Origin of the sequence: Borrelia sp. RT5S, from assembly GCF_021165755.1 — a bacterium.
In the GTDB taxonomy this organism is placed as follows: domain Bacteria; phylum Spirochaetota; class Spirochaetia; order Borreliales; family Borreliaceae; genus Borrelia.
On record NZ_CP088936.1, the window covers coordinates 403,700 to 519,042 of the forward strand.

Sequence of the window (115,343 nt, forward strand, 5' to 3'; positions counted from 1 at the left end):
AAGCAGCCCCCGTAGAATTGTAAGAATTCACAAGTTCACTAGCCAACTTCTCCTGCATCGACCTCCCACTAGACTTCCTAGCAGAAGCAATTATCCACTTCATAGCCAAAGCTTCACGCCTCTCCTCCCGAACCTCAACAGGTACCTGATAAGTAGCCCCACCAACTCTCCTACTTCTAACCTCCACCAAAGGCTTAATGTTATCCAAAGCCTTAACAAAAGCAGTAACCTTATCGCTCTCCTCAAGCCTTTCCGCAAGCATGTCAATAGAACCATAAATTATAGCCTCACTTACCGACTTCTTCCCATCATACATCATTCTGTTAACAAACTTAGCAACAACCCTAGAACCATACCTAGCGTCCACAAAAACTTTTTTCTTAATTTTTCTACTCTTTCTCGACATAACCAAACACCCCCTAAGCCTTAGGCCTCTTAGTGCCATACTTAGAGCGACCTTTCTTACGATTATTAACACCCAAAGTATCCTTAGCTCCCCTAATAATATGATACCTAACACCCGGCAAATCCTTAACTCTTCCGCCCCTAATAAGAACAACGGAATGCTCCTGTAAATTATGCCCAACACCCGGAATATAAGCCGTCACCTCAAACCCATTCGAAAGTCTAACACGAGCCACTTTTCTTAAAGCCGAATTAGGCTTCTTAGGCGTAACCGTCATAACACGAGTACAAATACCTCTCCTCTGAGGACAATTCTGCAGCGCAGGAGACGCAGTCTTCTCCCCCTGGGTCTTCCTTGGCTTCCTTATTAGCTGATTGATTGTAGGCATCCGACACCACTCCCCTTTCTTATTACCAAAAAGATTCTAACAAATATATAATCCATTGTCAAACTAAACCCCATCGTTTGCATTTTCTCTTATTTTAATTCTTTTATATAAATTCATACCTGTTCCAGTAGGAATCAAATGCCCAATTACAACATTCTCCTTCAAACCCTTAAGGTCATCAACCCTGCCCGCAATCGAAGCATCCGTTAAAACCCTAGTAGTTTCCTGGAAAGAAGCAGCTGATATAAACGAATCTATGTTAAGAGAAGCCTTCGTTATTCCAATAAGAATTGGACTAGCAATAGCAGGCTCACCACCCTGTTCGATAACCCTCTTGTTTTGCTCGTAAAAAGTATGTTTATCAACTTTTTGATTATAAACAAAGTTGGTATCGCCCACAGATACAATCTTAACCTTTTTCATCATCTGTTTAATAATAACCCCAATATGCTTATCATTAATACTTACACCTTGCTTCCGATAAACATCCTGAATTTCTTCTAACAAAAATTCCTGCAAGCTAATTCCACCAAGAATTTCAAGCACATCGTGCGGATTAATTCTTCCATCACAAAGCATGTCTCCAGCCTTAACAATATCCCCGTCCCTGACTAAAAGGTGTTTTCCAGCAGGAATATAATGTTTATGCTCAACTCCATACTCATCCAAAACATTAATCAGTCTCTTACCCTTCTGAATTGCCTTAAAATGAACAACTCCACTCGCTTTAGCCATCTCTGTCAAGTTCTTAGGAATTCTTGTCTCAAATAAATCATTAACCCTAGGAAGCCCACCCGTAATATCCTGAGTTTTCTCAGACCCCTTAGAAAGTTTAGCAATAACATCTCCAATATTAATACCCTGACCATCCTCAACTTGAAGATAAGCATCTCCAGGAAGAACATAAGATGATATCTCAATACCCATATCATTAACAATTAAAATCCTAGGATCCAGAGACTCAAAAACCTGATCTGTAATTCTCTTCTCAATATTCCCAGTTTCAAGATTTATCTCCTCCTTAAGAGTTGTACCTAAAATAATATCCTTAAACTTAATTTTTCCTCTAACTTCAGCAATAATAGGCTCTGCGAATGGATCAAATGTTCCAATAACACTTCCAGCCTCAACATAATCACCAACCTTAATTTCAAGTCTAGTGCCGGCCCTCAAAGAGACCTCTTGCTCTTCAGAGACAATCATAAACCTATCATCCATAATCTTAATAAACCCAATGTGAGATGACAATACATCCGCACCTTCCTTATTGACAAACAAAGGCATGCCCTTAATCACTTTCTGAGAATCCACAACCTTAATTTCCCCAACCAGGCTAACATCTTCTTCATAAATAACATTTATTATTTTTAAAGTCCCTTTTCTTGTAAAAAGCAAACCATCATCGACTTTAACATTAAACCCTTCTATCCCATTAAGAATAAAAGTGTTCTTAAGCGAAATCTTATCATCCTCACTCCCAGCCTGTGCAACTCCCCCAATGTGAAAAGTTCTCATAGTAAGCTGTGTACCCGGTTGTCCTATTGACTGAGCCGCAATTATCCCAACAGCCTCTCCAATATTAACAGGTTTATTGTTTGAAAAATCTCGTCCATAACACTTCTGGCAAACCCCATGTTCGGCCTCACAAGTTAAAACAGACCTAATTACAAGCTTATCAACACCAATAGTTTCCAATAACTTTATCATAGGCTCCGTAATCTCTTCGTTTACATCCAAAACAATCTCACCCGTAATAGGATGCTTTATCCGTTCAATTGAATAGCTACCCACAGCCTTCTCTCTTAAAGACTCAACCACCTCTTCTCCATTTTTTAAAGCCTCAACCTTTATACCATTAATAGTCCCACAATCTTCTATTCTAACAACAACATCCTGAGCAATATCCACCAATCTTCTAGTCAAATACCCAGCATCCGCCGTCTTTAAAGCAGTATCCGCAAGCCCCTTCCTAGCCCCGTTTGTAGAAATGAAAAACTCTATTACAGACAACCCTTCCTTAAAATTAGAAATAATCGGAAGCTCAATAATATCCCCAGAGGTCTTAGCCATCAATCCCCTCATACCTGCAAGCTGCCTTATCTGATTCCTACTTCCACGAGCTCCAGAGTCAGCCATCATATAAATAACATTAAAGCCATCCCTATCTCTCTTAAGAACCTCCATCATCTTAGTGGTAAGTTCCTCGTTCGTTTTTGACCAAACAGAAATAACATTATTATATCTTTCCTCTCCAGTAATAACACCCTTAGTATAATCATTTTGTATTTTGGAAATCTCTCTACTGGCTTTATCCACATATACTTTTTTCTCTTCCGGCACAATAATATCGCTCATACTTATTGTGCACCCAAATCTAGTAGCATATTTAAACCCAAGTTTCTTAATAATATCTAACATCTCAATTACAACAGAAGAACCATGAGAAACATAAACTTCAGAAATTAAAACTTGCAGTTCATAATCGCTAAGTGTTTTATTTACAAAGTCAACCTTATCTGGCAAAGCTTCATTAAACACAATACGACCCGCCGTAGTCTCTACATATTCACCATTAACCTTTACATAAATTCGTGCATTATAATCCAAACTCTTATTATTAACAGCAAGAAGCACCTGATTGAAATTCAAAAACTTACGTCCTTCCCCAACCACATCCTTCTTCTTCATAGTTAAATAATAAAGACCCAAAACAATGTCCTGAGATGGAAATACAATAGGATGCCCATTTGCAGGATTTAATAAATTATTAGTTGACAACATTAAAGCCCAACTTTCTGCTTGTGCCGCAGGTGTTAAAGGGACATGAACCGCCATCTGATCACCATCAAAATCAGCATTATAAGCATGACAAACAAGAGGGTGAAGTTTTATTGCCTTTCCTTCAACTAAAACCGGCTCAAAAGCTTGAATTCCTAATCTATGAAGCGTTGGGGCCCTGTTTAAAAGAACAGGATGTTCCTTAATAACATCATCTAAAATTTGCCATACCTCATCCACTTCCTGCTCAATTAAACTTTTCGCCCTCTTTATATTAAAAACAGACTCGCTTTCAATTAGCCTTCTAATCACAAACGGCTTAAAAAGCTCAAGCGCCATCTTTGAAGGAATACCACATTGATGAAGTTTAAGCTCAGGACCAACAACAATTACAGAACGACCAGAATAATCAACTCTCTTACCAAGAAGATTTTGCCTAAACCTACCTTGCTTCCCCTTCAGTGCATCAGACAAAGATTTAAGTGGCCTGTTAGACGACCCCTTAACAACTTTTCTCTTATGTGAATTATCAAAAAGAGAATCAACCGACTCCTGTAACATCCTCTTCTCATTTCTAACAATAATCTCAGGCGCATTTAACAGCAAAAGCTTTCTTAAACGATTATTTCTGTTTATGACTCTCCTATAAAGATCATTTAAATCAGAAGTCGCAAACCTACCCCCATCAAGCTGCACCATAGGCCTAATCTCCGGTGGAATCACAGGCAGAACGTCCATAATCATCCATTCTGGTTTATTTCCAGAAACCTTGAAATTTTCAATAATTTCAAGGCGTCTTAAAAGCTTCTTATCCGTCTTATCGTCTTTATCGATCATCTGAACCCTAAGCTTAGATGAAAGTTCATCAAGATCAAGATTCTCAAGCAAGGTCTTAATCGCCTCAGCTCCCATTGAAGCATTAAAAGACATCCCATATCTCTCTCTTGCCTCAGAATACTCATCCTCACTCAGAAGTTGCATCTTCTTAAGGTCAGTATCGCCCGGCTCAATTACGATATATTTCTCGTAATAAAGGATAGAATTTAAATTAGAAGCCGTAACATCAAGTAAAAGGCCAATCCTAGAAGGAATATACTTATAGTACCAAATATGGGCAACGGGAGCTGAAAGCTCAATATGCCCCATTCTTTCACGCCTAACTTTAAAATGAGTTACCTCAACATTACAACGATCACAAATAATACCCTTATACCTTATTGATTTGAATTTACCGCAATAACATTCCCATTCTTTTGTTGTTCCAAAAATCCTCTCGCAAAAAAGTCCATCTTTTTCAGGCCTTAACGTTCTATAGTTAATAGTTTCAGACTTCTTAACTTCACCGTAAGACCAATTTCTAATTTGATCAGGAGAGGCTATTTTTATTTTTATTTTCTCAAAATCTTTTATCTCTTTCATAGAAACCTCAAAACCTAAGTTTTATTAATCAATTCCTCTTCCTTCTCCGTTAAAGGAACTTGATCTCCCTTATCATCATAAATTGATAAATCAAACCCAAGACCTCTTAACTCCTGCATCAAAACATTAAAAGACTCAGGAATCCCAGATACATTAGTGGGAATACCTTTAACAATATTCTCATAAATCTTAACTCTACCCGACATATCATCCGATTTCACCGTTAGCAACTCCTGAAGAGTATGTGCAGCCCCATAAGCCTCAAGCGCCCAAACTTCCATCTCCCCAAGTCTCTGACCACCAAACTGCGCCTTACCCCCAAGAGGTTGTTGAGATACAAGAGAATAAGGCCCCGTAGATCTTGCATGCATCTTATCATCAACAAGGTGATGCAGCTTAAGCATATATATAGCCCCAACCATCACCTCATTCTCAAAAGGCTCTCCCGTATACCCATCATATAAAACTTCCTTTGACGTCTCATTAAATCCAGCTCTCTTTAAATTTTCCTGAATTTGTTCATTCGTAGCAGATTCAAAAACAGGAATATCGTAATATTCACCAAGATATTTCCCAGCAAGCCCGAGCTGAGACTCCATTAACTGCCCAATATTCATCCGAGAAGGAACCCCCAAAGGGTTTAAACATATATCAAGAGGCGTCCCATCAGAAAGATACGGCATATCTTCAACCGGAAGAATTTTCGCAACTACTCCCTTATTTCCATGCCTCCCCGCCATCTTATCGCCTTCCTTAAGTTTTCTCTTCTTAGCAATATAAACCTTCAATATTTCATCAACCCCAGGAGGAAGATTTCCAACATCATCCTTAGTAATCCGCTGTACATCAATTACAGTGCCTTCGGTTCCATGTGGAACTTTTAACGAATTATTCTTAACATCTTTCGCCTTTTCTCCAAAAATAGAAGTTAAAAGTTTAAATTCAGGAGTAATGTCCCCCTCCGACTTTGGTGTAACCTTACCAACCAAAATGTCACCCGGCTTTACATAAGTTCCTATTATTACAACCCCATTCTCATCTAATTTACTCAATATCTTTGCGCCTACATTGGGTATATCTGCCGTAATTTTTTCAGGCCCAAGCTTAGTCTCTCTAACCTCAATACTAAACTCTTTAATGTGAACTGAAGTATAAAGATCTTCCTTAACGATCCTCTCAGAGATCAATATAGCGTCTTCATAATTAAATCCATTCCAAGGAATAAAGCCAACCAACAAATTATTCCCAAGAGCAAGTTCACCGTATCTAGTAGCAGGGCCATCTGCAATTATCTCACCCTCACTAACCTCCTGGCCCTCTTTAACTAAAACTGACTGATTGAAAGAAGTATCCTGGTTTGTTCTCTCATATTTAGAAAGATAATATTCATCTAAATCAACATCACTACTGCCTTCGTGAGCTCTTACAACTATTTTCCTGTTTGTTGCTAACACAACCGTACCAGATCTCTTTGCCTTAATAACAACACCAGAATACCTAGCAACCACCCTCTCCATACCGGTACCAACAATAGGAGGTTGCGGAAACAACAAAGGAACCGCCTGCCGTTGCATATTAGAACCCATAAGAGCACGATTGGCATCATTGTGCTCAAGAAAAGGTATTAACGCAGAAGAAACAGAAATCAACTGCCTAGGGGAAACATCCATGTAATCTATATCCCTAGGTACCATTGTAGTATAATCACCAGAAACCCTAACAGAAATTAAATCCTCAACATAATTACCATCAGCATCAACCTCAGCATTTGCCTGCGCAATACTTTTCTTCTCCTCATCAATCGCAGACAAGTACTCTATCTCACGAGTAACCCTACCATTCACCACTTTCCTATAAGGAGTTTCCAAGAATCCATAATCATTTACCCTAGAATAAGTCGCAAGAGAAACAATAAGACCGATATTAGGCCCCTCAGGCGTCTCAATCGGACACATCCTTCCGTAATGCGTATAATGCACATCCCTTACCTCAAACCCTGCTCGATCCCTTGAAAGCCCCCCCGGACCCAAAGCATTAAGGCGCCTCTTGTGCGTCAATTCAGCTAAAGGGTTAACCTGATCCATAAATTGCGAGAGTTGACTAGTTGCAAAAAACTCTTTAACAGCAGAAACAATAGGCTTAACGCTTATTAATTCCTGAGGCCTAAGATTGAAGACCTCCTTATTAGACATTCTATCCTTTGCAATCTTTTCAACTCTAGCCATTGCTCCCTTATATATATTTGTAAGCAACTCTCCAACAGAACGGACTCTTCTATTACCAAGATGATCAATATCATCAAGAGTATCATGCCCATCATATATCCTTAAAAGATGAGATACAGTATTTACAATATCTGTCATAGTAAGAACTGAGGTTGCCAAATCATCAAGTCCAAATTTTTTAGAAAGCTTATATCTCCCCACATGACCAAGATCATACCTTTTCTCCGAAAAGAATACTGTCTTTAAATCATTCTCAGCACTATCAACCGATATTGGTTCTCCAGGCAAAAGCACATTATAAACAGCAAGAATCACCGATTCTTTTGAAAGTTCCTTAAAACCATCCTTTAAAGAAAAATAAGCATCCTCTCTTTCAAAACAGTTCAAAATAATGTCAGAGCTAATAAAATATTTTCCAGGAACACTATCATAACCATCAAAATCAATAAGCTTTATCTTCCTTATTCCATTTTGTAAGAAATCTTCAATATCCTGTAAAGTTATCTTATCTCCCGCCCGATAAGTCATATTCTCTTTTATGTTAATATTTGTAGCTAAATACTGACCCGCAATCTCTCTCTTAACGCTTTCATTTACCTCAATTTCTCTAACATGATAAAAAGTATCAATTATTTTCTCTCGGGTATCAAGCCCCAACGCCCTTAAAAAAAGAGTAACAAGTATTCTCTTTTTTCTGTCTATCTTAACATAAAGGTAGTCTTTTTTCGAATCAATCTCAAACTCCAGCCAAGAACCTCGATAAGGTATAATGCGAGCAAAATACGAGTCCTTTTCCTTATAAAAAACAACTCCGGGAGACCTATGAATCTGAGATACAATTACGCGCTCAGCACCATTTACAACAAAAGTCCCCCTATTAGTCATTAAAGGAATAGTGCCCATATACACGTCCTTCTGCCTTATTTCTCCTGTTGTTAAAAACTGCAAATTTAACCTTATCTTTAAGACAGCCTCATAACTCTGTCCCTTCCTTTTACACTCTTTCTCAGTAAAACTAACAGAATCATCTTCAATGTAGTATTTTTCATACTCAAGAGCAACTTCGCCATTGCTACTCCTTATAGGAAAAACGTTCCTAAAAACAGACTCAAGCCCCTCATTAAGTAAGGGCTTACCATTCTTTAATCTCTCAAGTTGCAAAAATCTTTCATAAGAATTCAATTGTATTTCTATTAGGTTAGGCAAGTCCAAAATTTCCTCTGCCTTGCCCTGCCCCAGATGAACTCTTTTTATCATTAAAAGACTCCTTTTAAAGTCACAATAAAGCACGCACTACTTAACAGGCATGCGAAATAACAAATCTTCCATACCCTTATCGTTTTATTTAATCTCAACTCTTGCACCAACTGATTCTAACCTTTTCTTTATATCCTCAGCATCCGCCTTTGAAATACCTTCCTTAACCGCCTTAGGAACAGCCTCAACCAAAGTCTTAGCCTCCCCAAGCCCAAGGCCGGTAACAGCTCTTACTTCCTTAATGACATTAATCTTACTATCCCCAAAAGATACAAGAACCACATCAAATTCCGTCTGTTCCTCAGCCCCAGCGCCAACAACACCAGGACCAGCAGCAACAGCAACAGCCGCAGCAGTAACTCCAAACTTTTCCTCAATAGCTGCTATAAGATCAACAACCTCAACTGTTTTAGCTCCCTCAAGCCATGTTAGAATATCTTCTTTACTTAGTGACATATTAACTTTACTCCTTTTATACTATTGTAAACAGCGATAGCATGCACTCAATTAAGACTAACACTGCCTTCATTAAACTTTAACATCAGACAAAGCCTTTAATGTTCTTGCAAGCTTTGAAATAGGGGCCTTAAGGACGCTTGCAAACAAAGAAATAGCTTCCTTCCTAGTAGGAAGCTTGCCGTACTCATTAAGCCTAGCCTCATCATAAACCTCACCTAAAACAAAACCCCCCTTAACCTTTAAAGAGCTCCCCTTAACAAATTCGTAAAAAATTTTTACAATTACATTAGCCTCATCAGCAGCAGTCACAACAGCCGTTGGCCCCAAAAGATAAGAATCGAGCCCATTCATCTTCTTTTCCCTCAAAACTCGCTTCATTATATTATTCTTCACAACCTTTAAAGCACCCTTCTGATCCTCCACCCTATTCCTAAGCCTAGTAAGCTCCGCCACCGTTAGGCCCCTGTAATCTAGGAAAAAAATATTATCCTTACCATCCAGAAAACCTTTAAATAAATCAAACATTTCCACTTTTCTAGGATTTATCTTTGCATTCATAAACCAACTCCTAAACAAAATCAATCTTCACAGAAGGCCCCATAGTAGATGAAAGATAAACACTGTCCACAAAATTACCCTTTAAATCACTAGGCCGCTTCTTAAGTAATTCCCTAATAAACTCATCATAATTTTCTCTTACCTTCTTGCTATCCATAGAAGATTTACCAATAGAAAAATTTATTACACCATTTTTATTTGCCCTATACTCCGCGCGGCCCTTTTTAAGACTAATAATTGCACCCCGTACATCATTTGTAACAGTTTGTGTCCTAGGGTTTGGCATCAATCCTCTTTTGCCCAAAATAGGCCCAAGCTTTCCCACATCCTTCATCATATCAGGAGTCGCCACAACAACATCAAATTCAGCAAAGCCACCCTTAATCTTATTAAGAAGATCATCATCCCCCACATAGGTAGCACCAGATTCCCTAGCCTCCTCAGCCTTATCTCCCTTCGCAAACACAAGTATTCTCTTTTCCCTCATAAACTGATTCGGCAAAACCACCGTATCCCTAACTGTATGGCTCTTCTTCAAGTTAAGATTAATAGAAATATCAATAGTTTCATCGAACTTAACAAATTTAATTTCCTTCAACAAGGATATTGCATCATCTATGCTGTAGGACTTAAGCCTATCTATTCTAGACAAAGCTTGAATATATTTTTTACCCACTTTAGCCATTATTTCTCCACCTCAACACCCATAGACCGTGCACTTCCTGCAATAATTTTAAATGCCGCCATTTCTGTTTTTGCATTCAAATCAGGCATTTTAACTCTAGCAATTTCTGACACCTTTTCCCTAGATATAGTCCCAACCTTGTCCGTATTTGATTTCTTAGAACCAGTCTCAATCCCAATGGCCTTCTTGATCAAAACAGAAGCAGGGGGAGTTTTTACAATAAACGAAAAACTTTTATCGCTATAAATGGTAATAATAACAGGAACAACAATACCCGGTTCCATTTTAGCCGTTTTTTCGTTAAACTCCTTGACAAACTGAGGCCCACTTACACCATGAGGTCCAAGGGCCTGCCCTATCTTAGCCCCCGGTGCAGCTTGAGCGGCCGGCACCTGCAACTTAACCCAAGCAACCTCTCTCTTTTTCTTAGACACAAACAACTCCTTATGGTAATAACGCTCTTAAAGCTCCCATCTCAATTATTAAATTTTCTCTATATGCTGAAAGTCAACCTCAACAGGAGTTGATCTTCCGAAAATTTGAACCGCAACCTTTAACTTCTTTTTCTCATAATCGATAGACCCAATAGCGCCTTCAAAAGAATCAAAAGGCCCTCCCTTAATTCTAACCCTTTCACCTTCTTCAAAATCATAAAGTACAAAAATGGACTTATCAGCTTTAATTTCTCCAGTAAGCATAAACACGCTCTTAACCTCCTCATCACTAATAGGAAGAGGTTTTTGCTCCTTACTAGTACCCACAAAACTCACAACACCCGGTATCTTAACAAGATTGGCCACAGTATCTTTCCAACCCACCTCAGGAAGGTCTAACTCAACCAAAATATACCCCGGCCAAATCTTTCTCTCCCTAACTCTTTTCTTTCCGTTCCTAACTTCTTCTACTCTCTCTATGGGGGCCCTCACATCCAAAACTTCACCACCCAAAGCACCCTCACTTACCAAAAGCTTTATCTCTTGTTCTATCTTCTTTTCATACTGAGAAAAAGTCTGCAATACATACCAAGCCCTAGACATAACTTTCCCTAAAACACATAAGCTATAGCAAGATACATAAAATAATCCACCACACCCAAAAACATTGAAACAAGAAAAACCAGCCAAAAAACTTGCTTCCCATTTCCTATTACCTCACTATACCTAGGCCAAGTCACCTTCTTAAGCTCTGACACACTTTCTTTAATAAACTTAAACACCAAAAGCCCCTTCAACAGTTCAAGACAACAGGTCAGGAGGGATTCGAACCCCCAACATGCGGTTTTGGAGACCGCCGTTCTACCATTAGAACTACTGACCTATGACTCACATATACCTACTTTATTTTTCCCTCTTTATGAAGAGTATGCCTTCTGAGCACCGGGCAATACTTCATCAACTCCAATTTTTCCTGTCTATTACGCCTATTTTTAGTAGTTGTATAATTTCTAATACCCGTTTCCTCACACACCAAAGCAACAAGCTCAACGGCACCCTTTCCTTTTTTCTTACTCATAACAACACTCCCGTACAAAAAAAGCCCCCAATCGGACTTGAACCGACGACCCCCACCTTACCATGGTGGTGCTCTACCAACTGAGCTATAAGGGCATCGTTTTCATCTACAACAAACCCCTGTAACATGTTAATTGATTATATTAAAAAAGACAAGTATCCAAATTACGTTTTTAATATCTCACCTTATGATAACAAGCCTACCCTCTCTTAAAAGGTTAATATTATTTTTGTTCGAAAACAGCTTACTGATAGAAAATTCATCAAGTATTATGTCTGACCTATTCTTGCCATAAACCCCTCTAGCAACCAATTTTAAAGGATATTCTCCGATCCTATCTTTGTTCCTATAAGAAATATCATCCGTATACTCAAGCATACCCCATCTCCTTAGTGCATCTGGCTCAACCATTGTCTTATCAAAATAAAGCCTAATATTCTCATCATAAATCTTGATAAAAAAAGAATCTCTTAGCCTAACAAAACCCGAAGAAGATTCATATTCTTCGCCTGCATAAACAACAATGCCAGTATAAGGTTGATCAGTATTTATATTCATTAATGGGTAAAAAGCCCTATAAGGTTTATCGTGAGATAAAAATAAGTTAATAAAATCAGGGAAAAGATAAAGCTCATACCTAACAGTTATACTCCTTAAATCCTCTGAATACTTGATGTACCCTCTTTTCAGAATACTATCAAATCCTGAGAAATAAAGTATTAAACGAGGATCTGAATTAAAATAATCCTTGAAAGTATTATCAGAATCAATGACCATTTCAAAAAGAGCCTTCCTTATTAAGGAGTCTTTAAAATCATTAATACCCAAAATTAAACTAGAAGTAGGACTCAGACCAACCCTACCAAATTTGTCCTCATTTACTGTTTTGCTAATATCGAAGTAAACAACCTTTTTCTTCCAGTCAATCAGCCTCTCTACACTCGCACCAGATGCATCATCATTTATCAAAGAAGCATTAGAGTAAAGCAAAAGAAAAAATTTAAAAAGGGCGTTAAGTAAATTCACATCAAATCTCCCTATTTTTTCCCCAAATAAACTCCTATCCAAGCCCAACCATTATTAATTTCTGGATCTTTTGGATAAGAGATCTTTTTAAAGACAAAATACCACTCCCATATATGCTCCCACCCAGTAGATTCAAGATAGGAGATGCCATCACTAGAATCAGCTTCAAACCTATCTGAAAACTGTATCCCATTTTTCCGTCTGCTTCCGAGCTTAATCATCGTTGTTAGAAAACTATTTGTATTAATTGAATTACCCCGCCCCCCTCTCTGGTCCCAACTCTGTATAAAGAAGCTATGTTTATCCCTTATACTTAATAGCTTTGCCGTATTCCCAGAATAAATACACTTCTTAACATCTTGAATTAAATCACTCAGATTTCTATAAACTACAAACTCGGGATTATTGTAATAATTAACCTTGGAGCTAACGTTAGAATAATCTCTCAAGTCCACCTTCAAGCTCGACCTCGGCATCGAAAGCAATTTTTTATAATAAAAGTATGCCTCGTCATATTCCTGCACACTCTCCAAATCTAGAGCAAGATTGTAGTAATAACTACCCCTATCTTCCTCCCTAATGCTATTAACATCACTGTTAAGCAATAACTTATAATAATGAATTTTACTACCAGCACCAATGTTTAAACTGACTACCTTTTTAGCAATTCTCACCCTTATAGAACTATTCTCATAGAAATAATCATCAAAATTATCAACAACATACCTGTAATAAGTAAAAGCAACTAAATCTTCCTTCATAGCGGCATAGATATTTCCCATCAAATAAAAATACAAAGGATAATATTCCCTGCTCTCATCATTAACAATTCCTTGATTTACAATCATCAAAGCTCCCTCATAATCCTTATTTCTGATGTAAATATTAACTATCCTGTCAACAATGAGAAATCTATCCAGCCCATCCCTACTTAACTCTTCTAAAAGACCCACAAGATTTTGAGCTTCTCCCTGCTTAACCCTACAAGCACTTAAAACCAAAACCAAACCAAACAATTGAATTAATAACCTCATTGCCTTTATTATATAATGGAAGTTATGCATAGCAAAATGTACTCTAGGTTCAATAAATTTACCAAAAATTTGGATGTGAGCAAGAAATCAATCTGCATTTTGTTTTTTGTATTTTTTTTGTGTTGTCTTAACAAACCTAATAAGTATGGTATTGTTCTAGATTCAAAAAATAGAGAAAAGCTTCCAAATGGATCTCTTGTACAAATAGAAGATACCAGTCAAAACAAAAAAACAATAACAATAAAGCATAACGACACAAGATTTATGGTACATGAATTTACAATACAAGAATTTAAAACAAAAGAAGAAGCAGAAAAATTTAGGCTAAACATTACCCCATATATAAATAAATACGCCATAAGCAAAAAAGACACTCTACCTTTAAGAGGATCTCCTGATAACTACAAAGATAACATAATATACAGAATTCCAAAGGACTCCATCTTGAAAATAATAAGCATTGGAGAAGAAACAAAAGCTGGTTCCCTTCAAGGTCGATGGATATATGTTTTAACAAAAGATGGTTACAAGGGTTACGTTTTCGACTATGCACTCGAATTTTTTGATAACATTACGGGTAAAATAATCACAAATTCGCTAGATCAATCCTTACAAGACGACATAATAAACACATTCAAAAATATTAAATATTTAAGGCCACTTTACTATGAAAAGATGATTGCTAACCATATTTACAACACTGACCTACTTAGGAAAGAATATGGTCTATTTTTCACTTCTCAAAACGAAGTAAGGCTAAATATGCCTGAATTAAACTTAATTTTCAAATTTGATATTGTTGATGCCGTTAAACCAAATGGGTTTTTATTCAGATCCAGCAATTCTGATAAAGATTTTATTCTCCTAGAAAAAGGATCTTCAAATTACTACAATTCATACATAAAAGTTAAAGAACACGAACTTGAAGCAAAATTTGTTATTATTGAACAAATTATTGAAAAAATCATGCTTGAAGTAGAAACGCAAAATAAAAACCTAATACAAAGATTAACATCTTATGAAATATTAGAAAATGAAACCTATGGAAATATTGAATTTAAATCAGATGGAACTTTTATTTGGAGGGCAAATTCAAAATTAAACAACTTACCAAGTTCTGGAAAGTTTAAAATAACAGGATTTACTCCGAATTTACAAATCTCATACAAAAATGCCATCAAGCTTATTTCTGATGACAATAAGGAATTTTTTTGCCTACTAGACTACACAAAAAATGCTTTACAACTCATATTCGTGAACTCTGAGAATGTTGAAGATGACATAATAACTGACGACAAGGATAAAATTGCAGTAGTGTTGTTCAGTGGAATTCATTCTACTTAAAATCAATTTGTAAAAATCTTAAATTAGTTAAAGGTTAAAATCAATGCTAATAGCATTCATATTACTAACACAGTTTGTTGTAAGCTTAAATGCAAATGAGAATACAAGAATAATGCAATCATTAGTAAAAACACTCCATCATACTTCTAGTCAAAATTACACGGATAGAAAAGAAACACTAGACAGTTTCGTTTCATCAATAGACCTAAACAACACTTCCATTCTAAAATATCTTCGCACAATAAAAAACGATTTTCTAATCGCATCTGTATATTTTAAAAATATAGAAGGCACTATTATTGCTCTAACTATCGGAGCAGAAATAAATTATCAATACAAAATATCCCCACTGTCGATTTCAATAATTAACAATGATTTAGAAACTACAAAAATATTAATAGACTACGGAATAAACATTAACAAAATAGACGAAACGGAGCATCCGTCAATCTTTTGGGCAATATACTCGAATAACGAAAAAATATTTAACTTTCTAACAGAAAAAGGAGCAGATTTAAGCCTTACACTTAAAAGCGGAAAAACGCCCATGCAAGCCGCAGTGGAGACTGAGAACACCAAACTAATCGAAATACTACTTAAAAAAAACACCTACATAGCAGACGCTTACAAAAGAGAAATTAAGAACCTCAAAAACAAGAATATAAAAAATATTTTCAAGAAAATTCAGATTGATTAATACCCATCCGATTTTTCAATATTCTTATCCCTGTCAAGAAGATCTTTGTATACTAAAGACTTCCTAGCTAGCTGTTCTTTTAAATCCTTTGAGAAAGGTGCATTTCTCCACATTACACCTCGAACCATTTTTTCTACCTTTTGTATGCCCTTGCTTTCTTTATCTATCCAGAGAAAATAATCATTTAAGAAAAAATCTTTAACATTGCCCTTCTTGATAAACTTGGAATAGTATTCGTAATACTGACCAGTTATTCCTGTCTCCATCCACCTAACCGATGCCTGTTCCTTAGCAAGTTCCCACAAAAAATCCCCAACACCTAAAATAACAGCCTTTCTTAAATCTTTAGGATACATAGGAACCAATATTTTACCGCGTCCATTGGCACGATTTTTAACATCAACAGGCTCCCAACAAATCCCTTTCTCACCATAAGACGGTATTAAGATAAAATAAGGAACTATTCTTAAAAAATCTCCTCTGTAATTTTTGTGAAAAATTTTAGGCTGAATACTTTCAAGCTCTCTAACAAGTTGAATAATCCTCTCTCTACTACCAAAAAAATTAGGATTTGCAACTACATTGCTTTTAAGCAATATCGGAAAATGATTCCCCCTAGGCCCAATAGTAAGCTTATTAGCTTCCATTAAAGACCCCACCTCCTCCACTGCAATAGTAGACGTACCAGCAACATCAATACCTTGCATTTTATCTTTAATCTCAACAAGCTTCTTATTAGCATCCTCAATCTGAGCAACTAAAGATATAATCTCCCCGCTAGCTTTAATAAGACTATCAATATAGCCAGAAGCAGATTTTAAAGGCTTTAAAATCTCATCAGAATAAAACCCGCTTATCCCAAGCTCAGCCATAAATATCTCACATGGAACTGAGTCAACGAACAAAAATTCAAAAATACTCTTCAACTTGCTAACAGCATCAGCCCTTATAATATCACTCTTCTTAAGACTACTCTTTGCAAAATCAATCTCAGCCAACAGCCTTTCTTGCTTGTCAAGCAATATCCTTCTTACATCTTCATCTCTAATACTCTGCACTGGCTCATCTACGGCAAGCTTCCTAAGCTTTAATTCATTAACGCCATAAATCCATTCATCAAAATAGATAAACGGCTCTTTGTAATTATTATCCCAAACAGTTTTTGAAATCAAAGACCTAAGTTCTCCCCCAAGTGCACTTGGCAATAGCGCCGCAAATCTAAATAAAACTTTCTGCTCTTGAGTCAAATTTAGAACATTGCCAGCAATTGACTTTAAAAATTCCCAATAAACATTAACCACCTGTCTACACTTGGTGACCTTATCGCCTTTTTCTGTTGATTTGGGATCTAAATAATCCAGCAGCAAACCGTGAAGCCTTGAGCCAATCTCCTTATCGCTTAAGATAAGGTTTTTATAATAATCATCAGTAAAAAACCCTTTATCGTGCTCTTCTAAAGCACCAATCTCAGGCAATTCCAAATCCAAATCCGTACTAACTAAGTCTGGATATTTATACAAGAGTCCTCCCAAAAACCGCCCCGTTCGCCATTCAATAATAAATAGTAATGCCAAAGTTTATATTTACCAAAAAATTTAGTAAGATTGTTATACTGTAAAATTCATTTTTTAAAACCTCAAAGGAATAGCTTATGAACACGAAAGTGAAATTTTTTCTGGCCGTATTTATTGGAGTACTTCTCGGACTCTTTCTCCCCTCTGGTGTTTATAACACGCTAGCGCACATTTTTATAAGACTTGCCTACTTTTCATTAATTCCTTTTTTAATATTCTCAATTCCACTAGGAATAGAAAATATTATTGAAAATAAAAAATTTAAAAAACTATTTGGAAAAACAATTTATTATGGAATTTTAATCAACGCTATGGGGATCCTCACATCCGTTGCAGTTGCAATAATATACATCCCACAAAGAATTCCAATCCTAGATAAAAATGTTAAAAATTTATACGTGTTTGATAAATCGGAATTTCTTGAAACATTTTTTCCTAAAAACATCTTTACAATACTCACAAATAGCAATCCAAACCTTTTAAGTATTTACATTATTTCAATAATAATAGGTGCTAGTTTTTACTATGCAAAACAAAAGGGAAGAATTGCTAGAGAACTTATCTTGAGCACCTCAAATCTTTTTTACAATGCAAACGGAATAGTAGTTAACATACTAAACTTTGGTACCATTTTCATCACAGCATCTTATACCAACAACTTAAGAAATTTTAAAGATTATCAATACTACATAAATAGCATACTATTTTTTTCTTCATGGACGCTCATTGTGATTTTAATAATAATTCCAATAATCAGCTATAAATTAACCAAAAACTTTGGGTTGGCATACAAGAGTGTATTAATTTCATTTCAAAACATAATATTTGCAGGTCTAACAATGGACGCCTATGCTCCTTATTCTGTACTCCTAGAAGACATCAAAAATGAAAGAATAAACATAAAAAAATCAATAATTACGAACATCCCTATAATCAACTTTATTTCTAAATTCGGAACAATTTTTATTTCAACAATCTCGTTTTTCATCATTTTAAAATCTTACTCTAGCCTACCCATATCAATTTACGAAATAGGTTACATGAGCGTATTGGCGTTCTTATTTGTTTTTGCATTCCCACACATACCAAATAGCTTGATTTACGTAATTACAATGCTATGTTCCACTTACACAAAAGGAATTGAGCTTAGTTACTCCAGTATAACCCCAATACTACCGATACTAACATCCCTAGCCTTAATGATTGATTTCACATTCAACATCGCAATAATGCACATAATAACCTTTAACGAATCAAGAGAAACCTAGACATTAGAGGCAAACAAAGCACTAGTAAGATTTTGCAAATAAAACAAAATGCCTGGCCTCCGCCCTGCAATAAATGCAACTTAAGTTGCCCATGGTTCTATTTTTAAAATCTTCAGGAATGCACCTTATTGTGGCCTTTGTATCATCTTTAATGCTCTCTTCACATACTTCACTCCCACACCATGAAGAAATCACAAATCCCAAATGATTATCAATGTAAGTCTTGAAAGCATTATAACTCTCATCCCCCTCTCCAACGATTTCTTTAGTGTTTGAATTTCTAAACTCCAAAGCTTTATTAAATAAATCACACTGCATACTTTCAAGCTCATCTCTAATTTTAGATGACAAATCCTTAACTGATATCTGATACTTAGAATTCTTATCTTTATCTCTCCTTGCAATAGTGACACAGTCCATAAGAATATCATTAGACCCTATTTCAATACGTATTGGAATCCCTTTAAGTTCTGCAGAAGAAAATCTAAATCCTATAGAATTTCTCATATCTTTATCAATCTCAACTCTAAATTTTTCTTTCTTCAATTTGTTAAGGATGGTAGTAGCATACTCAAGAATCTTTTTATTTATCTCATCGTCTCTTTTAAAAATAGGAACAACAATGAGTTCAATCGGTGCTATTTTAGGTGGCAGCATCAAACCCCTGTTATCGGAATGAACCATAATCAGGGCCCCAATTAGTCTGGTTGAAACTCCCCAACTAGTAGCTGAAACATATTCAATCTCTCCCTTTTTATTTTGGAATTTAACATCGAAAGCCTTTGCAAAATTCAAACCCAAATAATGAGATGTTCCAGCCTGTAATGCTTTCTTATCCTGCATCAATGCCTCAATCGTATGCGTACAAACAGCACCCGCAAATTTTTCTCTTTCTGTCTTCTTTCCATGAAATACGGGAATAGCTAAATAATCCTCAACAAACTGCTTATAAAGGTTTAAAATAAACAAAGTTTCACTCTCCGCTTCCTCTGCAGTTTCATGGGCAGTATGTCCTTCTTGCCATAAAAACTCAGTCGTTCGCAAAAACGGTCTTGTTCTCTTTTCCCAACGAATAATATTTGCCCACTGATTAATCTTGATAGGCAAATCTCTGTAGGACTTTATCCACTTACTGTACATATTCCAAATGATTGTCTCAGAGGTGGGCCTTAGAACCAAAGGCTCGCTCAATGTTTCACCCCCAGCAGTTGTTACAACAGCAAGCTCCGGTGAAAATCCTTCAACATGATCCTGCTCCCTTTCTAAAAACTCATAAGGAATAAGCAATGGAAAATATGCATTCTCATGGCCTGTTTCTTTAAACTTATCATCAAGAACGCTTCTAATTCTCTCCCAAATAGCATAACCGTAAGGCATAATAACCATGCATCCTTTAACAGGACTATAATCAACAAGTTTTGCCTCCCGCACTATATCTAAGTACCACTTAGAATAATCTTCTTCTCTTGAAGTAATAAAACTACCCATATCCCATTCCTTGATAAAAATTTAAAAGATTTGTTGTACAAAATTAATACTTGTGAACTTCAACCATAAAACGTCCATATTGCTCTCCAAGGGAATTCATCATAACCTTCTCCACCACAAAAACAATGCCGTCTTCTTCAGGAAACAAAAAAATCTGTCTTATTTTATAATCAACTACATCTTTTCTGTAATAATTTTCTCTACCAATTCCTCTTATGTCTTTAACAAGAACATCGTCATCCTCAACAGAGAAGGAAATAGTAAAAGCAGATGATTTAAGAGAATCCTTAAATGATTTATTAATCGAAACTTGGTATCTATTCCCTGTTAAAAAATCAACAAAATCTAGAGAATCAGCTTTAGAATCTCCATTTTCAACATAAAGGTAAATATTCCTACCTTTGTTCAGGTGATTTATGCCAAGGTCCTTGACTCTGTAATCTACTATCTTTAAGAGCTCATAAAGACTCTTCTCAGCGGTGTCAACATAATCTATGTATTCATTAAAAACCCTGGTATACACCCCAGGCCTTACAAAGCTATTTTTGTAAACATCTACAAAATAAACCCTAGAATAATATCCCCTCTCCTCAAGACTATATTCACCAAACATAAAGCAAGACCCATCATAAGAGAAACCCAGATTCTTAAAAAAAACATCTTCAGCAAAGCACAAAGAGGAATGAAAAATGAGACACAAAGAAAAAAAACGCATCAATATAAATTCTCCAACAAACCCTCTGGATAAAAATCCTCACTTAAATTTATCCTTATATTAAAAATATGTCAAATATGTTTTTAATATAAATCTTTGCTCTAATATTTGTTTTATAAGTCAGGAAGTTATGCTTACGTTTTGCAATGGACTTTTTAGAAGGGTGTACGGAAGACTTTTGGGGGTGGCTCTTATCTTGGGATGCTTAATGATGGTTTGCGAGTTCCGAGGGGGTCGGTATGGTTTTTATGGCTAAAGACTATAGTGAGTCCTTTGGTACCGCTGATGCTTTAATGCCAAGGGAATGCGCGACGGTTGCGCTCTTGGCCGCGTTGTCTACCAGTAATCTGATTTATATCTTATACTTTATAGAATACAATTCTAGCAATTGTACGTATTTAGTTAGATATAAGTTAGAGGAGAATTTATGAAAATATTATTGACATTGGTTGTGTTTCTGTTGCTGGCCCACACATCTACTGCTCAACAAATTGATCCATTAGATCTTGATAATGTGCTAAGAGAAAAAGAAAACTTAAATAACTTATTTGGGGTAGGTTTTGGTATTGGAAACCCCATTACTAATGTTACAATTTCCCTTCCATATTTGGATATAGAGTTTGGATATGGAGGCTTTAATGGTCTGCATCCTAATAATTTCACACCCTACATTATTGGCGGAATTGACGTTATGTTTAAAGAAGAGCTTTATCAGAACACCATAATGGGTGGTGGCTTTGGCGTGGGTGTGGATTGGTCTCAAGAAAAACCAACCAACTCGCCTGCTGCGGAAAAACCAGAACAAAATGAGGATGAGGATGAAGGTGAGGATGGCGGAGAGGATCTTTCACAGACTACACCTCAAAACAGATTAGGCATTGTCCTAAGGCTTCCTATTTCATTAGAATACAGCTTCTTAAAAAATATTGTAATAGGGTTTAAGGCTGTGGCTACGCTTGGGGGGATAATGTTACTGGATTCTATGTCAATGGAGGGGATGAGATTCGGATTTTTCGGTGTGGGATACCTAAAAATATACATGTGAAGGAGAGTTAATGAGAGGAAATACTCAAAGGATACTCATTTTATTGCTAACGTTTAACTTACACTATTTTGCTTTTTCTAAATCTAACGGTGATACCTATAAAATCAGGTGCAGCTCAGAAAATGATGGAACTACTTGTATTACAAATGATAATAAAAAAGTTGCTCCAAAGCCTAAGCCTACTCCCCCAAAGCCAAAGCCCAAACCCACACCTCCTCCCCCGCCAACTAAGCCTAAGGTCAATGTTGCAAAGCCTGCTGTGCATAAGGAAAAAACTGTGTATGACTCGCTTGCTTTAGGTGCAGGCACTGGAAGTCCCGTAGGAAATATTTTATTTTCAATGCCTTATGTGGACATAGATCTCGGGTATGGCAGCTTTATTGGCTTTAAGCCTGGAAATTTTCAAAATTATATCTTATTTGGCATCGATTTGGTTTTTAAAAAAGAAATAGGGCCCACAGTAATTGTAGGAGGAGGTTTTGGTATTGGGGCAGACTGGTCTAAGGCAGACCTAGTGCCTCCCGGAGGTAAAGCCCTTACTACTTATGAAAGAATAGGTACAGTAACTAGGCTTCCTATAGTAATGGAATACAAATTCGCGAAAAACTTATCACTGGGGCTTAAAGTCTATCCCTCATTTGGCCCGACTATACTCCTAACGAAGCCAAAAATAGTATACGAAGGTATCAGGTTTAGGTTCTTTGCAGTCGGATTTATTAAGTTCACAATATAAATGCATAAATGCAAATAACAAAATTTCACTAGGGCAGATTGTAAAGCCTTTAGGCAGAAAGTGCAATAAAGATTTTTCCATCTCCTCGGATCATCAGCCTTTCATCGCATACCCCCACGAATATGCTATCTCCCTTCTTAAGAAAAAAGTGATCGTTTATCTGAAGTTGCCCTTCCATGACTAACAGGATCATTGCACTATCTCTATTGAAACAAATTTCTTCACTAATCTCTGTGTGAAGCAGCATTAAATTAGTGTTTGGAAGTTTAAACATATCAAATTTATCAATATTTTCTCCTCTGAGCAATGAAAATTTTCCTTCCTCAAATCTACCTACCTTAAGCATTTCAGTCTTGTCGATATATTTAGTAGTAAGCCCCGCTCTTATTACATTATCAGAATTAGTCATAAGCTCAAGACATTCCCCTTTAAGATAAGCATGCACCTCTTGATTCTCTGTATAGAGTACCTCTCCCGGCTTCAGTTTAAAAATATGCATTCCTAAAAATACCAAAAGACCAACGTCTGCTCCATAAATCTTATAAATCTCATTAAACCAATAAGCTCTATCCTTTTCTAGCAAACTCAAGCTTCCTTTCACCTTCCTAATAGCATCTTCAATTTCACGCTCTTGCAAATTAAATATATTACTTACAAATTCTTTATGATTTGAAAAACTAAAATCTAACTTTAGATTTTTACATATATTTTTAATTTCAATGAGAGGCAAAAATCCTTTAAGCGCATAAAAATCGCTTAAAGCGTAAACAAGCTCTATTTTGGGATTTTCGTCCTTATAAACTCTCCTAGGATCATCAATACTTATTCCCCTATCGTTTTCGCGCTTAAAGCCTTCTAGGGCCATTTCTTTTGAAGGATGTATTTGAATTGACAAAGGCTTCACGGCTGATAGAACCTTAAATAGAAAAGATAATTCATTTCCCTTTTCCAAAAGCTCCCCATGACACTCTAAAAAATCACAAAGAGGGACGTACTGCCCCTCAATCAATACTTTACTAGAAAGTGTCTTGTGTGCACCAAGCCACATCTCAGCTTTAGGCCGTCCATCTTGCTTTTGTCCCAGAAGAGAAGGGATGAAACTAACTCCACCCCAATCATATTCCTTAATCTCATTTTTCATCAAAAATATATTGTCTATTCTCATTTAGATTCCCTAAATTTGAAAGATTTTAATAAAATTACCAAAATTGTTGCAACAGCAACTCCAGCAGCCATTGCAATAATAAACCCTAATTTATTATCAACCACAGGAAGTACTATGGGCCCTCCATGTGGTGCATGGTCTGCAACTCCCAAAAACGCTGCAACAATGCTTGCAACAGCCCCTCCAGCTACTATTGACGGTAACACTCGCGCAGGATCACTAGCAGCAAAAGGAATAGCACCCTCACTAATCCCAATAAAGGAAATTAAGAACGATATCTTGCCAGATTCTCTTTCCTCTTCCTCAAATAATTTAGGCATAATCAAGGTAGCAAGCCCCATAGCCATGGGCGGAACAGGAATAGCTGAAGCTACCATACCCATTATTTGCGGGACTTGAGGAATCATGCCAACACCAAAAAGGAACGCAACCTTGTTAAAAGGCCCTCCCATATCAACAGACACCATAGAGCCAAGTATTAAACCAAGAAGAACCTTACCTAAAATACCATAGGCTTCTGAATTGCTCTGTAACGATTTTAGTCCACTCTCAAGCAGTGTCATAAATTGTGCAATATAGGTCCCAACATAGAGCATGAAAAATCCAATAATAACAGTGCTTATTAAAGGAATAACAAAAATAGGCATGACGGGTCTTATCCATTCAGGCACTTTTCGCTGTGCTATCCATCTAGCAACAAACCCTGCAATAAATCCAGCAAGTATTGCTCCTAGGAACCCTGATCCAACATCCCTAGCAAGAACGCCTCCCACAAGACCCGGTGCAAGACCTGGTCTATCGGCAATCGCCATAGCAATAAACCCAGCAAGTATTGGCAGCATCATTCCAAAAGCAACAGCACCAATATCCGTAATCGTCTTATAAAAAGGATAATCTGCAAAGTTTGGACCATCAGAACCAATTCCTGCCAAGGATATTCCAAGGGCAATTAAAATACCACCACTTGCAACAATCGGAATCATAGGAGAAACTCCACTCATTAAGTACTTATAAAAACTAGCCTTAGGCTTTTTGGCTGTATCTCTTAAAGAAGGTTTCACACTCTTACAATTAAATATTGAAGCATTAAACGAATCCCTAATAACATCTTCTATGTTATTTATGGCCTTTGCAGTTGAAACCTTATAAACCTTCTTTCCATCGAATCTCTCTTCATTAACATCCTTATCAACGGCAAGTATTACAATATCAGCATCCTTAATATCCTCTTCAGTTAAGGCATTCTCAATCCCAATAGAACCCTGAGTCTCAACTTTGATCCCGTAACCTTGTTTCCTAGCCTCATTTTCAATCTTCTTAGCAGCAATATATGTGTGTGCAATACCTACAGGACAAGCAGACACAGCCACTATTTTTTTTACCCCAGAATAAGTCACAGTATCGTCTGTAGAAGACTTTTCAATATTCTCTATATAAGAATAAACCTCACTAGGATTATTCGACTTCTTCAAAATATTTTTAAACTCATCATTCTCAAATAATTGGGCTATGAAAGCTATTGACTTAATATGGTCATTACCCTGTTGGCTTTTAGACATGCAAATTAAAAATATTAAATTAACTGGAGGATTATCATCGGACCACTGTATACCATCCCCCTTTACATAAAGGAATGAAATAAAACTTGTCTTAACAGAATCTCCTATGAAATGAGGGATAGCAACACCGTTCTCCCATGCCGTACCTCCAATATTTTCTCTATCAAGAATACCCTGAAGAAATTCATCTCTATTGCTTGTATACCCACCTTCAGTTACCTTGTCTACTAAAAATTTAATAGCATCTTCTTTAGATTTAATTTCTGTAGATATAAAAACAAGCTCTTTCTTCAAAAAATCTAAAAACATATCCTCAAACCTCCTAACCGATCTGCCTAATTACATCACGACATAATAATTAAACGCTGATTCCTTTTATTAAAAAGATTAACAAAACCATGTTACTAACATTTTAAAATAAAATCTATTAATTTGTCCTCCGCTTGAACTTACTTTTTTATTTCTAGTTTATTTTATATCATTGAAGCTAATTTAACTATGAAAAATATAATAAAACCTCGTCTTTTCTTACTATGTTTTATGTTCCCCTTTTTAAATGCAGAGCAACAAAAAGATGAGATCAATAACGAGAAAAGCTTACCCTTAGAAAAACCATCAAATAAAAACGAATACAGTTTTTTCTCCGTGGAGAGAGGTTTTATTTATTCAACAGGGATAGGACTTGGAACTGGGTTTTTCCTAAATTCTCAGATAACCCACTTAATATTGAGACCTTATTACATTTTTGCAATTAATAATTTTGATTTTCTAGCTGTGGTTATGGTTACAATAAACGAAGACTATAACATATCAAGAAAATTTAAATATTCAAGCTCTTATATTGGGACGGGAATCAATTGGCATATTGCAAATTTAGCAAGCAAAACAGAATATTTTTCATTAACCTTCGGCATTGGAGGACGGTTTTATCTTTCAACAAATCTTATAGGCGACTTTAAATTTTATGAAAAACTGCCCTACATAATGGAACCATATATATTCTTTGAATTTTCCACTAAAAATTCTGTTCCCTACCTAAGTCTATATTCAAGATTTGATTTCTTATTTCTTGATACATTCAACATTTCTTTCGATTTTGGAATTAGATACAATTTTGGAAACACGGAGATAAAATCATGAGCCAAAAATCAAGGTTTCTGTTGTGTTGCTACATATTAATTTTATTAGGCTTTTTATTCCTTCATCAAAATCCCGAAATTTTAAAAAATATTAAAGAAATAGCTTTTAGTTACATAGAAATATTTAAAGAAAAGATTCACAGTCCTCAAAGTACACTTAAGCTAGAAGGAAAGAATCTTTTACCCAAGGGGCCTCTTACTACTCAAGTGCTAGATAAAAAATATTATTCTTTAGGGTATGCTGAGAGCGCAAGACAGGCGGAATGGGTGGCTTATTACTTAAAAAGAGAAATGGTTGAACTGGCTTTAACATTACTAAAGGAGAAAAAAATAAAGAGAATTAATAAATTTTTTGAAGATAAAGATATTAAAGGTAGTAGTCCAAAGTTAAATGATTACCTTAAGAGCGGATATGACAGGGGACATATTGTAAGTTCTGCCGATATGTCTTTTTCTGAGGATGCAATGAAGGATACCTATTTGTTATCAAATATATCCCCCCAAAGAAGAGAATTTAATTCTGGAATTTGGCTAAAACTTGAGAAATTAGTCAGAGAATGGACCATTTTAAAAGGAAAAGTTTATATTATTAGTGCAGGTATTTTAACAGAAAATATGGGATTCATCGGGAAAAGTAAGGTCTTGGTACCGAAAAATTTTTACAAAATAGTGCTATCATTGAACAATGATGGTTCTTATGATATAGTCTCCTTCATTATCCCAAATGAAAAGGCCAGGGACTTAAATTTAAGAAATTATGTTGTAAGTGTTCATTCGATTGAAGATAAGACTAGTATAGATTTTTTCGCAGAACTTGATTCTAGTGTTAAAAAAGTGATTAAAATGAAAAAAGATCCATATTCTTGGAAGTTTAGATGAAGATAGCATTTATTAGACCTAATATCTTCCTATTCACAACTTTTGCACTAGGAATAGCTATAACATCAACGTTTATGTATTGTGTAAACTTTAAATTAGACTTTTATACTTATCTTGTAAAGAGTTACAATAGAAATTTATTAACTTTGATCAACAATTTTTTTATCTTCGGTATTGGAATAGTAGGCTCCATTTGGACATACATTAACTACAAGAGAACAAACAATGTACAATTCGTATTTTTTTATTACTTCATATGCTCATACACATTCGAACCTCTTTCAATTCTTAAGTATTACTTCTTAAATCATGAATTAAACTTAGAATTTTACTACTACATGAAAATCTACAATTTAATAACCGTGTTTTCATTGCTCAATTTGTTTTTCCTAAGCCTACATATATGCGATTTCCAAATAAAATCAATCACTTATACTATATATTTAATTTTAACTTTCTCAATTATCTATATCTCCCTAGCTCCCATTAACGCCTATGAGCATATAAACATGAATAATTCTTTTTTGGGGATAGAAAATCACAAATTTTATGTTAACTTGCTCCTACTGCTCACGTCAGCAAATTTTTTAGTAGCATTTTTAAGAAAAAAAACCTCTAGCTACTTCCTCCTATTCCTATCAATATCCTTAATATTAATAGGAATATACTTAAAACTTATTGAGGCACCTTATTCTTTCATTCCAATCTCAATAGGAGTATCAATGTACTTAAAAGAAGCAGGTAAGCTCTTCTTCTATTGGCTATAAACTTTATCTCAGCACACAACAAAAGATATTATCGACACACCCACAGGTAAAAACAAGTTATCGTATTTTTTAAAATCAAAAAGTTCGACAATAACAGCTCCCAATGCAACAACGGATGAAACTATTAAATCTGGGAAAAAATAATAACAGACAATAAAAGAAACTAAAAAAATAACAACACTACCAGAAAATGTTTTATTATTTACAAGTTTAAAAGAAGGAACTATCTTTCCAAAAAGACTTGCAAGCCCATCGCCAAGACAGGCTGAAAATATTCCAATATAATTAAAAGGCTCCGGTATAAGATAATACGTAAAAAATATACTCACCACCAAAAATATAGGAGAGAGCGATATCTTACAAGAAGATATTTCTCTGGTCTTTAGCATGATTCCTGATATATGTTGTAGTAAGGGCAAATTTATTCTCATGAGTCTACAGATTTCCGATATTAGGTACATCATCACAAAAAATAGGCTAGACGCTAATCCTAACCAAAAATTCATTTTATAAAACAACAAGAACATTAAAGTAGAAATATGAAAAAATTTCCTACAAATTTCATATTTAATATTTTCCTCAAACAAAACCCAACCAAACATTAATTAATCTTCCTTAGGGTAATATTAAATTTTAAAAAAGAATTTGGTTTTATAACCTCACCAATACCACTTTCCCCATAAGCAAAACTTGGTGGAATTATTACCGTCCTTTCCTCTCCTTCATGCATATCCGCCAGCATTATGTCCCAACCTCTAATTACTTGACCGCTACCAACCACAATTTCAATTGGTTCCCCCCTTTCAATTGAACTATCAAACCTTACTCCACTTAGTAAAAATCCTTCATAGTCTACTCTTAAAACATCGCCCTTCTTAACACTCCTACCCTTTCCCTGCCTATTAATCACATAGAAGATTCCATTGCTATCCTTTTGGTAACCTTTATAATTCTCATAAATCATTTCAAGTTGAAAAGATATATATTTTTCAGCCTCTTCTCTCTTACTTGACTCATAACTTTCCCTTAACTTTATAAATTCCTCATTGCTAACCTTAAAGGCTTCAGCATCAGCACCAACACGAGCAACCTCCACTCTCTCTATTTTATCTCCTTGCCTTATGCTATAAACCGTATCCATTCCTGCAACCACCTTGCCAAAAATTGAATGCTTAAAATCAAGGTAAGCAAGCTTATCTGAGAGAGTAATAAAAAACTGACTTCCATTAGTATCAGGTCCTGAATTAGCCATAGAAACAATTCCTTCTGCACTATGGCTCAACCCTCTACCCAGTTCATCAGGGAAAGAATAACCCGGGCCTCCAGTACCCGTTCCTGTAGGATCACCTGTTTGAACAACAAATCCATCAATGACTCTATGAAAAACAATATTTTCAAAATAAGGACCATTTGTAACAGAATTATGAATCAGGCCCTCACTAAGACCAATAAAATTCATAACTGTCAAAGGAGCTATCTTGTAGTAAAGCTCTATTTTTATATTGCCTTTATTTGTATAAATTGATGCAAATATCCCATTACCTTCCACTGCACTTTCCTTCTTATTAACACAACTCATTAAAACTAAAATAAGTAAAAAATAAAATAAATACGCTCTCACAAAAATCTTCCTTCTACCGATATTAAATAAAATTACCAGATTTAATTTTACAATTATTTTATAAAATTTGTAAAATTAACTAGAAATTTATCATAATTAAGTAATATTTGGTTAGTAGGAAAGGGTATAAAGTTTGGATCTCGTTAAATGCTAAGAGTCAGCGATGAACTGCTTCTGAAATTCTGCAGTTTTGTGTATGAAAATAGTGGTATTTGTTTCGATGAAAAGAATAAGGTTGTGCTCAAGGGCCGTATTGGCGATGCTATACGAGAGCTTGAAAACGTCAATACGCCAGATCAGTTATATGATTTAGTTCTCTCTGACAATCTTAAAAAGGATTATTTCCTAGACCTTGTAACAACAAATCTGACACGGTTTTTTAGAAACGAAGCGCATTTTCAGACCTTTGAAAGATTTATAGTTCCCAATTTGGTAAAAATTAAAAATAAAGAAAACAAAAACAAAATTGTTATATGGTCTGCTGGTTGTTCAAGCGGAGAGGAACCTTATTCACTAGCATTTGTTCTTAAATCTAATCTTCCAGAAAGCTTTGATTTTGTTGTCATCGCTTCTGATTTAAGCCTAAAATCTCTAATGATAGCAAGAGAAGGTTACTACTCTGCTCAAAAGTGTGAGCACATTCCAATAAAATATAAAAAATATACAACGCCACACATGGATGGCTACAAGGTAACGTCTGATATTAAGAAACACATACGTTTTGATTACCATAACTTGAATTTTGAAAGTGGATTTTTAAATATTGACGTTGTTTTTTGCAGAAATGTGCTCATATATTTCGATGAAAAGTCTAAAATACAAGTTTTGAAAAAGTTTTACTCCTCTATGTCCTTAAAAAGTTACTTGTTTATTGGGCATTCAGAATCGTTGTTTGGGCTTGATCTTCCTTTTAAATTTTTAAAAACACCTTGGGCAATAATATACGAAAAAGATGCACAAAGTACTCCAAAGGCAAAATTTCAATTCCAACCCAAGTATAGGTTATAATTTGACCAGCACAAGTTTATAGGAGCAAAGCACAAATGAGAACGAAAATTTATGTGCTTGTTATTGAAGATTCCGCTATTAATAGAAAAGTTATATCAGATATCATTAATTCGTCTTTAAAACTTGAGGTTATTGCAACTGCGTCTAACGGAGAATTTGCCCTTAAGAAACTCAGTAAGCATCCCGATGTCATACTATTCAGTTTAGAAGCAGAAACAATAAAGGAAATTGCATTTTTACAAGCAAAGAAAAACATTAACGACAAGATTCCTGTTATTGTTTTGTCATCAAGCGAAGATATAGCCAAAAATGCACTCCTAGGGGGGGCGGATAATTTTATCATCAAATCTGATACTGGCATCGAATGTGTAAAAGATCAGATTATTGATTTACTATCTGCTTACGGAACAAAGGCTATAAAAAGCAAAATTATCCATAACATTAATTTAAAATTAAAAACAAATGAGGTTGGGACAAGTGATTCGGCCAAAGAAGAAGCTTTAACTACACCAGACACAATGTATGAAAATTTAATAAGTAAAAAAGATACAATTGAGAGTGAAATTTCTGATAAAGAAACAATATTGGATGAAAAAGATTTAAAAAAACTTAAAAATAGAAAATTCGATATAGTAGTCATTGGAATATCTACAGGAGGACCTGCTGCATTAAAGACTATATTGCCAGAAATCCCTAATAACTTTCCTATACCAATAATCATCGTTCAACATATGCCAAAGGGATTTACATCAGAATTTGCAAGAAGTCTTAATAATATCTGCAACCTGGTTGTGAAGGAAACAAGTAATAAAGAAATACCAAAAAAAGGATTCATATACATAAGTTGCAGTGGCTACCACACGAGAATTAATAAAGTCAATGACAATTATCAAATAGAAGTGTTTGACGGTAAAAATGTAAACGGGCACAAGCCATCTATTGGAGTATTGTTTAACTCCATATCTGAAAATGTGAAAGAGAAGGCAATAGCCTTCATAATGACGGGAATGGGAAGCGATGGGTCCAGGGAAATTGGCGAGATTAAAAAGGCCGGAGGACTCACCATTGCTCAAGATAAGGAAAGCTCTGTTGTTTTTGGTATGTCAAAAATCGCAATAGAAGAAAATAATGTAGACTATATAGTTTCAATAAACCATGTGGTAGAATTGTTAAAGGCTATTTTGATCGATGACTGAAGTTTTAAGATAAGGATATTCTTTGAATATTAAGGAAGGGAATACTGAGGATTGTTTTTCGCATGTTAGCGCTCTTGATGTGGGTGCTAGTAGGGTGTACATACTAGGAACGGCGCATGTATCAAGGAAAAGTTCACAAGACACAGCTACTCTGATTGAAAAGTTAAAGCCGTCATTTGTTGCTGTTGAACTTGATGAAGCGCGCTATAACGCAATTTTGGACACGGATGAGCATAGAAAATGGCAAAATCTGGATATATATAAGGCAATAAAGCAAGGAAAAGCATTTTTATTAATAGTTCAAATAATCTTAAGTAATTTCCAAAAAAAGTTAGCAAAGGAACAAGGGATTAGTCCTGGAGAGGAAATGAAAACAGCTATTTTGAAAGCTAGGGAGCACAATATTCCGGTAATATTAGCAGACAGGAAAGTTGAGGTAACGCTAAAGAGAGCTTGGAATTGTGTTCCATTTGTAGAAAAAGTCAAAATAATATCAAGTCTGTTCTCGTTTTCAGATGCGAAAGTAACAATAACCGAAATTGAAAAATTAAAAGAACAAGATGCTCTCTCAAGTATGATGGAGGAACTTGCAAAAGAAATCCCTACCGTTAAGAAAGTTTTAATTGACGAAAGAGATGAATTTATAGCAAGCAAAATACTTGAAGGTTCGGGCACAATTTTTGCAGTTGTCGGTGCTGGGCACGTAAAGGGTATAGTAACAAATTTAAGAAGCATTAAAGAAAACGAGAAAACAGTGAACATTGATGCTCTATGCGATATACCTAGGAAGACTTTCTCATTGGGCAGGCTAGCATCTTACTTAATTCCGATTTTAGTTATTGCACTAATGGCAGGCTCGTTCTATTTTAAGGGATTTGATTTTGCTTATAAAAACTTAGAACTTTGGATATTATTTAACGCTTCGTTTTCAGGTCTCGCTGCTCTTCTCCTAGGAGCCAACATCATAACAATATTTACAGCTTCGATTGGTGCTCCAATCTTTTCTCTGATTCCATTCATTGGCACAGGTATGGTTGCAGGGCTTGTTGAAGCTTACATAAATAAACCAAAAATAAAAGACTTTGAAGACCTACAAGAAGATTTAACTAACATAAGAGGATATTTTAAGAATAAAGTTACAAAAATCTTATTGATAGTGTTCTTTGTCAACATTGGCTCTTCTATTGGAACAATTGTTGGTCTTAAATTTTTGTTCAACATTTTCAACTAAACACTAAAAATAAGGACTACAGGAGTTGAATTATGAAACTTGTTTTTTTAGGATCCCCGGGTTCTGGTAAGGGCACAATCGCTAAGATAATTTTAAAAAAATTAAACTATTATCACATTTCAACAGGGGATCTATTCAGAGAAGAGATCACACATTCTACTCTCCTCGGTAAGGAAATAAAAAAAATAGTTGAGAGCGGGAAATTAGTCCCTGATTCAATCACAATTAAACTTGTTAAAGATAAGATTAATACACTTGACACTCAGGACAATTTTATTCTTGATGGTTTCCCAAGGAACATCGAGCAAGCTCAGGCCTTAGATGAATTTTTGCAAAATTTTAAAATAATAAATTTTTTAATTGATGAAGAGATCCTCATTAAAAGACTTTCAGGAAGAAGAATATGCAAGTCCTGCGGTGGGATCTTTAATATATATACGCTCCCCACGAAAGAAAAAGGAGTTTGTGATCTTTGCAAAGGTACTCTTTATCAGCGCAAAGATGATACGGAGGAATCTTTAAAAGTAAGACTTAAAGAATATCACTTACAAACAAAGCCATTAATAGATTTTTATTCAACAGGCAATAGGCTTTACAGTATAGACGCATCCGAAAATGTTGATGGAGTGGAAAAAAATTTGATGAGAATCATATCAGAAACTTAATGAAAAAGTCCCTATAAACAAAACCATTAATAGATTTCTACTCAATTAGCAATAAACTTCACGATATGAATGCATCTTTGAATATTGATGGAGTGGAGATTATGAAGAGAAGTATTTGTACACTAAAAATTTTGTTTGTATTTTCGCTGTTCTTACAGTCCTTCTTGATTCATTCAAATGAAGGTAAAGATAACATAAAAAGAGAATATTTTTATTTCAACCTCCAAACTGCTTATTATCCTCCACACGCACTTGGAACAACAGGTAGTTTTTTCTCTCCAAGTTTCTTTTCTCCTCAGATTAAACCCGTAGCACCAAATAACCAAATCTCACCCAGTTCATGGGGAAGTGTTAAACTGATTTCATATTTAGGCTACTATAAATTTATTAAAGTCTTAGATAATCCCGACTCACTTTTATTCCAAGGCAATGGAATAGATTTAGACCTAAACATTGGACTCTCGCCTGTTCTCGCTTTACTTAAAGGCAGCATCAGTCTTACTCCCATTGCATTTGTGAATTTATATACAGCAGTTGAAGTTGGATTAGGCTGGAAAGGATTTGGATTTAAGGGCATTGGAGTACACATTGGAAATGGAGACTATTCAAAGAGTACTGAATTCTACTCTGAAATAACAATGGGAGGTCGCCTACAATTTGACCTTAATGCTGTACTTGGTGGGGAATGGACTCATATTATTACAGTACTTGGTAGCAGTATTTTGCACATAAACAATGCTCATGCTATTTCTGGTCAACTTTGGATATATAAATCCGATGAAGGCAAAACCATAAATGGATTTACAATAAATCCTTATGCACTATTAGCTTATAAGATGCCATTATCCCTTAATACAATAGGCTTTTTATATGAAGGAAAAACATACATTGGTGATGCTAGAAGTGTGAGCACAATATCAAACAAAGGATGGGGAAGTGATTTCTTTTATCATAATATTTCATTTGTTACAAAATTTGAAATTACATCACACTTAAGCCTAGATATGCAACTCAAATTATCAACAAAACCCATGTACACCGAAGATACAATAGGCATGTCTGACATTCTAAAAAGAACTATTACAAATAATTCATATATGCACTATGACTCTATTGGATTTTCATTAACTTATAAAATTTAACTTCAATATTTAAACTGATTTCGCCCAGAAACCTTGGCTTCGTATAATTTGTCATCAGCAAGCTTAATGATGTTAGTGAAGTTGGTATCACAAGGTACTTGCTCAGCAAGACCGATTGAGACTGTAACAAAACCAGAAACACTGTTGTATTCATGAACTATTTCCAAATTTCTAATATCTTCAATTATCAAATTAACAATACTGATAATCTCTTCTAAAGTCTTATTAACGGAAAATAAAATAAATTCCTCTCCCCCATAGCGAGCAACCCATATTTTATATCTAATAGCAATTTTATTTAAGCTCTTTGCTATCAACTTAAGACATTCATCTCCATTGGTATGTCCGTAGTTATCATTATATTTTTTAAAATAATCAATATCCAACATCCCCACGATGACCCTTTCTTTATGCTCCAAAGCCTTCATCCAAGATTTAGCAAATTTATCTGTAAAGAACCTCCTATTAGGAATTTGAGTAAGTCCATCAATCCTTGCAAGGTTTTTAAAATGGTCCCTAAGTCTTTTAAGCTCAAGATGGGTTTTAATCCTTGCATCAATAATCCTTGCATTAAAAGGTTTTAAAATATAATCCACCCCACCAACGTTAAATCCTTCAAGTTGAGCATCAGTAGAATCTCTTGAACTAATAAAAATTATAGGAATATCTCTTGTTTCAGGATCACCTTTAAGCCTTCTACAAACCTCATAACCACTAATATCTGGAAGCAACACATCAAGCAAAATAAGGTCAGGGCTATCAATTTTAACCTGTTTTAAAGCATCAAACCCATCTACTGCAACCCTAATTTCATACTCATCTTGCAATATATCTATTAATAAATCTAAATTTGTAGGAGTATCATCTACTAGAAGTAATTTTTGAACTTCAACTCTATTTTCTTCCAAATCATCTATTACTATCCCTTCCATCATGTCTTCTCTGTATTAATAAACCCCACCATACGTTGAACAATTTTAGAACTATCTTCAAACTTATATAACCTTAAATTTTTAAGAAGAGAATCAAATAATACCCTCTTATCGTCATCTAAATTATACTTCTTAAGAATCTCAAGTATTTCCCTATATTCTTTAGGATTTCTATTTTCTATTCCATGTAAAAGCTTTCGCATAAGATACAAAAATTCATCATTACTCTTAAAATTTAATTTTTTCTGATTTACAACACTAGCAACAGCCTCTAAAATATGCGTTTTTATATTTTTAATAAGCAAAAGCAAATCTTCACGTATTTCATAGTAAAGCATTTCCAATTCATGAACAGGCTTTTGGCTTAGCTCAATCTCCCTAAATTTTTTAAACAAGCTACTACGCATATTGCCAAGCGCTCCGGAAACCGAATGTGCCATACTTTTTACCAATTCTAAATTTCCTACACTAAAGGCAATATCCAATTCACTAATAAAACTATCAATGACATCAACAAGTCCTCTACACAAGTCCCTATATACATCATACGAAATGTCAAGCTCCTTTAAAGCTTTTTTAATGTCTAAATGCGGGAAATTTGGATATCTACCCTGGTCGTTGCTGTCCTCTAGGTTATTATCACTCTTAAACTCAACCTGCAAATACTTTGCCAAAACATTCTGAATTGCCCTGATGTGTATTGGCTTTGCAATATAGTCATTCATTCCATGATCAAAACATCTATCTTTGTATTCTCTTAACGCATGCGCTGTCACAGCTACTAAAACACATGGATTTAAGTTATTTTGACTCTCAAATTTACGTACCGCCTTAGCAACTGAAAAGCCATCACAAACTGGCATTCTTATATCAATAAAAGCTATGTCATATCTCTTATTGCTTAAAGCTTCAATGGCATTAGCTCCATCGTCCACAATATCAATAGAATTCTCATTAACTCCTATGGCAACTAAAACATTTTTTAAAACTTTCTGATTAATTTCGTTATCCTCAGCTATTAAAATACGAATATTATCTCCTATTTTAAGAGCATTAAAGCCGTTTAATATTACCTCATCTGCAATCAAGCCATTTTTAATCCAACCAGAATAAAAATCCCACCTTCTGTAAGGCCTTTGAATGTATTCATACTCAAGATCAATCATCTCACTATTCGTTAAATAAGGAACCACAAAAACTATTCTTGTAGTGGAGCTTAAACTTTCTATCTTTTTAGCAAAATTAATTCCTTCCGGTAGCCCAGCACTAGTTACGTTTATAAAAACAAAATCATAACAAGGATTTTTATAAAACATCTCATAAGCATCACCATAAGAGCAAGAGTGATGTACGTTTTCTTTATAATTAAATATCTCACTTATTTGACTCAGTACCTTAACGGCCTTTTTACTTAAAAGTAGGTTTAAGATCTTTTTATCTCTTACTAACTCGAATCTATTTGACTCTTTATCCCTACCCTCAATCTTGTTCCCCAAAACGAAAGGCAACATAAAAGAAAAAGTTGTTCCCGAACCTACTTGGCTCTCAACCCCAATACCAGGGCCTCCCATTAAACTAACAAGCTTCTTTGAAATTGCAAGTCCAAGGCCAATACCTCCATGTATCCTTGCATCAGAGTTATCCTCTTGCTTAAATAATTCAAATATCTCAGATATACTTTGTTGCTTAATTCCTCTTCCAGTATCACTTACCTTAAACTCAACAGTAACTATTTCATCTCCTTTACTATCCTTTGTGCTGTACACATTCTCGTAATTTAAAACTATGATCCCATCATTGGTGAATTTAAAAGCATTTCCTATTAAATTGATAAGCACTTGTTTCAACCTAGAAATATCGCCTATTAAGTAATTTTCTAAATTAGATTTTGAATAAAAAACTAAATCAAGATTCTGTTTAGCACTCTGTGGTTGAAAACTCTTTAAAATACTTTCAATTTCACGCTCCAGATCTATATCATTATTTTCAATATACATTCCATTCATGTCTATTTTAGAAATGCATAATATATCATCGATTAAAGAGAGCAGTGATTTAGATGAATAATTTATCATCTGAACGTATTCTCTTTGAATATCAACAAGATCCGTACGGTCCAAGAGTTCAGTAGCTGCTACTATCCCATTAACAGGAGTACGAATGTCATGACTCATGCTTGCAACGAAGATAGTTTTAGCATTAATAGCATTCTTAGCCACTTTTTTTTCACTTATTGCAGAAAAATACATCTTCTTCCCAAAATTTGCCTGCTGGCCCATTCTAAACAAGGAAATTAAAAAAATAGTCAAAAGAAGTATGCCAATAACCATTGATGTCCCTAAAAATTTCCTAAATCCCATAGTCTTAGATCTCTCATAAACATTAGAAACCCAATCATCAAAATATAATCTGTTATCAACATTTGCACGGAATAAACTTTTTAGTACAATTCCTCTTAAAATGTAATCTTGGTTATATACTGCAACATTTAAATCAAACTTTAAATCCATATAAGTGGGTAGCTTTTTAACATCTTGTACATTTAAATCCCCAAAGTTAACAGCAGCAGTATACTCATCACTAATAATACCACTAACTTTACCACTATAAAGAAGTTCTAAAGCCTCCTTAAAGCTTTCCACCTGCACTAACTGTGTTTTTACTTTAAAATTTAATTCCTCTGTATATAAGAATTTAAGTATTGCACATCGATCATAAAAATTGAAAGGAAATAATTTGATCTTATTTGCAAAAACATAAAGTGGAATTCCAGTACTTGTCTTAATGTTAAACACATAATCCAGGTACTCCCCTTCTAAATTAGTAGCTAATATATCCACCTTTCCTAAACTAATTAAATTTTCAATCTCATCTCTTTTATCCACTCTAAGTATATTGAATTTTAAATTTGTCAATCTTTGTATCTTATCAATTAACTCCTCATTTACCCCTCTGTAACTATCAGAATCAAAATAATCAATAGGATACCAATTCTTTACAGCAAGATTTAATTTCTTATTGTTTAGTAACCAAATCTTCTCCTCAATATTGAAATCATTCTTACCTACATAACCATATCCATTACTTTGATAATCTTTAATTTCATCCTGATCAAGCCAATTGTTATCTATTTGTAATAAAGTATCAAAAAAAAAGTCTTCTATTAATGCATTAAGCATGTATGAAAACAACCTAAACCTTTTATTATTAGTTGCAAATACCAAAGACCTCCTTTGACTGAAATTTGGATCTTCTGATTTTAATATATTGTTATATCCGTGCCTTTTTAATAAATATCTTGTGGTTATAGAATTTTCTACAAATCCATATGAATTACTCACTACACTTGAAAAATTGTTTACTATGTCCGTATTTCTATCTAAATCAATATTGTCAAAATTAAAATCAATAACTTGAGAATTTATAACCCGTTGGCTATTTTTGGCATTCGTAAAATAAAGCTTGAAATCAAGCATGTATATTGGAATAGTCTCTTTGTAATTTTTAGAACTTAAAACATCCCCACTTCCCTTAACAATACCACCCCAAACAGATACATTCTTATCGTCTAGGCCTTTTTTAATGCTTTCTTTTGGAAATCCTACAAAGTTTACTCTAAATCCGTACTCCCTAGAAAGGGCCTCCCATAAATCAACTAAAATACCTGAATGTCGCCCTTGAGAATCAATAAAACTTAAGGGGGGGTAATCACTGTATACTCCAATATCAAGAGTAAATAAAATATCCAATTCCTTAAAAGATTTATACTCTTCCCTAGAAAGCGATCTCATATAACTTAAAAGATCAACATTTAAAATTTTTAAGTCACTAACAGCATTCTTACTAACAGCAAGCCTTACACTAACACTATGAAAATAGTCTGAATTAAAAAGTTCGATAAAATATGGGTAAAAGGATTTATACCATACACAAGTCAGTGATTTACAACTCCCATACACTAAATCAACCTTATTATCTTTTAACGCTGAAAGCAATTCTTCAATATCTTCAAACAAAAAAACATTATCAATACGCCCATGAAATTTCAAAATATCTTCATATATCGTGTTCTTTACAGCTCCTATTCTCAAGTTATTTGAAAAAAAGGAGACAGGCTTGTTTTTGCCCTCTTTTTTATCGTAATACAACGCAGCAACACACTTACCAATCTCATTTTTAAAATAAAGATATTCATTAAGATTTGAGTTATAAGTCAAGCCCAAATAGATTACATCGTCCTCAATTGTACTCTTATCAAGACTATTAATGGACCCTATACTAATATCATAATTGTGTTCCTTCGCCCACTTGGAAAGAAGAGGGAAAATCATGCCAACCATATTGCCATCTCTATCTTTATAATAAAGAGGATAATATTGATCCACAAGCTTAAACTTTATGGTCTGGACAGCGTACAAATCAAAAAAAAAAAAACGATACTTAAACTACGCACATTTCTAACACATACACCTAGATTAAAACAAAAAACCCTGGCAATAACCTACTCTCCCGCGAACTCGCAGTACCATCAGCGAATGGGAGCTTAACTTCTGTGTTCGGAATGATAACAGGTGTTTCCTCCCTTCTTTAACCACCAGGGTGTTTATAAGGAAGACAAAAATATGGTCAAAGATTCGGGTAATTAGTATTAGTCAGCTTAATATATTACTATACTTACACTTCTAACCTATCAACCTGGTATTCTTCCAGGACCCTCATAGGATATCTCATCTTGAGGAAGGCTTCCCACTTAGATGCTTTCAGCGGTTATCCCTTCCGAACGTAGCTACCCAGCACTTACCCTTGGCAGGATAACTGGTACACTAGAGGTTCGTCCATCTCGGTCCTCTCGTACTAAAGATAGTTCCTCTCAAATATCCAACGCTTGTGGCAGATAGGGACCAAACTGTCTCACGACGTTCTGAACCCAGCTCGCGTACCGCTTTAAATGGCGAACAGCCATACCCTTAGGACCTGCTTCAGCCCTAGGATGCGATGAGCCGACATCGAGGTGCCAAACCCTCCCGTCGATGTGAACTCTTGGGGAGGATAAGCCTGTTATCCCCGGAGTACCTTTTATTCGTTAAGTGACGGCGCTTCCACTCGCCACCGCCAGACCACTAAGACCTACTTTCGTATCTGTTCGACTTGTCAGTCTCACAGTTAAGCTACCTTATGCCTTTACACTTACAGAGTGATTTCCAACCACTCTAAGGTAACCTTTGCGCACCTCCGTTACTCTTTAGGAGGCGACCGCCCCAGTCAAACTACCCACCTGGCACTCTCCTCATATCACTATGAGTTAGAAACTTAATTAAACAAGGGTGGTATTTCAAGATCGACTCCACTACCCCTAACGAGATAGCTTCAAAGTCTCCCACCTATCCTACACATACTTAACCAAATTTCAATACCAAGCTATAGTAAAGGTTCACGGGGTCTTTCCGTCTAACCACAAGTAATCGGCATCTTCACCGATACTTCAATTTCACCGAGCTCCACGTTGAGACAGCGTCCAAATCGTTACACCATTCGTGCGGGTCGGAACTTACCCGACAAGGAATTTCGCTACCTTAGGACCGTTATAGTTACGGCCGCCGTTTACTGGGGCTTGAATTCAATGCCTCGCTTTTACACTAACATCTCCTCTTAACCTTCCAGCACCGGGCAGGTGTCAGTCCCTATACTTCTCTTTACAGATTTGCAGAGACCTGTGTTTTTGGTAAACAGTCGTTTGGACCATTTTTATGCTACCTAATCTCTTAGGTCGTACTTATCCCGAAGTTACGTACGTATTTTGCAGAGTTCCTTAACGTGGATTCTCTCGCGCGCCTTAGAATTTTCATCCCACCTACCTGTGTCGGTTTGCGGTACGGTCCCTTATAGCCTAACCTTAGAAGTTATTTCTTGGCACCTTGACTACCTACATTTCGCGCTGCCTAAACAACACTCATCATCACATCTCAGCTCTCCTAGCGGATTTTCCTACTAAAATCAACACCTCAATGCTTAAACTAGGACAACCATCGCCTAGCAGTAGTTAACCTCATGCGTCACTCCAATCGAAACTATAAGAGGTACGGGAATATTAACCCGTTTCCCATCGACTTCACTTTTCAGCTTTGCCTTAGGGGCCGACTAACCCTGGGAAGACGACCTTCACCCAGGAAACCTTAGGTTTTCGGCGAATGGGGATCTCACCCATTTTTTCGTTACTCATACCTGCATTCTCACTTCTGATACCTCCATCAAACCTCTCAGTTTAACTTCTCAGGCTTACAGAACGCTCCCCTACCACTCTAACCTAAATTAGAATCCAAAGCTTCGGTAATGTGTTTAGCCCCGTTACATTGTCGGCGCTTAAGTACTCGACCAGTGAGCTATTACGCACTCTTTAAAGGTATGGCTGCTTCTAAGCCAACCTCCTGGCTGTCTACGTACCTAAACCTCCTTTTCCACTTAACACATTTTTGAGACCTTAGCTGTTGATCTGGGTTGTTTCCCTCTCGACCATGGACCTTATCGCCCATAGTCTCACTCCTATTCATCATACAATAGCATTCGGAGTTTAACTGAGTTTGGTACCCTTTGACAGGCCCTAGCTCAATTAGTGCTCTACCTCTACTGCACTAAAATAAGGCTGAACTTAAATCCATTTCGGGGAGAACCAGCTATCTCCGAGTTTGTTTAGCCTTTCACTCCTATTCACAACTCATCCCTGCCTTTTTAAACAGACTAGGGTTCGGCCCTCCACTTGGTTTCACCCAAGCTTCAGCCTGGCCATAAATAGATCACTCGGCTTCGGGTCTACCACATCTAACTAAATCGCCCTTTTAAGACTCGCTTTCGCTCAGGCTCCAGCACTTCTATGCCTTAACCTTGCTAGACATGATAACTCGCAGGTTCATTATGCAAAAGGCACGCCATCACCATGAATAAATCATGGCTCTGACTGCTTGTAAGTCTACGGTTTCAGTTCTATTTCACTCCCCTCCCGGGGTTCTTTTCACCTTTCCCTCACGGTACTCTTCACTATCGGTAGCTTTCTAGTATTTAGCCTTGGAGAGTGGTCTCCCCAGCTTCAGACAAGGTTTCTCGTGTCTCGTCCTACTCAGGAACATCTTTAAGAAGATATCTACATTTAAATTACAGGGCTATCACCTTCTCTGGCTAATCTTTCCAGATTATTCTTCTATGCAAATATTTTGTAACTTCTCAGTTTATCACAGACTAAACTTCAAGTGTCCTACAACCCTCCGAATGCAACGCTCTGCAGCTTGGCACATCCAAAGTTTGGGCTACTCCCCTTTCGCTCGCCGCTACTCAGGGAATCTCTTTGATTTCTTTTCCTCAGGGTACTTAGATGGTTCACTTCCCCTGGTATAGCCTCTACCACCTACGCAGTAGATGATTAGCATCTAGCTAATCGGATTACTCCATTCGGTAATCTTGGGATCATAAAATGTTTGCTTCTCCCCCAAGCTTTTCGCAGCTTACCACGACCTTCTTCGCCTTAAAGCTCCTAGGCATCCACCATAGACTCTTTATTACTTTGACCATATTTTTATCTTCCGTCTCTAAATTGCCAATTCCAATCACTTACGCAACACAAACTAATATATACCTTTACTTTTTCTATGTCAATACCCTCAAAATGTTTTTATCAAATAATTTTCAAAGAACGCATATAACAGTCCAAATTCATAAAACAAAACACTAAAAACAGCCTACCAAATGCTACAATTAACTAGCAAGGAGTAGACATGCACAAAAAAATAATCAGCCTAATATTATACTTACTCATTTTGAATTGTACCTCAACACCGAAAGATATACCCGAAATACCAAAAGGCGAAGAAGAAAGTCTTACTAAAATAATTTTTTTAGAAACAAACACAAACGAGGAAGAAATTGAGAATTTAAAAAGATACGCTGAAGGATATGCTAAAGAGTTAATCAATTGGTTGACTATTACAAAAAAAATAATTGAAAAAAATCATATTGAGTTTTTAAGCAAAATGCCCGCAGAAGACAAACAATTTATAGAAGACGAATTAGAAAAAAAACTGGAAAATTACAACAAAACCCTATTCATCAGGGATGACGTCTATCATCAATACACATTAGATGAAAAAAAGTCGCATTTCATCCCATTAATGACCGAAATCTCTATTTTATATAATGGAGCAGAGAGTATAAAAAATGCTTATGACAACTACATTCAACAAAATCAAGACATGAAATAAATAACATCCAAATTTTAATGGCTAGATAAAACTAATGTCAAGATTAAAAAAGTCAATTAAGAATTTAGCGACTCCGTCTTCATCATTGCTGAATTTTGTAATCTCGTTATTTGATAAATTAATTCTAACAAATTCGTTTGCATTCCTCATTACAATACCTTTTCCGACGTTTTTTAACATTTCGTAATCATTGCCGTTATCTCCAAATGCTAAGATATCCTCAATATCGACACTTTCAAGGAAGGCAATATTTTTAACGGCATTATACTTGTTAGCGTCTGCGTTTGTAATTTCTAAAAGATCTCGCGCAGAATAAAATACATGTACGTCCTTGAAATTTTTCTCTCTTATTATATTCCCAAAATTTTCAAGAGCTACAAAGTCTTGAGAAAAGTAAACTATTTTAGAAAAAGAATCCACTTGGAGAGAAAATAGATCAGTAATAATAGGCCTTACCTCTAAATTACTAATAAAGTAATTCATAATTGGACTCCTAATTTCTCTATCGGAATACCAATCGGTTAAAGTATAAAGATTAATATCAATCTCTCCCCTATCAAGCTTAAGAATTTCTCTTACTAGGTCATATTCTATCTTGTACCTCAAGATTAAATTATTCTGCAAAAACACCTCAGCACCGTTGGCCGTTATCATATACCCCTTTTCAATATCAATTTCTTTAAGTTGCAACATAACATCCTTAATTTCACCTAATCTCCTACCGGTAGCAATAATTATACGAAAATCATTCCTCAGTTCTGAAAGAACTTTAAGAGTCAATGGGGTAATCCTGTGCTCGTTGTTAAGTAAAGTCCCATCAAGATCAAAGACTAGCATCTTATATTTTTGATAATTAGAATTCATGTACAAATCTCTCTTTGAGGTACATAATATCATACTTACTATTGGCTACGAATCATAGCGATAATTTAACTTGAATTAAATTGATAAAAAAAATACAATTGGAATAGTAGAAATTACGAACAGAGAGTCAAATATAAGCTTAATGAATGGTCAAATTTCAACTTTGTTCTCAGCGGAGAGAATAGGAAGTAGAATTAAAGAGTTAGCTCAGGATATTAGAGATTATTACAAGGACGAGAATAATGTAGTTTTTATATCTCTTCTTAAAGGCTCATTTATATTTTTTGCAGATATTACAAGAGAGATTGGACTTAATGTAAAAATAGATTTTCTACAAGCTTCAAGTTATGGCACTAAAGATCACTCTTCACTAAAAGTGACAATAAAGAAAGATATTGACATTAACATAGAAAACTGCTACGTAATACTCTTTGACGACATTGTAGATACCGGATTAACCTATAAAAAAATTATTGAACATTTAAAAACAAAGAATCCTAAAGAGATTAAAACTTGTGCTCTTTTCAATAAGCCATCTAAAAGATTAACAAAATTACACATAGACTATGTGGGATTTGAGATTGATAATCATTTCATAGTTGGCTATGGTATTGATTTTAATGAAAAACACAGAACCTTAAAGGATGTATCAAAAATAAACAAATAGGAGACAAAGATGTCAGTTTATGCGGTCATTGGTACTCAATGGGGAGATGAAGGAAAGGGAAAGATTATAGATTTTCTCTCGGCAAGGGCAGACTACGTTGTAAGATTTAACGGAGGCAATAATGCTGGGCATACAATCGTTGTCAATAATAAAAAATTTGTTTTTCATCTGTTACCTTCTGGTGCCTTACAGGGATCAAATTGCATAATTGGTCCTGGGGTAGTATTTGATCCAAAAGTTCTGATAGAAGAGATTGAGATACTCAAACAAAACAACATTAAAACAAAAATACTAATCAGCGATAAAGCTCACATAATAATGCCCTATCACATTAAAATTGACGAGCTTAGCGAACAAAAAAAGGGTCATGACAAAATCGGAACTACTAAAAAGGGAATTGGGCCCTGTTATGCTGATAAAATAAATAGAACGAGCATAAGAGCTGTTGACCTACTTAGTATGGAAATTTTTGAAAAAAAACTAAAGGCAAATTTGGATGAAAAAAACAAAATTACAGAAAAGATATACGGCGAGAAACCTTTAAATTACGTCGATATCCTAAGTAGCTACAAGGAATATATAGCAATTCTTCAACCTATAATCACAAACACAGAGGAAATATTAAAAGAAGCTCTGGTTTCTGAAAAGAACATATTAATAGAAGGAGCACAGGGCACAATGCTTGATATTGAGCATGGAACATTTCCATTTGTAACATCAAGTAGTACATTAATCACAGCGTCCGTAGGGTGTGGCATTCCTGTTTCAAAAATAAAACAAAAAATTGGAATAGTAAAGGCTTTCTCGTCAAGAGTTGGGGAAGGTCCATTTGTGAGTGAAATTTCTGTTACTGGAGACAAAATTAGGGAAAAGGGAAAAGAATATGGGGCAACCACAGGAAGACCCAGACGGATTGGATGGCTTGACCTTTTAACTATCAAAAAATCTGCATACCTTAACGAATTAGACCATTTAGCTTTAACAAAACTAGACGTCCTAAATGATATGGAAGAGCTCAAAATTTGTGTTGCCTATGATTATCAAGGAAGAATATATGAATATATACCTACTTCCTGTGAAATATTAAAGAAGGCTAAACCTGTATATAAGAGTTTTAAGGGATTTAAGCAAGATATTAGCGATATAAGCTGTTATGAAGATTTACCAATTGAGGCTAGAGAGTACATCGAATTCATTGAAAGAGAAGTTGGAGTTCAAATCTCGATTATTTCCCTTGGGGAAGAACGAGAAAAAACCATTTTTAGGAATAAAGAATGGATAAGTATGTAAACCCTTTAGAATCAAGATATTCAAGCAAAGAAATGCTTTACATTTTTTCACCAGAATTTAAGTATACAACGTGGAGAAGGCTTTGGTATAATTTGGCCCTAACACAAAAAGAATTAGGGGTAGATATTACCCAAGCACAAATAGATAAACTACATAAACATATTGAGAATATTGATTTTACTGTTGTAGAAAAATATGAAGAAGAATTTAAACATGAAGTTATGGCTCATCTTTATGCGTATGCTGATTCAGCTGGGAAGGATGCTAAAAAAATTTTACATCTTGGCGCTACAAGTGCATTCTTAATGGACAATACAGATTTAATTCAAATAAAAGAAGCATTGTTGCTTCTTAAAAATCATTTAAAAGGTATCATTAAAACTTTAAATAATTTTTCAATAAAATATAAAAATTTGACAACACTTGCCTATACACACTTACAAGAGGCCCAATTAACAACCCTTGGCAAAAGAAGCAGCTTGTGGCTTAAAAGTTTGATCTTTGATCTTAAAGAACTTGATTTTATTTTATCCAATCTGTGTTTCAGAGGAGTAAAGGGTACTGTGGGTAATCAGAGTAGCTTTAAAGAATTGCTATCATCTAACTTTGAAAGAGTAAAAACCCTAGACATAAGCGTGGCTAAAAGAATGGGATTTGATAAAGTTTACAAAATAACTAGTCAAACTTATGATCGAAAAATTGATTCATCAATTTTAAACTTTCTAAGCAACCTAGCTCAAAGTGCACATAAAATCACTAACGATCTTAGGTTCATGCAACATCTTAAAGAAATTGAAGAGCATTTTGAAGAAAAACAAATAGGCTCCTCAGCAATGCCTTATAAAAGAAACCCCATCCATAGCGAAAGGGTAGCCTCTCTTGCCAAGTTTATAATGAGTTTACAAACAAGTGGCGGGTTTATAGTTGCAACCCAATGGCTTGAACGGACGCTAGACGATTCGGCTTGCAAGAGGCTAAATATTCCCCAAGCATTCCTAGCAGCAGACGCCATCTTGATATTACTTAATAAAATATTTAACAATATTAGAGTAAATGACAAGATAATTGAACAACATGTAAAAACAGAAATGCCATTTATCTTAACAGAAGACATACTAATGAAAGCAGCCAAAAATGGCGGCGACAGGCAAGCACTGCATGAAAAACTCAGAACTTACTCCATGCAAGTGAGGGAGAGTATTTACTTAGGAAAAAATGAAGATGACCTAATTAAGCTAATTCTTAAAGATAAAAGTTTTAGACTGACGTCTACAGATATAGATGAGATCTTAAATTCAAATCAAAATACAGGGTTTGCACCTTCCCAAGTTGAAGAATTTCTTCAAGAAGTAGTAACCCCTGTTCTTGAAGAAAAATAAGTTCTATTTAGGCAAGAAGTTACACTTTCCTTTGTACAAAATCTCTTAAAGATTATCAAAATTTTTCCAATCCGATTTTGCTCTTCTTGGTCCTACACATAACTTTTGAGATTTATTTTCTTCTTCATCGTGTAATGAAAGAGACTACTTTTATTGCTTCTCAACACACCCGATTCAATGATTTTTCCACGCTTTCTATTTCCCTGCCAAAAAAGAACCAAATGCTACCTACATAGAAAAATAAAACTCATATTGACAAACAAAATAAAGTTCAATAAAATCTTAAGAGGTAAGTAAATCTTGGGGATCATAGCTCAGGTGGTTAGAGCGCAGGTCTGATAAACCTGAGGTCGGATGTTCAACTCATCCTGGTCCCAATTTTTTGATTTCGCAAATGAGAAGCAAACCCAAGGCCTGCTTCTTATTTCTTCAATTCCGGCCAGTAGCCTCTGTTAGCCTTAATAAGATCATCAAGAATTTTCTTGGCAACACTTGCGCTTGGTACCATCCTAGACATAGTCAAAGCTTGCCATAACTTTAAATATGATTTCTCCCTCCAAGCTTCAACTGTAAGTTTTTCAACAGAAACCTGTTGCTCCATAAGTCCTTTTTGAAACTGAGGTATTCTTCCCATACATATACGCTCAGGGCCATTAGAACCAACAATACAGGGAACTTCCACCATAGCAGTAGGATCAAAATTTTCAACGGCTCCATTATTTTCAACAATCAAAAGCATCCTTTCGCCTGTATTAAAAGCTATTGCTCGAGCAAGATCAACGATGTAGGATGCATGCTCATCTATCTCAATGGTAGTACCAACAGCAGTATTATTTTCAGCTATTCTCTTACATTCTCCAAAAACTTTAGCTTCTCTGCCCTCCTTTACCTCTTTAACTCTTGTTTTGGTAGGGTCGGTGTGCGTAAGCTCATAGTCGCTATACAAATAATATTTCAAATAAGTATTCGGCAAAGTAGTTGGATCAAGGGCAACCACATCTTTTACTTTGCTAAATGTTGAAGTCCAACTTTCGTCAATATGCTGTCCTGTCTCGGCCTCTCTTCCTGAAAGATACCCATGCTCTTTTACATGCTCTATTAATTTTGGCATCAAATCATCACCGTTTACATGTCTAACCTCATTCCACCAACCAAAATGATTAAGACCATAGTATCTTACAACCAATTCTTTTCTAGATTTTAATCTTAAAATCTCAACAAATCTATTCTCTATTCCAACTGGCATATCACAAATATTTAATATCCTAGATTTAGGGCGGAGGCACCTTGTAGCCTCCGCAACAATTGCAGCAGGATTGGAGTAATTTAGCATCCAAGCATGAGGTGAATATTTTTCCATGTAATCAACAAGTTCAATAACTCCTCCAATTGAACGCATACCATAAGCAATACCGCCAGGTCCGCATGTTTCTTGTCCAACAACTCCATGCTTAAGAGGAATTGTTTCATCAAGTTCTCTCATCTCGTATTTACCAACTCGAATATGCGCCATTACAAAATCAACATCACTAAAAGCTTCTCTTGGATCTGTGGTATAAGAAAACTTTACATCGGGATATCTCTCCCTAATTAATACCTTGCAAGCTCTACCGACAATATCTTGACGCTCACTATCAATATCATAAAGCTTAATATGCCCAATGGGAAACTCATCAAGATGATCAAGCAACATCAACACTATACCCGGAGTAAAGGTACTTCCTCCCCCAGCAATCACAATATTAAATTTTTTTTTCATACTTCCTCCTCTTTACTATCAAGAATAGATTCTATCTCCTCTCTTAATATTGGAACATCAAGTCCAATGACAATTTGAAAATAATTATTTGTCTTAAATATTCCCTTAACGCCATGTTTTTTAAAGCTTTCATCAGGATGAACTTTATTAACATCTTTAACAGTAATTCTTAGTCTTGTGGCACAGTTGCTAATATCTTCAATATTGGATTTCCCTCCCAACATATGAATTATGCTTAAAGACTGATGTCTGCGTTGATCTCCGATATAATCCCTTTTAGTATGTAGTTTAACAGGAGTATCGTCTTCCCATCTACCAGGTGTCTTGAAATTAAACTTCAATATTAAGTATTTAAATGAAAAGAAATAAATAACTGTAAAAACGCTACCAATAATAATCTGCGCCACATAAGGCCCGGGGTGATTCTTCCACATAGGAATCCAATTTAACAATGCAAAATCAATTATCCCGGTGCCCATGTTACCTACAAGACCAAACGAATACATAATGGCGGACATGCACCCTGCAAAGACAGAATGCAGAACAAACAGTGCGGGAGCAGCAAAAAGGAATGTAAACTCAATTGGTTCTGTTATTCCATTAATCATTGAGGTAAGAGCTGCAGGGACTAACAAACCTTTCAAAGCCTTTCTCTTATCTTCTTTCGCAGTGTAATACATAGCTAAAGAAAGCCCAAGCACACCAAACACCTTAGAATTTCCATGAAGGGCAAACCCACCTCCTGGAAACAATTCTTTAAGAGGAATAGTACTTTGAGAAAACTCTTGAATATGTTCAGCCCAATACTTTAAAATTCCATCATCAACAACAGCTGGGCCAAATATAAATGGTTGATAAATAAAGTGATGAAATCCAAAGGGAATTAAAACTCTCTCTAGGAATGTGTAAAGCCATACCCCAAAAGCTCCTGAATAGGCCATTACCCCTTGCAAACCTGCAATTCCCATTTGTATTCTAGGCCATATAATACAAAAAATTACCGCTAAGGGTAGCATTGTTAAAAAGCTTAGGGCTACTATATAATTACTACCTGAAAAAATTTGAAAATAAGGAGAAAACTTGACATCAAAATACCTATTGTGCAAATAGATAATGATGCATGAAACTGTAATTGCCCCAAATATACTAGTATCCAGTGTTTTAATATTAGCTAGCATAGTAAGTCCACTGGTCCCTCCTGGATCCATAGAATAATCAACCCCAAAAGATTGTCCGTAAAGACTTAAAATAGCCGCAATAAAATAATTAAAAAGTAAAAATGCAAGGAAAGATTCAATACAAGCTCTAGCAGAAGCTTTCTTTGCTAAGCTTATTGGCAAGGCAGCAGCAAAAAGCAAAGGCATTTGTCTAAAAATTGTCCAACCACCTTCCCCTACCATCCACCAAAAATCTCTCCAAACCCCAGGACTTGCTCCAACCAAAAATACAGATGACACTCCTACTACCAACCCAAATAGAGCAAAAAACAAAGCAGGAATAACCATTGCACTTCCGAACTTTTGCATTGTTTGTACCATAAACGAAACTCCTATTATTGAATAACAACAATTACCATAAAAATCTATAATAATTTAATACCTTTATTCTGGTATAAGTTATTTAATAAGATTAAATAACTTATACCAGAATAAAGGTATTCTTTGCTTTTGTCAACAACGCTTTTGTCAACAACACACAAAAACGGCTGCAAATTAAAAAAGAACCGCCTAAAAGGCTCTTTTCTGATTCACAGCCACTCAAAAACCGCCCTGTTAACCAAATCTAGAAACTCAACACCACAGACCCAACCCCCAATCCCAACAAAAATGGAGGTTAAGGGACTCGAACCCTTGACCCTCGGCTTGCAAAGCCGATGCTCTAGCCAACTGAGCTAAACCCCCAAAAAAGCCTTCAAAAAGACAAAGGAAGAGTTAAATCAATACCTACTTTACTTAATTAAATTCTTTCTCTTAGAAAGGAGGTGATCCAGCCGCACTTTCCAGTACGGCTACCTTGTTACGACTTCACCCCCCTCACTAAACATACCTTAGACACCTTCCTCCCTTACGGGTTAGAACAATAGCTTCGGGTATCCTCAACTCGGGTGGTGTGACGGGCGGTGTGTACAAGGCCCGAGAACGTATTCACCGTATCATTCTGATATACGATTACTAGCGATTCCAACTTCATGAAGTCGAGTTGCAGACTTCAATCTGGACTGAGACCTGCTTTATGCGTTTTGCTTCACATCACTGCTTCGCATCGCTTTGTACAGGCCATTGTAGCACGTGTGTAGCCCAGGACATAAGGGCCATGATGATTTGACGTCATCCTCACCTTCCTCCGGCTTATCACCGGCAGTCTTGTCTGAGTCCCCATCTTTACATGCTGGTAACAGACAATAAGGGTTGCGCTCGTTGCGGGACTTAACCCAACACCTCACAGCACGAGCTGACGACAACCATGCAGCACCTGTATATAGACCCCAAACGGGGACTAGTTATCTCTAACCATATCCTATATATGTCAAGCCCTGGTAAGGTTCCTCGCGTATCATCGAATTAAACCACATGCTCCACCGCTTGTGCGGGCCCCCGTCAATTCCTTTGAGTTTCACTCTTGCGAGCATACTCCCCAGGCGGCACACTTAACACGTTAGCTTCGGTACCAACCTTTCGGTTAACACCAAGTGTGCATCGTTTACAGCGTAGACTACCAGGGTATCTAATCCTGTTTGCTCCCTACGCTTTCGTGACTCAGCGTCAGTCTTGACCCAGAAGTTCGCCTTCGCCTCTGGTATTCTTCCTGATATCAACAGATTCCACCCTTACACCAGGAATTCTAACTTCCCCTATCAGACTCAAGATACACAGTTTCCAGCATATTCCCACAGTTGAGCCGTGGTATTTTACGCATAGACTTGTATATCCGCCTACTCACCCTTTACGCCCAATAATCCCGAACAACGCTCGCCCCTTACGTATTACCGCGGCTGCTGGCACGTAATTAGCCGGGGCTTATTCCTAAATTAACGTCATCTCTTTGTCATTTCCTACAAAGATTATTCCTCACTTATAAAAGAATTTTACAATCTTTCGACCTTCATCATTCACGCAGTGTCGCTCCGTCAGGCTTTCGCCCATTGCGGAAGATTCTTAGCTGCTGCCTCCCGTAGGAGTCTGGACCGTATCTCAGTTCCAGTGTGACCGTTCACCCTCTCAGGCCGGTTACTTATCATAGCCTTGGTAGGCCCTTACCCTACCAACTAGCTAATAAGACGCAGACTCATCTACAAGCGAAGCTTTAAAGGCTTCCTTTCATCAATCGACAGCTCGACTGACCTTATTCGGTATTAGCTACTATTTCTAATAGTTATCCCCATCTCATAGGTAGATTATCCACGCGTTACTCACCCGTCCGCCACTGAATGTATTGCTACATCCCGTTTGACTTGCATGCTTAAGACGCACTGCCAGCGTTAGTTCTAAGCCAGGATCAAACTCTTCGTTATTTTTATCTTTTTATTTAAAATCAACAGGTTATCATATTCGGCTTTAAACCTTACTTAACTCTTCCCTTCTCTTTTCTTCCAATCCTTAATTTCAACTCTTATTACTCTATAATATACATTAATCTTTGTCAATACTTGAAATTTATTTTTTTATTCCAGTGCTTTTAAATAAAATTGTCTACATCTTTATCTTTTTTACTACTTCTTACTAATCTCTTAACAATATCTAAAACTCTACCTATACCTTCATATCCATCGTAACAACCTCCTCTTATATTTGCACCCAAGACAATTTTAAATCCCGCCTTCCGTGACGCTATCACTTTGCTTTCAACACTAGAGGATGTTTTAATTTCTCCTGAAAGCGAAATTTCACCTGTAAAAATCAACTCTTGACTCACAACAACGTCCGTCTTGGCTGAAAATAATGCAACTAAAATAGCAAGTTCAATCTCTATATCATCAATTCTAACCCCTCCAGACACATTGACATACACATCATCGTTATTAAAATTAAGATTTAAATACTTACTAAGCACTGCTAGGATTCTTGATATTTTCTTAGAATCTATCTTTTCTGAAAAAATCCTGGGAATATTCATACCTGTCTTTACTATTAAAGCCTGTATCTCAATGAACAAAACCCTACTGCCCCTATTCACAATTCCAATGGCAATTCCTGAAGATACCTTTTCTTTTTTTTCCAAAAAAATAGAAGAAGGGTCCTTGATTTCCATAAGACCTAACTTTGTCATTTCAAAAATACCTATCTCACTTACGGACCCAAACCTATTTTTAGTTGCCCTAAGCATACGCAAAGATTTTTCTGCCTCTTCAAAATAAAAAACAGCATCTACCACATGTTCTATTATTTTTGGACCCGCTAACATACCGTCTTTTGTAATATGTCCTACTAAAAATAAAGTTATATTCCTTCCCTTTACCCATTCTACAAGTTTATAAACACAATGCTTTAACTGAGATACTCCCCCAAGACCTCCTTGAGCTTCTTTTGAATGTAAAGTTTGAATGGAATCAACAACAATAAAATCAACCTTAAGAGATTCAACCATCTCAATTAAAGAATCAACATCTACCTCATTAGTTATCAATATGTCAACAGAAAGCTTAAGTCTGTTTGATCTTAATTTAATTTGCGGAATTGACTCTTCTCCTGCAAGATAAAGCACGCTCTTACCAGACATCGAGACAACATTAGCAATCTGAAGCAAAAAAGTTGATTTTCCAATTCCAGGCTCCCCTGCTATTAAAATTACACTACCAAGCACAACTCCAGCACCAAGCACTCTGTCAAATTCTTCAATACCTGTTAACTGCCTAACATTATCAACTTGCTTAAAATCCTTTAAAGAATAAATTTCATTTTTTTTACTACTATTTGGGGTCTTTCCATGCCCAGCCTTATGCTCGGTATAAGATTCTAAGCTATCCCAACTAAAACACTCAGGACATTTGCCCAGCCATTTTAAAGATTTATACCCACAATGCAAACACTTATAAATTTCTCTTTCTTTATTTTTTCCCATAATACAAATAATTAAACAAAAAGATTAAAATAACTTAATTCTTGCTCTTCCTGCTCACCAAAACTGTGAATTCTCCCTTGACTTTCTTATTTCCTTCAAAATATTTCCTCAATTCCAAAGGTTTACCGACCCTGTATTCCTCATGTACCTTTGTCATCTCTCGCCCAACAAGAACATTAGCTTCCAAGTCCACTAACGAAAGCTCAAATAACAATTTCAAAATTCTATGACTGGACTCAAGAATTACGAATGCATCTCCTCTACCATAAAGTTCTTCTATCCTTTTGATCCTTTTAACCCCCTTATTTGACAAAAATCCTTCAAATACTATCACCTTATCCCTGAAAGGATTTACACTAATTATTGCATTAAAAGAGCTAACGCCTGGTATGGGACAAACTTTGTGTCCATTTTTAAGTGCCGCATCAATAAGCACTCCACCAGGATCGCTCAAACAAGGCGTACCCGCGTCACTAACAAAAGCTACACTCTTTTCATTGGATAAATACTCCAACAACAATTTTATTTTCTTATCTTCTGTTGCTGCGTTACAAGAAACTAACTTTTTAACAATACCATAACGAGCTAAAAGCCTTCTAGTAATTCTTGTATCCTCAGCAAATATAACATCTACTAATTTTAAAACATCAACCGCACGATAAGTAATATCTCCTAAATTGCCTATAGGGGTACCAACAACATAAAACACATAGTCTCCTTCGCATTAAAATTGAAAACACAAATACTCAAATCATAAAACTTATACGTATTACATAGAAGCGCTACTTAAAATTTTAAATCATATTAATTTTTAAAATTACGCCTTACAATCAAAGAAACATTATACATAAACTAACAATCTTAAAACACTCAATAATTTGTAAAATGTTCAAATATTATATAGCATGAGAAAATCTTCGTTTTATGGTATATTTATGTTACCAGGTGGTGTTTGCAACTGAAAGTTAAAAGGCGGTAAATTTTATGTTTAAGCTCATAAGGAAAGTGTTTATAGTTTATTTTTTATGTGTCACCTTGGCTGGTCTTGTTATGGTTTTTTTCGATAGCAAGTTTTCGGAAAGGGAAAATGTTGAAAATGGAAAGGGACATATCATTAAACATAAGATTGAGCCTGCCCTACTAATATTCACCTCTTCAATTGGGGGGTTTTTGGGAGTTTATGCCGGAATATGGATCTTCGATTACGCAGAGAAGGACTTCTACTTAAACTGGGGGAACTTGATTATACTGATATACAACATAGGGTTAATCCTTTCTGTATATTCCAAGGCGACCAATAGGTAATAAGTCAAGAGTTGTTCATAATAATGCCACTCTTTATCATGTATTTATAAACTTCTTCTGGGTTTTCCAGGCTCTCAATCAGATTTTCAGCCTTGTCGTTAATTCTTTCCACCAGCTTCTTAAAAGTCACTCTTATTCCTCTACTTTCCAAGAAGTCTTTCGCTGGCTGAGAGATGACTCCAGCCTGAACATTCTGAAGCCCAATGTTATATATTATAATAGCTGCAGCCTTCCCCACGACCTTATCATAAATTTCCAACCCTTCTTTATTTTGAATATACTTGTTAATAAAATTATCAACCTCCAAAAGGGGCTTTAAACCTCTTTCCATATTAGAATAAAGTATCCTATGATCCTTAAACAACCTTAACGTAGGATTCAATCCTGATATCATTTCCAACCCCTCAAATAATTGCTCACTTACTAAAAATAATCACTACTAATGATATACATAAATCAAAAATACTTCAACATAAAAAAAGATGATATATCATTGAGTTGCATGTTACTAATTCCTAAAGAAAGTATCCACTCAAAAATTGAAGTAAAAAAATCCATTTTCTTATCATATATTTTTCATGTAGAGAAAAAAGAAGAAATAAGTAAAATATTAAGAGAATATAAATTGAAATTTAGAAATGCATCACATGTCGTCTACGGATTCAGAATTGGCACTTCAATCTCATTTATAAACGGAATGAGTGACGACAAAGAACCTCATTTAACAGCAGGAAAACCTACGCTAGATGCAATATTGAAAAACAATTTAACAGACACCCTAATAATTACGGTGCGCTATTTTGGAGGCACTCTGCTTGGGAAAGGAGGACTAATTAAAGCATATTCCAAGGCAGCAGAAGAGATAATCAGCAAATCGAAGCTGACAGAAAAAGAAGAGATGGAAACATTAAGTCTAAATTTAAGCTACAATCAATATAATCTACTTATAAGAACAAAAAATAAGCTTGGAATTAAAATTACAGATGCAAGTTTTTTAGAAAAAATAAACACAACGATCGCATTCAATACAAGAGACAAAGCAAGCATCTTACTATTTTTACAAGAAAATTCCTTAATTTAATAGTTTCAAGTGTATTTGTTTCATCACATTAACACAATCTTATGTACTAGTCGTATTTTTACTATTGATGCTCTACTTTTCGCCATTTATGTTCTACAATGGAGTATTGTTGTAGCACTTACAACAAGAGAAAATTTTTATGAAAGTGATTTCTGTTATTAACCAAAAGGGTGGGGTTGGCAAAACTACTAGTGCCATAAACATTGCTTACTCGATGACAATTCTTGGTAAAAAAACTCTTCTAGTAGATATTGATCCTCAGGGAAATGCTAGTAGCGGAACAAATATTTTAAAAGAAGAAGTTAATCTTTCAACTTCAAGTTATGAACTTATTTATAAAAAGCAAAAAATTGAGCCTATTAAAATTTTCAATTTAGATGTAATTCCTTCAAGTCTTAAATTAGCATTACTTGAGAAAAAACTAATAAATGAAATCTCAAGAGAGAGTTTTTTAAAAAATTCTCTCCTAAAATACAAAAAAGATAGATATGATTTCATACTTATTGATTGTCCTCCCACCCTCTCAATACTTACAATAAATGCTCTTGTTGCAAGTAAATATATTTTAATACCAATAGAAACAGAATTTTTTGCCTTTGAAGGAATTAATCAACTATTAGACACAATAAATGCAGTCAAGCAAATAAATAAAGAATTAAAAATCACCGGGGTCTTTATAAATAAACATGATATTAGAAACAAAAGTAAAGAAAAATATATTGAGTATCTCAAAAAGGTATTTAAAGAAAATTTTTTAAACACCAAAATAAGAAAAAATATAAGTATCTCCAAATCACAAGAAGAAAAAATACCAGTACATATGTACAATAAAGCAAGCAATGCAGCTAGAGACTTTTTAGATCTTACAAAGGAAATAATCTGCAGGATTGAAGGATAAAAATGTCAGATAATCTAGACACGCTGATGGCTCTAATGGGTCAAAAATTAGAAAACAATGAAAAAAACGAAAACGCCTTTGCGGAACAAGAATTAATTATTATTGAAAGTAAAAATTTTGAGTACGACAAATTGGACAAAGAAATATCCGAATTTTTGCGGATGAAGCAGCATGAAATCTTTAACATCTTTAACGATACATATACAGAAATTGGAAGAATATTAAAAGAAGCCCAAGAAAAACTGCGCGGTAGTAACCAATATGACGGACTTTTTTATAAATGGTTTACTAGTATGGGGTTTAAAAAGGACAAAGTTTACTCGCTAATGTCAAGATATGAGTTGCTTGTCGAATATTCCGATAAGCAACTCATAATAAACAATTTACCGTTATCGCTCTCATATGAAATTTCAAAAAAATCATGTCCTTTTAATTTAAAAACAGATGTTCTTAATGGAAAAATAAAATCTTTAAAAGAGTTTAAGTTACTGTATAGAAGAGATAAAGATTACGAAAAAAATCCTGAAATAAAACTCAATAATACTCCAATCAAATCTGGAGAAGTTATTAAAATAATAGAACTGTTACTACGAGAATTAGAAGATATTAAAAATATTGAACTAGACGCAATTAAACACAAAGAACTTCTCTCTGTTCTGCAAGAACTACAACAAAACCTAGATTACATAAAACGACTCGCTTCTAGTTCCAAAAGAAACCGTGCCTTTCAGGAATAGAAAACACAAAACCTCGAACAAACAAAAAAAGAATGCCCCGCTAGAACATTCTAAATGTAGAGTTAATACTGATTTATCATTTAATAAATTTGGAAACGGACACTAACTTGTCCCCATCAAGAGACAATACCTGAATTCCTCTAGCATCTTTACCCTGTTCAGACACCTTATCTGCTAATGTCCTTAGAATTTTTGCGCTTCTGCTTACAAGCAATATTTCATCTTCCTGTGTAACTGCAGTAGCATCAACAACTTCGCCGGCTTTCTCATCCGATTTCTTATAGCTAGTATAGCCCGTAGCCCCTCTCTTAAGCTCCGTTAATTTAGATATATCTAACCTCTTCCCATATCCATTCTCAGAAACAATTAAAAGATGAGATTTTTGGCCAACAGCTAAAGCCTTAAGACAAATATCGCCCTCTTTAACCTTCATGCCAGATACGCCCTGGGTTCCCCTGTGTGTAAGCCTGATATCACTTGAATTAAATATAAAAGAATTTCCTTTCCTAGAAATACAAACAATTTTCTCGTCCCTAGAAACAACCTCAGCGCTTGTAACAAAATCTTTATCAGCAAGCCTAATAACAATCACTCCTCTTGTCTTAACTGTTTTAAGCCCTTCCATCTCAATACGAGCCACTTTTCCACTAGCAGTTGTTATTAACAAATAATTATCTCCTGTTATCTCGTTGCAATTCTTAACAGTCAATATCTCTTCTTTTTCTCCCAAATTAATAAATTCGCGTATATTCTGTCCCTTTGAAGACCTAGAAATATCCTTAATCTCATATGCATTAATTACATAAAGCTTCCCCTCATTTGAAATCATAAACAAAAAGTCATGCGTACTTGCACACAAAGAAACACTAACTTGGTCTTCATTTTGCAACTCAAAAGAGCTTAAACCTTTACCGCCTACACCCTGAAGCTTATATTCATCCTGTAAGATTCTCTTAATAAAGCCTCTCTTTGTAAGGATAACAACAACATTTTCCCTCTGCATTAAATCTGCCATACTGGTTTTTAAAACCTCCTCGTCATAAATTATTTTTGTTCGGCGCTCATCACCAAATTTTAAACTTAAATTAATAACCTCTTTCCTTATAATATCAACAATCCTTGCCGGATTTAAAAGAATATCCTCATAATCTTTTATTAAAGACAAAACAAGTTTAAACTCCTCCTCAATCCTCTCTACCTCAAGAGATGTCAACTTTTGTAACTTCATGTCAAGAATAGCATTAGACTGAATCTCTGATAAGTTAAATTGCTTAACAATCCGCTCCCTAGCCTCCTTTACAACTCTAGAAAACTTTATTATTTCTATTATCTTATCGATATTCCTTAAAGCTACATTCAATCCCTCCAGCACATGCGCCTTTTCCTTTGCTTTCTTTAATTCAAACTCTGTCCGTCTTTTAACAATTTCCTTTCTATGCTTAATAAATTCAGATAAAAGTTCCTCTAAATTTAATTGCTTCGGTATCCCATTAACAAGAGCCAAGTTATTTATGCTAAAATTTTTCTTAAGTTCAGTATACTCATAAAGTAAGTTCATGACAACATGAGGATCAAACCCTTTCTTAATTTCAAGTACAATCCTAATTCCATCACGATCTGATTCATCTCGTATATCAGAGACTCCCTCCAATTTTTCTTCTTTTGCCATTAATGCAATTTTCATAAGTAAAGAAGATTTATTAACAGCATAGGGTATTTCTGTTACTACAATAAAAGCAAAATCCTCTACTTTTTTCTCGATATGATACCTGGCCCTAATAACAACGCTACCCTTACCTGTTGTATAGGCTTTAACTAGGCTATCGCTATATATAATTTCAGCAGAAGTTGGAAAGTCTGGCCCCTTGACTATTTCAATTAAATCATAAACAGAGACACAATCATTATCCAACATATAAACCAAAGCGTCACAGACCTCGCCCAGATTATGCGGAGCCATATTAGTTGCCATTCCAACAGCAATACCGCTAGCCCCATTTACCAATAGAAACGGGAACGCTGCTGGCAAAACCTCAGGCTCATTTAAAGAATCGTCATAATTAGGCTTAAAATCAACAGTTTGCTTATCTATATCCCTAACAAGCTCCTCTGCTATCTTTGCCATCCGTGCCTCAGTATATCGCATAGCAGCAGGAGGGTCACCATCAACAGAACCAAAGTTACCCTGTCCACTTATCACAGGGTACCTCAGAGAAAAACCCTGTGCAAGCCTTACAAGTGCCTCATAAATCGATTGATCACCATGAGGGTGATACTTCCCAAGCACATCACCAACTATTCTTCCTGCCTTTTTAAATGATTTATCCGCCCTAAGTCCCATCTCATGCATTGAATAAAGGATTCTTCTGTGCACAGGCTTAAGCCCATCCCTCACATCAGGAAGAGCTCTTGAAACAATTACAGACATTGCATAATTTAAATAAGAGGCTCTAACCTCGTCCTCTATTTTAATACTTAATATTTGTTCAACTTTCTCTTCAGTTGGCATTATTGCTCCAATTACACATCCAGATTTACTACATTGAGCGCATTCTGCTCAATAAATCCTCTCCTAGGCTCAACATCATCTCCCATAAGAGTAACAAAAATACTATCAGCCCGTTCGGCATCATCTATCCCTATTAATTTCATTTTTCTAGTTTCAGGATTCATAGTAGTCTCCCAAAGTTGAGTAGGATTCATCTCTCCAAGCCCCTTGTATCTTTGAAGACTAACACTATCTCTCTTTTCGCTATCAATTGATCCTAAAAAAGAATCCTTTTCCAAATCATCATAAAAATAATGCACCCTGTTTTCAAACTTAACCTTATAAAGAGGAGGCATAGCTATATATACATGGCTATTTTCAACTAAAGACCTCATATAACGAAAGAAGAAAGTAAGGAGCAAAGTCCTAATATGAGACCCATCAACATCGGCATCGGCCATAATAATAACCTTGTGATAGCGAAGTCTCTCAATACAAAATGTCTTCCCAATCCCAGCACCAAGAGATGCAATTATCGGAATAAGTTTATCATTCGTGATCACCTTATCTTCTCTTGTTTTCTCAACATTAAGCATTTTCCCCCATAACGGCAAAATAGCTTGAAAAAATCTATCCCTCCCCATCTTTGCACTTCCCCCAGCAGAATCTCCCTCTACAATATAAATCTCCCTCTCAACGGGATCCCTAGAAGAACAATCTGCTAATTTTCCAGGTAACGCCAAACTCTCAAAAGCGCTCTTCTTCCTCTCAGATTCTCTTGCCTTCCTTGCCGCCTCGCGCGCACGTGCTGCTCTTATTGCCTTATCAAAAACAATCTCCATCTCTAACGGATTATCACTAATAACTTCTAAAAGCCCATTGTGTACAATAGTCTCAACAATTTTTCTCACATAAGAATTCCCCAATTTTCCCTTGGTCTGCCCTTCAAATTGCGGCTCAGGTATCTTAATAGAAACTACCGCCGTCAACCCCTCTTTAAAATCGTCCAACGTAAGGGCTGGAACATCTTTCTTGTTTATTTTCATCCCCTTAAAAGCTTCGTTCATCGCTTTAAAAAGACCACTCCTGAACCCAGCAACATGAGTCCCACCCTCCCTAGTATTAATATTATTCACAAAAGACAAAATATTCTCGGAATACCCTTCCGTCCACTTAAGCCCAACATCAACAATAACTTCATCAATAACTCCATCAATAGAATAGGGCTCGCTTTGAATATTCCTGCTGTTGTTTGTCAAATAATCTACAAAAGCTTTTATTCCACCTTCAAAATAAAATTCCTTAAATTTCTCCTCTCCCAATCTCCTATCTTCAATTGAAATTCGTATCTTATCATTTAGAAATGCAAGCTCCTTAAGCCTCTTGGAAAGAATCTCGAAGCTATACTCCAAAGTTTCAAACACCTCACAGTCAGCTAAAAAAGTAACTTTAGTACCCCTAGAGAAACTCTCCCCAACAACTTCAACTCCAGATGTAGGAACCCCCCTTGAAAAAGTTTGCCTAAAAACTTTACCATCCCTGTGAACAAAAACCTCCAAAAAGGATGACAAGGCATTAACAACAGAAATACCAACACCATGCAGCCCCCCAGAAACCTTATAAGTACCCTTATTAAACTTTCCCCCAGAGTGTAGCTTAGTTAAAACAAGCTCAAGAGCACTAATCCCTTCTTCTTCATGGATATCTGTAGGTATTCCTCTCCCGTTATCGTTTACTGTTATGGAATTATCTGAATTGATAACAACTTCTATCTTATCACAAAACCCAGCTAAAGCCTCGTCAATACTATTATCAACCACCTCATAAACCAGGTGATGCAGTCCATTCACTGAAACAGATCCAATATACATACCGGGTCTCTTCCTAACAGCTTCAAGCCCCTTTAAAACTTGAATATTACTAGCGACGTAACTCATATACCTTCCACACAACCAACAGCAAACTGCTAAACAAAGACAACGACTAACAATCGTAAATTATCAATCATCATCCTACTAATCGTAAACTATTAATCTTATCTTAACAAACTCTTAACAAATTCTACATTAAAAACAAGATAATATCTATGTAAACAACATAGAACATATTTGGACTGTCCTAAACTTTACTATAGATTCCAAAACTTACAACTCATTCGAACAATATTCTAGCCGGTGAGATTATACTATATACTTCTTATATATCATCAAAATCAACAAGGATGTGCTTATAATCGCCAAAATTGACAACGAGGAAAGGGAATGCAAGAAGGAAAAAGTATATGGGGTTTAATTTTATCAGAAATAAAAAAAGAAACCTCTGAAGAAGAATTTTATATATGGTTTGAAAATTTATACTTCATAAATGCAGTTGATGAAAATATACAAATATCTACCCCAAATTCTTTCCATAAAAACCAAGTAGAAAAAAGATTCTCCAAAAGAATAAAAGAAATCTTAGTTGAGAAAGGCTACAAAAAGACTAACGTCGAATTTACAAGTCAAAAAAATGAGTCTAATTCTGCCAATATAGAATCTAAAAGTTCTGCCTTAAAAGAAATTTCTGCACATCAAGATTTACATAAAAAAAGAGGACCTTCCAAGAGCTACGGCAAGAACATAGCAGAAGGGACAAATAAACATTTCATAAGAGAAGATATCAATACTACGTATAAAAATCCATTTTTAAAAAAAAAATATATATTTGACAATTTCATAGTAGGGCCAAATAATAAACTTGCTTACAATGCAAGCTTATCAATTGCAAAAACTCCTGGGAGAAAATATAATCCATGTTTAATTTATGGCGGAGTAGGTCTTGGGAAAACACATTTGCTTCAAAGCATAGGAAATAAAGCGGAAGAATTACATAAAGGACTTAAAATACTATATGTAACTGCTGAGAATTTTTTAAACGAATTCGTAGAAAGCATAAAAACAAATGAAACAAAAAAATTTAAGAAGAAGTATAGATATTTAGATATGCTTTTAATAGACGATATTCATGACCTACAAAAAAAAGAAGGAATACAGGAAGAACTTTTTCACACATTTAATGCTCTTTACGAAGATAATAAGCAACTGGTGTTCACGTGCGACAGGCAACCTTCAGAGCTCACAAATTTTACAGATAGATTAAAAAGTAGATTTACAAGAGGATTGAATGTAGATATATCAAAACCCAATTTTGAATTAAGAGTAGCTATTATAGAAAAAAAAGCCGAAGAGGATGGCATTAAAGTTCCAAAAGATATCTTAAACCTAGTCGCGAGAAAAGTCACAACAAACATAAGGGATTTAGAAGCAGCTGTAACAAAATTAAAAGCCCACGTAGACCTTGAAAATATAAAAATTGACACTAACACAGTAGACAAAATTATTAAAGAGATAATAGCTTGCGAAGCAAATGACAAAAACGAACATAACAACATAAACACTGAAAACATAAAAAAAGTTATACTGAGAGAATTAAAACTCACAAATAAGGACATTGAAGGGAAAAGCAAAAAACCAGAAATTACAAAAGCAAGACATATTTATGCATATCTCCTGAGGAATTTTACAGAGCTTTCGACAATTGAAATAGGAAAAATTATCGGAGGTAAAACCCACTCAACAGTGCTTTATTCAATAAATAAGATCGACAAAGAAAGAAATAATGACTTAGAAATTAACAATTTAATCATAGAACTTATGAACAAAATTAACAAAAATTGATAAAATTTACGAAAATTGAAATACTTTTGAACAATTTAAACAAATAATTCGACAGGGAAAAAGACAATTAGACAGACAATTTAACACGTCTTATTTACTTTAATATATGCAAATAAGAAGAATTAGACAATTAGACAGCACACTACTAATACAACTACTAACAAATATAAAAAACAATAATATAGAAAACAATCAAATAAAAATCCCACCAAAAAATTAAACTTATCAAAACCGAATAATGATAATATAATAGACGAGGGGGTGAGATCTTGAATGAAAAATTTATATTGTGTAGTACGGAACAAACTTCAAATGAAATTGACAAAGCCAAAAGTATTATTGTAAACAGAAACATAAATGACATTTGGAGTGCAATATTACTTGAGGTAAAAAATTCCAATCTTACAATAAAATCAACAGACAGAAATATATTCTTTGAAAGTACGGCTCCAATTGTTTCCGCAGAGAACTTCAAGGTATTAATAAATGCTTCAAATTTCTCAGATGCAGTTAAGGCATTAAATCTATATGATGATCTAAAGATAACTCTTGATGAGAACGAAAGTAAGCTAAACATCATTGGAGAATCTGAGAATAAGCATAATAACGCACTAAATGACCACTTAAGTGAACCGACTTTTCCTAATGATGAAATTGAGAGTTACTACTGCGAAATAAATGGAGAAACTTATAATTTTGCAGTTGAGCTAAGCCAAAACGAGTTTAAGAGGATCATAAATAAGGTTTCATTTGCGGCATCCTCAGATGAATCTAAGAACGTTTTAAACGGAGTCTATTTTACAAAGGACAAAGAATCTAGATTGATATTTGTTGCAACCAACGGGCATAGAATGTCTATATACAAAACAGAATTAGTATCTGAAGAAAATATTAATTTCATTATACCCGTTAAGATGTTTGTCTTTCTAAGACAAATGATTACGGGAGAGGGCATGGTAAAGATAAAAGTTTCAGACAAGAAATTTTATGTTGAGTTTAATAACTACAAAATAGCATGCAGTCTTATAAGTGGAAATTATCCCGATTACGAAAGCATCTTACCAAAGGAACAAAAAAACAGATGCTTAACTGAAATTAGCATTTTAAAAGATAGACTTTCAAGAGTGAGTTCCTATACAGATAAAAGAACCAGAAAGGTCATTTTAAACTTTTTAGCTGATCAATTAAGGCTTGTGGCAGAGGATTTGATTACGGGAAGGAGAGGAGAGTTTTTTGTGCAAGTTCCTAATTACAAATACGAAGGGGAGGAGGAAGTTATAGCTATTAATAGCGCATATCTCTACGAAGCAATTAGTGCATTTGATACCTCTGAGTTAGAAATAAAATTCAGTCAGGGGGATGTGCTCAAATTAGGCGAGCCTGGGAATGATGACTTTACTCACTTAATAATGCCTATGATTTTAAATTAACATTCCTTTTATGACAAGATGATAAGTAAAATTGAGCTTCGCAATTTTAAAAACATAGAGAATCAGGTTATCAACTTTAACTTTGACAATATTTATTTTTGTGGAGAGAACGGGGCGGGGAAAACGAATTTACTTGATGCTATTTATTATCTTGCTTTTGCTTCCTCTTTTTTAGTCAATACAGATAGAGAGCTTATCAGATACGGAGAAAAGGAGTGTTATTTAAAATGCTATTACAATACCGGAGGAAGTGATGGAGAGATTAGTGTATCGCTTAGGAATGAAAAAAAGGAAATAAGGGTTAATAATAGCGTTATAAGGGATAGAAAAGAATTGATACTAAATATACCAGTGATTATTTTTTCAAATTACGATGTTGATTTTGTTGTTGGAGCTCCTGCTAGGAAGAGGTGGTTTTTCGATCAGGCAATAAGCCTTACTTCTTTAACCTATGTGGATTTTCTTAGAAAATATCGAAAGATTTTAAAACAGAGAAACCTAATATTAAGGCAAGGAAATAAAAGCTTGCTTAAAGTTTACAATGAAATTTTTGTTGATTATGCTCTTAAGATAACAAAGATGAGGGAAGATTTTATCAAACGCTTTTGTGAAATTTTTCAACACTATTGTAAATCAATTTTTGATGTTTCTTACCATTTAGAAATCAGATATATGCCATCTGTTCAATTTAGCGAAAGAGATGAATTTTTAAAAACTTTGATTTTAAATGAGAAAAATGAACTTCTTTCCGGTAATACCTTAATGGGGCCCCACAGAGATTTGTATGAGGTGTTAAATGGGGAGAGGGTTTTTACAAATCATTCTTCAACAGGACAGAACAGATCACTTTCTTTAATTTATAGACTTGCGCAAGTTCTTATTTTTGACAAGAAATATAGTGTCGCTCCCATTTTGCTTTTTGATGATGTGTTTTTGGAGCTGGACAAAAAAAAAAGAAGAAGAGTGTTTGAGGTTTTACCAAAGAGCTCTCAGTGCTTTTTTACCTTCCTAGATGATTGTTATGATCTTGGAAGAGATAATACTTATGTAGTGTACAGGGTTAAAAATGGAAGATTTGAACTTTAAAAGAGTGAGCGATGTGCTCAATAAATATTTGAGCTCAGATATTATTCCTAATAAAAACTTAAATGATAGCTTAGTACTTTCTCAAAATTGGAAGACAATATTTGGAGAGCTTTCAGGTAGTGTAAAATTATTAAATCTAAAGGATAATAAGGTGTTGTATATTGGAGTCAAGAATTCAAGCGTTTTGTATAGTATTTCTCTACAAAAATCAAAGATAATAAAATTAATAAGGGATTCTACGGGTATTGAGATAGTGGATATAACGGTTTTAATAAAATGAATTTTGTTGACAATTGTAGTTGTATAATATAGTATTACAGTGTTTAATTTGTGCGTTAGCAATAAGAAATGTTTTTAGTTGGGGGGCTTTTTTGAAGAGGACTTATCAGCCGAGTCGGGTTAAGAGGAATAGAAAGTTTGGGTTCAGGTCTAGAATGAAAACTAGAGGGGGAAGGCTTATTCTTGCAAGGCGAAGGGCTAAAGGAAGAGTTAGGTTAACTGTTTCTGATGAAAAGAAGAAGTATTAGCATAAAAACAAGGGTAGAAATTCAAAACATTTTCAGGAAAGGTAAATTGATTCGAATGGATGGGTTTAGTGTGTTTTATGAGCGTACGAGTCTGGCAATTTCTAGGCTGCTTGTTACGTTTCCTAAAATCTTCAAGGGTGCTGTTAAGAGGAATCGTGTCAGACGCCTCTTTAGAGAATGTTTTAGAAATCAGTCGCATTTTTTTAAAGGCGATAGTGTTGATTTCATTTTCTTAATTTCTCCCCAGAAATCGGATGTCAATTATGCTGAGGTGGAAACGATAATGAAGGATCTAGTTTTGGACGTCGCTGAGAGGGAAATGTGGGGCAGAACAAAAGAATTTTAAGGGCCGTTTATTTATCATTGGTTTTTGTCGGCATTTTTATGCTTATTAACGATGTCTTCTTTCCTCAGAAATCTCCCCCTGTTGTGGAAAAAAAGATTGGGTTTGACTTAAATAAGAATTTTGATGTTGATAGTACTTTAGCTGATGAAGATTATGTTTTAAGTTTAGGTGTTAATTCTGAAGATATTAGAGTTGAGACTGGAGTGTACTGTGCTACTTTTTCAACATATGGAGGGAATTTAATTTCCTTAAGACTTAAGAATCATTTAAATTTAGAAAAAGAACCTACCGAATTGATTAATGCTAGGGAGGCTGGTGGGAGCTTTTACTACGTTAGTTTTGATGGATTAGCCAAAAATTTGTTTTCTTATGAAAAGGTAAATGATTATACGCATGATTTTAAAACCAATATTGAATACAATGGTGAAACTTATGAATATATAAAGAGATATAAATTTTCAAAGAAAGATGAGTATTTAATAAAGCTTGAAGTTTTGTTAAATGGTCTTTCTTCTGGCAGTAAGTTTGATGTTGATTCTTATAGACTTGTCTTAAGTTCTGATGTTGAAAAACTGAGTGATAGAGGTAAGCTTCAATACAGTGCCTATCTATCTCATGCTGTTTATTATGACACTAAGCTTAGGTATGGTAAGGATGGCGTTAATGCTATTGGTCCCAAATGGGCGGGGGCTAGCACTAAGTATTTTGAGGTTTTGGTTTCAAAGAAAGATATGGATGTTGAGTTTAGGAATGAGGGTGGAATTTTAAGGGCTTTCATTTTAAGCAGAGTAGATAATGGGAGCATTAACGATAGCTTCTATATCTATGCAGGCCCTAGGGATAATAAGTATTTAGATGTTTTTGATAGGAAATATGAAAACAGCTTTGGTTTATCTGGTATGGAATTTGGTATGTCCGTTGAGAAGAGTTTGTTGTATTTTATTCAAGTTCCTATGCAATTGATAATGCAAATTTTTTATAATGTTATTCCTAATTGGGGACTTTCAATAATGTTTTTGACAGTTGTTGTAAGGATACTTATATTTCCATTGACTTTTAAGGGATTTAGGGCCACAGCAGAGCTTTCTAAATTGCAGCCTAGGATGAAAGAGATACAGGCTAAATTTAAAAATGATCCTAAGAGATTAAATGAGGAGGTGGGCAAGCTTTACAAGGAGGAGGGTGTTAATCCTCTTGGTGGATGTTTTCCTATTCTTTTACAACTCCCTGTATTTTTTGCTCTTTATGGACTTGTAAATAATTTCTTTTTATTAAGAGGAGCTAGTTTTATTCCAGGTTGGGTTGATGATTTATCAATTGGAGATAGCGTATATTATTTTGGGTACAAAGTTCTCTTCTGGACAGATGTTAGGATTCTGCCCTTTATTATGATGTTTACTCAGTTATTCTCTACAATTGTCAGCTCTAATGTTGATCTTAAAAATCTTGGTGTTCAACAAAAGTTTTTATATTTTGGAATGCCTATTATGTTCTTTTTCATACTTTATGATATGCCGGCGGGACTTTTAATTTATTGGATTACAACAAATATTTTTACCATTTTACAGCAATACTATATAAAGAAGCATGTGTCTTAGTCTTAAGGAGGAATAAATGAGTTACGAATTTTATGGAAAAACAGAACAAGAAGCTATTAAAAAGGCAATGAGGGATCTTGATTTAAGAGAAGGGGAATTTGATGTAGAGATCCTAGATAAGGAAAAAGTTGGATTTTTGTTTAAAAAAGAGATGATTAAAATAAGAGTATCTCCTCACGCAAAAGAGGAAAATAGAAGTTCTGAGGTTAGGTATAGTGAAGATATTTATGGTAAGGTGTTAGATTTTGTTAAGGGTATGATAACCAGGATGGGTTATCGTGTTGATTTAAAGATTGAATCTAGTGAGGGAGAGTATATTAAAATCTCTATTGAGACAGATAGTCCCAGTATATTGATTGGAAGAGAGGGGAGGAATTTGGATGCTTTACAGCTTTTGGCTAATATTTATGCATCTAAGCTTATTGGGAAAAATGGTAATTTTAATAAGGTGATACTAGATATTGAAGATTACAGAGAGAGGTTTAAATCAAGGTTTATTAACCTAGCGATAACTTCTTTGCATAAGGTAAAAAGAAGCAGACGTTCTGTTCTTTTACCAACGATGAATCCCTTCGAGAGAAGAATTATTCATACTACCTTAAATCGTTATAATGATATTAGAACAGAAAGTGAGGGGGATGGGAACTTAAAGAGAGTAAGAATTTCTTATGTAAGAAATAGTCGATACAATGGCAATGCACGCAGCTATCAAAGAAGAGAGTATTAAAAGAAAAAAGGTTTGTGCTTCTAAAATTGGAGTTTTTGGTTGTTTGATTTTCATCTATTAGGAGTTGATATTGCTCGGTCAGATGTTGGGTGATTTCTAGTGCAGGTTTACGAGGGAGTTGGCGTATGAAGGTATTTTTAACAGGTATTGCAGGGTTTATTGGGTTCCATGTGGCTAGAAGGCTTGCTGATGATGGGCATGAGGTCTTGGGCGTAGACGTATTGAGTGATTATTATGACCCTGACCTAAAATACGAGAGATTGGAAGTTTTGGGATTGAAATGTGATGAAGTGAAGAGCGGAAAGATTATTAAGAGCGGTAGGTATGGTAATTTGAGTTTTATTTGTCTTGATATTTTAGATAAAGAAAAGATACTAGATCTTTTCTCTCAGCATAAGTTTACGCATGTTTGCCATTTAGCAGCTCAAGCGGGAATTAGAGATAGCATAGAAAATCCCGATAGTTATATCTCAGTCAATATTGTTGGGTTTTTTAATGTCCTGGATGCATGTAGGGTGTATAAGGAGGGTATCAGACATTTTGTTTATGCCTCGACCTCTGCTGTTTATGGAATGAATGAAAATATGCCTTCAGATGAAGATGGCGTTACAGATCATCCCTTGAACTTGTATGCAGCTAGTAAAAAGTCTAATGAGGTGATAGCACATGCCTATAGCTCATCTTTTGGTATCCCAACGACAGGATTACGTTTTTTTACAGTTTATGGTACTTATGGCAGGCCTGATATGGCGCTGTATCTGTTTGCAGAAGGAATTTCTAAAAACACCACTATTGATGTTTTTAATAACGGCAACATGGCTAGGGATTTTACGTATGTGGATGATGTTGTGGATGGCATTTGTGGTGTGCTTAAGAAACCATCTGAGAGTGATGTCACTTTTGATACAAAAAAACCCAATTCGTCAAGTTCTCTTGCTCCGTACAAAATATACAATATAGGGACGGGTCATGCTACTAGATTGATGGATTTTATTGATGAACTTGAAGTAAATCTTGGAAATAAGGCCTTGAAAAATTTTTTACCCATGCAGAAAGCAGACGTTGTAGAGAGTTGTTGTAATATTTTAAAGCTTAAAAATGATTTTGCTTATAAGCCCTTGATCTCCATTAAAGAGGGAATAAAAAAATTTGCAAATTGGTATAAATCTAGAGTACCCTAGCGCTGTCTTTGGTATGGAGTGAGCTGGTGTTATTTATGTACCTAAGAGTTTTTGTTTTAATCTAGAGTCGCTTTTGGGGTTTAGGTGTATAATGTAGGTATATGTTATAAGGAGGGTCTAGTTGGGTGTGTTAGACAAGATTAAGCCTGGTGTGGTTTACGGGAAAGATTTGCATACTCTGTATGAAATATGTAAGAGTGAAGGGTTTGCTATTCCTGCGATTAATTGCATAGGTACGAATTCAATTAATGCTGTTTTGGAAGCTGCTAGGGAAATAAATTCCCCTATTATGATACAGTTTTCAAATAGTGGTTCTGCTTTTGTTGCTGGTAAAGGATTGAAGGTTGAAAAGCCTCAAGGGACTTCTGTGCTTGGAGCCATTTCTGGGGCTTTACATGTTCATTTGATGGCCGAATACTATGGAGTTCCTGTTGTTCTTCATACTGACCACTGTGCAAAAAAATTAATTCCTTGGGTTGAAGGGCTTTTGGAGTATGGGGAGAAATATTATAAGGAGCATGGTAAGCCTTTATTTTCTTCACATATGCTAGATTTATCAGAAGAGACAATTAAGGAAAATATTGCAATATCTAGGAAATTTTTGGAACGAATGAGCAAAATTGAAATGTTTTTAGAGATCGAACTTGGAATTACAGGTGGGGAGGAGGACGGTGTTGATAATACACACAGGGCGCCTCAAGAATTGTTTTCAACTCCTGAAGATATTTACTATGGATATTCTGAGCTTATGGGAGTTAGTCCTAATTTTCAAATTGCTGCGGCTTTTGGAAACGTGCATGGAGTTTATAAGCCTGGGAACGTTCAGCTTACTCCTAAAGTGTTAAGAGATGGTCAAGCTTACGTTGTATCTAGGACAGGAACAAGTAATCCAAAGCCTGTTTCATATGTGTTTCATGGGGGTTCTGGATCTACTGTAGAAGAGATTAATGAGGCACTCTCGTATGGTGTTGTTAAGATGAACATCGACACGGATACTCAATGGGCTGCTTGGGAAGGTGTATTGAATTACTATAAGAAGAATGAAAATAGGTTACAGGGGCAACTTGGAGATGGAAAAGATTCTGATGTTCCAAATAAAAAATTTTATGATCCAAGAGTGTGGCTTAGAGAGTCTGAGGTTAGCATGAAGGAGCGCGTTAAGCTTGCATGCAAAAATCTTAATAATATTAACAGAAATTGAAATCAGTATAACGGAAATTAAGTTTTGTCGCCCGTGGGGCGGCTTTTTTTGTATAATAAATACACATAAATGGCCTTTTAATCATAATCAGTGCGCAATCTGTTCTTGCGTTGTTGTTTTTTCTATCTTTTATGTTTTAATATGTGAGGTAGGTATTTGGTATGATTTTTGCATGGGTTTATGCATGAAGCAATAAGATAGGAGGCGTATATGTGGTTGACAAATTATAAGAAGAGTTTTCTAGATTTTTTGAATGATGATTTTGACTTTATGAGTCCCAAGGGGATTCAAGATGTTCCAGTCAACATCAAGGATGAGGGCAGTTCATTTACTCTTGAGGCTTACTTGCCAGGGATCAAGAAAGAGGATGTGTCTATTGCACTTAAAAATGATTATTTGACAATAAGTTATGAGAGCAAGGACGAGACTGAAGAGAAAAATGATAAGTACCTAAGGGTAGAAAGAAGAGACATCTCTTTCTCAAGAAGTTTTAGGCTGTCTGGTAATATTGACCAGAACAAAATCAAGTCTGAACTGAAGGATGGGGTGTTAACTATTAATCTTCCTAAAAAGACTGAGGTTATTGAGAAAGCTCAAGAGAAAAAGATTTCAATCGAGTAAATAAAGTAAGGATGCCTTTAAGCATCCTTACTTTTGTAGTTTTCAAGCTTTAAATTTAGTTCTGTTAGTTGTTCATCTGGAATTTTAGAAGGAGAGTTGTCAAGGGGACTGGCTGCAAATGAGTTTTTTGGAAAAAGTATTACGTCCTTTATTGAGCTTGAGTTTGTCATCAGCATTAATAGTCTATCGATTCCGATTGCTACCCCACCATGAATGGGAGCTCCGTATTCTAATGCCTTTAAAAAGAACCCAAACCTCTCTTTGGCTACTGTGTCATTAAACCCCACTATATTAAAAATTCTTTGTTGAAGTTCTCTCGTGTGTACCCTAATAGACCCAGATCCAAGTTCCATTCCGTTTAATACAAGGTCATATACTTCACCTAAAACCTTGCTAGGATTCTTTTCTAGAGTATTAATGTATTTTTTTTGAGGAAGCGAGAACATATGGTGAGCTGATTTATATTTCTTGGTGCTCTCGTCGTATTCAAACATAGGAAAATTATCGACCCATAAGAATTCAAATACATTTTTTCTTGCTATGTTAAGTTCGTTTGCAATATTTATCCTAACTTGTCCCATAGCATTGCAGGCAGTTTCCCATGAACCAGATATAAAGAATATGATATCGTTATTCTTCAGGGAATAATTTTCAATTAAAACCTGCTCCATGTCGGTTAAGAATTTAGCAATTCCGCCTATAAATTTATTGTTCTCTATTTTTGTAAAATAAAGATTACGGGCCTTGTAAAGTTTCGCCTGTTCTTCCAATTTACTGATCCTAGCCCTTGAGAAATTATGAGCTTCATTTTTGACTATAAGTGCCTTTATTGTGTTCTTATTTTTCAATGCTTCTTTAAATACATTGAATGAAGATTTCTTAAGGAGACGACTCATATCTTGTATTAGCAGCTCATACCTCGTATCTGGCTTGTCACTTCCATATGTGTTCATTGCATCCCTGTAGGATATTCTTCTAAATTTTTTGGGAAGCTTAATATTGAGTGCCTGTTTGAAAACGCAACATATAAGGGCTTCCATTAGCTTAAATATATTTTCTTTCTTTATAAAACTCATCTCTAGGTCAAGTTGTGTAAATTCTGGTTGTCTATCTCCCCTTGAGTCTTCATCCCTGTAGCACCTAGCTATTTGGAAATATTTATCAAACCCAGCTATCATTGCAAGTTGTTTATAAATTTGTGGTGATTGTGGCAATGCATAAAAATGTCCCTTGTGTAATCTTGATGGCACTAAAAAGTCTCTTGCACCCTCTGGAGTTGATTTTACAAAGGTTGGAGTTTCTAGTTCCAAGAAATCTTTTTTTGTTAAATAAGACCTAATTATTTGTATTACTCTACTTCGTAGTATTATTTTTTGTTTTTGTTCCTCTCGTCTTAAATCTAAATATCTGTATTCAAGTTTTGCATTATCACTTGCATTATTATTATCTTCAATCATAAAGGGTAATTCATTGCATTTTGAGATTACCTCTATGTTTTCTGCAAGTATTTCAAAGGCTCCTGTTCTCATTTCTTTATTTAAAAGCTCTGCAGGTCTGAATTCTAATTTCCCTTGTACTTTAATGCAGTATTCCATCTTGATACAAGACACCCTACCCAGAAGAATCTCATCATTTACGAGTACCTGTGCTTCATCATATCTATCTCTAATATTGATAAAAGTGACTTTTCCATGATGTCTAATTTTTTTGACCCAAGCATTTATTTCTACTCTTTTATTTACAAGCTTATCGTTTATTTGATTGCATCTAATAACTTTAAACATAACTTACCCTACTATGATATTATAAATTTCTTTGTCAGTTTTAGCATTAAGCATTTCTTGTTTATTCAAATCAACTTTCCCTACAATAGACGCTAAAATGGGCGGATAATTAACGTAATCTTTTGCTGGATATAGTATTAATATAAATATGTGACTTAAATTATTGTCAATAGCATTAAAATCGATTCCATTATGGCTTATCCCAATAGCTATGTGCATCTTTTTGATTAAATTGGTTTTCAAATGAGGGATTGCAAATCCTTCTTTAAGGGCTGTAGTTATGATCTTTTCTCTTGCCATTAAATCTTGCAGTATCATTTCCTTGTCAATTTCAACTTCTATTACACTTAAGAGCTCTCTTAACGCTTCAATTTTGTTTGTTGCTTTTAATTCCAGAATAATGTTTTCCCTTTTAATTCTTTTATTAAGTTTAATGTTTCTCAGTATTTTGTCATAATTTACTGAGTAGTCTAATTTTTTTGCATTCAAAGAAACAGTTTTAACCTCTTCAGTTATTGTTTCTAAATGTAGAATAGTTTCTCTGAATAAGTCTTGCATTATCATTAGATGTTTATTTGGACATTCAAATGTGATTTTACTTCCCTCTCGCTTAATTGATAAAGAAATGTCGTCTCGTCTTGCGTTGATATATTGTGAAAAATCATTCTTCACTTGTTGAGTGAAGAAACCTTCTTTCCTTAGTTCATTTTTTAAATCCCATGTAAGTATTTTTGCTAAATTATCGTATGCAAATGATACTGTAATTTGAGTATTTTTCTCTGTTCTTAATAATTTTCTTAATCCATTTTTGTTTACTTTAAATAGCAGGTTTATTATTGGTGTTGAAATTATTGTTGGCAAGAAAACCATTATTATAACTATTCCAAATATTTTCTGACTTATGAAATTGGAAGAAAGTGCTACGTTTGCAATAATTAATGATATCTCGCCCCTTGGAATCATCCCAAAAGCTATTCTTAGAGCACCAAGCTTATTAAAACCTAGGAAACACGCTGGGATAAAGCAATATACAAGCTTAGTAGCTATTGCTACGCAACTGAGCAGGACTCCTAATATCATGACTTCTCTTGATAATATTTCATTAATATCAGCCATAAGTCCTATTGATGTAAAAAATATTGGTATAAAAAATCTTTCAAATATTGTTAATTTGTCTTGAATTACATATACAATATCTGTTTTTGACATGGCAAGGCCAAATACATAGGCTCCAATCACAAATGACATTCCTAAATTTTGGAAAAAACTAGAGACAATAAAAGCTAGGGCAATAGTTATTACCGTAGCTAGCGTAACGCTATTTAACCTTTTAAGTAATTTTGAGATTGGTTCTGATAATAAAATTAATATTAACGTTAGGCAGAGCCATATTAGTATGTTCTGGATTGTGGCCATAATTGAACTTGCAATATCAAGTTCTGATATTGATCTTGCTATTGTTATCACACTTGTTAGCATTATCATAGAGAGAACATCATCAATTATTGAAGTAGATATTATTGTAACTCCCTCCGATGTACTCATCTTTTTCTTCGCTGAGAGTATGCTTGCAGCAATTCCTGCTGAGGTGGGGGTGCCAATGATCCCTATAAAAAGAGATGTGGGACTAATGAGCTGGACATCAAAAAGAATTGTAGATACTAGTACGAAGCTTAAAAAGGTCCCAATTACTTCTGTAGTTCCTATTAATCCTCCACGAGGTAGGAATTTAAGGAATAGCTTTAGGTCAGTCTCAAGGCCTGCTGTGAAGAGAAGAATAATTGAAGCTATTGTTGAAATTGCAAATATTTCTTCGTTTATTAGGTAATTGTCGCTAATGCGAGTAATTCCTAATGGAAACAGCAGAGGTATTTTAACCTTTCCAAGAAACGTTGGACTTAAGATAATTCCGGCTGTTATTTGTCCTATAACCTTAGGTATCCCGAATTTTCCTACCAGATTACCAAGAAAACTAGCACCAATTACAATAACAGCCAGAGTCATTACAAATGAAGACATTTTGGCTTCAACATGATGGCCCGCGTCTTGAGCATAGTCTAGCGCTCCAAACGCGATCATAGGATTTAGAATGAGCAATGTTTTGTAGACGGATTTTCCATTCATTATTTAATCTCTTCTTTAAAATTTGATTTTAATAGCTTTGACAGGTTTTCAATGACTTCACTCTCTTTCTCTCCACTTGCTACGACGGTTATCCTCTGTTTGTATATTACTCCGAGTATGATGACCTCAATTGTAGATTTAGCATCGGCTTGTCTACCGTCCCTTGTAACCAATCTTACATCGCAACAAGGATATTTACTTGCAAGTAGCGAAATCATGCTAGATGGCCTTGAATGAATGCCTTCTTTGTTGGTTATCTCAATTTCTACTGTTTGCATTTAATGTTACTTACTTATTTTCTTTTTTATTTTTTTCTTTATTTGCCGTGTTTTGAAGCCTGTCCACTAGGCTTTCTACTAGTTGATACAACTCCTTACCCTTTTCTTCAATGTGGATTATTTTACCCCAGTTAAAATGAAGATGAGCATCTATGTCAAAAACATCGTTCTCTTTCTTTATTGTAATTTTCAAACTTTCTGAGTTTTGTTTAATATGAGTCCCAATTTTACCCAATTTTTTTAAAATAAAATCCTCTGTAGCAGCACTTAAGTGATAGTTAATAGCTTGTATTTTAGGTTCCATGACCTTCCCCCTCAAGTTTTAATTCATTCCTGTATTTGTTTACAGTCCTTCTTGAAATAGAGATTCCCTTGGATTTCAGTATATCAGAAATTCTACTATCAGACATCTTTTTATCTTTGGCTAAAATTCCTTTTATTACTAATTTAATACTTAATTTTGAAAATTCATTTGTTTTTGAACCCCCTACTGAATTAAATAATTTCCTAACAGCAATTATTCCCCAGTCGAACTTTAGATATTTATTTTTTATTGTTCTTGATATCGTTGATTTTGATAGGTTAATTTTTTCAGATATGTCAGCCAGTTTCATTGGCCTTAAACTCTTAAATCCTCTTCGTAAAAATTCTTTTTGAAGTGTATATATTGCTATTGCTATTTTGGCTAGTACTTCGTCTCTATATCTTAAAGATTCAATCAGCCATTTTGCTTGTCTATATTTTTTACAATCTTTAACTTCGGGTTTTCTTAACTCTTTTTTAAAGATATTTACTTCTTTAATTTTTATCTCAAGTTTATCGTCTTTATTTATGATGATGATATCAGGTTCAATATAGTGATTTGTGTCTTTCATGTCTTTAAATTCAAATGTTGGATTAGGATTAAGCGTAGTTTTAATTGCTTCAATAGCTTGATTGAAAACTTCAGTACTGATTTTAAGTTCTTCTTTTATTTTTTCTTGACCATTATCAAGTAAATCTGCTCTTTGAAGAATTTTAATTACATTGTTGTCTAATTTATGGTATTTTGCTTGCAGTATTAATGACTCTATTATGTTGAATACACAAATTCCTACTGGATCAAATTTTTGAATTAGTTCAATTATTCGATTGACTTGTGGCCAATCTTCCTTTTTGAATAACTCGTAGGGATTTATTACATGAAAACCTTTGTTGTCTAAATTACTTATTATCGTTTCTCCTATTTTAATCTCATCTTCACTCAATTTTTGAATTCTTAGTTGGAACAAAAGATGTTCTTTAAGAGAGGGTTTAGTTGACGTTTTCTCCAATGCAATTTCGTATTGAGTTTTAGTGTTCTCATCTTCTTTGTAGAAAAGTTTCCTAAACTTATAGGTTCGTAGTGTTTCAAAAAATATTTGATTTGGATTTAATTGAAGGTATTCGTTATTTTCAACTTCATTTAGTATAATCTGTGCTAGAGCTTTTGTATCAAGACTTAGCATTTTAATCGTGTTTATTTGGGCTATGTGTAATTTTTGTGCTAACTGCAGGGTTTGCTTAATCATCTCTACATGAAAATATATAGTATTCCACTAGATATTATCAGTATTGCAGAGCTAATTTTTTTGTAAGCTAATAAAACAATTAAATTTAGTGCTGCAAGTGAAAAGCTCTTTAAAAGTTCTGTGCTACTATCGCCTATTTTTAAGAATATACTTTCAAGTAAAATAACTACGGTAATCAACCACAATGCTATGATTACAGGCCTTAAGCTTTCAAGATAATACTTTAGGAAACTTATCTTATGTAGTACCAGTGTGAGAAGCGTAATAATTAATAACGGTGCGGTGATTAGAGCTACTGTGGCAACGACGGCACCGCTAACTCCGGCAATTTTTGCACCCACATATGTTGCTATATTGGTGGCAATTGGCCCAGGAGTAATTCTAGATATTGTAATAATATTGATAAATTCTTCCTTTGTTATCCATTGTTTATTAGTAATTATTTCTTTATTAATTATTGCTGTAATTCCATTCCCTCCACCAAAATTTAGAATCCCTATTTTAAAGAAGGTGATGAATAGATTTATTAAGGTCAAGCTTGTGCCTTTTTTTGCAAAAATCTCTTCTTTACTGTGTATGTTGTAAAGCATGCGAACAAGAAGACTATTAGTATGTATGTTATGTCTATACGGAATCTATGTATCATGTATGTTATTCCTAAACATATTATCCATTTGATTATTGATTTCTTCAGCATTTTTTTTGAGAAATCAAGTATAACCATTGACATTAGTATGGTTGAGGATATTTTTGCACCATCAAGAAATTTTTCTAAATAAATGTTATTTGAATCTAAAGTTACGTGGAGTGCTAGTACTGTGATTACAATTATGGAAGGCAAGATTCCAGCAATAGTTAATAAAATTGCTCCTCTAAAGCCCTTAAGCTTTTTCCCAATTAAGAATGCAAAATTTATGGCAGTTACTCCGGGGACTACATTGGATGTGGCAAGTATTTCATTGAAATCCCTTTCAGATATTAGTTTTTTGTTATTCACAATTGTTTTCCTCAGTTCAGATATTATTAACAAGCCCCCCCCAATAGTTAGTGTCGTTATTTTAAGTACGAGGTAGAATAACTTAAATAAACCATACGATTCCTCTTTTTGTTCCTTCATAAGCCCCTTACTTTAAATTTAATGGTTGGCATATTGGGTGTAATTATACCATGTTGCAGAATTTTATTTTGCGTTGTTTTATATGCTATAATTTGCTGGCTTATGAGTGGTCAGCCAATAACATCAAGTGTATTCAAGGAGATATTTGTCTTTCAAAACTATATTAATGGAATGCTTGAGACAATAATAGGCTATGGGTTTAAAATCCTTGTAGCGGTTTTTATATGGTATTGCTTAAGGTTTCTTATTAAGAAGTTGAGTAAGTTATTTTTTAAAACTTTAGAAAGAGCAAGGTTGGAGACAAAACTAGATTCTACTATTTTCAATTTTTTAAAGTCTTTGTTTAAAGTAATGCTAGATATGGTTTTAATTTTGATCATTTTGCCTTATCTTGGGTTTTCCACAACTTCAATTTTTGCTATATTTGGATCTTTAAGTATTGCAATCGGGCTTGCTGCTCAGGGAATTTTATCTAATTTTGTCAGTGGTTTAATTGTTCTAAACTCTAATTTTTTTAAAATCGGTGACTACATTAAATGCGATGATGTTGAGGGACAGGTAGATGATGTTCAGATATTTTTTACTACACTCAAGACTGTGGATGGCAGGGTTGTAAAGGTTCCAAATAGTAAGTTTACAAACACATCGGTTGTTAATTTTTCCACAAAACCTAAAAGAAGGATTTCTTTAAGCTTTCAGGTGCCTTATGACACAGACATTGACGTACTTAAAAGTAAAATGGCAAATTTGGTGTTTTCATTGGACAAGGAACAGTACGGCATTGCAGATCCTAGTGTTGTTGTAGAAAGCTATACTCCTTATTACATAGTCATGCAAATAAGATGTTTTGTAAATACGGAATTTTTTTGGGATTTTCAGTATTTCATAGCAGAAAACATCAGGTGCGTTTTGGCCAATATGGGAATAAAATTCCCCATTCATACTATCGATTTTAACAAACTGTATTAGTAGTATAATTCTTAATTATTTCACAGTAGTACTCTTCGATTTTTTCTATGAAAAACGAGCTTGAAAAGGAGAGGGAGCTGTCTTCTGTGTTTTTTTGAAAAATCTTTAATTTCCCCTCATCTCCTACTATCTCGTTAATGTATTTGTGTATATCCTCATAATTGTCTATTAAGAAGCCATTTTTTCCTTGTGAGATTACGTCTTTATATATTACGTCATTAATAAGTACAGCAGGTGTACCAGCGGTTAAAGCTTCAATTACTGTCATTGGATACACCTCGCTTTTTGATAAACTTGCAAAGACATCAGAGATCTTATAGTAGTAATACATTTCTTCCCATGGAATTGTTCCAATAAGTATTATTTGTCCTTCAAGACCAAATTTTCGTTTAAAACGCCTTATCTCGTTTTCTTCTCGGCCTTTTCCTATAAGAATTAATTTATAATTTTTGTTGTCAACTAAAAGGTTTCTTAAGTGTTTTATTAATAGGTGTATGTTTTTCTCTTTATTTAACCTACCAACAAACACTATGATTTTATCATTTTCGCATATTCCATGTTTGTTTAAAATTTCTTTTCGCTTTGTTGTATCTAGATGTTTTATGAAAAGGTCCCTGTCAACTCCATTTGGAATTATTTTGTAATCGGATTGCTTTGCAAGTTTGAAATATTTGTCTCGTGCCTTAATTGATGGATAGATGAAATGATGTACTTGAGAGTAAAATTTTTTCATTATTTTGTCTGGATTGGTTAAATATTTTAAAATCCCTAAATAATGTAGATAAAAATCCCACATTGTGTGATTTGTGTGTACTATTGGGATATTTTGTTCTAAAGCCATTTTTTTCCCAATCTTACCCATAGTAAATTCGGAGTGTGTATGAATTATTTCAGGTTGGTATTCACGTATTATTTTTCTTATGCGTGATTTATTTGGAAAAGCTATTCTAGCATCTACCTTGTGATTAAGTTTGATTGACAGACAACGGTAAACATTATTTTCTTCTAAAGGTGCACTTCTGGAATTCGGACAAAAAATGTAAACAGTATGTCCTTTCTTTTCAAAACCTTCTTTAATTTGTTTTATAGAAGTTGCTACACCGTTTTTGTCTGGAAGATATGTATCTGTAAATATTGCGATTCTCATGTTTTTGCTCTAGTAGTTAAAGTATAATATATTTGGCAGTTGAATTATAATATTGTTTACATGCAAGAAGTCTACTTGTTATTGGGTAAAGAGCAGGGGTTAAAGGAAGCTTATCTAGATGGTATTTTAAGGAAGTTTAGTGCTTCGCATAGCGATTTGGTTGTGAATAAAGTTTTTCTGTCAGATTTGTCTTCTGTAGAGCTTTCTGAATTGCTTTTAACTAATTCTTTTTTTACTAAGAAGGAAGTTTTTGTCGTTTATGAAGCTGAAAATTTAAAAAACAAGAAGGAATTAGAGTTAATTTATAGTACCATTGCAAAATCTTTAAATAAGATTGTTATTTTTGTGTCTACTGAAAATTCAGTCAGCTTTGATCCCAAGAATCATTTGAAGTTGATTAAGAAAACTTTTTATGAGTTGTCTAATTCTGATAAGTTTTTGTTTGTGAAGAAAAGTTTTTTTGAGCTTGGTGTGAAGGTCACAGACAAGGCCATAAATTTAATGCTTTTCATGTTGGATTCAGACACTAAAATTTTGAAATTTTATGTAAATTCTCTTTCTCTTATTATTAAGAATAAAACTATTGATGAACATGATGTGAGTTCTTGGATTAGCTATGTAAGACCGGAGAACACTTTTTCTTTGTTTGAATCAATTTTAAAAAAGGATATGGAGGGTTCTTTAATTAAGATTAAATCCATTCTAGACCAAGGAGAAGATCTTGTTAGTGTGTTGATGAGTCTTGGTTGGCAATTTAGGAAGCTTTTAAAGATAAAGATAGATTTTCAAAATTCGGGTAACATTTCGGTTGTGTTTAAGAAACATAAAATATTTTCCTCACTAGAGAGAATTTATAAGATGGGACTTAAAAATTATTCAGATTTTGATATTAAATTTGTTTTAAAAGCGTTTCATAAGTTTGATTTGTATTCAAGAATTTATGGTAAGAATTTACATTTGAATTTAGCATATTTTATGGTATTTGCACTATTAAGACGAGATGAGACGATTCTTAGTAATTTTTCTTCTAAATTTAAGTATGATTTTTAATAATTTTTGGTGCTAGATTGAAAGGGTGTGGTTTGAGGTTTTCGCAATTGAAGCTTTTGGCTTTATTCGTGTGTTTTTTTATCTCTTGTGTATCAAAGCATGAAGCTGCGAGGGCTGTGTTGGTAGAATTTTTAGATTCTGTTAAAGATTTACAAAATAATCCTGAGAGATTTTATGGGTTTCTAAATATTGCCAATGATGATGATATGGCTGCAAGGATTGCTGGGCTTACAAAAGAGGCAAGAGATGATTTCATTCTTTACCCATTGTTTTTTAATAATATGAAATATGTAATTAAGGATAAAACCATTGTTGCAGATTCGTTTAAGTTTGAGGTTGAAATTAAAAATATTAAATTTAAAAGCGGCATGGAAAAATTTCTAAATAGGCTTAAAGAATTGGAGCCAGAGTTGGGAAGCATAAAAAATCTTTCAGCACATGAACGTAAAAGTCTGTTTGATAAAGTGATAAATGATGTTGTAAATAGTTTAAATGAGTTGGATTATGTTTCAGTTTTGCACACATTTAGTCTAGTAAAAACAGAATCTGGTGAGTATAAAATAGATCTACTAGGTGACGCTTTAACCATATCTGGCAGGAATAAGGTGCTTGATGAACTTTTTTTAAAATTATCTCCTGGGATATCTCAAAATGCTCAAGACAGCTACAACACTGGTGGTGACTTAAAGAAAGGACGGATCAGGACAGATTGACTCACAATGATAACGCTGTGTGCAATTTTATAAGAACAAATTGTTTTATTTTTATAAGTCCATATTTTGTAAATGTTTTTCTTCTGAAAATTTTTTTATTTTTTTTGCAAGATCGATATTAATATTCATCTTTTCAGCTATTTCATTTTCAGTCAAAGGCAATATATCTTCGTATGTTCCAAGTGTTTTTAAAATATTTTTTGCAAATTTTTCACCAATTCCCTCTATATCATTGTAATTTAATTTTATCTTCCCGCGTAGTCTACTATTAAACTTGTTTGCTCGCCTGTGGGCTTCGTCTCGAACATTTTGTAATACTCTAAGAGCAGGGTCTCCGCTTGCAAGATTAATGCCTTGCGTCTTGTTTGGTACAAATATTGTTTCTTCTCTTTTTGCTAGCGCACAAATAGGTACCTTATCTGCAATTTTTAATTCTTTTAATACAGAATAAGCAGAATTTAATTGCCCTTTGCCCCCGTCTACTAAGATTAGGTCAGGAAGTTCTAAATTTTCATTGATTAGCTTTGTATATCTTCTTGATACAACTTCTTTTATTGCCTTAAAATCATCAATTTCTCCATTGATTAATGAGTTTATTTTATAAACTCTATATCCGCCTTTAAAGGGTTTTCCCATAGCAAAGGTAACCAAAGATGCTACTGTTTTGTGTCCATTAATATGGGAAATATCAAATCCTTCAATTGTTTTTGGGAGTTTTGTCATTTCAAGAATAATTCTTAAATTTTCTAGTGCTTTGTGCTTCTCGTTTTCATATTCTCTTAACGCGATTTCTGCATTAGAAATTGCCATTTCCATTATTTTTATGGTATTTCTAGATTCTTCGTAAATAATCTCGGGTTGTGTGTTTTTAAGTTCACTTATCAGTTTAGTGATATTTGTGGTTTCAATATCTTTGAAAATGTATATCTTGTTGGGTACTATCATGTTCATGGATGTATAGTATTGAACTAAGAATTCTGCTACTAGTTCATCCTCTTCGTATATGCTTTCGTCAAAATTAATATCTTTTTCTACTAATTTCCCGTCTCTGTATTTAAGTATTACAATAATATTTAGCATATCGGACTTGTAAATGTATACGTAGTCTGCACTCAGCTTATTAATTTTTGTAATTATTTGAGTTTGATTTAGTTCTATTAGCGATTTTTTAGTTTCTTTTAATTTTATTGCTTGTTCAAAATCTTCTTTTTGAATTACATCTTTCATTTTTCTTTCAATTTCATCTAAAAGTCCAGATATGTTTCCATTTAGTATTGATCTTATCTTGTTTATTTCCTTTCCGTATTCTTCTTCAAGATCATCTCTGTAGCACACCCCAAGACATTGGCCCATGTGAAAGTAAAGACATGGAGTGTTTGATCTATTTTTGCATTTTCTAGTTTTAAACGTTTTATTAATAAGGTCTAGTGCTAGATCCAAATTTTTTGCATTAACGTATGGACCAAAATATTCACTTCTATCATTTATTATTTTTCTAGTTTTAAAGACTCTTGGATACTTTTCTCGTGTTATTCTTATCATAGGGTATCCCTTATCATCTTTTAACTTAATGTTGTAGTCCGGTCTGTGCTCTTTTATCAAATTACATTCTAAAAGTAAAGCCTCATATTCACTATTTGTAGTAATTATGTCTATTCTTTCTACATTTCTCATCAATATTTTTGTTTTGTGTCCAATTCTTTCCAGAAAATAGCTCTTTACTCTTGCTCTTAAATTTTTTGCTTTTCCAATGTACAACACCCTGCCAGTTGCAGAGTACATTTTGTAACACCCACTGGTAGTCGGAAATCTCTGTACTCTCTGATACAAGCCCTGTAAACGTTCAATCATGCTGCCTCACCGTTGCTTGCTTAAATAACCATTTCTGCTTTTATGATATAATATTATATCATGTTCGGGCAATTTTTAAGTGTGTTGTTTCTGTGTTTGGGGAGCTGAAGGTTTATTGTAATGAGGTTGATTTTTACATTCGTGCTATTTTTTTTGTGTATCCATGGCGTTTTTTCGCAGGAGCTTAAGCTAATTCTTGATTCGAAAGATGGCTTTAAGTTTATTCAGGAATATCATAATGTTAGCTTTGAGAAGGATAGTAGGGGCATTCTTGGAATTTATTTAGATAGACATAGGGGCGTCCTGGATGTTAGTAACGTTGATTTGCGATTGGAAATTGAGAAAGATAATCTTCTTAAGGATACCTCTTTAAATTATTTTATTGACTCAAGTAATGCTAAGGTTTCAAATTCTTTTCATAACATCTCAGGTAATTCTTTAATCTTTTACTCAAGTAGAAATACTCTTAGGCTTAAGCCAGTAACTAGGAAGGCTTTTTTTTATTCAGGCAATGTGATTTCCGATTTTACAATTCAGTTTTGGTTGTATCGCACTACTTCTGTTACCGGGGAAATGATTGTGAGCTGGAATGGATATAAAAATATTAAGGGTGCTTGGCTAGACCAGGCTATTCGGTTGGAGAGTGAAGAAGGAACTTTTGTTTGGAGCTTTAACAATGTGTTTTTGAATGAAAAAGGAGACCCTGTTAAGGTTAAGATAAAAAGCGATGATGATTTTGTTCCAAAAGAATGGCATTTACATACTATAAGGTATAAGCAGAAGGAGGGGCTGCTTGAATATTTAATAGATTCTAGACCACAGGCTATAGAGTATATTACTAATGATAGAAGAGAAGGTTCTGGTTATTTGTTAAGTATTGGTAATTTTATTGATTTTACTTTGGGGCAATATTTTACAGGAGCTATTGAAAATTTTGAAATTCATAAAAGTTTTGAGGAAGTAAGTAATGCTTTCTTCTCAAGGAATAAGGGGTACATTGTTACCGAACCAATAAGGTTATCCAAGGATTATTCTCAAATTCTTTCTATTGATTTTGACACTATGAAGCCCAGAGATACAGAGATCGTTTATTACTATAGGTTAGATAATAAGGTATTTTATGGGACAGATGGGAGTGGAGAGGTCAAGAAGAATTTGACGGGGGATTGGATTCATTTTGACCCGAAGATAGGATTTCCTGGTTCTAGTGTGTCAAAATATATACAACTTAAGGTTGAGTTTTATCCAAATGGCAATCCTTTAGATAGCCCAGCTCTTTATAGCATGATGCTTACTTATATACCTGAAGCAGCTCCCTTCCCGCCTGTTATAACAAAAGCTGTTCCAAGTTCGGGAGAGGTGTTTATTGAATGGGTTCCTGTCATTAATAGCAATATTGTGGGTTATTATATTTATATCGGGATTAGCCCCGGTAATTATCATGGTAAATCTGGGGGCGTTCTTTCGTCTCCTATTGATGTGGGCAATAAAACTGCTTTCAAAATTACAGGTCTTGAGGACGGAAGACTTTATTATATTAGTGTTGCCTCTTATAGTTTAGACAAAAGAGTAAATGAAACTTCATTTTCAAAAGAAATTTCCGTAAGACCCATGGAGATATTTAAAAGATATGAATAATGGCGACTTTGAGAAAGCATTAGAGCTGTATAAGAAAAGTGATTTTAAAAATGCTCTACTGAATTTGGATGTTTTTGATGATAATTTTGATTCTTTGTCCCTTAAGGCTCTAATCTATTTTAGGCTTAAAGATTATAAGGCGCTTTTGTATATTCTAGATACTTATCCTGTTTTAAGTGAGTGTAGATTTTTAATTAAACTTTTAAATTATGGTAAATTTGAGGGGCAGGTGGGTGAATTAAGTTATTTTGAAAATTATAATCTTGGTGTTTTTTATTTTGGACAAAAAAAATATGAAAATTCTTTGGATTGTTTTTTAAAAGCAAGTGAACAAAATTCTAGTCTTATTCAAGCTGTTAATAATGTTGCTGTTTTACTTGAAATGTTAAACAGAAGAGAAGAAGCTAAAGATGTCCTCCTTAGGGCCATGGATATAGACAAAGATAATCCTCTTGTTAAGTTAAATGGATGGCTTTTAAAGAATAACTTTGCATTTGAAGGTGTAAAGCCTTTAGAAATTGAGGAGAGTTTTTGCGGAGCTAATCTTGCTCTTGTTGTTAACTATTTGATATACTACCTCTACGTCATAGGGGAGATAGGCAGTGCCGTTGAGCTTTCTGAGAGGTTTTTAACGGACTCTAGTTATTCTAAATATATTTGGCATAATAGGGCCACCGTCTTGCATAAAATAGGGAATATGACACAAGCTACTAAATCTTACGTAAGGGCTATCTTGAGTTTTCCCAATATTTATACAATATATAATATGCATATAGCTACAGTAGATCTCTTAAATTTTTCTCCTAGGAAAGCTATCGAGAGAATGGTCCTAGATTATCCTGATATGGACTTGGTTTGTTTTTATGCTTTTTTATTTTTCTTAAGGAACCGTGATCTTGAGGACGCATATTTTTATATGAAAAAGCTTTGCGAACTTAGGCCAGAAACTTACTCTGAATTTTTAAAGTTACTTGAGGCTAGGGAAGATGTTTTGATCGAAGAACTTTTAGAAGAGTTGGCAATATTTTTAAAGGGGAATTGGGTATCGGAATATTTGTTTTTTGTTGATAATTCCTTAAATTTAAAAGATCCTGTTTTTGTGTTTGATTATGATATTAGGATTTGTCCTTATATTTGGAAAGTTAAAGATGAACACATTGAGCTTAGAGTTAACAGTAACGAGATTTCTATTACTAGAGAGATTTTATTAAATGAGCTTGGTAGCATTAACACTGATGTTTCAGTCAGAGAAATTAAGAACTTAATTGGTGCTTATAGAGATTTTAGAATTAATTGTTAATGTGAGCATTTTACTTTTTGTTGACAATGTTATTTGTCTAATATACTATTTATTAGTACGTAAGGAGAGATGCCAGAGTGGCCGAATGGGGCTTCCTGCTAAGAAGTTGTCCTTTTAAAAGGGGACCATGGGTTCGAATCCCATTCTCTCCGTAGGGGCTCTTGTTGAATACCTTGACAAGAATTTCTTTGATTTAATAAAATGTGTAGTGATCTGGGAGAGGTGGCAGAGTGGTTGAATGCTACGGTCTTGAAAACCGTCGTAGGTGTAAACCTACCGTGAGTTCGAATCTCACCCTCTCCGTTTGGTTATAAGATACCCAAGACTGGGCTTGGGTATCTAGTTCTCGGTGTTTTTGTTAACTGGGAATGTAAATTCGATCTTTCCACTTGCGTGATCACTTATTGTAAGTGGGTCGTAGAAGAAAATTACATTATTGTTTTTAAAGTAGTATTTGTTTTTTTTAAAAGTATCTTCGAAGCTGTCTTTGGATAAGCTTTGGTTAATGTCGCCTTTACTGAACTCTTTAACTTCTTTTTTAACTTGTTCTTTCAGTACTTGCATCAAAGAGTCTAGTTGATCTTTTGAAATTATGTCTGATATTTGAATCATTTTATTTCCCCTCAGATTAATGGGATGGTATGTTGTAATTCCATTTGCAGCCCCTTGTTCTATTGTGTACTGTGAGTACAAAATAGATGTGACTTGGAGGTCTTCATTTTCAAATATTTCAAATTCAGAATGGTAAAAATATTCATGATTGGATTCTTTTGGAGTTTTTTCCTCTAAATTTTCGGCCTTCTTGTGGGCTTTCCATTCTTTTATAATGTTTTCAAGTCCAAGATCCAGCCCCAATATGATTGGAATCTGGGCATCTATGTGAAAAACATCGTTATTTTGATAAGTGTCGGTTTTTTTTATAATTTTTGTTTCAATGCTGATTTCATCTTTCCCTGCATCCCCCTCTGATTTTGAGCATGACGTAAGTAACAAAAGTATCGTCGTGATGATAGCTGAAAACTTGATAGCCATCCGCTTCTCCTTTCGCAAATAATTGTTCCTAAACTCCTGAGCCTAAAGATATCTGACCGTGCTTTGCAAGTTGAGTTTATTGTAATAAATAATGTTTTTTATTACAATAAACCTAATATTTATTGTGCCCATAGCTCAGCTGGATAGAGCGTTAGATTGCGGTTCTGAAGGTCAGAGGTTCAAGTCCTCTTGGGCACGGAAGTTGCTGAGTTTGGAGAGATGGCTGAGTGGCTGAAGGCGCGCGCTTGGAAAGCGTGTATACATGAAAGTGTATCATGGGTTCGAATCCCATTCTTTCCGATTCCTAGGACCCGCACTATTAAGGATTGCCTAATCCCGTCAGGACTGGAAGGTAGCAGCGGTAAGTGATTTCTTGGTGAGTGCGTACGTCTTAGGTTTAGTTGTCTTTGGGTAAGTGGACAATGGCTTTCTTGGGGGTTGGTACTTTTGTGGTGCATTGACAGTGCGTTATGTCGTTTAAAGAGTGCTCTTTTTTATTTGATGGACTGTGTTTTTGTATCTAGGTTTTGAATTGAGATTTTGTTTGTGTGTGGAGAGATGAGATGATATCTTTAAGGGGTACTGCCATTAGGAGGCGTCCTAGAGATTTTAATTCTCTTGAAGGACAAGATTTTGTTGCCGAGACTTTAAAACATTCAATAGAAAACAATAAGATAGCTAACGCTTACATATTTTCAGGGCCACGAGGTGTTGGGAAGACTTCTTCTGCGAGGGCCTTTGCTAGGTGTTTGAATTGCAAAACAGGATCTACGATTACTCCTTGCGGGGTATGTACCAGTTGTAAGTCCATTGATAATGACAATAGTCTCGATATTATTGAAATTGATGGCGCTTCAAATACTTCTGTACAGGATGTTAGGCAAATTAAGGAAGAAATAATGTTTCCTCCTGCTAGTTCGAAGTATAGAATCTACATTGTTGATGAAGTGCATATGCTTTCAAACTCTGCTTTTAATGCTCTTTTAAAGACAATTGAAGAGCCTCCTAGTTATATTGTTTTTGTTTTTGCGACTACAGAAGTACATAAACTTCCCGATACAATAAAGAGTAGATGTCAACATTTTAACTTTCGACTCTTACCCTTAAAGAAGATTTATGAGATGTTAAAGCGAATTTGTCTTGAAGATGGTATTAAATACGAAGATGAAGCACTGAAATGGATTGCGTACAAGAGCGGAGGGAGTGTAAGAGATTCTTATACTCTTTTTGATCAAATTGTTTCTTTTAGTAATTCTGATATAAAACTTGAACAAATAAAATCTAAGATGGGATTAGCTAGTGATGAATTTTTGGAAAAATTAGCATTAAGTATTCTTGATGAAGATTTAAAGGAATTGATTCATATCCTAGATGAGACTTTCTTGACGGGAATTTCATGTGAGCAGTTTCTTCTTGATGTAATTGAATTTTTTAGAGAAATATTGTTTTTAAAACTAGATATTAAAAATCTTGCTTTTATTGGAGTTAAGTCTGAGTATTTAAAAGCAAAATTATTGGAGTTTGACTTAAACCACATTGAAAGGAGCATTAGTATATTGCTTGACGCCTATAGGGATTTACAATTTTCGGTAAACCCTAGGTATGAACTTGAGATTAGTTTTATTAAAATAGTTAGACTCAAGGATTATATACCAAATCATGTTTTAATTAAGCAAATACAAAACATTGAAGATAAGGTTTGTGGTGAGGTTGGGCTTAGTATAGCTGATATTGACTTAAACTTGGAAGCAAAGAGCATTGTCTCAACAGAAGAGTCAAACAAAAGTGATTCTGTCTCTTTAAGATCTAAAGCGGAGTCGTCTGAAAGTTTGGATTCTGATTCGATTGATGATATTTTCATAGAGACGGAAGATGACTTTAATAAGTTAGAAGAGAGTGATAAAATTAAGGAGAGGTTTGTCTATTTCGTATCTAAGTATGTACAAACTTTAATGTATTCGGGAGAGGTTTTGATTGAGAATGGGGTGCTTTATTATAAGGTTTTTAGTCTGTTTGAGTATAATCAGCTTCAGGCTTATCAAGGTGAGATAAGGGCTGAATTTTGCAAGGAATTTCCCAAATTAGAGGTTGTGTTTCAGGGTCATTTTAAGAATAGTGATGATGAATTTGAGAATGAGGTGATGAGAATTAAAAACATTTTTGGAGCAATTGAGGTGAAGGAGTAGGGTATGGCTGTCAATCCGTTAGATTTTTTAAAAAATATGTCAAACCTTAAGGACAACGTTGACAATATTAAAAAAGAAATGTCTCAGATTGTTGTCTATGGCAAGGCAGGGAACGATGTTGTTGTTATTGAGATGAATGGAGAATTTTTTGTTAAAAAGGTTACAGTTAAGGAAGAGTTTTTTAGTGATTTGGACAATGAAGCACTTGAGCAGATGATGAAGGCAGCTTTTAATGATGCTATTTTTAAGGTTAAGGAAGAGATAAAGTCAAAGGCGATGGGTTCTATTCCATTTGGGATTTAAGATTTGATTATAAAAGATTTAATTAATTTAATTTCTAAGTTGCCGGGTATAGGCAAAAAAACAGCGGTACGAATGGTTTATGATATTTTATCTAGTAGTGATGAGTATGCGAAAAATCTTGGTCAAAGTTTAATTAATCTTCATTCTAGGATAGGAAAATGTAAGAATTGTTACAATTTTGCTGAGGGGGAGTTTTGTGACATTTGTACAGATTTAAATAGAAATAAAGGTTTAATTTGCGTTGTGGAAACACCACAAGACTTGGAGGTTATTGAGTCTACCAGAGAGTATGATGGATTTTATTTTGTGCTTCATGGGCATCTTGATCCTTTAAAAGATATTGGCCCTGGTAAACTAAACCTTGATAAGCTGGCAAAATATGCCAGAGTACTTGGGGCTAGGGAGGTAGTTGTTGCTACAGAATTTAGCGTTGAAGGGGATGTAACGGCTAATTATATTAAGAGTATTTTAAAGGATTTAGATATTAATGTCACAAGAATAGCATCTGGGCTTCCTGTTGGAGGGAGCGTTAGTAGTTCAGACAAAGTTACTACCCTTAGGGCATTTCGTCTAAGACTTAAGATATAAAACGGTTATTTATTGCCAGGGTGTGTTAATAGGGTTTATGTGTTTAATATGTAGAGGAAATTGTTCCTAATTTAATTGTTTTAATTTACAATTTTAGGGTTAAGCTTTGTTTATGGTGGTTTTGTTTTATTGGAAGGTAATGGGGTATCTAGATATGTTATTTCATCCCGTTATTAATTTTTATATTTATATATTTCGGAACAGATATTTATTAATCAGGTTAATTATAAGTTATAATTAACCTGATTTGTATTTTATGAGGAGGTTTTGTGTCTAGTTTAATACAAAAAACTTTATGCATTATTAAACCCGATGGTGTTAGAAGAGGTTTAATTGGTAATGTAATTGCTAGGTTCGAGAGAGCGGGATTAAAAATTGTAGCTACTAAGATGGTTTTAGTTAATAGAAAAACGGCAGAGGAGCATTATTTGTATGATGATATTGCTGCAAGACATGGAGAAATTGTTTGGAAGTCTTTAATTGATTTTATAATGAGTGCTCCGGTGTTTGCGTTTGTGGTTGAGGGTATTGAATCTATTGAAGTTGTCAGGAAGCTTTGTGGCTCTACAGAGCCAAAAACGGCTTCCCCTGGTACAATAAGAGGTGATTTTTCCTATCATAGTTTTAATTATGCAAATGAGAAAAAATTTTCAATTTACAATGTCATTCATGCTGCGGCTAATGTTAAGGATGCTCTTCGTGAAATACCGATTTGGTTTAAAGAAAATGAAATTTTAATTTATAGAAGGGATGATGAGCTTGAACATTATTATGATTGATTTTAATTTGATGTTCAGACAGGAAACATGTAGGATAAGTCATCGATAAATGACATATCAGTACCCATTTATGTGGTATTTTTCTTTTTGATCGTGTTGGATCGTTTTTGAAAAACGCTAGCTCCTTGTTTTTAAAGTTTTAGTTCTTACTAGATTGATTCAAGGTTATATGAGTTTGCTAGTAGTTAAGTAATTTAAGCAGCTGTTAGGTATAAAATAGGCTTTATGATAGACCTTAAGAGATATTTTGTTGTTCATGATGTAATTTATAGGCAGATTAAAGATTCATTTTTAAATAGTTTTAGCTTCAATAAAAGACTTGCCAATTTGAAAGCCCACAGGTTTTTTTTATATTTAATGATGTAAAATGTGATTACTTAAATTGGTTAATGAGGGTTGTTTCAAAATTTTGTTATTTACTTGGTTCGTTGAAAAGATCATAGAAAACTTTGTAGATTTGTTCAGGGTATTTGTGTGAAGAGGTTTTGTCCACTCTCCTTTTTGCTATCTTTGTTTATTCTCAGTTGTACTTTTGATTACAATGAGTACTCTAGTAGATCAGAGGCTGCTAAAGAGACTCCTTCAATACAGATATTGGGAATTAGTTATCACAATATTGTGGGTGGTAAGAAACAAACGGTGCTGGAATCCTTAAGTTTTAATTATTTTCATGATTATAAGATTTATGAGGTGAATAATGGACGGTTTTTGTATCATTCTTTGGACAATAAAATTTCAGGCAAATTTAATAAACTAGAAGGATCTCATATCACTAAAAACTTAGATATGAAAGATTCTGTGGAGTTGAAAATAGAAGACGAGAACAATTATTATTTAGTGAACACGAATAGACTTTTGTGGAGGGATAATGACAAGAAAATGTTTTCACCACCAAATGAGATAGTGTTGATTAGATTTGATGATAGCAGTATAAAAGGAAAGGGGTTTTCATACTTTTTAAATCATAATCATTTTTATTTTTACTCTGGTATGGAAGGGCTGGTAAGATGAGAAGTATTGTTATTTTCTTGATTTTTATTTCTTTGTCTAGTAGTTATGCTCAAGATAAAAAGGGACTTGAGGGAACTAAAATAGAGAAAAACACGCAAAAGAAAAATAGTTTTACCTTCAAAGCGGATTTCTCTCAAGGGGTTATGTCTTCTCTTTACAGGAGAGTTGTTTTGAAGGGAAATCCTGAGGTTATTTCATCTGATTTTAAACTTAGGGCTGATGAGATTGAAATTTATGGGGAAGGTAGTTCTTATATTGAGGCCCGTGGAAGCGTGTATTATGAAGATTACAAAAATAAAATGAATGTTAAGGCACAATTTTTATTCTTTAACAGAAAATTGGATAATTTTTATCTTCAAAGGGATGTTGAACTTGAGGATTTAGAAAATGAACTCGTTGTTAAGGCTGAAAGGATAGAAGGAGGACATAAATCAAACGTTTATGTTATGCAGTATTCTGTTAGGATATATAAGGGAGATACTTTTGCAAGAGCTGAGAATGGCATTTATAATAAAGAAGAAAAAGAAATTGTTCTTGAAGGGGTTCCTGTCATTTATCAAGATGATAACTATTATTCTGCAGCAAGGATAATTTTTAATACTGAGACTAATAAATACAGTCTTGAGGGGAGTGTTGAGGGTAGGTTTACTCAGACAGAAGAAGATGTTTCTGAAGAAAAGAGATAAAATAAAATCAGTAAAGGAAAGGCTCAATGTTGGCTGTGTGAATGATATTGTGCTTAAGGCAGATAACATTGTTAAAAAGTACGGAGAGAAAGTAGCCGTTGGTGGTGTTACTATTGGTATTCATCGAGGTGAAGTTGTGGGCTTGCTTGGCCCAAATGGAGCCGGTAAGACTACTACCTTTTATACTATTGTGGGGTTTATTAAATCTAATAGTGGGCGTGTATTAATAAATAATTATGATGTTTCTGGTCTTAATATGTATGAGAGAGCTCGGATAGGTATTGTATACTTGCCACAAGAGCCTTCTATTTTCAGAGAGCTTACGGTGGAAGATAATATTTTAGTTGCTCTTGAGAGGAGAGAAGATTTGTCTCAAGCTGAGCGTAAGATTGAGCTTGTAAATCTGCTTAAAGAATTTGAGATAAAGAGAATACAGCATCAAAAGGCCTATACTCTTTCTGGTGGGGAGAGAAGAAGAACTGAAATAGCTAGGGCCTTAGCGGTTAACCCATATTTTTTGTTGCTTGATGAACCTTTTGCAGGTATTGATCCTATTGCTATTGGTGATATAAAGAATATAATAAGGGTTTTAAAAAGTAAGAATATTGGTGTTCTAATTACAGATCACAATGTAAGGGATGCTTTTGACATAATAGACAGGGCTTATATTATTTACCAAGGACAGGTGCTTGATGAGGGGAATGTTTCCTACATTGTAAATAGCGAAAAGGCTAAAAAGCTTTATCTTGGTGAAGAGTTTAGATTATGAGGGTAATTGAGAAGGATCTTTATTACGAATTTGAATTGGATCCCAGAATTAAGTTAATCTATACCAAGCAGCCTTTTGATTTAAGTGTTAAGAATATAAGTAGCGACAAGCTAGATTTTATTCACAAGGATAAGAAAATAAAATATCTTAAACAATTACATACAAATATTGTTCATGAAGTTTTTGATGATTTTGTTAATTTTCAGGTGGGGGACGGACTTGTTTCTTCTTCGTATAATGTTGCTCTTCTTGCTTACTACGCAGATTGCCTTCCGATATATTGTTTTGACAGTGTGAAAAAATATATCGGGCTTATTCACAGTGGATATAGGGGGAGTTTTAAACTTATTATCCTTAAGATGTTGCTTATGTTTGAGAAGATGGGGTCAAGTTTTGGAGATTTAAAAGTTGTATTTGGTCCTTACAATAGGGCATGTTGTTATGAAATTTCTTCGGAATTTTTAGCAAAGGTAAAATCAAAATTTAGTAAGAAGTTGTTGGATGTATCTTTTTGTAAGAGAAATGATAGAATGTACTTTGATAATGGCAGTTTTAATTTAGGGCTGATTTCTAATTTTAATTTAGACATTAAGGATTCAGGTCTTTGTACTTATTGTGAGCATAATCTTTATTCTCATAGGGAACACAAAGGTGGGAGAAGTTATGCTGCAATTTGGAGAGTTTAGTTTGAAAGTTAAGGATTTAGCATTCAAGTTGGATGATATGTTTCGGGTAAAGGATTTTAAAGATATTGATAAGGGGCTTAATGGTCTTCAGGTGGGCAATTTGGAGGCTGAGGTTGGCAAGGTTGCTTTTGCTGTTGATGCAAGTATGATGACTTTAAGAGAAGCTAGGGATTATGATTTTTTAATAACTCATCATGGTATTTTTTGGTCGAAATCTGAGAGAATTGTCTCTATTATGTATGAAAAGATTAAGTATCTTATTGAAAAAGATATAGCTCTTTACTCTTTGCATTTACCGATGGATGCACATCCTATCTATTCTCATAGCAAGGTGTTTTCCGATTTTTTTGGGTTTAAAGATCCTATTCCTTTTGCAAATTATAGGGGAGCTGATTTGGGTATTATTGCTGTTGCTAACGCTAATTTTTCTGAGATCCTTAGCAAGATTAGGATGCGCAATAAACATCTTCTTTATTGTAAAGAATTTAAAGAATATGTTTGCAAGGTGGCTATTGTTAGTGGTTCTGGATATTCTTTTTTTGAGGAAGCTCTGGAGCATGGCGTTGATTTATTCATAACAGGAGATACTTCTCATCAGATATACCCTTTGGCCCAGGAGTGTGGTGTGAATTTAATATTTGCGGGTCATTATTTTACTGAAACATTTGGTTTGATAAAATTAATGGAGTATTTTAGGAGTTATGCAGAATTGAAAATCAAGTTTATTGATAAAGACACCAATTTGTGAGGGTTTTGTATGGGTATAAGTAAAATTAGATTGATTAATAGTTATGTATTTATTTCTGTTTTGGTTTTTTTTGATCAATTATCTAAGTCTTTAATTGTTCAATATGTCGAACTTGGATCTGAATATTTATCTATTTTTGGAGATTTTTTTAAAATAATACATGTTAGGAATACTGGGATTTTATTTTCAATAGGTTCTAATATTGATGATAGTTTGAAGAATTTGTTTTTTCTTGTGCTTCCTGTTGTTGTTTTAGTTTTTGTTTTTTATTTTTCCTTAAAAGAAAAGAATAGCGTGAGCAGGATTTCGCTTTTATTGATTTTATCTGGTGGTATTGGGAATATTATTGATAGATTATTTAGACCTTTAGGAGTTGTGGATTTCCTGGATGTAAAATTTTTTGGTATTTTTGGGCTTCAGAGATGGCCAACTTTTAACTTTGCAGACAGCTATGTTGTCATAGGTATAGGGTTATTTGCGATTTGTGATTTATTTATAAAGAACAGAAAGAACTAACTTATGAAGATTTTATATTTTATTTTGTGTTCACTGACTAATTTGTCTTTAATGCTTTTGGTTTTTTTTCTTGAGTTTGTTTTTGTTGCCAGACTTAATATTATTATTTCTCCTTTTTTTCAGTTTGTTTTGGTTTTGTTAATGATTATTATTTCGATTACCATAAGCTATTTTTTATCAAACGTTATTGTAAAAAGTATTATTTCTAAGTTTTTCAATCCAGATAAATAAAGAGAGAGAGGTTTTGGTGGCTTTGCGAGTTTTAATTACTGGGGAAGTTGTAGGCAAGCCCGGTATTATTGTGATAAAAGAGTTTTTGTCTACTTTTAAAGAGGACAAAAAAATTGATTTTGTAGTGTCTGGTAATAATTTTACTACGGGATTTAGAGGACTTTGTAAGCGTCATGTTTTTTTGCTAAGAAAATATGGCGTTGATGTATTAACTTTAGGAGAGAATGCATTCGCAAGGTCTGCTCTGGGGGGTGAACTTGATAAATATAGTTTTATTTTAAAGCCTCTAAATTATCCTGTTAGACTGAAGGGTTACTCTTACTTTATTTACAACGTTAATGGTATTAGAGTTGCTGTAATTAGACTTGTTGGGCAGACGGGAGTTACGAAACATAATTTTAATAATCCTTTTTTTGCTTTTGATTATCTTTATGAAAAAATAAAATTACACACAAATAACATAATCGTACTTTTTGATTCAAACACTACGGCTGAAACGAATGCTATGTTTTTTTATTTAAAATCTAGAGTTAGTGTTTGTTTTGGCATTGGAAGGAGAATATTAACAGCCGATCCGAGAATCCTAGAAGGCACTGCTGTTATTACTGACCTTGGTAGGGTTGGAAGTTTAAATAGTGTTATTGGATGTGTTCCTGAACTTGAGATAGATAAATTTTTAAAAGGATTCCTACACAATCGATTTACTGAATCTTGGGAAGGGCTTGGCTTTAATGGCGCTATAGTTGAGATTGATGATGAGGGTAAGGCTGTTTTAGTGGAAAATGTAAGGGAGTATATTAGTTTTAAAGGTAGTTTAGAAAGTCAAGGTGATATTTAAGCTATTGATGGCAAGATAAATATTGTGTTCAAACTGGAGGCAAAATAATGTACAAATACCTTGTAGAAGGTGGTTTTAGGATAGGTGGGAAAATAACGGCTAGCGGTAATAAAAATGCAGCTTTGCCTTGTATAGTAGCTGCGCTACTTACAGATGAAGAGGTTGTATTGGAAAATATCCCAAATATTAAAGATGTAGATGTTATCTTGAAAATTTTAAAGGACGTGGGTGCTGAGGTTTTAAGAGAGGACAATATTGTCAGAATTAAGGTTTTAAATATTACCAAGACTGAGATGAGTTCTTCTTTAACGGATTTAATTAGGGCTTCTATTTTATTTATTGGGCCTATTCTTGCTAGGTGTGGAAAGATTAACATTGCTCCTCCTGGAGGTGATGTTATTGGAAAGAGGAGACTTGATACTCATTTTTATGGGCTCAGTAAGCTTGGAGCCAGGTTAATAGATAATGAACAGCGAATTATTTTAGAAGTAGATAAATTAATTGGAACTGAGATGTTTTTAGATGAAGCATCAGTTACTGCCACTGAAAATATTATCATGGCTGCTGTTTTTGCTCATGGGGAGACCGTGGTAATGAACGCTGCATGCGAACCGCATGTGCAAGATTTGTGTAGGATGTTAAATACTATGGGAGCTAATATCAATGGCATTGGTTCTAATATTGTTAAAATAAAGGGTGTTAAAAAGTTAAGGGGAACTAGGTTTCGCATAGGATCTGATTTTATGCAGGTAGGGTCCTTAATTAGCCTTTCTGCTTTAACAGGAGGGGAGCTTGAGATTAATAGAGCTGATCCTAGGCATTTTATTTTAATAAAGCATGTATATTCAAAGCTTGGAATTGATTTTGAGTATGATGAGGAGAATATATACGTCAAGGAGAAGCAAGATTTAAGGGTAAGGCCGGATTTTGGAGGGCACATTCCTAAAATTGATGATGGGCCATGGCCTGCTTTTCCTACAGATCTTATAAGTATAGTTATAGTGACTGCTACTCAGGTGCAGGGTACTGTTCTTATTTTTGAAAAAATGTTTGAATCGAGAATGTTTTTTGTAGACAAGCTGATAAAGATGGGTGCTCAAATTGTTCTTTGTGATCCGCATCGGGTGGTTGTTACAGGGAAAACGATTCTTAAGGGAAGCGTTCTATCTTCTCCTGACGTTAGAGCGGGCATGTCTTTGCTTATTGCAGCTCTTTGTGCTAGGGGAAAGAGCCAGATTCAAAATGTTTATCAAATCGAGAGAGGATATGAGGAAGTTGTTGGTAGGTTAAATTCTTTAGGAGCAAGGATCAAGAAAGTTTTAGAAGAATAGAAGTTTCGTTTTATTGAGGAGAATATTTTTGATAGCAAAGCAAGACAAAACAAGGGATCTTGTCATCAATGGAAATATATATAAAGTAATTTTCGTCGTTGGTTTACCCCTAGTTGTCACTAACATTATTCAGATTTTTTATGAGTTAACTGATATGTTTTATGTAGCAAAACTTGGTACTTTATATGTGAGTGCGCTTTCTCTTATTTGGCCCATAAATTTTTTTATTGTATCCCTAGGAATGGGCATGGGTATAGGTAGCGTATCCTTAATAGCTAGAAGTTTTGGGGAGGGCAATTACAAGAAAACAGCTAGATACTCAGGTCAGTTATTAACCTTAAGCTTTCTTCTTTCTATATTGGTAGCTTTATCGGCATTCATTTTTATTGATTCGATTTTAGATTATATTGGTGCTTCTGGAGAGCTTAAAGATTATGCAAGAGAGTATTTTTCCATAGCTATTTATGCAATACCTGTAATGTTTTTAAGCATGGCTATTGTATTTATACTAAATGCAATAGGCTCCACGGTTATTTCTATGATAATAATTTTGATTGCAAATATTGTTAATTTTATTCTTGATCCAATGCTAATATTTACCTTTGACTTAGGCATTGCTGGTGCTGCTTGGGCCACTCTTTTTTCAAAGTTAGTTACCGTTGTAAGTTATCCCATTATTGCCTTCTGTTTTAATAAATGTTTAAAAATTTATATTAAAGATTTAATGCCTAATCTTGATTACTTGCTTCGGATGCTCAAGGGTGGTATCCCTGCGTCTTTAAGTCAGGCTATGGTATCTTTTTCTTTTATCATCTTCAATTCGTTTATTGTAACAATCGGAACTGATTTTTTGGCTGCCTACGGTATTTCTAACATGATAGATACATTTTTATTTCTGCCTGCAATGGCCTTTAGCTCTGCTTTAGCAACAATAATCGGACAAAATCTTGGTATAAGTAAAATAAAAAGAGCCAGCGAGGCTTTGCGTAAGGGATTTTTTGTCATAGGTCTAATTTCTATTTCTACAACATTAATTTTAATTATTAACAGAAATTTTTTGATATCTTTGTTTACTGGTAATAAAACAGTTTTAGAGTATGCAAATTATTATCTATTTTTTATTGCCATTGGTAGCGTTGGATTTTCTTTTCAACTTGCTCTTCAGGGTGCTCTGATTGGAGCAGGTTTAACCAATTTAGTTATGGTTGTGACTTTTACTAGAGTGTGGCTTGTTGCAATGCCTATTATGTTAATAATTAAATATTTTGGTGTAATTTTCGAGTATATTTGGGTTTTTGCTGCAATTCCAAGCTATATTGGGTTCTTTATTACTCTTGTTATTGTTCTTAACGGTTCTTGGAGGCACAAAAAGTTTTACTAGTTGAGTAGTCTGTTTTGTTTGTGGTTTAAAATTAGATATTAAGTAAATGGCTTGTTTTGAAAAACTTTGTGGTTTGGTAGAAATAAGTGATGAAAGGCTAAATTCATATGGCAACGAGTCAAGCTAGAACTAGAAAGTTAATATTAGAAGGGAATTTATATAAAGTATTGTCAGTTGTTAGTTTGCCCATTCTGGTGACTAATGTTATTCAGGCTTTTTACGAACTTACAGATATGTTTTATGTAGGAAAACTTGGTGCTGTTCCTCTTGCTGCACTATCTCTTACGGGTCCTATTAATTTTCTTATTATGGTTTTTGCTATGGGGATGGCTATGGGAAGCATATCATTGATGTCTAAAGCTATTGGAGAGGGTACATTTTCTAAGTTTTCAAAATATGCAGGACAATTATTATTTTTAAATTTCATATCATCTCTCTTTGTTACAGTTTTTATTTTGCTATCCATAGATTCTATTCTAGATTTTATGTCTGTTAAGGGCGATCTTATGGAACTTACTAAGTCTTATTTTTATGTCACAGCCTATGCGATACCCGTAATGTTTTTAAGTATTTCTATTGTATATATATTAAATTCTCAGGGAGAAACCATTATTTCTATGGTAATAATTTTGATTGCAAATATTATCAATTTTATTCTTGATCCAATTTTAATGTTTACTTTTGATTTAGGTATTGCTGGTGCCGCTTGGGCTACTTTTTTTTCAAAATTAGTAACAGTTTTTTCTTATTTGTTTCTAACTTATGGGCTAAATCGCGGTTTTAAGATAAATTTAGGGGACATGATGCCAGATGCTGCCGTAATGAGAAATATTTTTAATTTAGGGTTTCCAGCAGCTTTTGGACAGATTATGACTTCTCTTTCTTTTTTGGTTTTCAATTATCTTGTGATTCAAATTAGTCCTAAATTTTTAGCCGCTTACGGACTTACGAATAGTATTATTGCATTTCTGCTTCTTCCTGGAATGAGTATTGGTACTGGAATTATTACAATTGTTGGACAAAATCTTGGAGCTAAAAATTTCGATAGAATAGGGGACGCCCTAAAGAAGGGCTTTTTTTTGTCTTTAATAGTTTTATTTACAATCAACGTGGTTATAATATCTTTCAGAGAGGTTATTGTAACTTTTTTTACGGATGATTTGGAAGTTTTAAGTTATGCTAATGACTATTTGTTATTAGCATCAATTGGAACTGTTGGATATGGGTTGCAACAAGTTTTTTTTGGAGGGTTGATTGGCTCGGGATTTACAAAACTTGTCATGGTTATTGTTTGTGTTCGTCTTTGGGTTATTCGCTTGCCGGTTGTGCTTATTTTTCAATATTTTGGAATCATGGAAGATTCCCTAGGGTATGCCTTCATAATTTCAAACTATGTGGCCTTTATGATTTTATTGTTCCTTACTCTTACAAAATACTGGTTGAAGCCGCAGTATAGTTCAATATAATAATTTTAGTAGCTATATATTTTGTGTAGGCATTTCAGCAGACTTAAAATTTAGTAGTCTCACATAAGGGTAAAGATTAATTTATCAATCTTGTTTTAAGAAAATATGAAATATATTTTGTTTTCTTTTGTTTACGCTGATATTCAATTTAAATTTTTTCTTTTCTCCTGCCTTAAGACCTTCTTTGATTATATGGCCTGTTTTGTTGCCTTTTTTAAAAATTGCTAATGAATTTTGTTTTATGTCAGTTTTTTTGTTGTTTTTAAGAGTAATTATTAAATTGTCTTTACTGTCAGCTTCGAATTTTACTATTTCAATTTTTTGTGTATTTTTATTTATGCTAACAATATAGGTGAGCTCTCTGGTATTATTTTGTGCCTTCATAGGGTTGTTTTTCATACATGATACATTCATAGACACAAGGGTCGTTATAATAATTTTGCCATTTTTTTCATTAATCGTGTCTCTTGCACATGATTAATGAAAAAAATTAAATAATGATGCATAGGACCTACGCAATTATACCTAAAGGTTGAGCTTCTTGTACACTTCATTTTTGCTGATTATAGAATAATATGTAACGTTGCTATGTAGGATTAGGAATTGTAAATATACTTGGATACGATTCTTTATCGATTTAGTGCTGTTTTAAAGAGACAATGAAATGGCTTGCTTGGAATGTGGAATAGTGAGTCATTATGTTTGTTTTTTGTCTTATTTAACCAATTAAAGAAGATTGTATCAGAATAAGATGATAAAGTTATTGACTACATGTCAAATAATTTGTAGACTACTAGAGTTGTTAAAGATTTCTTTTAGAAAAACACGGGAGTCGGGTCAATTTCTAATAAGAGATGGTCTTTTTGATATGCAGCACAGTGTGGCGGTTCTATTTATTTTGTAATTGTTGTATATTATTAGGGAAGTAGGATGGAATTCTTAAGATAAGGATTTTTAAAGGCTAGGTATAAAGATTTGGAGTATAAGTTTAGGAGGTGATTCATGGCTAAGGAAGTTTTTCAGAGAACAAAACCGCACATGAATGTTGGTACAATAGGGCACGTTGACCACGGGAAGACAACATTGACGGCGGCTATTAGTATTTATTGCTCAAAGGTAAACAAGGACGTTCGTGCGCTTAAATATGAAGATATTGATAATGCACCTGAGGAGAAGGCAAGGGGGATAACTATTAATGCTAGACATATTGAGTATGAGACTGCAAGTAGGCATTATGCTCATGTTGATTGTCCGGGACACGCCGATTACATTAAAAATATGATTACTGGAGCGGCTCAGATGGACGCTGCTATACTATTGGTTGCGGCTGACAGCGGGGCAGAGCCTCAGACGAAAGAACATTTGCTTCTTGCACAGAGAATGGGGATAAAAAAAATAATAGTGTTTTTGAATAAACTAGATTTGGCAGATCCTGAGCTTGTTGAACTTGTTGAGGTTGAAGTTTTGGAGCTTGTTGAGAAGTATGGGTTTGCTGGTGATACTCCGATAATAAAGGGAGCGGCTTTTGGCGCTATGTCAAATCCGGATGATCCTGAGGCTACTAAGTGTATAAAGGAGCTTCTTGATTCTATGGATAATTATTTTGACCTTCCTGAAAGGGACATTGATAAGCCGTTTTTGCTTGCTGTTGAGGATGTTTTTTCTATATCTGGACGCGGTACTGTTGCTACTGGGCGTATTGAGAGGGGCCTTATTAAGGTTGGGCAAGAGGTTGAGATTGTTGGAATTCGGGAGACTAGGAAAACAACGGTGACTGGTGTTGAAATGTTTCAAAAAATTCTTGAGCAAGGACAGGCAGGGGATAATGTTGGGCTTTTGCTTAGAGGTGTTGATAAAAAGGATATTGAAAGAGGCCAGGTTATTGCTGCTATTGGCACAATCACTCCTCATAAGAAATTTAAGGCGTCTATATATTGTTTGACTAAGGAAGAGGGCGGAAGGCATAAGCCGTTTTTCCCAGGATATAGGCCACAGTTTTTCTTCAGAACAACAGATGTTACGGGTATGGTAACTTTGGAAGGGAAAGAAATGGTTATGCCAGGAGATAATGTTGATATTTCTGTTGAGCTTATCTCTTCAATAGCTATGGATAAAAATGTTGAGTTTGCTGTTAGGGAAGGCGGTAGAACTGTTGCTTCGGGGCGTATTCTTGAAATATTGGAATAGTGGGGGATAGGGATACTTTTTGTGTCCCTAAAGTTTAGGAGATTAAATTGATTGCTAGAGATAAAATACGGGTAAGGCTTTTTAGTTTTGATGTTAAGATATTGGACCAGAGCGCTGAGTCTATTGTTAGGGCTGTTCAGAAATCTAAAGCTCAAATAAAGGGTCCTATTCCTTTGCCGACAAAGATAAAGAAATATACTGTTTTGCGTTCTCCTCATGTTAATAAAAAATCAAGAGAGCAATTTGAAATGAGAACTCACAAAAGGCTTATTGATATTTTAGATCCTACTTCTGCTTTGATGGATTCCTTGATGAAATTGGAGCTACCTGCGGGTGTGGAAGTGGATATTAAGTAGGCGATGAGATGTTAAGTATATTAATTTGAGGTGTTTTAATGTTGGGATTGATTGGAAAAAAGGTGGGCATGACTCAGATATTCCAAGAAGATGGGATTGTGGTGCCTGTGACGGTAATAGAATTTGAGTCCAATTATGTTATAGGGAAGAAAACGGTAGAGAGAGATGGATATGATGCTCTTATAATGGGATCTGTTGACCTTAAGAGTTTTAAGGTGTCAAAGCCCGTAAGAGGTCAGTATAAAAAATTAGAGAACATTGAACCTAGGAAGTATGTTATAGAATTTAGAGGCTTTAAGGGTTATGATGCTGGTGATGAGATTAAACTTGATGTTTTCAGAGAGATTAGATATGTGGATGTTACTGGTACTACTAAGGGTAAGGGTTTTCAGGGAGCTATGAAGAGACATAACTTTAGTGGTGGTCCCTCTTCTCATGGGTCTAAGTTTCACAGACATCTTGGCGGTACGGGACAGGCTACTACGCCTGCTAGGACTTTTAAGGGAGCTAAAATGGCTGGTAGGATGGGTGGCGTGCAGCAAACTATTCAAAATCTTGAAATTATTTTTGTTGATGAAGAGAAGAGAGCCCTTTTGGTAAAGGGTGCTGTACCAGGGGTTAAGGGTTCTTTTGTTATTGTTAAAAAGGCGAAAAAAGTGGGTGTTTAGTATGGAAAGGAAAGTTTTTTCTCAAGAAGGACAGGAGATTCGGTCTATAGATTTGGAAGATAGGGTTTTTAACGTTGATATTAGCTATGGTTCTATATATAATGCTATTCGGAACGAGTTGGCTAATCTGAGGGTTGGGACAGCTTCTACTAAAACTAGAGCTGAGGTTAGGGGAAGTTCTAAAAAGCCTTGGAAGCAAAAGGGTACGGGGCGTGCAAGGGTTGGCACTAGGCGGAATCCAATTTGGGTTGGTGGTGGTGTGGCTTTAGGACCGAAACCAAGGGACTATAATTATAAATTGCCGAGGAAGGTAAAGAGGCTTGCTTTTAGGTCTGTTCTTAGTTTGCGTGCGTCTGTGGAAGATAGTTTTAAAGTTATTGAAGATTTCACTGTTGAGTCGGGGAAGACAAGGGAGCTTGCTTTGATAATGAAGAATTTTATAAGAACCAATGGAAAAACAGTTATTCTGTTGGGTAATGATGATCAGATGGTTAAGAGAGCAGGAAAGAATATTAGAGATTTGAAGATTTTATCTTTTAATAGACTTAGGGTTGTTGATTTGTTTTATGCTAAGAATTTAATAGCTCTCGAGTCTGCTGTCAGAGGGCTTAATGAGTTTTATGTTAAATAAAAGGGGAATATTGAGGATGAAATATGAGAGCTTGTGATATAATGATCTCGCCTGTGCTCACCGAAAAAACTAATATTCAGCGAGAGAATATGAGTGTTTATGCTTTTAGGGTTAAGAAGCAGGCTAATAAGAAAGATATTGGTGCTGCAATTAAGGAGCTTTTTGGTGTTGTTCCGGTGGCTTGTAGAGTTCTTAATGTTAAAAGCAAGAATAAGATAGTGGTTTCAAAGAAGGGTTACCCTATTGGTAGAGGAAGAACTTCTTCGTGGAAAAAGGCGTATATTTATCTTAAAAAAGAAGATAAGATAGACATATTTTAGTGGTTTTGGAGAAAGGAAAATATGGGTATTAAGACTTATAGACCGAAAACGTCTTCTTTGCGATATAAAACAACTTTGTCCTTTGATGATTTGAGCAAGGGGAATAGTCCTTTGAGGTCTTTGACTAGAGGTAAGGTTTCTAGAGCTGGGAGAGATTCTTCTGGAAGAATTAGCGTCAGAAGGAGAGGTGGAGGGCATAAGAGAAGGTATAGGGAAATTGATTTTGGTAGAAGGGATAAGTTTGGGGTGTATGCTCGGGTTGCGTCTATTGAATATGATCCAAATAGAAGCTCCAATATAGCTTTGCTTGTTTACAGGGACGGGGATAAGAGATATGTCATTGCCCCTAAGGGGATTAAAGTTGGTGACATACTGGAGAGTGGTCCAAATTCTCCAATAAGAAGTGGTAATTCACTTCCTCTTGAGAATATTCCAGTTGGCAAGATGGTGCATAATATTGAGCTTAGCCTTGGAAGGGGAGGGCAGCTTGTAAGGAGTGCTGGTAGTTATGCTATGATACTTGCCTCTGATGATGATTATGTTACTGTTAAGCTTCCGTCAGGAGAAATGCGCATGATTTTTAAGAAATGTATGGCGACTCTTGGAGAGGTTGGGAACGAGGATTATATGAATGTTTCTTGGGGCAAGGCTGGTAAGAGTAGGTGGCTTGGAAAGAGGCCTAGGGTGAGGGGGGTTGCTATGAACCCTGTTGACCATCCTCATGGCGGTGGAGAGGGCAAGACTTCTGGAGGTCGCCATCCTGTATCTCCTTGGGGGCAGCCTACTAAGGGGTATAAAACTAGAAAAAAGAAGAAATACTCAGATAAATTTATAGTTAAGCGAAGAAGTAAGTAGGAGATTATAGTGGCAAGATCTATTAAGAAAGGACCTTTTATAGAAAAAAGTCTTTATCAAAAAGTTTTAGCAGCTTCTGGTAAGGGGAAAAGAGTGGTTATTAAAACATATTCTAGAGCTTCGACAATAATACCTGACATGGTAAGTCTTACTATATCTGTTTATAATGGTAAGTCTTTTATTCCTGTCTATATTACTGAAGATCTTGTGGGGCATAAGCTTGGTGAGTTTTCTCCGACAAGGATTTTTAGGGGACATGCTAAATCAGATAAGAAGGGAAGGAAGTAGGGGGTTATGGGTGTAAATAGGAGATATACGGCAAGGGGCAAGAATCTGCCATCTTCCCCGAAGAAGGTGAGGCCCATAGCTGATAATATACGTGGTAGATCTTATGTTGAGGCTGCTGCTATACTTTATTCTATGCCCAATAAAGGGGCTAAGCTTTTGGGTAAGGTGGTTAAATCAGCTGCATCAAATGCTATGTATCATAATAAAAATCTTTCTGAGGATATGATCATTGTGAAGGTGGTTATGGTTGATGATGGAAGGCGCCGTAAGAGTGTTTGGCCTAGAGCTAGAGGGAGGGCCGATAGACTAGTTAATAGAAGTTGTCATATTTTTGTTGAAGTTGATGAAAAGATGGGAAGTGGAGAATAAGATATGGGTCAAAAAGTACATCCTTATAGCTTAAGAATAAAGATTAATAAGGACTGGAAGTCGAAATGGTATTTTGATAAGAAGTTGTATTCGGAGATACTTTATGAAGATTTCTTGATAAGACGAGAGACTATGAAGTTTCTCAGGGGTATTAAGTTTGATATTTCTGACATAGAGATTATTAGAAATAATCTTCAAAGGGTAACAGTGGTTATTTCTACTCCAAGGCCTGGTTCTGTTATTGGAGCTAAGGGCGCCAACCTTGAAAAGATAGGGCAGCTGCTGACTAGGAAGATTTCTAAAAAGATCAATATTAAGATAAAAGAGATTAAAAAGCCGGAGTTTGATGCTCAGATTATTGCTAATGGGATAGCAAGGCAAATTGAAAATAGGGCTTCTTACAGAAAGCTTTTAAAAACTTCGCTTTCGTCTTCTATTTCAAAAGGTCTTCAGGGAATTAAAATTAAAGTTTCGGGTAGGCTCGGTGGGGCTGAAATTGCTAGAAGTTTTGAGGTTAAGGAAGGAAGAATCCCTTTGCACACTCTTAGGGCTAACATAGATTATGGTTTTGTTGAGGCGCAGACGACTTATGGTATCATTGGCGTTAAGGTTTGGGTATTTAAGGGAGAGCTTTTAGGGAGGAAAATTAATGCGGATGCTGGTCAGGTAATAAATAAAAAGCCTGCAAGGGAGAGAAGTGAAAATTTTAATAAGATTGGGATAGCGCAAGATAGGAATAGCCAGGATGGCAAGAATAGAAGGGTTTCAGACGAGGGTAAATTTTTTAAGGAAAAATCAGGGCCCGGAGATGATTCTGTTTAGAGGAAGATTTTTGATATCTAGGATCTTAAGGAGAGTTAAATGTTGAGTCCTAAAAAGGTTAGGTATAGGAAGAGGCAGAGAGGGAGGCTTACTGGGCAAGCACAGAAGGGGAATAAGATATCCTTTGGAGAGTATGGGCTTGTTTCTCTTGAGACGGATTTTATTACTTCAAGGCAGATTGAGGCAGCTCGTATTGCTATGACTCGTAGGGTTAAGAGAGGTGGTAAAGTTTGGATAAGAATATTTCCGGACATTCCTTACACCAAGAAACCAGCTGAGACTAGAATGGGTAAGGGTAAGGGGGGTGTTGATCATTGGAATGCTCCTGTTAAGCTTGGGACTGTTATGTTTGAGATGGCTGGCGTAGCTAAGGAGCTTGCTGAGGAAGCTATGGTGCTTGCTAGCTCTAAATTGCCAGTTAAAACGGTGTTTGTTGTAAGGAGAGATTTGAGGTAGGCTATGTTAAAGAAATTTAAGGATATGTCTCTTGATGATATTAGGGCTAAGCGCTTGTCGCTGAAGAGAGAGTATATGGATTTGAGGTTTAGGACGGTTGTGGGGCATGTTGAGAACCCTTTAAAGAAAAGGGAGATAAGGCGGGATATTGCAAGGCTTAATACGATAATCTATGAATATGAAATAGGTATTAGGAAGGTTTAGTTTTATGGCAAGAGAAAATAAGAGAGAGCTAGTCGGTAGGGTTGTCAGCGATAGGATGAGTAAATCTATAGTTGTTGAAATTGTTCAGAGAAGAATGCATCCTATATATCATAAATACCTAAAGGTTAGTAGAAGAGTTAAGGCTCATGACGAGAAAGAAGAATCAAAGGTTGGAGATAAGGTAAGGATTGTTGAGGCTCGACCTATTAGTAAGGAGAAGAGGTGGATGCTTGTTGGAGTTTTAGAAAAGTCAAAGTGATTTTTGTTGTTTTTTAGAGGAGAGTAATATGGTACAGATGCAGACGTATTTAACGGTTGCTGATAATACAGGCGGTAAGTTGGCTCAGTGTATAAAGGTTTTGGGTGGTAGTAAGAAGCGTTATGCTAGGGTTGGAGACATAATTGTTGTCGCTGTAAAGCAGGCTATTCCTAATTCTCCTGTTAAAAAGGGAGATGTGTATAAGGCTGTTGTTGTTAGAACTTCGAAAGAGATAAGACGTAGGAATGGGACTTATGTTAGATTTGATGATAATGCTTGTGTTATACTCGATGCTAATTTAAATCCAAGAGGTAAGAGAGTTTTTGGGCCTGTTGCAAGGGAATTGAGAGATGCTAATTTTATGAAGGTTGTCTCTTTAGCTTCAGAGGTAATATAGGGGTGTAATTATGAAGACAAAGCTAAGATTGGGGGATAACGTAAAGGTTCTTTGTGGCAAAGATAGAGGAAGGATAGGTAGAGTTATTGGTATTGATAGGGGGAGATCTAGGGTTACTGTTGAAGCTTGTAATATGGTTAAAAAGGTTATTAAGGCGAGGACACCTCAGGAAAAGAGTAAAATAATTAATAAAGAGGCAGCTATGGATATCTCGAATGTGATGTTGTTCGTGGGGGGCATAGCTTCTAGGGTAGGGTTTAGATTTGAAGGCAATGAAAAGAAGAGATTTCTTAAGAAGAATGGGGGGAATGTTTAAAGTATGAGTTACGTTCCTGAGTTTAAGAGATATTATAGGGAAAGTATTGTGAAGGAGCTTGCTGAGGAGTTTCAGTATAGGTCTATCATGCAGGCTCCTAGAATAGAAAAAATAGTTGTTTCTATGGGGGTTGGAGAGGCTGTTAAGAACAAGAAGCTTTTAGATTCGGCTGTTGAGGAGCTTAGTCAGATTACTGGCCAGAGGGCTGTGAAGACGAAGGCTAGGAGAGCTATTGCTGGTTTCAAGATTAGACAGGGACAGGAAATTGGAGCTATGGTTACACTTAGGGGCAATGTTATGTATGAATTTTTATACAAGCTTATCAATTTAGCCTTGCCTCGTGTTAAAGATTTCAGAGGAGTTAACGGCAATTCTTTTGATGGCAATGGCAATTATTCTTTCGGGATAGCAGAACAGATAATATTTTCTGAGATAGATTATGATAAAATAGAGCGAGTGTCTGGTTTGAATGTTACTATAGTAACGACGGCTTTAAGTGATAGGGAAGGGAAGGCTTTGCTATCTAGGTTTGGTATGCCGTTTAGTAGCTAAAGGAGTTTGTATTTATGGCTAAGAAGTCAATGATAATTAAGGCTTTACGGAAGCCAAAATATAGAACAAGGCAGAATCATAGGTGTAGGCTGTGTGGGCGCCCAAGGGGATATATGAGAGATTTTGGTATGTGTCGTGTATGTTTTAGGAAGTATGCGTCTGCTGGATTAATTCCTGGTGTTTCAAAGTCAAGCTGGTAAGGAGAGTTTATGTCGGTTACGCATTCAGTTGGAGATATGTTAACTAAGATAAGAAATGCAAGTAGAGTTAGGCATGAATCTGTGGAACTGAAGATGTCTAAGATAAATAAGTCGATTTTAGATATTCTTAAGGAAGAAGGGTATATTAAGGACTATGGGTTGTTTGATAAAGATGGTATTTCTTTTATTAGGGTGGTGTTAAATTATGATAATAAGAGAAATCCTGCTATAAACAGGATAGATGCTATTTCAACTCCTGGTAGAAAAGTTTATTCTTCGTATAAAAAAATGCCGAGGATAAAGAATGGCTATGGGATCTTGGTTGTGTCCTCTTCTAGGGGTGTTATTACCGGGAAGAAGGCTAGGGATAGCAAGGTGGGCGGTGAGCTCATTTGTTCAGTTTGGTAAGGGGGTGTTTGTATGTCACGTGTTGGCAAGCTTCCTATAAGGATAGCAGATTCTGTTAAAGTGGGCGTTGTGGACAATTTGATAACGATTGAGGGGAAGAGGGGTAAATTGAATCAGGTGGTAGGAAGCGGTATTAAGGTTAGAGTGGAGGATGACAACATTATTGTGGAGCGTGCTTTTGAGGATAAGCAGACAAGAGCCTTTCATGGGCTTTATAGAAGCTTGATTTTTAATATGGTCAAGGGAGTGACGGATGGGTTTTCAAAGTCCCTTACTATTAATGGGGTAGGTTATAGGGTGGAGCAGCAGGGGAGCAGTCTTTTTTTTAATCTGGGGTATTCAACTCAGTTTGAGTATGTAATACCGGAGGGGGTTTCTATTAAGCTTGATGGGAATACTAAAATTTCAGTTGAGGGGATAGACAAGTGCAGGGTTGGACAAGTCGCTGCTGAGATTAGAAGCTTGAAGGTGCCAGAACCGTATAAGGGTAAAGGTATTAAGTATGACAGTGAGGTAATTAAGCGTAAAGTAGGAAAATCGGGAGTAAAGAAATAAGTTTTAGGTGATTATTTATGAAAAGAATAAAAGAAGCTGAAAAAAGAAATATGAAACGCAAGAAGAAAATAAAGGGCAGGATTGGGCTTGGAGTGGCAGACAGACCTAGGGTTACTGTCTTTAAGTCTAACAGATATTTTTATGCTCAGGTTATCGATGATGTGGTGGGGCACACCTTGGCAAGTGTTTCCACTATTGAGAAGGGCCTTAAATTGAGTAAAAACGTTGACGATGTAAGGAAGCTTGGAGAGGTCCTTGTGAGTAGGCTTAAGGAGAAGAATATAAGTAGACTTATTTTTGATAGGAATGGTTATAAATACCATGGGCTTATTGCAAGCTTTGCGACTTCTTTGCGGGAAGCTGGTATTGATGTTTAGGAGGAGATAGGGTGGAAGCTCAGGTTCAGAAGAAACAAATAGAGAAATTAATATCACTTAATAGGGTTACCAAGGTTGTAAAAGGGGGGAGAAGGTTTTCCTTTGCTGCTTTTATGGTTATTGGTGATGGAGAAGGGCGTGTTGGCTGGGGGTTTGGTAAGGCTAATGATGCTAGCGATGCTATAAAGAAAAGTTCCACGAATGCTAGGAAAAATTTAAGGTCTGTTCCTATTAAGAAGGGTACACTACCTCATATGGTTATTGGAGATTTTAAGAAGGCCAAGGTTTTAATTAAGCCAGCCACTGAGGGTACTGGCATTATTGCGGGTGGACCTGTGCGCGCTGTAATGGAAGCTGTGGGGGTGCATGATATTTTGAGCAAGTCTCTTGGGTCTAATAATTCTATGAATGTGGTGAAGGCGACTTTTAGGGCATTTGATTTGGTTTTGGATGGTAGAAAAGTGGCTGGAATAAGAGGGAAAACTTTAAGAACTTTATGGGGTTGATTTATGATTAAGAGGAAATTAAGACTTCAACTTAAGAAAAGTAGGTTTAAGGCTTCAAGATCTAGGGCTAAAAACAAGGCTTTTATTAGGAGGATGGAGAGGAATAGAGAGGTTATTTCTAAAAGTGGTGTTGAGGTCGAAGTTGAACTCAAGAGAAGCTCGATTGGAAAATTGGATAACAAGGTAAGGACATTAAGAGCTTTAGGCTTGAAGAGAATAGGAGATAAAAGAAGGCATAGTTTGGACAAATCGGTACAGGGGATGCTTGTTAAGGTAATTAGTATGGTTTTAATAAGTGAGGTGGTAAGTGGTTAAGTTAAGAAGTCCTTTGGGGGCCAATAAGGCTAGAAAGGTTTTAGGTAGGGGGTCCGGATCTGGTCTTGGGAAGACGTCAGGTCGAGGTCAGAAAGGGCAGAGAGCTAGGA

Annotated in this window: 117 protein-coding genes, 8 tRNA genes, 3 rRNA genes and 1 other RNA gene (2 of these 129 running past the window's edge); 82 read left to right on the plus strand and 47 right to left on the minus strand. The window is 34.9% G+C overall.

Features of this window, described 5'->3' with window-relative positions; all coding sequences use genetic code 11:
* The 15 genes from rpsG to LSO06_RS02015 all read right to left on the minus strand — a co-directional run.
* Positions 1–406 carry the 5' portion of a 30S ribosomal protein S7 gene (rpsG, locus tag LSO06_RS01945; RefSeq protein WP_231760404.1) on the minus strand. It extends 68 nt beyond the left edge of the window, so 406 of the gene's 474 nt are visible here — the first part of the coding sequence; it begins with the start codon at positions 404–406; its stop codon lies off the left edge, out of view.
* A gap of 13 nt (positions 407–419) precedes the next feature.
* Positions 420–794 (minus strand): 30S ribosomal protein S12, encoded by a 375-nt coding sequence (rpsL, locus tag LSO06_RS01950; protein ID WP_231760405.1) that lies wholly within the window; start codon positions 792–794, stop codon positions 420–422.
* A 63-nt stretch (positions 795–857) separates the two neighbouring features.
* Positions 858–4,991, minus strand: coding sequence for a DNA-directed RNA polymerase subunit beta' (gene rpoC, locus LSO06_RS01955; protein WP_231760406.1), 4,134 nt, complete (start codon positions 4,989–4,991; stop codon positions 858–860).
* Positions 4,992–5,005: 14 nt separating this feature from the next.
* Complete coding sequence (rpoB, locus tag LSO06_RS01960) at positions 5,006–8,473, minus strand: DNA-directed RNA polymerase subunit beta (RefSeq protein ID WP_231760407.1); 3,468 nt, start codon at positions 8,471–8,473, stop codon at positions 5,006–5,008.
* An 84-nt stretch (positions 8,474–8,557) separates the two neighbouring features.
* Positions 8,558–8,929 (minus strand): 50S ribosomal protein L7/L12, encoded by a 372-nt coding sequence (gene rplL / locus LSO06_RS01965; RefSeq protein WP_231760408.1) that lies wholly within the window; start codon positions 8,927–8,929, stop codon positions 8,558–8,560.
* A gap of 72 nt (positions 8,930–9,001) precedes the next feature.
* On the minus strand, positions 9,002–9,490 hold the full coding sequence (gene rplJ / locus LSO06_RS01970; protein ID WP_231760409.1) for a 50S ribosomal protein L10: 489 nt from the start codon (positions 9,488–9,490) through the stop codon (positions 9,002–9,004).
* A gap of 10 nt (positions 9,491–9,500) precedes the next feature.
* Positions 9,501–10,175: a 50S ribosomal protein L1 gene (gene rplA, locus LSO06_RS01975; RefSeq protein WP_231760410.1), complete on the minus strand. Its 675-nt coding sequence runs from the start codon at positions 10,173–10,175 to the stop codon at positions 9,501–9,503.
* Positions 10,175–10,609 (minus strand): 50S ribosomal protein L11, encoded by a 435-nt coding sequence (rplK, locus tag LSO06_RS01980; protein WP_231760411.1) that lies wholly within the window; start codon positions 10,607–10,609, stop codon positions 10,175–10,177. The genes rplA and rplK overlap by 1 nt, the downstream gene beginning before the upstream one ends.
* 48 nt (positions 10,610–10,657) lie before the next feature.
* A complete protein-coding gene (gene nusG, locus LSO06_RS01985) occupies positions 10,658–11,212 on the minus strand; it encodes a transcription termination/antitermination protein NusG (protein WP_231760412.1) in 555 nt (184 codons plus the stop codon).
* 8 nt (positions 11,213–11,220) lie between these two features.
* Positions 11,221–11,391 carry a preprotein translocase subunit SecE gene (secE, locus tag LSO06_RS01990; RefSeq protein ID WP_231760413.1) on the minus strand — a complete coding sequence of 57 codons (171 nt, stop codon included), beginning with the start codon at positions 11,389–11,391 and terminating at the stop codon, positions 11,221–11,223.
* A 28-nt stretch (positions 11,392–11,419) separates the two neighbouring features.
* A tRNA-Trp gene (locus tag LSO06_RS01995) sits at positions 11,420–11,492 on the minus strand.
* Positions 11,493–11,507: 15 nt separating this feature from the next.
* Positions 11,508–11,687 carry a 50S ribosomal protein L33 gene (gene rpmG / locus LSO06_RS02000; protein ID WP_231760414.1) on the minus strand — a complete coding sequence of 60 codons (180 nt, stop codon included), beginning with the start codon at positions 11,685–11,687 and terminating at the stop codon, positions 11,508–11,510.
* A gap of 22 nt (positions 11,688–11,709) precedes the next feature.
* Positions 11,710–11,782, minus strand: a tRNA-Thr gene (locus LSO06_RS02005).
* An 85-nt stretch (positions 11,783–11,867) separates the two neighbouring features.
* Entirely contained in the window at positions 11,868–12,713 is an 846-nt protein-coding gene (locus tag LSO06_RS02010; protein ID WP_231760415.1) for a hypothetical protein, read from the minus strand.
* Positions 12,714–12,724: 11 nt separating this feature from the next.
* Positions 12,725–13,747 (minus strand): tetratricopeptide repeat protein, encoded by a 1,023-nt coding sequence (locus LSO06_RS02015; protein ID WP_231760416.1) that lies wholly within the window; start codon positions 13,745–13,747, stop codon positions 12,725–12,727.
* 15 nt (positions 13,748–13,762) lie between these two features.
* Between LSO06_RS02015 and LSO06_RS02020 the strand changes: the two genes are divergently transcribed.
* Positions 13,763–15,091 carry an SH3 domain-containing protein gene (locus tag LSO06_RS02020; RefSeq protein WP_231760417.1) on the plus strand — a complete coding sequence of 443 codons (1,329 nt, stop codon included), beginning with the start codon at positions 13,763–13,765 and terminating at the stop codon, positions 15,089–15,091.
* A 43-nt stretch (positions 15,092–15,134) separates the two neighbouring features.
* Entirely contained in the window at positions 15,135–15,788 is a 654-nt protein-coding gene (locus LSO06_RS02025; RefSeq protein WP_231760418.1) for an ankyrin repeat domain-containing protein, read from the plus strand.
* Here LSO06_RS02025 and LSO06_RS02030 read toward each other — a convergent pair.
* Positions 15,785–17,308 (minus strand): hypothetical protein, encoded by a 1,524-nt coding sequence (locus tag LSO06_RS02030; RefSeq protein ID WP_231760419.1) that lies wholly within the window; start codon positions 17,306–17,308, stop codon positions 15,785–15,787. The genes LSO06_RS02025 and LSO06_RS02030 overlap by 4 nt on opposite strands.
* A 131-nt stretch (positions 17,309–17,439) precedes the next feature.
* Here LSO06_RS02030 and LSO06_RS02035 point away from each other — a divergent pair, with 131 nt between their 5' ends.
* Positions 17,440–18,630, plus strand: coding sequence for a dicarboxylate/amino acid:cation symporter (locus LSO06_RS02035; RefSeq protein ID WP_231760420.1), 1,191 nt, complete (start codon positions 17,440–17,442; stop codon positions 18,628–18,630).
* Between the two features lie 21 nt (positions 18,631–18,651).
* Here LSO06_RS02035 and proS read toward each other — a convergent pair whose 3' ends face one another.
* Both proS and LSO06_RS02045 read right to left on the minus strand, forming a co-directional pair.
* Positions 18,652–20,118: a proline--tRNA ligase gene (gene proS / locus LSO06_RS02040; RefSeq protein ID WP_231760421.1), complete on the minus strand. Its 1,467-nt coding sequence runs from the start codon at positions 20,116–20,118 to the stop codon at positions 18,652–18,654.
* A gap of 43 nt (positions 20,119–20,161) precedes the next feature.
* Positions 20,162–20,833 carry a DUF2259 domain-containing protein gene (locus LSO06_RS02045; RefSeq protein ID WP_231760868.1) on the minus strand — a complete coding sequence of 224 codons (672 nt, stop codon included), beginning with the start codon at positions 20,831–20,833 and terminating at the stop codon, positions 20,162–20,164.
* Positions 20,834–21,072: 239 nt separating this feature from the next.
* On the opposite strand from LSO06_RS02045, the gene LSO06_RS02050 reads away from it, so the two are divergent.
* From LSO06_RS02050 to LSO06_RS02060, 3 genes are read left to right on the plus strand one after another with little or no spacing between them, the layout of a single operon-like run.
* Positions 21,073–21,264: a hypothetical protein gene (locus LSO06_RS02050; protein ID WP_231760422.1), complete on the plus strand. Its 192-nt coding sequence runs from the start codon at positions 21,073–21,075 to the stop codon at positions 21,262–21,264.
* Positions 21,261–21,878 (plus strand): DUF3996 domain-containing protein, encoded by a 618-nt coding sequence (locus LSO06_RS02055; protein WP_231760423.1) that lies wholly within the window; start codon positions 21,261–21,263, stop codon positions 21,876–21,878. The genes LSO06_RS02050 and LSO06_RS02055 overlap by 4 nt, the downstream gene beginning before the upstream one ends.
* Before the next feature lie 10 nt (positions 21,879–21,888).
* The gene (locus LSO06_RS02060; RefSeq protein ID WP_231760424.1) at positions 21,889–22,611 is read left to right on the plus strand and encodes a DUF3996 domain-containing protein; all 723 of its coding nucleotides are present in this window, start codon (positions 21,889–21,891) and stop codon (positions 22,609–22,611) included.
* 49 nt (positions 22,612–22,660) lie between these two features.
* Here the strand turns inward: LSO06_RS02060 and manA are convergent, their stop codons facing one another.
* Together manA and LSO06_RS02070 are read right to left on the minus strand one after the other, a co-directional pair.
* Positions 22,661–23,776: a mannose-6-phosphate isomerase, class I gene (gene manA / locus LSO06_RS02065; protein WP_231760425.1), complete on the minus strand. Its 1,116-nt coding sequence runs from the start codon at positions 23,774–23,776 to the stop codon at positions 22,661–22,663.
* The gene (locus tag LSO06_RS02070; protein WP_231760426.1) at positions 23,773–25,644 is read right to left on the minus strand and encodes a fructose-specific PTS transporter subunit EIIC; all 1,872 of its coding nucleotides are present in this window, start codon (positions 25,642–25,644) and stop codon (positions 23,773–23,775) included. The genes manA and LSO06_RS02070 overlap by 4 nt, the downstream gene beginning before the upstream one ends.
* Before the next feature lie 189 nt (positions 25,645–25,833).
* Between LSO06_RS02070 and LSO06_RS02075 the strand changes: the two genes are divergently transcribed.
* The 3 genes from LSO06_RS02075 to LSO06_RS05820 are packed head-to-tail and all read left to right on the plus strand — an operon-like array spanning position 25,834 to position 28,120.
* Positions 25,834–26,475, plus strand: coding sequence for a hypothetical protein (locus LSO06_RS02075; protein ID WP_370639783.1), 642 nt, complete (start codon positions 25,834–25,836; stop codon positions 26,473–26,475).
* Positions 26,472–27,353, plus strand: coding sequence for a DNA/RNA non-specific endonuclease (locus LSO06_RS02080; protein ID WP_231760428.1), 882 nt, complete (start codon positions 26,472–26,474; stop codon positions 27,351–27,353). Before LSO06_RS02075 ends, LSO06_RS02080 begins: the two co-directional genes overlap by 4 nt.
* Positions 27,350–28,120 (plus strand): hypothetical protein, encoded by a 771-nt coding sequence (locus LSO06_RS05820; RefSeq protein ID WP_370639784.1) that lies wholly within the window; start codon positions 27,350–27,352, stop codon positions 28,118–28,120. Before LSO06_RS02080 ends, LSO06_RS05820 begins: the two co-directional genes overlap by 4 nt.
* Before the next feature lie 8 nt (positions 28,121–28,128).
* Here LSO06_RS05820 and LSO06_RS02085 read toward each other — a convergent pair whose 3' ends face one another.
* Complete coding sequence (locus LSO06_RS02085) at positions 28,129–28,722, minus strand: diacylglycerol/polyprenol kinase family protein (RefSeq protein ID WP_231760429.1); 594 nt, start codon at positions 28,720–28,722, stop codon at positions 28,129–28,131.
* Complete coding sequence (locus LSO06_RS02090) at positions 28,722–29,741, minus strand: peptidylprolyl isomerase (RefSeq protein WP_231760430.1); 1,020 nt, start codon at positions 29,739–29,741, stop codon at positions 28,722–28,724. Before LSO06_RS02090 ends, LSO06_RS02085 begins: the two co-directional genes overlap by 1 nt.
* A 147-nt stretch (positions 29,742–29,888) precedes the next feature.
* Here LSO06_RS02090 and LSO06_RS02095 point away from each other — a divergent pair, with 147 nt between their 5' ends.
* The 5 genes from LSO06_RS02095 (at position 29,889) to LSO06_RS02115 (ending at position 34,983) form a co-directional block, all read left to right on the plus strand.
* Entirely contained in the window at positions 29,889–30,749 is an 861-nt protein-coding gene (locus LSO06_RS02095; RefSeq protein ID WP_231760431.1) for a CheR family methyltransferase, read from the plus strand.
* 35 nt (positions 30,750–30,784) lie between these two features.
* Positions 30,785–31,945 carry a chemotaxis protein CheB gene (locus LSO06_RS02100; RefSeq protein WP_231760432.1) on the plus strand — a complete coding sequence of 387 codons (1,161 nt, stop codon included), beginning with the start codon at positions 30,785–30,787 and terminating at the stop codon, positions 31,943–31,945.
* Positions 31,946–31,967: 22 nt separating this feature from the next.
* Positions 31,968–33,176: a TraB/GumN family protein gene (locus LSO06_RS02105; RefSeq protein WP_231760433.1), complete on the plus strand. Its 1,209-nt coding sequence runs from the start codon at positions 31,968–31,970 to the stop codon at positions 33,174–33,176.
* 32 nt (positions 33,177–33,208) lie between these two features.
* Positions 33,209–33,841, plus strand: coding sequence for an adenylate kinase (locus tag LSO06_RS02110; RefSeq protein WP_231760434.1), 633 nt, complete (start codon positions 33,209–33,211; stop codon positions 33,839–33,841).
* A gap of 101 nt (positions 33,842–33,942) precedes the next feature.
* Positions 33,943–34,983, plus strand: a complete 1,041-nt coding sequence (locus LSO06_RS02115; protein WP_231760869.1) for a hypothetical protein — start codon at positions 33,943–33,945, stop codon at positions 34,981–34,983.
* Positions 34,984–34,985: 2 nt separating this feature from the next.
* Here LSO06_RS02115 and LSO06_RS02120 read toward each other — a convergent pair whose 3' ends face one another.
* The 4 genes from LSO06_RS02120 to LSO06_RS02135 all read right to left on the minus strand — a co-directional run bounded on the left by LSO06_RS02120 (position 34,986) and on the right by LSO06_RS02135 (position 43,473).
* The gene (locus tag LSO06_RS02120) at positions 34,986–35,915 is read right to left on the minus strand and encodes a diguanylate cyclase (protein ID WP_231760435.1); all 930 of its coding nucleotides are present in this window, start codon (positions 35,913–35,915) and stop codon (positions 34,986–34,988) included.
* The gene (locus tag LSO06_RS02125) at positions 35,915–40,255 is read right to left on the minus strand and encodes a response regulator (RefSeq protein ID WP_476375330.1); all 4,341 of its coding nucleotides are present in this window, start codon (positions 40,253–40,255) and stop codon (positions 35,915–35,917) included. Before LSO06_RS02125 ends, LSO06_RS02120 begins: the two co-directional genes overlap by 1 nt.
* A gap of 148 nt (positions 40,256–40,403) precedes the next feature.
* A 5S ribosomal RNA gene (gene rrf / locus LSO06_RS02130) occupies positions 40,404–40,514 on the minus strand.
* A gap of 23 nt (positions 40,515–40,537) precedes the next feature.
* Positions 40,538–43,473: ribosomal RNA gene (locus LSO06_RS02135) — 23S ribosomal RNA — on the minus strand.
* Positions 43,474–43,678: 205 nt separating this feature from the next.
* Between LSO06_RS02135 and LSO06_RS02140 the strand changes: the two genes are divergently transcribed.
* Positions 43,679–44,161, plus strand: coding sequence for a hypothetical protein (locus LSO06_RS02140; protein WP_231760437.1), 483 nt, complete (start codon positions 43,679–43,681; stop codon positions 44,159–44,161).
* 21 nt (positions 44,162–44,182) lie between these two features.
* On the opposite strand, the gene LSO06_RS02145 is transcribed toward LSO06_RS02140, so the two are convergent.
* Complete coding sequence (locus LSO06_RS02145; RefSeq protein WP_231760438.1) at positions 44,183–45,025, minus strand: Cof-type HAD-IIB family hydrolase; 843 nt, start codon at positions 45,023–45,025, stop codon at positions 44,183–44,185.
* 142 nt (positions 45,026–45,167) lie between these two features.
* Here LSO06_RS02145 and hpt point away from each other — a divergent pair, with 142 nt between their 5' ends.
* The 4 genes from hpt (at position 45,168) to LSO06_RS02165 (ending at position 48,738) form a co-directional block, all read left to right on the plus strand.
* The gene (hpt, locus tag LSO06_RS02150; RefSeq protein WP_231760439.1) at positions 45,168–45,692 is read left to right on the plus strand and encodes a hypoxanthine phosphoribosyltransferase; all 525 of its coding nucleotides are present in this window, start codon (positions 45,168–45,170) and stop codon (positions 45,690–45,692) included.
* 9 nt (positions 45,693–45,701) lie between these two features.
* A complete protein-coding gene (locus tag LSO06_RS02155) occupies positions 45,702–46,982 on the plus strand; it encodes an adenylosuccinate synthase (protein ID WP_231760440.1) in 1,281 nt (426 codons plus the stop codon).
* Positions 46,967–48,361 (plus strand): adenylosuccinate lyase, encoded by a 1,395-nt coding sequence (gene purB / locus LSO06_RS02160; RefSeq protein ID WP_231760441.1) that lies wholly within the window; start codon positions 46,967–46,969, stop codon positions 48,359–48,361. Before LSO06_RS02155 ends, purB begins: the two co-directional genes overlap by 16 nt.
* 303 nt (positions 48,362–48,664) lie before the next feature.
* A tRNA-Ile gene (locus LSO06_RS02165) sits at positions 48,665–48,738 on the plus strand.
* Between the two features lie 44 nt (positions 48,739–48,782).
* Here LSO06_RS02165 and LSO06_RS02170 read toward each other — a convergent pair.
* The 6 genes from LSO06_RS02170 to rsmI form a co-directional block, all read right to left on the minus strand.
* Entirely contained in the window at positions 48,783–50,120 is a 1,338-nt protein-coding gene (locus tag LSO06_RS02170) for a 6-phospho-alpha-glucosidase (protein ID WP_231760442.1), read from the minus strand.
* The gene (locus LSO06_RS02175; protein WP_231760443.1) at positions 50,117–51,658 is read right to left on the minus strand and encodes an alpha-glucoside-specific PTS transporter subunit IIBC; all 1,542 of its coding nucleotides are present in this window, start codon (positions 51,656–51,658) and stop codon (positions 50,117–50,119) included. Before LSO06_RS02175 ends, LSO06_RS02170 begins: the two co-directional genes overlap by 4 nt.
* Positions 51,659–51,947: 289 nt before the next feature.
* Positions 51,948–52,021: transfer RNA gene (locus LSO06_RS02180), tRNA-Ala, on the minus strand.
* A 73-nt stretch (positions 52,022–52,094) separates the two neighbouring features.
* Positions 52,095–53,631: ribosomal RNA gene (locus LSO06_RS02185) — 16S ribosomal RNA — on the minus strand.
* A 164-nt stretch (positions 53,632–53,795) separates the two neighbouring features.
* Positions 53,796–55,178, minus strand: a complete 1,383-nt coding sequence (gene radA / locus LSO06_RS02190; protein ID WP_231760444.1) for a DNA repair protein RadA — start codon at positions 55,176–55,178, stop codon at positions 53,796–53,798.
* A 34-nt stretch (positions 55,179–55,212) separates the two neighbouring features.
* Complete coding sequence (gene rsmI, locus LSO06_RS02195; RefSeq protein WP_231760445.1) at positions 55,213–55,887, minus strand: 16S rRNA (cytidine(1402)-2'-O)-methyltransferase; 675 nt, start codon at positions 55,885–55,887, stop codon at positions 55,213–55,215.
* A 275-nt stretch (positions 55,888–56,162) separates the two neighbouring features.
* Here rsmI and LSO06_RS02200 point away from each other — a divergent pair, with 275 nt between their 5' ends.
* On the plus strand, positions 56,163–56,483 hold the full coding sequence (locus LSO06_RS02200; protein ID WP_231760446.1) for a hypothetical protein: 321 nt from the start codon (positions 56,163–56,165) through the stop codon (positions 56,481–56,483).
* 4 nt (positions 56,484–56,487) lie between these two features.
* Here the strand turns inward: LSO06_RS02200 and LSO06_RS02205 are convergent, their stop codons facing one another.
* Positions 56,488–56,877 carry a DUF1893 domain-containing protein gene (locus tag LSO06_RS02205; protein ID WP_231760447.1) on the minus strand — a complete coding sequence of 130 codons (390 nt, stop codon included), beginning with the start codon at positions 56,875–56,877 and terminating at the stop codon, positions 56,488–56,490.
* A 108-nt stretch (positions 56,878–56,985) separates the two neighbouring features.
* On the opposite strand from LSO06_RS02205, the gene LSO06_RS02210 reads away from it, so the two are divergent.
* From LSO06_RS02210 to LSO06_RS02220, 3 genes are all read left to right on the plus strand, one after another.
* Positions 56,986–57,564 (plus strand): YigZ family protein, encoded by a 579-nt coding sequence (locus LSO06_RS02210; RefSeq protein WP_231760870.1) that lies wholly within the window; start codon positions 56,986–56,988, stop codon positions 57,562–57,564.
* 139 nt (positions 57,565–57,703) lie between these two features.
* A complete protein-coding gene (locus LSO06_RS02215; RefSeq protein WP_231760448.1) occupies positions 57,704–58,462 on the plus strand; it encodes a ParA family protein in 759 nt (252 codons plus the stop codon).
* A 2-nt stretch (positions 58,463–58,464) separates the two neighbouring features.
* Positions 58,465–59,199, plus strand: coding sequence for a hypothetical protein (locus tag LSO06_RS02220; RefSeq protein WP_231770527.1), 735 nt, complete (start codon positions 58,465–58,467; stop codon positions 59,197–59,199).
* Positions 59,200–59,275: 76 nt separating this feature from the next.
* Here LSO06_RS02220 and gyrA read toward each other — a convergent pair whose 3' ends face one another.
* Positions 59,276–61,708 carry a DNA topoisomerase (ATP-hydrolyzing) subunit A gene (gene gyrA / locus LSO06_RS02225; RefSeq protein WP_231760450.1) on the minus strand — a complete coding sequence of 811 codons (2,433 nt, stop codon included), beginning with the start codon at positions 61,706–61,708 and terminating at the stop codon, positions 59,276–59,278.
* Between the two features lie 11 nt (positions 61,709–61,719).
* Entirely contained in the window at positions 61,720–63,624 is a 1,905-nt protein-coding gene (gene gyrB, locus LSO06_RS02230; RefSeq protein ID WP_231760451.1) for a DNA topoisomerase (ATP-hydrolyzing) subunit B, read from the minus strand.
* Between the two features lie 324 nt (positions 63,625–63,948).
* Between gyrB and dnaA the strand changes: the two genes are divergently transcribed.
* The 11 genes from dnaA to LSO06_RS02285 all read left to right on the plus strand — a co-directional run bounded on the left by dnaA (position 63,949) and on the right by LSO06_RS02285 (position 74,120).
* On the plus strand, positions 63,949–65,403 hold the full coding sequence (dnaA, locus tag LSO06_RS02235) for a chromosomal replication initiator protein DnaA (RefSeq protein WP_231760452.1): 1,455 nt from the start codon (positions 63,949–63,951) through the stop codon (positions 65,401–65,403).
* 266 nt (positions 65,404–65,669) lie between these two features.
* Positions 65,670–66,833: a DNA polymerase III subunit beta gene (gene dnaN / locus LSO06_RS02240; protein ID WP_231760871.1), complete on the plus strand. Its 1,164-nt coding sequence runs from the start codon at positions 65,670–65,672 to the stop codon at positions 66,831–66,833.
* A gap of 18 nt (positions 66,834–66,851) precedes the next feature.
* On the plus strand, positions 66,852–67,919 hold the full coding sequence (gene recF / locus LSO06_RS02245; protein ID WP_231760453.1) for a DNA replication/repair protein RecF: 1,068 nt from the start codon (positions 66,852–66,854) through the stop codon (positions 67,917–67,919).
* A complete protein-coding gene (locus tag LSO06_RS02250; RefSeq protein ID WP_231760454.1) occupies positions 67,900–68,199 on the plus strand; it encodes a DciA family protein in 300 nt (99 codons plus the stop codon). The genes recF and LSO06_RS02250 overlap by 20 nt, the downstream gene beginning before the upstream one ends.
* Positions 68,200–68,290: 91 nt before the next feature.
* Positions 68,291–68,446 carry a 50S ribosomal protein L34 gene (rpmH, locus tag LSO06_RS02255; RefSeq protein ID WP_231760455.1) on the plus strand — a complete coding sequence of 52 codons (156 nt, stop codon included), beginning with the start codon at positions 68,291–68,293 and terminating at the stop codon, positions 68,444–68,446.
* Complete coding sequence (rnpA, locus tag LSO06_RS02260) at positions 68,427–68,792, plus strand: ribonuclease P protein component (RefSeq protein ID WP_231760456.1); 366 nt, start codon at positions 68,427–68,429, stop codon at positions 68,790–68,792. The genes rpmH and rnpA overlap by 20 nt, the downstream gene beginning before the upstream one ends.
* The gene (yidC, locus tag LSO06_RS02265) at positions 68,768–70,390 is read left to right on the plus strand and encodes a membrane protein insertase YidC (RefSeq protein ID WP_231760457.1); all 1,623 of its coding nucleotides are present in this window, start codon (positions 68,768–68,770) and stop codon (positions 70,388–70,390) included. The genes rnpA and yidC overlap by 25 nt, the downstream gene beginning before the upstream one ends.
* Positions 70,391–70,406: 16 nt before the next feature.
* Positions 70,407–71,117 carry an RNA-binding cell elongation regulator Jag/EloR gene (gene jag / locus LSO06_RS02270; protein WP_231760458.1) on the plus strand — a complete coding sequence of 237 codons (711 nt, stop codon included), beginning with the start codon at positions 70,407–70,409 and terminating at the stop codon, positions 71,115–71,117.
* Positions 71,118–71,242: 125 nt separating this feature from the next.
* Positions 71,243–72,298: an NAD-dependent epimerase/dehydratase family protein gene (locus tag LSO06_RS02275; protein WP_231760459.1), complete on the plus strand. Its 1,056-nt coding sequence runs from the start codon at positions 71,243–71,245 to the stop codon at positions 72,296–72,298.
* A gap of 121 nt (positions 72,299–72,419) precedes the next feature.
* Positions 72,420–73,499 carry a class II fructose-bisphosphate aldolase gene (gene fbaA / locus LSO06_RS02280; RefSeq protein WP_231760460.1) on the plus strand — a complete coding sequence of 360 codons (1,080 nt, stop codon included), beginning with the start codon at positions 72,420–72,422 and terminating at the stop codon, positions 73,497–73,499.
* A 210-nt stretch (positions 73,500–73,709) separates the two neighbouring features.
* Positions 73,710–74,120: an Hsp20/alpha crystallin family protein gene (locus LSO06_RS02285; protein ID WP_231760461.1), complete on the plus strand. Its 411-nt coding sequence runs from the start codon at positions 73,710–73,712 to the stop codon at positions 74,118–74,120.
* Between the two features lie 17 nt (positions 74,121–74,137).
* Here the strand turns inward: LSO06_RS02285 and aspS are convergent, their stop codons facing one another.
* Genes aspS through LSO06_RS02320 form a run of 7 tightly spaced genes read right to left on the minus strand, consistent with a single transcriptional unit; the run spans position 74,138 to position 80,973 of the window.
* A complete protein-coding gene (gene aspS / locus LSO06_RS02290) occupies positions 74,138–75,904 on the minus strand; it encodes an aspartate--tRNA ligase (RefSeq protein WP_231760462.1) in 1,767 nt (588 codons plus the stop codon).
* Positions 75,905–75,907: 3 nt separating this feature from the next.
* Positions 75,908–77,983, minus strand: a complete 2,076-nt coding sequence (locus LSO06_RS02295) for a cation:proton antiporter domain-containing protein (RefSeq protein ID WP_370639795.1) — start codon at positions 77,981–77,983, stop codon at positions 75,908–75,910.
* A gap of 44 nt (positions 77,984–78,027) precedes the next feature.
* Positions 78,028–78,306 (minus strand): HPr family phosphocarrier protein, encoded by a 279-nt coding sequence (locus LSO06_RS02300; protein WP_231760464.1) that lies wholly within the window; start codon positions 78,304–78,306, stop codon positions 78,028–78,030.
* A gap of 10 nt (positions 78,307–78,316) precedes the next feature.
* Positions 78,317–78,610 (minus strand): HPF/RaiA family ribosome-associated protein, encoded by a 294-nt coding sequence (locus tag LSO06_RS02305; protein WP_231760465.1) that lies wholly within the window; start codon positions 78,608–78,610, stop codon positions 78,317–78,319.
* Positions 78,600–79,856, minus strand: a complete 1,257-nt coding sequence (gene rpoN / locus LSO06_RS02310) for an RNA polymerase factor sigma-54 (protein ID WP_255673278.1) — start codon at positions 79,854–79,856, stop codon at positions 78,600–78,602. The genes LSO06_RS02305 and rpoN overlap by 11 nt, the downstream gene beginning before the upstream one ends.
* Before the next feature lie 2 nt (positions 79,857–79,858).
* Positions 79,859–80,392, minus strand: coding sequence for a chromate transporter (locus tag LSO06_RS02315; RefSeq protein ID WP_231760467.1), 534 nt, complete (start codon positions 80,390–80,392; stop codon positions 79,859–79,861).
* Positions 80,389–80,973: a chromate transporter gene (locus LSO06_RS02320; RefSeq protein WP_231760468.1), complete on the minus strand. Its 585-nt coding sequence runs from the start codon at positions 80,971–80,973 to the stop codon at positions 80,389–80,391. Before LSO06_RS02320 ends, LSO06_RS02315 begins: the two co-directional genes overlap by 4 nt.
* A 102-nt stretch (positions 80,974–81,075) precedes the next feature.
* Between LSO06_RS02320 and LSO06_RS02325 the strand changes: the two genes are divergently transcribed.
* A complete protein-coding gene (locus LSO06_RS02325) occupies positions 81,076–81,942 on the plus strand; it encodes a mechanosensitive ion channel family protein (RefSeq protein ID WP_231760469.1) in 867 nt (288 codons plus the stop codon).
* Here LSO06_RS02325 and LSO06_RS02330 read toward each other — a convergent pair.
* Positions 81,926–83,089 (minus strand): glycosyltransferase, encoded by a 1,164-nt coding sequence (locus LSO06_RS02330; protein ID WP_231760470.1) that lies wholly within the window; start codon positions 83,087–83,089, stop codon positions 81,926–81,928. The two genes, LSO06_RS02325 and LSO06_RS02330, sit on opposite strands and share 17 nt — an antisense overlap.
* A gap of 60 nt (positions 83,090–83,149) precedes the next feature.
* Between LSO06_RS02330 and holA the strand changes: the two genes are divergently transcribed.
* The gene (gene holA / locus LSO06_RS02335; protein WP_231760471.1) at positions 83,150–84,139 is read left to right on the plus strand and encodes a DNA polymerase III subunit delta; all 990 of its coding nucleotides are present in this window, start codon (positions 83,150–83,152) and stop codon (positions 84,137–84,139) included.
* 32 nt (positions 84,140–84,171) lie between these two features.
* On the plus strand, positions 84,172–84,852 hold the full coding sequence (locus tag LSO06_RS02340; RefSeq protein ID WP_231760472.1) for a hypothetical protein: 681 nt from the start codon (positions 84,172–84,174) through the stop codon (positions 84,850–84,852).
* Positions 84,853–84,903: 51 nt separating this feature from the next.
* Here the strand turns inward: LSO06_RS02340 and uvrC are convergent, their stop codons facing one another.
* Complete coding sequence (gene uvrC / locus LSO06_RS02345; RefSeq protein WP_231760473.1) at positions 84,904–86,703, minus strand: excinuclease ABC subunit UvrC; 1,800 nt, start codon at positions 86,701–86,703, stop codon at positions 84,904–84,906.
* 120 nt (positions 86,704–86,823) lie between these two features.
* On the opposite strand from uvrC, the gene LSO06_RS02350 reads away from it, so the two are divergent.
* The 4 genes from LSO06_RS02350 (at position 86,824) to LSO06_RS02365 (ending at position 89,944) form a co-directional block, all read left to right on the plus strand.
* Positions 86,824–88,341 (plus strand): fibronectin type III domain-containing protein, encoded by a 1,518-nt coding sequence (locus tag LSO06_RS02350; protein ID WP_231760474.1) that lies wholly within the window; start codon positions 86,824–86,826, stop codon positions 88,339–88,341.
* Positions 88,334–89,641: a tetratricopeptide repeat protein gene (locus LSO06_RS02355; protein WP_231760475.1), complete on the plus strand. Its 1,308-nt coding sequence runs from the start codon at positions 88,334–88,336 to the stop codon at positions 89,639–89,641. The genes LSO06_RS02350 and LSO06_RS02355 overlap by 8 nt, the downstream gene beginning before the upstream one ends.
* A gap of 63 nt (positions 89,642–89,704) precedes the next feature.
* Positions 89,705–89,793: transfer RNA gene (locus tag LSO06_RS02360), tRNA-Ser, on the plus strand.
* A 64-nt stretch (positions 89,794–89,857) separates the two neighbouring features.
* A tRNA-Ser gene (locus LSO06_RS02365) sits at positions 89,858–89,944 on the plus strand.
* A 36-nt stretch (positions 89,945–89,980) separates the two neighbouring features.
* Here the strand turns inward: LSO06_RS02365 and LSO06_RS02370 are convergent.
* Complete coding sequence (locus LSO06_RS02370) at positions 89,981–90,673, minus strand: RsiV family protein (protein ID WP_231760476.1); 693 nt, start codon at positions 90,671–90,673, stop codon at positions 89,981–89,983.
* Positions 90,674–90,797: 124 nt separating this feature from the next.
* Here LSO06_RS02370 and LSO06_RS02375 point away from each other — a divergent pair.
* From LSO06_RS02375 to LSO06_RS02465, 19 genes are all read left to right on the plus strand, one after another.
* Positions 90,798–90,871, plus strand: a tRNA-Arg gene (locus LSO06_RS02375).
* A 15-nt stretch (positions 90,872–90,886) separates the two neighbouring features.
* Positions 90,887–90,973, plus strand: a tRNA-Ser gene (locus tag LSO06_RS02380).
* Between the two features lie 2 nt (positions 90,974–90,975).
* Positions 90,976–91,073: signal recognition particle sRNA small type (gene ffs / locus LSO06_RS02385), an RNA gene on the plus strand.
* A gap of 163 nt (positions 91,074–91,236) precedes the next feature.
* A complete protein-coding gene (dnaX, locus tag LSO06_RS02390; RefSeq protein ID WP_231760477.1) occupies positions 91,237–92,859 on the plus strand; it encodes a DNA polymerase III subunit gamma/tau in 1,623 nt (540 codons plus the stop codon).
* 3 nt (positions 92,860–92,862) lie between these two features.
* Positions 92,863–93,162, plus strand: a complete 300-nt coding sequence (locus LSO06_RS02395; protein ID WP_231760478.1) for a YbaB/EbfC family nucleoid-associated protein — start codon at positions 92,863–92,865, stop codon at positions 93,160–93,162.
* A 3-nt stretch (positions 93,163–93,165) separates the two neighbouring features.
* Positions 93,166–93,750 (plus strand): recombination mediator RecR, encoded by a 585-nt coding sequence (gene recR, locus LSO06_RS02400; protein ID WP_231760479.1) that lies wholly within the window; start codon positions 93,166–93,168, stop codon positions 93,748–93,750.
* 269 nt (positions 93,751–94,019) lie between these two features.
* Complete coding sequence (locus tag LSO06_RS02405; protein ID WP_231760480.1) at positions 94,020–94,529, plus strand: nucleoside-diphosphate kinase; 510 nt, start codon at positions 94,020–94,022, stop codon at positions 94,527–94,529.
* Between the two features lie 225 nt (positions 94,530–94,754).
* A complete protein-coding gene (locus LSO06_RS02410) occupies positions 94,755–94,895 on the plus strand; it encodes a hypothetical protein (protein WP_231760481.1) in 141 nt (46 codons plus the stop codon).
* Positions 94,896–95,003: 108 nt separating this feature from the next.
* Positions 95,004–95,540, plus strand: coding sequence for a hypothetical protein (locus tag LSO06_RS02415; protein ID WP_231760482.1), 537 nt, complete (start codon positions 95,004–95,006; stop codon positions 95,538–95,540).
* A complete protein-coding gene (locus LSO06_RS02420) occupies positions 95,537–96,226 on the plus strand; it encodes a hypothetical protein (protein ID WP_231760483.1) in 690 nt (229 codons plus the stop codon). The genes LSO06_RS02415 and LSO06_RS02420 overlap by 4 nt, the downstream gene beginning before the upstream one ends.
* A complete protein-coding gene (gene lptB, locus LSO06_RS02425) occupies positions 96,204–96,995 on the plus strand; it encodes an LPS export ABC transporter ATP-binding protein (RefSeq protein WP_231760872.1) in 792 nt (263 codons plus the stop codon). Before LSO06_RS02420 ends, lptB begins: the two co-directional genes overlap by 23 nt.
* A complete protein-coding gene (gene pgeF, locus LSO06_RS02430) occupies positions 96,992–97,681 on the plus strand; it encodes a peptidoglycan editing factor PgeF (RefSeq protein WP_231760484.1) in 690 nt (229 codons plus the stop codon). The genes lptB and pgeF overlap by 4 nt, the downstream gene beginning before the upstream one ends.
* A 1-nt stretch (position 97,682) precedes the next feature.
* Positions 97,683–98,429 carry a Nif3-like dinuclear metal center hexameric protein gene (locus LSO06_RS02435; RefSeq protein WP_231760873.1) on the plus strand — a complete coding sequence of 249 codons (747 nt, stop codon included), beginning with the start codon at positions 97,683–97,685 and terminating at the stop codon, positions 98,427–98,429.
* Positions 98,430–98,438: 9 nt separating this feature from the next.
* Positions 98,439–98,945, plus strand: a complete 507-nt coding sequence (lspA, locus tag LSO06_RS02440) for a signal peptidase II (protein WP_231760485.1) — start codon at positions 98,439–98,441, stop codon at positions 98,943–98,945.
* Between the two features lie 3 nt (positions 98,946–98,948).
* Positions 98,949–99,176, plus strand: a complete 228-nt coding sequence (locus LSO06_RS02445) for a hypothetical protein (RefSeq protein ID WP_231760486.1) — start codon at positions 98,949–98,951, stop codon at positions 99,174–99,176.
* A 16-nt stretch (positions 99,177–99,192) separates the two neighbouring features.
* Positions 99,193–100,014 (plus strand): YmdB family metallophosphoesterase, encoded by an 822-nt coding sequence (locus tag LSO06_RS02450; RefSeq protein WP_231760487.1) that lies wholly within the window; start codon positions 99,193–99,195, stop codon positions 100,012–100,014.
* 47 nt (positions 100,015–100,061) lie between these two features.
* A complete protein-coding gene (murA, locus tag LSO06_RS02455) occupies positions 100,062–101,345 on the plus strand; it encodes a UDP-N-acetylglucosamine 1-carboxyvinyltransferase (RefSeq protein WP_231760488.1) in 1,284 nt (427 codons plus the stop codon).
* A gap of 28 nt (positions 101,346–101,373) precedes the next feature.
* A complete protein-coding gene (locus LSO06_RS02460) occupies positions 101,374–102,726 on the plus strand; it encodes an MATE family efflux transporter (protein WP_231760489.1) in 1,353 nt (450 codons plus the stop codon).
* Positions 102,727–102,833: 107 nt separating this feature from the next.
* The gene (locus tag LSO06_RS02465; RefSeq protein WP_231760490.1) at positions 102,834–104,192 is read left to right on the plus strand and encodes an MATE family efflux transporter; all 1,359 of its coding nucleotides are present in this window, start codon (positions 102,834–102,836) and stop codon (positions 104,190–104,192) included.
* Between the two features lie 84 nt (positions 104,193–104,276).
* Here LSO06_RS02465 and LSO06_RS02470 read toward each other — a convergent pair whose 3' ends face one another.
* Positions 104,277–104,606 (minus strand): hypothetical protein, encoded by a 330-nt coding sequence (locus LSO06_RS02470; RefSeq protein ID WP_231760491.1) that lies wholly within the window; start codon positions 104,604–104,606, stop codon positions 104,277–104,279.
* A gap of 588 nt (positions 104,607–105,194) precedes the next feature.
* Here LSO06_RS02470 and tuf point away from each other — a divergent pair.
* The 22 genes in view from tuf to rplO are tightly spaced (at most 47 nt apart) and all read left to right on the plus strand, a layout consistent with a single transcriptional unit that may run on beyond the window.
* Positions 105,195–106,379 (plus strand): elongation factor Tu, encoded by a 1,185-nt coding sequence (tuf, locus tag LSO06_RS02475; protein ID WP_231760492.1) that lies wholly within the window; start codon positions 105,195–105,197, stop codon positions 106,377–106,379.
* 47 nt (positions 106,380–106,426) lie between these two features.
* Positions 106,427–106,735, plus strand: a complete 309-nt coding sequence (gene rpsJ, locus LSO06_RS02480) for a 30S ribosomal protein S10 (protein WP_231760493.1) — start codon at positions 106,427–106,429, stop codon at positions 106,733–106,735.
* A gap of 38 nt (positions 106,736–106,773) precedes the next feature.
* Entirely contained in the window at positions 106,774–107,403 is a 630-nt protein-coding gene (gene rplC / locus LSO06_RS02485; protein WP_231760494.1) for a 50S ribosomal protein L3, read from the plus strand.
* A gap of 1 nt (position 107,404) precedes the next feature.
* A complete protein-coding gene (gene rplD, locus LSO06_RS02490) occupies positions 107,405–108,034 on the plus strand; it encodes a 50S ribosomal protein L4 (protein WP_231760495.1) in 630 nt (209 codons plus the stop codon).
* Positions 108,035–108,057: 23 nt separating this feature from the next.
* Positions 108,058–108,354 (plus strand): 50S ribosomal protein L23, encoded by a 297-nt coding sequence (gene rplW / locus LSO06_RS02495; protein ID WP_231760496.1) that lies wholly within the window; start codon positions 108,058–108,060, stop codon positions 108,352–108,354.
* Between the two features lie 21 nt (positions 108,355–108,375).
* Entirely contained in the window at positions 108,376–109,209 is an 834-nt protein-coding gene (rplB, locus tag LSO06_RS02500; protein ID WP_231760497.1) for a 50S ribosomal protein L2, read from the plus strand.
* Between the two features lie 9 nt (positions 109,210–109,218).
* Positions 109,219–109,497 carry a 30S ribosomal protein S19 gene (gene rpsS, locus LSO06_RS02505; RefSeq protein WP_231760498.1) on the plus strand — a complete coding sequence of 93 codons (279 nt, stop codon included), beginning with the start codon at positions 109,219–109,221 and terminating at the stop codon, positions 109,495–109,497.
* Positions 109,498–109,503: 6 nt separating this feature from the next.
* The gene (gene rplV, locus LSO06_RS02510; protein ID WP_231760499.1) at positions 109,504–109,866 is read left to right on the plus strand and encodes a 50S ribosomal protein L22; all 363 of its coding nucleotides are present in this window, start codon (positions 109,504–109,506) and stop codon (positions 109,864–109,866) included.
* A 3-nt stretch (positions 109,867–109,869) separates the two neighbouring features.
* The gene (gene rpsC / locus LSO06_RS02515) at positions 109,870–110,688 is read left to right on the plus strand and encodes a 30S ribosomal protein S3 (protein ID WP_231760500.1); all 819 of its coding nucleotides are present in this window, start codon (positions 109,870–109,872) and stop codon (positions 110,686–110,688) included.
* A 39-nt stretch (positions 110,689–110,727) separates the two neighbouring features.
* Positions 110,728–111,144, plus strand: a complete 417-nt coding sequence (gene rplP, locus LSO06_RS02520) for a 50S ribosomal protein L16 (protein ID WP_231760501.1) — start codon at positions 110,728–110,730, stop codon at positions 111,142–111,144.
* A gap of 3 nt (positions 111,145–111,147) precedes the next feature.
* Positions 111,148–111,348, plus strand: coding sequence for a 50S ribosomal protein L29 (gene rpmC / locus LSO06_RS02525; RefSeq protein WP_231760502.1), 201 nt, complete (start codon positions 111,148–111,150; stop codon positions 111,346–111,348).
* A gap of 4 nt (positions 111,349–111,352) precedes the next feature.
* The gene (rpsQ, locus tag LSO06_RS02530) at positions 111,353–111,607 is read left to right on the plus strand and encodes a 30S ribosomal protein S17 (RefSeq protein WP_231760503.1); all 255 of its coding nucleotides are present in this window, start codon (positions 111,353–111,355) and stop codon (positions 111,605–111,607) included.
* A 28-nt stretch (positions 111,608–111,635) separates the two neighbouring features.
* A complete protein-coding gene (gene rplN, locus LSO06_RS02535) occupies positions 111,636–112,004 on the plus strand; it encodes a 50S ribosomal protein L14 (protein ID WP_231760504.1) in 369 nt (122 codons plus the stop codon).
* Positions 112,005–112,014: 10 nt separating this feature from the next.
* Positions 112,015–112,320, plus strand: coding sequence for a 50S ribosomal protein L24 (rplX, locus tag LSO06_RS02540; RefSeq protein WP_231760505.1), 306 nt, complete (start codon positions 112,015–112,017; stop codon positions 112,318–112,320).
* Between the two features lie 3 nt (positions 112,321–112,323).
* Positions 112,324–112,872, plus strand: coding sequence for a 50S ribosomal protein L5 (gene rplE / locus LSO06_RS02545; RefSeq protein WP_231760506.1), 549 nt, complete (start codon positions 112,324–112,326; stop codon positions 112,870–112,872).
* 14 nt (positions 112,873–112,886) lie between these two features.
* A complete protein-coding gene (locus LSO06_RS02550; RefSeq protein WP_231760507.1) occupies positions 112,887–113,072 on the plus strand; it encodes a type Z 30S ribosomal protein S14 in 186 nt (61 codons plus the stop codon).
* Between the two features lie 9 nt (positions 113,073–113,081).
* Positions 113,082–113,480: a 30S ribosomal protein S8 gene (gene rpsH, locus LSO06_RS02555; RefSeq protein WP_231760508.1), complete on the plus strand. Its 399-nt coding sequence runs from the start codon at positions 113,082–113,084 to the stop codon at positions 113,478–113,480.
* Positions 113,481–113,492: 12 nt separating this feature from the next.
* Complete coding sequence (rplF, locus tag LSO06_RS02560) at positions 113,493–114,035, plus strand: 50S ribosomal protein L6 (RefSeq protein ID WP_231760509.1); 543 nt, start codon at positions 113,493–113,495, stop codon at positions 114,033–114,035.
* Positions 114,036–114,052: 17 nt separating this feature from the next.
* Positions 114,053–114,412: a 50S ribosomal protein L18 gene (rplR, locus tag LSO06_RS02565; RefSeq protein WP_231760510.1), complete on the plus strand. Its 360-nt coding sequence runs from the start codon at positions 114,053–114,055 to the stop codon at positions 114,410–114,412.
* 11 nt (positions 114,413–114,423) lie between these two features.
* Positions 114,424–114,918 (plus strand): 30S ribosomal protein S5, encoded by a 495-nt coding sequence (gene rpsE, locus LSO06_RS02570; RefSeq protein ID WP_231760511.1) that lies wholly within the window; start codon positions 114,424–114,426, stop codon positions 114,916–114,918.
* A 3-nt stretch (positions 114,919–114,921) separates the two neighbouring features.
* On the plus strand, positions 114,922–115,233 hold the full coding sequence (rpmD, locus tag LSO06_RS02575) for a 50S ribosomal protein L30 (protein ID WP_231760512.1): 312 nt from the start codon (positions 114,922–114,924) through the stop codon (positions 115,231–115,233).
* Positions 115,226–115,343, plus strand: the 5' portion of a protein-coding gene (gene rplO / locus LSO06_RS02580; protein WP_231760513.1) for a 50S ribosomal protein L15. It continues 320 nt past the right edge of the window; only the first 118 of its 438 coding nucleotides appear in the window; it begins with the start codon at positions 115,226–115,228; its stop codon lies beyond the right edge, outside the window. The genes rpmD and rplO overlap by 8 nt, the downstream gene beginning before the upstream one ends.

What these genes read in the sequence shown, in the direction of transcription:
- rplV (WP_231760499.1), top strand. Translation starts at nt 109,504, where the DNA reads ATGGGTGTAAATAGGAGATATACGGCAAGGGGCAAGAATCTGCCATCT.
- LSO06_RS02410 (WP_231760481.1), top strand. Translation starts at nt 94,755, where the DNA reads ATGATAGACCTTAAGAGATATTTTGTTGTTCATGATGTAATTTATAGG.
- LSO06_RS02305 (WP_231760465.1), bottom strand. Translation starts at nt 78,610, where the DNA reads ATGGAACCTAAAATACAAGCTATTAACTATCACTTAAGTGCTGCTACA.
- rpsC (WP_231760500.1), top strand. Translation starts at nt 109,870, where the DNA reads ATGGGTCAAAAAGTACATCCTTATAGCTTAAGAATAAAGATTAATAAG.
- rnpA (WP_231760456.1), top strand. Translation starts at nt 68,427, where the DNA reads ATGAAAAGAAGAAGTATTAGCATAAAAACAAGGGTAGAAATTCAAAAC.
- LSO06_RS02200 (WP_231760446.1), top strand. Translation starts at nt 56,163, where the DNA reads ATGTTTAAGCTCATAAGGAAAGTGTTTATAGTTTATTTTTTATGTGTC.
- rplL (WP_231760408.1), bottom strand. Translation starts at nt 8,929, where the DNA reads ATGTCACTAAGTAAAGAAGATATTCTAACATGGCTTGAGGGAGCTAAA.
- rplE (WP_231760506.1), top strand. Translation starts at nt 112,324, where the DNA reads ATGAGTTACGTTCCTGAGTTTAAGAGATATTATAGGGAAAGTATTGTG.
- LSO06_RS02045 (WP_231760868.1), bottom strand. Translation starts at nt 20,833, where the DNA reads ATGCGTTTTTTTTCTTTGTGTCTCATTTTTCATTCCTCTTTGTGCTTT.
- rplD (WP_231760495.1), top strand. Translation starts at nt 107,405, where the DNA reads ATGGAAAGGAAAGTTTTTTCTCAAGAAGGACAGGAGATTCGGTCTATA.
- LSO06_RS02015 (WP_231760416.1), bottom strand. Translation starts at nt 13,747, where the DNA reads ATGAGGTTATTAATTCAATTGTTTGGTTTGGTTTTGGTTTTAAGTGCT.
- rpsH (WP_231760508.1), top strand. Translation starts at nt 113,082, where the DNA reads ATGTCGGTTACGCATTCAGTTGGAGATATGTTAACTAAGATAAGAAAT.
- rplP (WP_231760501.1), top strand. Translation starts at nt 110,728, where the DNA reads ATGTTGAGTCCTAAAAAGGTTAGGTATAGGAAGAGGCAGAGAGGGAGG.
- LSO06_RS02300 (WP_231760464.1), bottom strand. Translation starts at nt 78,306, where the DNA reads ATGCAAACAGTAGAAATTGAGATAACCAACAAAGAAGGCATTCATTCA.
- LSO06_RS02210 (WP_231760870.1), top strand. Translation starts at nt 56,986, where the DNA reads ATGTTACTAATTCCTAAAGAAAGTATCCACTCAAAAATTGAAGTAAAA.
- rpoN (WP_255673278.1), bottom strand. Translation starts at nt 79,856, where the DNA reads ATGATTAAGCAAACCCTGCAGTTAGCACAAAAATTACACATAGCCCAA.
- jag (WP_231760458.1), top strand. Translation starts at nt 70,407, where the DNA reads ATGAGTTACGAATTTTATGGAAAAACAGAACAAGAAGCTATTAAAAAG.
- tuf (WP_231760492.1), top strand. Translation starts at nt 105,195, where the DNA reads ATGGCTAAGGAAGTTTTTCAGAGAACAAAACCGCACATGAATGTTGGT.
- rplJ (WP_231760409.1), bottom strand. Translation starts at nt 9,490, where the DNA reads ATGAATGCAAAGATAAATCCTAGAAAAGTGGAAATGTTTGATTTATTT.
- LSO06_RS02145 (WP_231760438.1), bottom strand. Translation starts at nt 45,025, where the DNA reads ATGAATTCTAATTATCAAAAATATAAGATGCTAGTCTTTGATCTTGAT.
- LSO06_RS02125 (WP_476375330.1), bottom strand. Translation starts at nt 40,255, where the DNA reads ATGGTTGGCATGATTTTCCCTCTTCTTTCCAAGTGGGCGAAGGAACAC.
- rpmD (WP_231760512.1), top strand. Translation starts at nt 114,922, where the DNA reads ATGATTAAGAGGAAATTAAGACTTCAACTTAAGAAAAGTAGGTTTAAG.
- LSO06_RS02110 (WP_231760434.1), top strand. Translation starts at nt 33,209, where the DNA reads ATGAAACTTGTTTTTTTAGGATCCCCGGGTTCTGGTAAGGGCACAATC.
- aspS (WP_231760462.1), bottom strand. Translation starts at nt 75,904, where the DNA reads ATGTTTAAAGTTATTAGATGCAATCAAATAAACGATAAGCTTGTAAAT.
- LSO06_RS02205 (WP_231760447.1), bottom strand. Translation starts at nt 56,877, where the DNA reads ATGATATCAGGATTGAATCCTACGTTAAGGTTGTTTAAGGATCATAGG.
- LSO06_RS02330 (WP_231760470.1), bottom strand. Translation starts at nt 83,089, where the DNA reads ATGAGAATCGCAATATTTACAGATACATATCTTCCAGACAAAAACGGT.
- rplA (WP_231760410.1), bottom strand. Translation starts at nt 10,175, where the DNA reads ATGGCTAAAGTGGGTAAAAAATATATTCAAGCTTTGTCTAGAATAGAT.
- recF (WP_231760453.1), top strand. Translation starts at nt 66,852, where the DNA reads ATGATAAGTAAAATTGAGCTTCGCAATTTTAAAAACATAGAGAATCAG.
- LSO06_RS02095 (WP_231760431.1), top strand. Translation starts at nt 29,889, where the DNA reads ATGCTAAGAGTCAGCGATGAACTGCTTCTGAAATTCTGCAGTTTTGTG.
- rplN (WP_231760504.1), top strand. Translation starts at nt 111,636, where the DNA reads ATGGTACAGATGCAGACGTATTTAACGGTTGCTGATAATACAGGCGGT.
- rpoB (WP_231760407.1), bottom strand. Translation starts at nt 8,473, where the DNA reads ATGATAAAAAGAGTTCATCTGGGGCAGGGCAAGGCAGAGGAAATTTTG.
- purB (WP_231760441.1), top strand. Translation starts at nt 46,967, where the DNA reads ATGGATAAGTATGTAAACCCTTTAGAATCAAGATATTCAAGCAAAGAA.
- rplC (WP_231760494.1), top strand. Translation starts at nt 106,774, where the DNA reads ATGTTGGGATTGATTGGAAAAAAGGTGGGCATGACTCAGATATTCCAA.
- pgeF (WP_231760484.1), top strand. Translation starts at nt 96,992, where the DNA reads ATGAGGGTAATTGAGAAGGATCTTTATTACGAATTTGAATTGGATCCC.
- LSO06_RS02325 (WP_231760469.1), top strand. Translation starts at nt 81,076, where the DNA reads ATGAGTGGTCAGCCAATAACATCAAGTGTATTCAAGGAGATATTTGTC.
- LSO06_RS02320 (WP_231760468.1), bottom strand. Translation starts at nt 80,973, where the DNA reads ATGAAGGAACAAAAAGAGGAATCGTATGGTTTATTTAAGTTATTCTAC.
- LSO06_RS02100 (WP_231760432.1), top strand. Translation starts at nt 30,785, where the DNA reads ATGAGAACGAAAATTTATGTGCTTGTTATTGAAGATTCCGCTATTAAT.
- LSO06_RS02075 (WP_370639783.1), top strand. Translation starts at nt 25,834, where the DNA reads ATGAAAAATATAATAAAACCTCGTCTTTTCTTACTATGTTTTATGTTC.
- rplX (WP_231760505.1), top strand. Translation starts at nt 112,015, where the DNA reads ATGAAGACAAAGCTAAGATTGGGGGATAACGTAAAGGTTCTTTGTGGC.
- hpt (WP_231760439.1), top strand. Translation starts at nt 45,168, where the DNA reads ATGAATGGTCAAATTTCAACTTTGTTCTCAGCGGAGAGAATAGGAAGT.
- LSO06_RS02050 (WP_231760422.1), top strand. Translation starts at nt 21,073, where the DNA reads ATGGTTTTTATGGCTAAAGACTATAGTGAGTCCTTTGGTACCGCTGAT.
- lspA (WP_231760485.1), top strand. Translation starts at nt 98,439, where the DNA reads ATGGGTATAAGTAAAATTAGATTGATTAATAGTTATGTATTTATTTCT.
- nusG (WP_231760412.1), bottom strand. Translation starts at nt 11,212, where the DNA reads ATGTCTAGGGCTTGGTATGTATTGCAGACTTTTTCTCAGTATGAAAAG.
- LSO06_RS02055 (WP_231760423.1), top strand. Translation starts at nt 21,261, where the DNA reads ATGAAAATATTATTGACATTGGTTGTGTTTCTGTTGCTGGCCCACACA.
- LSO06_RS02120 (WP_231760435.1), bottom strand. Translation starts at nt 35,915, where the DNA reads ATGGAAGGGATAGTAATAGATGATTTGGAAGAAAATAGAGTTGAAGTT.
- LSO06_RS02060 (WP_231760424.1), top strand. Translation starts at nt 21,889, where the DNA reads ATGAGAGGAAATACTCAAAGGATACTCATTTTATTGCTAACGTTTAAC.
- LSO06_RS02550 (WP_231760507.1), top strand. Translation starts at nt 112,887, where the DNA reads ATGGCTAAGAAGTCAATGATAATTAAGGCTTTACGGAAGCCAAAATAT.
- dnaX (WP_231760477.1), top strand. Translation starts at nt 91,237, where the DNA reads ATGATATCTTTAAGGGGTACTGCCATTAGGAGGCGTCCTAGAGATTTT.
- LSO06_RS02395 (WP_231760478.1), top strand. Translation starts at nt 92,863, where the DNA reads ATGGCTGTCAATCCGTTAGATTTTTTAAAAAATATGTCAAACCTTAAG.
- radA (WP_231760444.1), bottom strand. Translation starts at nt 55,178, where the DNA reads ATGGGAAAAAATAAAGAAAGAGAAATTTATAAGTGTTTGCATTGTGGG.
- rplW (WP_231760496.1), top strand. Translation starts at nt 108,058, where the DNA reads ATGAGAGCTTGTGATATAATGATCTCGCCTGTGCTCACCGAAAAAACT.
- LSO06_RS02275 (WP_231760459.1), top strand. Translation starts at nt 71,243, where the DNA reads ATGAAGGTATTTTTAACAGGTATTGCAGGGTTTATTGGGTTCCATGTG.
- LSO06_RS02250 (WP_231760454.1), top strand. Translation starts at nt 67,900, where the DNA reads ATGGAAGATTTGAACTTTAAAAGAGTGAGCGATGTGCTCAATAAATAT.
- LSO06_RS02025 (WP_231760418.1), top strand. Translation starts at nt 15,135, where the DNA reads ATGCTAATAGCATTCATATTACTAACACAGTTTGTTGTAAGCTTAAAT.
- rplB (WP_231760497.1), top strand. Translation starts at nt 108,376, where the DNA reads ATGGGTATTAAGACTTATAGACCGAAAACGTCTTCTTTGCGATATAAA.
- dnaA (WP_231760452.1), top strand. Translation starts at nt 63,949, where the DNA reads ATGCAAGAAGGAAAAAGTATATGGGGTTTAATTTTATCAGAAATAAAA.
- LSO06_RS02115 (WP_231760869.1), top strand. Translation starts at nt 33,943, where the DNA reads ATGAAGAGAAGTATTTGTACACTAAAAATTTTGTTTGTATTTTCGCTG.
- rpmC (WP_231760502.1), top strand. Translation starts at nt 111,148, where the DNA reads ATGTTAAAGAAATTTAAGGATATGTCTCTTGATGATATTAGGGCTAAG.
- rplF (WP_231760509.1), top strand. Translation starts at nt 113,493, where the DNA reads ATGTCACGTGTTGGCAAGCTTCCTATAAGGATAGCAGATTCTGTTAAA.
- rpsQ (WP_231760503.1), top strand. Translation starts at nt 111,353, where the DNA reads ATGGCAAGAGAAAATAAGAGAGAGCTAGTCGGTAGGGTTGTCAGCGAT.
- LSO06_RS02465 (WP_231760490.1), top strand. Translation starts at nt 102,834, where the DNA reads ATGGCAACGAGTCAAGCTAGAACTAGAAAGTTAATATTAGAAGGGAAT.
- rpsL (WP_231760405.1), bottom strand. Translation starts at nt 794, where the DNA reads ATGCCTACAATCAATCAGCTAATAAGGAAGCCAAGGAAGACCCAGGGG.
- rplR (WP_231760510.1), top strand. Translation starts at nt 114,053, where the DNA reads ATGAAAAGAATAAAAGAAGCTGAAAAAAGAAATATGAAACGCAAGAAG.
- uvrC (WP_231760473.1), bottom strand. Translation starts at nt 86,703, where the DNA reads ATGATTGAACGTTTACAGGGCTTGTATCAGAGAGTACAGAGATTTCCG.
- LSO06_RS02080 (WP_231760428.1), top strand. Translation starts at nt 26,472, where the DNA reads ATGAGCCAAAAATCAAGGTTTCTGTTGTGTTGCTACATATTAATTTTA.
- proS (WP_231760421.1), bottom strand. Translation starts at nt 20,118, where the DNA reads ATGGGTAGTTTTATTACTTCAAGAGAAGAAGATTATTCTAAGTGGTAC.
- LSO06_RS02445 (WP_231760486.1), top strand. Translation starts at nt 98,949, where the DNA reads ATGAAGATTTTATATTTTATTTTGTGTTCACTGACTAATTTGTCTTTA.
- LSO06_RS02370 (WP_231760476.1), bottom strand. Translation starts at nt 90,673, where the DNA reads ATGGCTATCAAGTTTTCAGCTATCATCACGACGATACTTTTGTTACTT.
- LSO06_RS02420 (WP_231760483.1), top strand. Translation starts at nt 95,537, where the DNA reads ATGAGAAGTATTGTTATTTTCTTGATTTTTATTTCTTTGTCTAGTAGT.
- manA (WP_231760425.1), bottom strand. Translation starts at nt 23,776, where the DNA reads ATGAGAATAGACAATATATTTTTGATGAAAAATGAGATTAAGGAATAT.
- LSO06_RS02085 (WP_231760429.1), bottom strand. Translation starts at nt 28,722, where the DNA reads ATGTTTGGTTGGGTTTTGTTTGAGGAAAATATTAAATATGAAATTTGT.
- rpmG (WP_231760414.1), bottom strand. Translation starts at nt 11,687, where the DNA reads ATGAGTAAGAAAAAAGGAAAGGGTGCCGTTGAGCTTGTTGCTTTGGTG.
- LSO06_RS02295 (WP_370639795.1), bottom strand. Translation starts at nt 77,983, where the DNA reads ATGATCGCGTTTGGAGCGCTAGACTATGCTCAAGACGCGGGCCATCAT.
- LSO06_RS02350 (WP_231760474.1), top strand. Translation starts at nt 86,824, where the DNA reads ATGAGGTTGATTTTTACATTCGTGCTATTTTTTTTGTGTATCCATGGC.
- LSO06_RS02035 (WP_231760420.1), top strand. Translation starts at nt 17,440, where the DNA reads ATGAACACGAAAGTGAAATTTTTTCTGGCCGTATTTATTGGAGTACTT.
- LSO06_RS02140 (WP_231760437.1), top strand. Translation starts at nt 43,679, where the DNA reads ATGCACAAAAAAATAATCAGCCTAATATTATACTTACTCATTTTGAAT.
- LSO06_RS02285 (WP_231760461.1), top strand. Translation starts at nt 73,710, where the DNA reads ATGTGGTTGACAAATTATAAGAAGAGTTTTCTAGATTTTTTGAATGAT.
- lptB (WP_231760872.1), top strand. Translation starts at nt 96,204, where the DNA reads ATGTTTCTGAAGAAAAGAGATAAAATAAAATCAGTAAAGGAAAGGCTC.
- LSO06_RS02175 (WP_231760443.1), bottom strand. Translation starts at nt 51,658, where the DNA reads ATGGTACAAACAATGCAAAAGTTCGGAAGTGCAATGGTTATTCCTGCT.
- gyrB (WP_231760451.1), bottom strand. Translation starts at nt 63,624, where the DNA reads ATGAGTTACGTCGCTAGTAATATTCAAGTTTTAAAGGGGCTTGAAGCT.
- holA (WP_231760471.1), top strand. Translation starts at nt 83,150, where the DNA reads ATGCAAGAAGTCTACTTGTTATTGGGTAAAGAGCAGGGGTTAAAGGAA.
- murA (WP_231760488.1), top strand. Translation starts at nt 100,062, where the DNA reads ATGTACAAATACCTTGTAGAAGGTGGTTTTAGGATAGGTGGGAAAATA.
- LSO06_RS05820 (WP_370639784.1), top strand. Translation starts at nt 27,350, where the DNA reads ATGAAGATAGCATTTATTAGACCTAATATCTTCCTATTCACAACTTTT.
- LSO06_RS02070 (WP_231760426.1), bottom strand. Translation starts at nt 25,644, where the DNA reads ATGTTTTTAGATTTTTTGAAGAAAGAGCTTGTTTTTATATCTACAGAA.
- LSO06_RS02355 (WP_231760475.1), top strand. Translation starts at nt 88,334, where the DNA reads ATGAATAATGGCGACTTTGAGAAAGCATTAGAGCTGTATAAGAAAAGT.
- LSO06_RS02220 (WP_231770527.1), top strand. Translation starts at nt 58,465, where the DNA reads ATGTCAGATAATCTAGACACGCTGATGGCTCTAATGGGTCAAAAATTA.
- LSO06_RS02170 (WP_231760442.1), bottom strand. Translation starts at nt 50,120, where the DNA reads ATGAAAAAAAAATTTAATATTGTGATTGCTGGGGGAGGAAGTACCTTT.
- gyrA (WP_231760450.1), bottom strand. Translation starts at nt 61,708, where the DNA reads ATGCCAACTGAAGAGAAAGTTGAACAAATATTAAGTATTAAAATAGAG.
- rpoC (WP_231760406.1), bottom strand. Translation starts at nt 4,991, where the DNA reads ATGAAAGAGATAAAAGATTTTGAGAAAATAAAAATAAAAATAGCCTCT.
- LSO06_RS02470 (WP_231760491.1), bottom strand. Translation starts at nt 104,606, where the DNA reads ATGAATGTATCATGTATGAAAAACAACCCTATGAAGGCACAAAATAAT.
- LSO06_RS02020 (WP_231760417.1), top strand. Translation starts at nt 13,763, where the DNA reads ATGGAAGTTATGCATAGCAAAATGTACTCTAGGTTCAATAAATTTACC.
- LSO06_RS02155 (WP_231760440.1), top strand. Translation starts at nt 45,702, where the DNA reads ATGTCAGTTTATGCGGTCATTGGTACTCAATGGGGAGATGAAGGAAAG.
- LSO06_RS02215 (WP_231760448.1), top strand. Translation starts at nt 57,704, where the DNA reads ATGAAAGTGATTTCTGTTATTAACCAAAAGGGTGGGGTTGGCAAAACT.